General features: G+C 59.3%; 104 protein-coding genes and 2 pseudogenes (2 of these 106 running past the window's edge). 64 read left to right on the forward strand and 42 right to left on the reverse strand.

Annotated features, from left to right (window positions below; all coding sequences use genetic code 11):
* From tsf to ACKFRY_RS07045, 4 genes are all read left to right on the forward strand, one after another.
* A protein-coding gene (tsf, locus tag ACKFRY_RS07030; protein WP_005325225.1) for a translation elongation factor Ts crosses the window boundary here: on the forward strand, positions 1-534 show its 3' portion. The gene continues 279 nt to the left of window position 1, outside the view; only the last 534 of its 813 coding nucleotides appear in the window; its start codon lies beyond the left edge, outside the window; it ends in the stop codon at positions 532-534.
* Positions 535-799: 265 nt separating this feature from the next.
* Positions 800-1,486 (forward strand): UMP kinase, encoded by a 687-nt coding sequence (gene pyrH, locus ACKFRY_RS07035; RefSeq protein WP_023027755.1) that lies wholly within the window; start codon positions 800-802, stop codon positions 1,484-1,486.
* A 71-nt stretch (positions 1,487-1,557) separates the two neighbouring features.
* Positions 1,558-2,115, forward strand: coding sequence for a ribosome recycling factor (frr, locus tag ACKFRY_RS07040; protein WP_005325221.1), 558 nt, complete (start codon positions 1,558-1,560; stop codon positions 2,113-2,115).
* A gap of 125 nt (positions 2,116-2,240) precedes the next feature.
* Positions 2,241-3,143 carry a phosphatidate cytidylyltransferase gene (locus ACKFRY_RS07045; RefSeq protein WP_005325220.1) on the forward strand — a complete coding sequence of 301 codons (903 nt, stop codon included), beginning with the start codon at positions 2,241-2,243 and terminating at the stop codon, positions 3,141-3,143.
* A gap of 83 nt (positions 3,144-3,226) precedes the next feature.
* On the opposite strand, the gene ACKFRY_RS07050 is transcribed toward ACKFRY_RS07045, so the two are convergent.
* Positions 3,227-3,634 carry a lipopolysaccharide assembly LapA domain-containing protein gene (locus tag ACKFRY_RS07050; RefSeq protein ID WP_005325219.1) on the reverse strand — a complete coding sequence of 136 codons (408 nt, stop codon included), beginning with the start codon at positions 3,632-3,634 and terminating at the stop codon, positions 3,227-3,229.
* Positions 3,635-3,716: 82 nt separating this feature from the next.
* Here ACKFRY_RS07050 and rlmN point away from each other — a divergent pair, with 82 nt between their 5' ends.
* From rlmN to ACKFRY_RS07065, 3 genes are read left to right on the forward strand one after another with little or no spacing between them, the layout of a single operon-like run.
* On the forward strand, positions 3,717-4,841 hold the full coding sequence (gene rlmN / locus ACKFRY_RS07055) for a 23S rRNA (adenine(2503)-C(2))-methyltransferase RlmN (protein WP_250412600.1): 1,125 nt from the start codon (positions 3,717-3,719) through the stop codon (positions 4,839-4,841).
* 18 nt (positions 4,842-4,859) lie between these two features.
* Positions 4,860-5,690, forward strand: coding sequence for an ABC transporter ATP-binding protein (locus ACKFRY_RS07060; RefSeq protein WP_408922546.1), 831 nt, complete (start codon positions 4,860-4,862; stop codon positions 5,688-5,690).
* Positions 5,691-5,695: 5 nt separating this feature from the next.
* Positions 5,696-7,288 carry a hypothetical protein gene (locus ACKFRY_RS07065; protein WP_408922547.1) on the forward strand — a complete coding sequence of 531 codons (1,593 nt, stop codon included), beginning with the start codon at positions 5,696-5,698 and terminating at the stop codon, positions 7,286-7,288.
* Between the two features lie 190 nt (positions 7,289-7,478).
* On the opposite strand, the gene ACKFRY_RS07070 is transcribed toward ACKFRY_RS07065, so the two are convergent.
* Complete coding sequence (locus ACKFRY_RS07070; protein ID WP_408922548.1) at positions 7,479-7,985, reverse strand: DUF2631 domain-containing protein; 507 nt, start codon at positions 7,983-7,985, stop codon at positions 7,479-7,481.
* 132 nt (positions 7,986-8,117) lie between these two features.
* Between ACKFRY_RS07070 and dxr the strand changes: the two genes are divergently transcribed.
* From dxr to map, 5 genes are all read left to right on the forward strand, one after another.
* Entirely contained in the window at positions 8,118-9,278 is a 1,161-nt protein-coding gene (gene dxr / locus ACKFRY_RS07075; protein WP_408922549.1) for a 1-deoxy-D-xylulose-5-phosphate reductoisomerase, read from the forward strand.
* A 14-nt stretch (positions 9,279-9,292) separates the two neighbouring features.
* The gene (locus tag ACKFRY_RS07080) at positions 9,293-10,501 is read left to right on the forward strand and encodes a M50 family metallopeptidase (RefSeq protein WP_408922550.1); all 1,209 of its coding nucleotides are present in this window, start codon (positions 9,293-9,295) and stop codon (positions 10,499-10,501) included.
* A gap of 108 nt (positions 10,502-10,609) precedes the next feature.
* On the forward strand, positions 10,610-11,773 hold the full coding sequence (gene ispG, locus ACKFRY_RS07085; protein WP_179386645.1) for a flavodoxin-dependent (E)-4-hydroxy-3-methylbut-2-enyl-diphosphate synthase: 1,164 nt from the start codon (positions 10,610-10,612) through the stop codon (positions 11,771-11,773).
* Between the two features lie 81 nt (positions 11,774-11,854).
* Positions 11,855-13,708, forward strand: a complete 1,854-nt coding sequence (locus ACKFRY_RS07090; RefSeq protein WP_408922551.1) for a penicillin-binding transpeptidase domain-containing protein — start codon at positions 11,855-11,857, stop codon at positions 13,706-13,708.
* A gap of 66 nt (positions 13,709-13,774) precedes the next feature.
* Positions 13,775-14,644, forward strand: a complete 870-nt coding sequence (gene map / locus ACKFRY_RS07095; protein WP_005325202.1) for a type I methionyl aminopeptidase — start codon at positions 13,775-13,777, stop codon at positions 14,642-14,644.
* 194 nt (positions 14,645-14,838) lie between these two features.
* Here map and ACKFRY_RS07100 read toward each other — a convergent pair whose 3' ends face one another.
* The 4 genes from ACKFRY_RS07100 to ACKFRY_RS07115 all read right to left on the reverse strand — a co-directional run bounded on the left by ACKFRY_RS07100 (position 14,839) and on the right by ACKFRY_RS07115 (position 18,454).
* Positions 14,839-15,237, reverse strand: coding sequence for a hypothetical protein (locus tag ACKFRY_RS07100; RefSeq protein ID WP_005328707.1), 399 nt, complete (start codon positions 15,235-15,237; stop codon positions 14,839-14,841).
* Between the two features lie 48 nt (positions 15,238-15,285).
* Positions 15,286-15,678 (reverse strand): hypothetical protein, encoded by a 393-nt coding sequence (locus ACKFRY_RS07105; protein ID WP_005328705.1) that lies wholly within the window; start codon positions 15,676-15,678, stop codon positions 15,286-15,288.
* A gap of 316 nt (positions 15,679-15,994) precedes the next feature.
* Positions 15,995-17,398 carry a mycothione reductase gene (gene mtr, locus ACKFRY_RS07110; protein WP_150850545.1) on the reverse strand — a complete coding sequence of 468 codons (1,404 nt, stop codon included), beginning with the start codon at positions 17,396-17,398 and terminating at the stop codon, positions 15,995-15,997.
* 27 nt (positions 17,399-17,425) lie between these two features.
* Positions 17,426-18,454, reverse strand: coding sequence for an alpha/beta hydrolase (locus ACKFRY_RS07115; RefSeq protein WP_005325196.1), 1,029 nt, complete (start codon positions 18,452-18,454; stop codon positions 17,426-17,428).
* Positions 18,455-18,718: 264 nt separating this feature from the next.
* On the opposite strand from ACKFRY_RS07115, the gene mqo reads away from it, so the two are divergent.
* Positions 18,719-20,215 (forward strand): malate dehydrogenase (quinone), encoded by a 1,497-nt coding sequence (gene mqo / locus ACKFRY_RS07120; RefSeq protein WP_005325195.1) that lies wholly within the window; start codon positions 18,719-18,721, stop codon positions 20,213-20,215.
* Positions 20,216-20,300: 85 nt separating this feature from the next.
* Here the strand turns inward: mqo and ACKFRY_RS07125 are convergent, their stop codons facing one another.
* Together ACKFRY_RS07125 and ACKFRY_RS07130 are read right to left on the reverse strand one after the other, a co-directional pair.
* Positions 20,301-21,656 carry a protein adenylyltransferase SelO gene (locus ACKFRY_RS07125; protein WP_408922552.1) on the reverse strand — a complete coding sequence of 452 codons (1,356 nt, stop codon included), beginning with the start codon at positions 21,654-21,656 and terminating at the stop codon, positions 20,301-20,303.
* Positions 21,657-22,478: a PhzF family phenazine biosynthesis protein gene (locus ACKFRY_RS07130; protein ID WP_005325193.1), complete on the reverse strand. Its 822-nt coding sequence runs from the start codon at positions 22,476-22,478 to the stop codon at positions 21,657-21,659.
* A gap of 67 nt (positions 22,479-22,545) precedes the next feature.
* Here ACKFRY_RS07130 and ACKFRY_RS07135 point away from each other — a divergent pair, with 67 nt between their 5' ends.
* From ACKFRY_RS07135 to ACKFRY_RS07155, 5 genes are all read left to right on the forward strand, one after another.
* Positions 22,546-23,730 carry a sensor histidine kinase gene (locus ACKFRY_RS07135; RefSeq protein ID WP_408922553.1) on the forward strand — a complete coding sequence of 395 codons (1,185 nt, stop codon included), beginning with the start codon at positions 22,546-22,548 and terminating at the stop codon, positions 23,728-23,730.
* The gene (locus ACKFRY_RS07140) at positions 23,723-24,466 is read left to right on the forward strand and encodes a response regulator (RefSeq protein ID WP_408922554.1); all 744 of its coding nucleotides are present in this window, start codon (positions 23,723-23,725) and stop codon (positions 24,464-24,466) included. Before ACKFRY_RS07135 ends, ACKFRY_RS07140 begins: the two co-directional genes overlap by 8 nt.
* 66 nt (positions 24,467-24,532) lie before the next feature.
* Positions 24,533-25,432, forward strand: coding sequence for an ABC transporter ATP-binding protein (locus tag ACKFRY_RS07145; RefSeq protein ID WP_200435506.1), 900 nt, complete (start codon positions 24,533-24,535; stop codon positions 25,430-25,432).
* Between the two features lie 33 nt (positions 25,433-25,465).
* Positions 25,466-26,218: an ABC transporter permease gene (locus ACKFRY_RS07150; RefSeq protein WP_408922555.1), complete on the forward strand. Its 753-nt coding sequence runs from the start codon at positions 25,466-25,468 to the stop codon at positions 26,216-26,218.
* A 27-nt stretch (positions 26,219-26,245) separates the two neighbouring features.
* On the forward strand, positions 26,246-27,559 hold the full coding sequence (locus tag ACKFRY_RS07155) for a DUF4921 family protein (protein WP_040425276.1): 1,314 nt from the start codon (positions 26,246-26,248) through the stop codon (positions 27,557-27,559).
* A 16-nt stretch (positions 27,560-27,575) separates the two neighbouring features.
* Here ACKFRY_RS07155 and yaaA read toward each other — a convergent pair whose 3' ends face one another.
* Positions 27,576-28,298 (reverse strand): peroxide stress protein YaaA, encoded by a 723-nt coding sequence (yaaA, locus tag ACKFRY_RS07160; RefSeq protein ID WP_408922556.1) that lies wholly within the window; start codon positions 28,296-28,298, stop codon positions 27,576-27,578.
* A gap of 31 nt (positions 28,299-28,329) precedes the next feature.
* Between yaaA and ACKFRY_RS07165 the strand changes: the two genes are divergently transcribed.
* On the forward strand, positions 28,330-30,099 hold the full coding sequence (locus ACKFRY_RS07165; protein ID WP_408922557.1) for a proline--tRNA ligase: 1,770 nt from the start codon (positions 28,330-28,332) through the stop codon (positions 30,097-30,099).
* Between the two features lie 39 nt (positions 30,100-30,138).
* Positions 30,139-30,501 (forward strand): membrane protein, encoded by a 363-nt coding sequence (locus ACKFRY_RS07170; protein ID WP_034668463.1) that lies wholly within the window; start codon positions 30,139-30,141, stop codon positions 30,499-30,501.
* Between the two features lie 120 nt (positions 30,502-30,621).
* Here ACKFRY_RS07170 and ACKFRY_RS07175 read toward each other — a convergent pair whose 3' ends face one another.
* Together ACKFRY_RS07175 and ACKFRY_RS07180 are read right to left on the reverse strand one after the other, a co-directional pair.
* A complete protein-coding gene (locus ACKFRY_RS07175) occupies positions 30,622-30,951 on the reverse strand; it encodes a transglycosylase family protein (RefSeq protein WP_005325184.1) in 330 nt (109 codons plus the stop codon).
* A 182-nt stretch (positions 30,952-31,133) separates the two neighbouring features.
* Positions 31,134-31,985, reverse strand: a complete 852-nt coding sequence (locus ACKFRY_RS07180; RefSeq protein ID WP_225746808.1) for a DUF4439 domain-containing protein — start codon at positions 31,983-31,985, stop codon at positions 31,134-31,136.
* Positions 31,986-32,023: 38 nt separating this feature from the next.
* On the opposite strand from ACKFRY_RS07180, the gene rimP reads away from it, so the two are divergent.
* From rimP to infB, 4 genes are all read left to right on the forward strand, one after another.
* Positions 32,024-32,563 (forward strand): ribosome maturation factor RimP, encoded by a 540-nt coding sequence (gene rimP / locus ACKFRY_RS07185; RefSeq protein WP_408922558.1) that lies wholly within the window; start codon positions 32,024-32,026, stop codon positions 32,561-32,563.
* 23 nt (positions 32,564-32,586) lie between these two features.
* Positions 32,587-33,603, forward strand: a complete 1,017-nt coding sequence (nusA, locus tag ACKFRY_RS07190; RefSeq protein ID WP_005328685.1) for a transcription termination factor NusA — start codon at positions 32,587-32,589, stop codon at positions 33,601-33,603.
* An 84-nt stretch (positions 33,604-33,687) separates the two neighbouring features.
* Positions 33,688-34,035, forward strand: a complete 348-nt coding sequence (locus tag ACKFRY_RS07195; protein ID WP_408922559.1) for a YlxR family protein — start codon at positions 33,688-33,690, stop codon at positions 34,033-34,035.
* A 106-nt stretch (positions 34,036-34,141) separates the two neighbouring features.
* Complete coding sequence (gene infB / locus ACKFRY_RS07200) at positions 34,142-36,973, forward strand: translation initiation factor IF-2 (protein ID WP_408922560.1); 2,832 nt, start codon at positions 34,142-34,144, stop codon at positions 36,971-36,973.
* Positions 36,974-37,102: 129 nt separating this feature from the next.
* Here infB and ACKFRY_RS07205 read toward each other — a convergent pair whose 3' ends face one another.
* Positions 37,103-37,543, reverse strand: a complete 441-nt coding sequence (locus tag ACKFRY_RS07205; RefSeq protein WP_005325175.1) for a hypothetical protein — start codon at positions 37,541-37,543, stop codon at positions 37,103-37,105.
* Positions 37,544-38,424: 881 nt separating this feature from the next.
* Between ACKFRY_RS07205 and rbfA the strand changes: the two genes are divergently transcribed.
* The 5 genes from rbfA (at position 38,425) to ACKFRY_RS07230 (ending at position 42,738) form a co-directional block, all read left to right on the forward strand.
* Entirely contained in the window at positions 38,425-38,868 is a 444-nt protein-coding gene (gene rbfA, locus ACKFRY_RS07210) for a 30S ribosome-binding factor RbfA (RefSeq protein ID WP_150851478.1), read from the forward strand.
* A complete protein-coding gene (locus tag ACKFRY_RS07215; RefSeq protein WP_239194446.1) occupies positions 38,869-39,831 on the forward strand; it encodes a bifunctional oligoribonuclease/PAP phosphatase NrnA in 963 nt (320 codons plus the stop codon).
* Between the two features lie 20 nt (positions 39,832-39,851).
* Positions 39,852-41,168: an MATE family efflux transporter gene (locus tag ACKFRY_RS07220; protein ID WP_040425272.1), complete on the forward strand. Its 1,317-nt coding sequence runs from the start codon at positions 39,852-39,854 to the stop codon at positions 41,166-41,168.
* 86 nt (positions 41,169-41,254) lie between these two features.
* On the forward strand, positions 41,255-42,067 hold the full coding sequence (locus tag ACKFRY_RS07225; protein ID WP_408922561.1) for a metallophosphoesterase family protein: 813 nt from the start codon (positions 41,255-41,257) through the stop codon (positions 42,065-42,067).
* Positions 42,064-42,738, forward strand: a complete 675-nt coding sequence (locus tag ACKFRY_RS07230) for a 4'-phosphopantetheinyl transferase (RefSeq protein WP_408922562.1) — start codon at positions 42,064-42,066, stop codon at positions 42,736-42,738. The genes ACKFRY_RS07225 and ACKFRY_RS07230 overlap by 4 nt, the downstream gene beginning before the upstream one ends.
* Here ACKFRY_RS07230 and truB read toward each other — a convergent pair.
* The gene (truB, locus tag ACKFRY_RS07235) at positions 42,735-43,628 is read right to left on the reverse strand and encodes a tRNA pseudouridine(55) synthase TruB (RefSeq protein WP_408922563.1); all 894 of its coding nucleotides are present in this window, start codon (positions 43,626-43,628) and stop codon (positions 42,735-42,737) included. The genes ACKFRY_RS07230 and truB overlap by 4 nt on opposite strands.
* Before the next feature lie 23 nt (positions 43,629-43,651).
* Here truB and ACKFRY_RS07240 point away from each other — a divergent pair, with 23 nt between their 5' ends.
* The 4 genes from ACKFRY_RS07240 to ACKFRY_RS07255 all read left to right on the forward strand — a co-directional run bounded on the left by ACKFRY_RS07240 (position 43,652) and on the right by ACKFRY_RS07255 (position 48,436).
* Positions 43,652-44,674 carry a bifunctional riboflavin kinase/FAD synthetase gene (locus tag ACKFRY_RS07240; protein WP_250410055.1) on the forward strand — a complete coding sequence of 341 codons (1,023 nt, stop codon included), beginning with the start codon at positions 43,652-43,654 and terminating at the stop codon, positions 44,672-44,674.
* Positions 44,675-45,607, forward strand: coding sequence for a nucleoside hydrolase (locus tag ACKFRY_RS07245; protein ID WP_408922564.1), 933 nt, complete (start codon positions 44,675-44,677; stop codon positions 45,605-45,607). It abuts the gene before it with no gap.
* Between the two features lie 169 nt (positions 45,608-45,776).
* On the forward strand, positions 45,777-46,046 hold the full coding sequence (rpsO, locus tag ACKFRY_RS07250) for a 30S ribosomal protein S15 (RefSeq protein WP_005278802.1): 270 nt from the start codon (positions 45,777-45,779) through the stop codon (positions 46,044-46,046).
* Between the two features lie 143 nt (positions 46,047-46,189).
* Entirely contained in the window at positions 46,190-48,436 is a 2,247-nt protein-coding gene (locus ACKFRY_RS07255; protein WP_179386628.1) for a polyribonucleotide nucleotidyltransferase, read from the forward strand.
* Between the two features lie 96 nt (positions 48,437-48,532).
* On the opposite strand, the gene ACKFRY_RS07260 is transcribed toward ACKFRY_RS07255, so the two are convergent.
* A complete protein-coding gene (locus tag ACKFRY_RS07260; RefSeq protein WP_408922565.1) occupies positions 48,533-49,231 on the reverse strand; it encodes a hypothetical protein in 699 nt (232 codons plus the stop codon).
* A 113-nt stretch (positions 49,232-49,344) separates the two neighbouring features.
* Positions 49,345-49,717: pseudogene (locus ACKFRY_RS07265) on the reverse strand (VOC family protein); the annotation flags it as partial.
* A gap of 158 nt (positions 49,718-49,875) precedes the next feature.
* On the opposite strand from ACKFRY_RS07265, the gene dapB reads away from it, so the two are divergent.
* The 7 genes from dapB (at position 49,876) to ACKFRY_RS07300 (ending at position 60,010) form a co-directional block, all read left to right on the forward strand.
* Positions 49,876-50,622, forward strand: a complete 747-nt coding sequence (gene dapB, locus ACKFRY_RS07270; protein ID WP_005325148.1) for a 4-hydroxy-tetrahydrodipicolinate reductase — start codon at positions 49,876-49,878, stop codon at positions 50,620-50,622.
* Positions 50,623-50,625: 3 nt separating this feature from the next.
* Positions 50,626-51,372, forward strand: coding sequence for an FAD-dependent thymidylate synthase (thyX, locus tag ACKFRY_RS07275; protein WP_200435523.1), 747 nt, complete (start codon positions 50,626-50,628; stop codon positions 51,370-51,372).
* A 56-nt stretch (positions 51,373-51,428) separates the two neighbouring features.
* Complete coding sequence (dapA, locus tag ACKFRY_RS07280) at positions 51,429-52,337, forward strand: 4-hydroxy-tetrahydrodipicolinate synthase (RefSeq protein WP_408922566.1); 909 nt, start codon at positions 51,429-51,431, stop codon at positions 52,335-52,337.
* A gap of 2 nt (positions 52,338-52,339) precedes the next feature.
* Positions 52,340-54,481: a ribonuclease J gene (locus tag ACKFRY_RS07285; RefSeq protein WP_408922567.1), complete on the forward strand. Its 2,142-nt coding sequence runs from the start codon at positions 52,340-52,342 to the stop codon at positions 54,479-54,481.
* Positions 54,482-54,539: 58 nt separating this feature from the next.
* Entirely contained in the window at positions 54,540-55,175 is a 636-nt protein-coding gene (locus ACKFRY_RS07290; RefSeq protein WP_408922568.1) for a TIGR03085 family metal-binding protein, read from the forward strand.
* A 217-nt stretch (positions 55,176-55,392) separates the two neighbouring features.
* The gene (locus ACKFRY_RS07295; protein ID WP_408923416.1) at positions 55,393-58,719 is read left to right on the forward strand and encodes a DNA translocase FtsK 4TM domain-containing protein; all 3,327 of its coding nucleotides are present in this window, start codon (positions 55,393-55,395) and stop codon (positions 58,717-58,719) included.
* 169 nt (positions 58,720-58,888) lie between these two features.
* Positions 58,889-60,010, forward strand: a complete 1,122-nt coding sequence (locus tag ACKFRY_RS07300; RefSeq protein ID WP_005325135.1) for a TerC family protein — start codon at positions 58,889-58,891, stop codon at positions 60,008-60,010.
* Here ACKFRY_RS07300 and ACKFRY_RS07305 read toward each other — a convergent pair.
* On the reverse strand, positions 60,007-60,294 hold the full coding sequence (locus ACKFRY_RS07305) for a YciI family protein (RefSeq protein ID WP_284820316.1): 288 nt from the start codon (positions 60,292-60,294) through the stop codon (positions 60,007-60,009). The two genes, ACKFRY_RS07300 and ACKFRY_RS07305, sit on opposite strands and share 4 nt — an antisense overlap.
* A 59-nt stretch (positions 60,295-60,353) precedes the next feature.
* On the opposite strand from ACKFRY_RS07305, the gene pgsA reads away from it, so the two are divergent.
* The 4 genes from pgsA to ACKFRY_RS07325 all read left to right on the forward strand — a co-directional run bounded on the left by pgsA (position 60,354) and on the right by ACKFRY_RS07325 (position 62,878).
* Complete coding sequence (pgsA, locus tag ACKFRY_RS07310) at positions 60,354-60,938, forward strand: CDP-diacylglycerol--glycerol-3-phosphate 3-phosphatidyltransferase (protein ID WP_034668451.1); 585 nt, start codon at positions 60,354-60,356, stop codon at positions 60,936-60,938.
* Between the two features lie 7 nt (positions 60,939-60,945).
* Positions 60,946-61,443, forward strand: coding sequence for a CinA family protein (locus ACKFRY_RS07315; RefSeq protein ID WP_408922569.1), 498 nt, complete (start codon positions 60,946-60,948; stop codon positions 61,441-61,443).
* A gap of 26 nt (positions 61,444-61,469) precedes the next feature.
* Positions 61,470-61,832, forward strand: coding sequence for a helix-turn-helix domain-containing protein (locus tag ACKFRY_RS07320; RefSeq protein WP_408923417.1), 363 nt, complete (start codon positions 61,470-61,472; stop codon positions 61,830-61,832).
* Positions 61,833-62,017: 185 nt separating this feature from the next.
* Positions 62,018-62,878, forward strand: coding sequence for a PspA/IM30 family protein (locus ACKFRY_RS07325; RefSeq protein WP_005325125.1), 861 nt, complete (start codon positions 62,018-62,020; stop codon positions 62,876-62,878).
* Positions 62,879-62,957: 79 nt separating this feature from the next.
* Here the strand turns inward: ACKFRY_RS07325 and ACKFRY_RS07330 are convergent, their stop codons facing one another.
* From ACKFRY_RS07330 to ACKFRY_RS07340, 3 genes are read right to left on the reverse strand one after another with little or no spacing between them, the layout of a single operon-like run.
* Entirely contained in the window at positions 62,958-63,578 is a 621-nt protein-coding gene (locus tag ACKFRY_RS07330) for an energy-coupling factor transporter transmembrane component T family protein (RefSeq protein WP_408922570.1), read from the reverse strand.
* Between the two features lie 11 nt (positions 63,579-63,589).
* Entirely contained in the window at positions 63,590-64,282 is a 693-nt protein-coding gene (locus ACKFRY_RS07335) for an energy-coupling factor ABC transporter ATP-binding protein (protein ID WP_408922571.1), read from the reverse strand.
* On the reverse strand, positions 64,282-64,845 hold the full coding sequence (locus tag ACKFRY_RS07340) for a biotin transporter BioY (protein WP_408922572.1): 564 nt from the start codon (positions 64,843-64,845) through the stop codon (positions 64,282-64,284). The genes ACKFRY_RS07335 and ACKFRY_RS07340 overlap by 1 nt, the downstream gene beginning before the upstream one ends.
* A gap of 163 nt (positions 64,846-65,008) precedes the next feature.
* On the opposite strand from ACKFRY_RS07340, the gene ACKFRY_RS07345 reads away from it, so the two are divergent.
* The 5 genes from ACKFRY_RS07345 (at position 65,009) to ACKFRY_RS07365 (ending at position 69,456) form a co-directional block, all read left to right on the forward strand.
* Positions 65,009-65,224, forward strand: a complete 216-nt coding sequence (locus tag ACKFRY_RS07345) for a DUF3046 domain-containing protein (RefSeq protein ID WP_005325117.1) — start codon at positions 65,009-65,011, stop codon at positions 65,222-65,224.
* Between the two features lie 182 nt (positions 65,225-65,406).
* Complete coding sequence (gene recA / locus ACKFRY_RS07350; RefSeq protein WP_239194076.1) at positions 65,407-66,543, forward strand: recombinase RecA; 1,137 nt, start codon at positions 65,407-65,409, stop codon at positions 66,541-66,543.
* 50 nt (positions 66,544-66,593) lie between these two features.
* Entirely contained in the window at positions 66,594-67,196 is a 603-nt protein-coding gene (gene recX / locus ACKFRY_RS07355; RefSeq protein ID WP_408922573.1) for a recombination regulator RecX, read from the forward strand.
* A 45-nt stretch (positions 67,197-67,241) separates the two neighbouring features.
* Positions 67,242-68,804 carry a tRNA (N6-isopentenyl adenosine(37)-C2)-methylthiotransferase MiaB gene (gene miaB / locus ACKFRY_RS07360; protein WP_005328636.1) on the forward strand — a complete coding sequence of 521 codons (1,563 nt, stop codon included), beginning with the start codon at positions 67,242-67,244 and terminating at the stop codon, positions 68,802-68,804.
* A 22-nt stretch (positions 68,805-68,826) separates the two neighbouring features.
* Positions 68,827-69,456 carry a hypothetical protein gene (locus tag ACKFRY_RS07365; protein WP_408922574.1) on the forward strand — a complete coding sequence of 210 codons (630 nt, stop codon included), beginning with the start codon at positions 68,827-68,829 and terminating at the stop codon, positions 69,454-69,456.
* A gap of 11 nt (positions 69,457-69,467) precedes the next feature.
* On the opposite strand, the gene ACKFRY_RS07370 is transcribed toward ACKFRY_RS07365, so the two are convergent.
* Together ACKFRY_RS07370 and ACKFRY_RS07375 are read right to left on the reverse strand one after the other, a co-directional pair.
* Positions 69,468-70,598 carry a GNAT family N-acetyltransferase gene (locus tag ACKFRY_RS07370; protein WP_408922575.1) on the reverse strand — a complete coding sequence of 377 codons (1,131 nt, stop codon included), beginning with the start codon at positions 70,596-70,598 and terminating at the stop codon, positions 69,468-69,470.
* Positions 70,598-71,902 (reverse strand): DUF349 domain-containing protein, encoded by a 1,305-nt coding sequence (locus tag ACKFRY_RS07375; protein ID WP_150851426.1) that lies wholly within the window; start codon positions 71,900-71,902, stop codon positions 70,598-70,600. The genes ACKFRY_RS07370 and ACKFRY_RS07375 overlap by 1 nt, the downstream gene beginning before the upstream one ends.
* Before the next feature lie 136 nt (positions 71,903-72,038).
* Here ACKFRY_RS07375 and ACKFRY_RS07380 point away from each other — a divergent pair, with 136 nt between their 5' ends.
* The 3 genes from ACKFRY_RS07380 to dapF are packed head-to-tail and all read left to right on the forward strand — an operon-like array spanning position 72,039 to position 74,400.
* Positions 72,039-72,638 (forward strand): hypothetical protein, encoded by a 600-nt coding sequence (locus ACKFRY_RS07380; protein ID WP_408922576.1) that lies wholly within the window; start codon positions 72,039-72,041, stop codon positions 72,636-72,638.
* Positions 72,626-73,534 carry a tRNA (adenosine(37)-N6)-dimethylallyltransferase MiaA gene (gene miaA, locus ACKFRY_RS07385; RefSeq protein ID WP_408922577.1) on the forward strand — a complete coding sequence of 303 codons (909 nt, stop codon included), beginning with the start codon at positions 72,626-72,628 and terminating at the stop codon, positions 73,532-73,534. The genes ACKFRY_RS07380 and miaA overlap by 13 nt, the downstream gene beginning before the upstream one ends.
* Positions 73,535-73,539: 5 nt before the next feature.
* Positions 73,540-74,400, forward strand: a complete 861-nt coding sequence (gene dapF, locus ACKFRY_RS07390; protein WP_408922578.1) for a diaminopimelate epimerase — start codon at positions 73,540-73,542, stop codon at positions 74,398-74,400.
* 39 nt (positions 74,401-74,439) lie between these two features.
* Here dapF and ACKFRY_RS07395 read toward each other — a convergent pair whose 3' ends face one another.
* Together ACKFRY_RS07395 and ACKFRY_RS07400 are read right to left on the reverse strand one after the other, a co-directional pair.
* Complete coding sequence (locus ACKFRY_RS07395; protein ID WP_251067651.1) at positions 74,440-75,051, reverse strand: hypothetical protein; 612 nt, start codon at positions 75,049-75,051, stop codon at positions 74,440-74,442.
* 36 nt (positions 75,052-75,087) lie between these two features.
* Complete coding sequence (locus ACKFRY_RS07400) at positions 75,088-75,885, reverse strand: hypothetical protein (protein WP_408922122.1); 798 nt, start codon at positions 75,883-75,885, stop codon at positions 75,088-75,090.
* 75 nt (positions 75,886-75,960) lie between these two features.
* Here ACKFRY_RS07400 and hflX point away from each other — a divergent pair, with 75 nt between their 5' ends.
* The 3 genes from hflX to ACKFRY_RS07415 all read left to right on the forward strand — a co-directional run bounded on the left by hflX (position 75,961) and on the right by ACKFRY_RS07415 (position 79,887).
* Positions 75,961-77,454 carry a GTPase HflX gene (gene hflX, locus ACKFRY_RS07405; protein ID WP_005325105.1) on the forward strand — a complete coding sequence of 498 codons (1,494 nt, stop codon included), beginning with the start codon at positions 75,961-75,963 and terminating at the stop codon, positions 77,452-77,454.
* A gap of 31 nt (positions 77,455-77,485) precedes the next feature.
* A complete protein-coding gene (locus ACKFRY_RS07410; RefSeq protein ID WP_408922579.1) occupies positions 77,486-78,766 on the forward strand; it encodes a uracil-xanthine permease family protein in 1,281 nt (426 codons plus the stop codon).
* Between the two features lie 131 nt (positions 78,767-78,897).
* The gene (locus ACKFRY_RS07415) at positions 78,898-79,887 is read left to right on the forward strand and encodes an HNH endonuclease signature motif containing protein (protein WP_150851073.1); all 990 of its coding nucleotides are present in this window, start codon (positions 78,898-78,900) and stop codon (positions 79,885-79,887) included.
* A gap of 68 nt (positions 79,888-79,955) precedes the next feature.
* On the opposite strand, the gene ACKFRY_RS07420 is transcribed toward ACKFRY_RS07415, so the two are convergent.
* Genes ACKFRY_RS07420 through ACKFRY_RS07430 form a run of 3 tightly spaced genes read right to left on the reverse strand, consistent with a single transcriptional unit; the run spans position 79,956 to position 83,376 of the window.
* Entirely contained in the window at positions 79,956-80,225 is a 270-nt protein-coding gene (locus ACKFRY_RS07420; RefSeq protein ID WP_005325102.1) for an HPr family phosphocarrier protein, read from the reverse strand.
* 54 nt (positions 80,226-80,279) lie between these two features.
* Complete coding sequence (locus tag ACKFRY_RS07425; protein WP_250408389.1) at positions 80,280-82,397, reverse strand: fructose-specific PTS transporter subunit EIIC; 2,118 nt, start codon at positions 82,395-82,397, stop codon at positions 80,280-80,282.
* A 13-nt stretch (positions 82,398-82,410) separates the two neighbouring features.
* Positions 82,411-83,376, reverse strand: coding sequence for a 1-phosphofructokinase family hexose kinase (locus ACKFRY_RS07430; RefSeq protein WP_408922580.1), 966 nt, complete (start codon positions 83,374-83,376; stop codon positions 82,411-82,413).
* Positions 83,377-83,573: 197 nt separating this feature from the next.
* Between ACKFRY_RS07430 and ptsP the strand changes: the two genes are divergently transcribed.
* On the forward strand, positions 83,574-85,262 hold the full coding sequence (gene ptsP, locus ACKFRY_RS07435; RefSeq protein ID WP_408922581.1) for a phosphoenolpyruvate--protein phosphotransferase: 1,689 nt from the start codon (positions 83,574-83,576) through the stop codon (positions 85,260-85,262).
* Between the two features lie 26 nt (positions 85,263-85,288).
* Here the strand turns inward: ptsP and ACKFRY_RS07440 are convergent, their stop codons facing one another.
* Both ACKFRY_RS07440 and lexA read right to left on the reverse strand, forming a co-directional pair.
* The gene (locus tag ACKFRY_RS07440) at positions 85,289-86,071 is read right to left on the reverse strand and encodes a DeoR/GlpR family DNA-binding transcription regulator (RefSeq protein WP_239194046.1); all 783 of its coding nucleotides are present in this window, start codon (positions 86,069-86,071) and stop codon (positions 85,289-85,291) included.
* A 358-nt stretch (positions 86,072-86,429) separates the two neighbouring features.
* Complete coding sequence (gene lexA, locus ACKFRY_RS07445) at positions 86,430-87,134, reverse strand: transcriptional repressor LexA (RefSeq protein ID WP_005328592.1); 705 nt, start codon at positions 87,132-87,134, stop codon at positions 86,430-86,432.
* 730 nt (positions 87,135-87,864) lie between these two features.
* Between lexA and nrdR the strand changes: the two genes are divergently transcribed.
* Positions 87,865-88,323: a transcriptional regulator NrdR gene (gene nrdR, locus ACKFRY_RS07450; RefSeq protein ID WP_005328590.1), complete on the forward strand. Its 459-nt coding sequence runs from the start codon at positions 87,865-87,867 to the stop codon at positions 88,321-88,323.
* Here the strand turns inward: nrdR and hrpA are convergent.
* Positions 88,320-92,207, reverse strand: coding sequence for an ATP-dependent RNA helicase HrpA (gene hrpA / locus ACKFRY_RS07455; RefSeq protein WP_408922582.1), 3,888 nt, complete (start codon positions 92,205-92,207; stop codon positions 88,320-88,322). The genes nrdR and hrpA overlap by 4 nt on opposite strands.
* Before the next feature lie 106 nt (positions 92,208-92,313).
* Here hrpA and ACKFRY_RS07460 point away from each other — a divergent pair, with 106 nt between their 5' ends.
* Positions 92,314-93,222: a hypothetical protein gene (locus tag ACKFRY_RS07460; protein ID WP_408922583.1), complete on the forward strand. Its 909-nt coding sequence runs from the start codon at positions 92,314-92,316 to the stop codon at positions 93,220-93,222.
* An 89-nt stretch (positions 93,223-93,311) separates the two neighbouring features.
* On the opposite strand, the gene ACKFRY_RS07465 is transcribed toward ACKFRY_RS07460, so the two are convergent.
* Positions 93,312-94,256, reverse strand: a complete 945-nt coding sequence (locus ACKFRY_RS07465) for a LysR substrate-binding domain-containing protein (protein WP_408922584.1) — start codon at positions 94,254-94,256, stop codon at positions 93,312-93,314.
* Between the two features lie 160 nt (positions 94,257-94,416).
* On the opposite strand from ACKFRY_RS07465, the gene ACKFRY_RS07470 reads away from it, so the two are divergent.
* Positions 94,417-95,010 (forward strand): peroxiredoxin, encoded by a 594-nt coding sequence (locus tag ACKFRY_RS07470; RefSeq protein WP_408922585.1) that lies wholly within the window; start codon positions 94,417-94,419, stop codon positions 95,008-95,010.
* Positions 95,011-95,107: 97 nt separating this feature from the next.
* Positions 95,108-95,632 carry a carboxymuconolactone decarboxylase family protein gene (locus tag ACKFRY_RS07475; protein ID WP_250408403.1) on the forward strand — a complete coding sequence of 175 codons (525 nt, stop codon included), beginning with the start codon at positions 95,108-95,110 and terminating at the stop codon, positions 95,630-95,632.
* Positions 95,633-95,740: 108 nt separating this feature from the next.
* Here the strand turns inward: ACKFRY_RS07475 and ACKFRY_RS07480 are convergent, their stop codons facing one another.
* Positions 95,741-96,637 (reverse strand): NAD(P)/FAD-dependent oxidoreductase, encoded by an 897-nt coding sequence (locus ACKFRY_RS07480; protein WP_408922586.1) that lies wholly within the window; start codon positions 96,635-96,637, stop codon positions 95,741-95,743.
* A gap of 225 nt (positions 96,638-96,862) precedes the next feature.
* Here ACKFRY_RS07480 and ACKFRY_RS07485 point away from each other — a divergent pair.
* Positions 96,863-97,891: pseudogene (locus ACKFRY_RS07485) on the forward strand (SulP family inorganic anion transporter); the annotation flags it as partial.
* 57 nt (positions 97,892-97,948) lie between these two features.
* Here ACKFRY_RS07485 and ACKFRY_RS07490 read toward each other — a convergent pair.
* Together ACKFRY_RS07490 and ACKFRY_RS07495 are read right to left on the reverse strand one after the other, a co-directional pair.
* Positions 97,949-100,492, reverse strand: coding sequence for a DEAD/DEAH box helicase (locus tag ACKFRY_RS07490; RefSeq protein WP_408921128.1), 2,544 nt, complete (start codon positions 100,490-100,492; stop codon positions 97,949-97,951).
* 34 nt (positions 100,493-100,526) lie between these two features.
* On the reverse strand, positions 100,527-101,591 hold the full coding sequence (locus ACKFRY_RS07495; RefSeq protein ID WP_408922587.1) for a PAC2 family protein: 1,065 nt from the start codon (positions 101,589-101,591) through the stop codon (positions 100,527-100,529).
* Positions 101,592-101,815: 224 nt separating this feature from the next.
* On the opposite strand from ACKFRY_RS07495, the gene ACKFRY_RS07500 reads away from it, so the two are divergent.
* Positions 101,816-102,919, forward strand: coding sequence for a DUF4192 domain-containing protein (locus ACKFRY_RS07500; protein WP_408922588.1), 1,104 nt, complete (start codon positions 101,816-101,818; stop codon positions 102,917-102,919).
* Positions 102,920-102,931: 12 nt separating this feature from the next.
* On the opposite strand, the gene galE is transcribed toward ACKFRY_RS07500, so the two are convergent.
* The 9 genes from galE to ACKFRY_RS07545 all read right to left on the reverse strand — a co-directional run bounded on the left by galE (position 102,932) and on the right by ACKFRY_RS07545 (position 112,597).
* Positions 102,932-103,918 carry a UDP-glucose 4-epimerase GalE gene (gene galE, locus ACKFRY_RS07505; RefSeq protein WP_408922589.1) on the reverse strand — a complete coding sequence of 329 codons (987 nt, stop codon included), beginning with the start codon at positions 103,916-103,918 and terminating at the stop codon, positions 102,932-102,934.
* A complete protein-coding gene (locus tag ACKFRY_RS07510) occupies positions 103,915-104,598 on the reverse strand; it encodes a metal-dependent transcriptional regulator (RefSeq protein WP_150850347.1) in 684 nt (227 codons plus the stop codon). The genes galE and ACKFRY_RS07510 overlap by 4 nt, the downstream gene beginning before the upstream one ends.
* A 223-nt stretch (positions 104,599-104,821) precedes the next feature.
* Positions 104,822-105,835: a sigma-70 family RNA polymerase sigma factor gene (locus ACKFRY_RS07515; RefSeq protein ID WP_005325073.1), complete on the reverse strand. Its 1,014-nt coding sequence runs from the start codon at positions 105,833-105,835 to the stop codon at positions 104,822-104,824.
* A 182-nt stretch (positions 105,836-106,017) separates the two neighbouring features.
* A complete protein-coding gene (locus tag ACKFRY_RS07520) occupies positions 106,018-106,809 on the reverse strand; it encodes a transcriptional regulator (protein WP_394371977.1) in 792 nt (263 codons plus the stop codon).
* Between the two features lie 144 nt (positions 106,810-106,953).
* On the reverse strand, positions 106,954-108,327 hold the full coding sequence (locus tag ACKFRY_RS07525) for an L-serine ammonia-lyase (protein ID WP_250408415.1): 1,374 nt from the start codon (positions 108,325-108,327) through the stop codon (positions 106,954-106,956).
* Between the two features lie 46 nt (positions 108,328-108,373).
* Positions 108,374-109,789 carry a hypothetical protein gene (locus ACKFRY_RS07530; protein WP_005325068.1) on the reverse strand — a complete coding sequence of 472 codons (1,416 nt, stop codon included), beginning with the start codon at positions 109,787-109,789 and terminating at the stop codon, positions 108,374-108,376.
* A 359-nt stretch (positions 109,790-110,148) separates the two neighbouring features.
* The gene (dtd, locus tag ACKFRY_RS07535; protein ID WP_250408417.1) at positions 110,149-110,592 is read right to left on the reverse strand and encodes a D-aminoacyl-tRNA deacylase; all 444 of its coding nucleotides are present in this window, start codon (positions 110,590-110,592) and stop codon (positions 110,149-110,151) included.
* 43 nt (positions 110,593-110,635) lie between these two features.
* Positions 110,636-112,207: a methyltransferase gene (locus ACKFRY_RS07540; protein ID WP_408922590.1), complete on the reverse strand. Its 1,572-nt coding sequence runs from the start codon at positions 112,205-112,207 to the stop codon at positions 110,636-110,638.
* 15 nt (positions 112,208-112,222) lie between these two features.
* Positions 112,223-112,597, reverse strand: a complete 375-nt coding sequence (locus ACKFRY_RS07545) for a DUF3099 domain-containing protein (protein ID WP_086587548.1) — start codon at positions 112,595-112,597, stop codon at positions 112,223-112,225.
* 137 nt (positions 112,598-112,734) lie between these two features.
* Between ACKFRY_RS07545 and ACKFRY_RS07550 the strand changes: the two genes are divergently transcribed.
* Positions 112,735-112,986: a DUF3039 domain-containing protein gene (locus ACKFRY_RS07550; protein ID WP_005325062.1), complete on the forward strand. Its 252-nt coding sequence runs from the start codon at positions 112,735-112,737 to the stop codon at positions 112,984-112,986.
* On the forward strand, positions 112,983-113,818 hold the start of the coding sequence (locus tag ACKFRY_RS07555) for a DEAD/DEAH box helicase (protein WP_408922591.1). 931 nt of this gene lie beyond the right edge of the window; the window shows 836 of its 1,767 coding nt (coding positions 1-836); its start codon is at positions 112,983-112,985; its stop codon lies off the right edge, out of view. Before ACKFRY_RS07550 ends, ACKFRY_RS07555 begins: the two co-directional genes overlap by 4 nt.

Here is a 113,818-nt window from a genome sequence, read left to right on the forward strand (position 1 = left end):
GACGCTGCTGCTGAGGCCAAGGCAAACTCCGCTGACGAGCTCAACAACATTGAAATCGACGGCAAGAAGGTCTCCGAGGTCGTGGACGAGGAGTCCGCAAAGACCGGTGAGAAGCTGCAGGCACGCCGTGCAGTTACCGTAGAGGGCGACAACGTTGCCGTTTACCTGCACCAGCGTTCCGCTGACCTGCCGCCGGCAGTGGGCGTTCTGGTTTCCTACGAGGGTAGCGAGGAAGGCGCTCACGCCGCAGCACTGCAGATTGCTGCAATGAACGCTGAGTACCTCACCCGCGAGGACGTTCCTGCAGAGATCGTTGAGAAGGAGCGCGAGATCGCTGAGGCCACCACTCGTGAGGAGGGCAAGCCAGAGGCAGCCCTGCCGAAGATCGTGGAAGGCCGCCTGAACGGCTTCTTCAAGTCCATCGTTCTGCTGGAGCAGGCTTCCCTGTCTGATAACAAGAAGACCGTAAAGCAGGTTGCTGAAGAAGCTGGCACCACCATCACCGGCTTCGTTCGCTACGAGGTTGGCGCTTAAGCCCATCCCGCTGTAACGACTAGCCCACGAAGGATTATCCTTCGTGGGCTTTGTTGTGCGCTCACCGTGCCGACTTGTGCGGATTGTCTATTCGCAGGAGCGGGACTGGCACCTCGCAATTGCCTACTGGCCTGCACCGGCGGGCGGTGTGAGGATGCGAAAGATATATGGGTAAGATAGGGCGGAGATTGAAACTGCCCCGCGTTAAGGAGACGAAGTAGGCGTGACTGCTGCAGATATTAAGCGAACCGGATACAAGCGAGTAATGCTGAAGTTGGGCGGTGAGATGTTCGGCGGCGGCAAGGTCGGCATCGACCCAGATGTGGTTGAAAACGTAGCCCGCCAAATCGCCGAGGTCTCCCGCCAGGGAATCGAAATTGCAGTGGTTATCGGCGGCGGAAACTTCTTCCGCGGCGCGGAGCTTTCCCAGCGCGGCATGGACCGTGCTCGCTCGGACTACATGGGCATGCTGGGCACGGTAATGAATTCCCTTGCATTGCAGGACTTCCTCAAGCAGCAGGGCGTCGACTGCCGCGTGCAGACCTCCATCAACATGGCGCAGATTGCCGAGCCGTACCTGCCGCTGCGCGCTGACCGCCACCTGGAAAAGGGGCGCGTGGTTATCTTTGGCGCCGGCATGGGCATGCCGTACTTCTCCACGGATACCACTGCCGCGCAGCGAGCCCTGGAAATTGGCGCTGAGGTTCTTTTCTTGGCCAAGGCGGTCGACGGCGTCTACTCTGATGACCCGCGCACCAACCCGGACGCGGAACTGTACTCTGAAATCACTCCGCGTGAGGTCATTGAAAAGGGCCTCAAGGTTGCGGATGCCACGGCCTTTAGCCTGTGCATGGACAATGATATGCCAATTTTGGTCTTTAACCTGCTGGAGGAGGGCAATATCGCCCGCGCCGCAGGAGGCGAAGTTATCGGCACGCTGGTGCAGTCCTAATACTGTAAGGGCTGCGAACCTGCTACCTTTTTATACAGCCACCCCTATTCGTTTAAGGATGATTTAACCTCATGATCGATGAGATTCAGCTCGAAGCAGAAGAGCACATGACCGCTTCCGTCGAGCACACCCGCGAGCAGCTGGTGACCATTCGTACCGGCCGCGCGAACCCCACCATGTTCAACGGCTTGGTAGCCGAATACTACGGTGTACCTACTCCGATTACCCAGATGGCTACCATTTCCGTACCGGAGCCGCGCATGCTGCTCATCAAGCCTTATGAGCAGTCCATGATTCATGAGATCGAAAACTCCATCCGCAACTCGGATTTGGGCGTGAATCCCACCAACGATGGCCAAGTTCTGCGCGTGACCGTTCCGCAGCTCACGGAGGAGCGTCGTAAGGAAATGGTGAAGCTGGCCAAGAGCAAGGGCGAGGACGGCAAGATTGCTATCCGTAATATTCGCCGCAAGGCCATGGAGCAGTTGAAGAAGCTGCAGAAGGACGGCGACGCCGGCGAGGATGAGGTCATCGCTGCGGAAAAGGAAATGGAAAAGATTACTTCCGGCTACATCGAGCAGGTGGACAAGCTGGTAGAAAATAAGGAAAACGAGCTGATGGAGGTCTAAGACCTCCCATCATTGCCGCCGTGCCCGTCCCCGGCCGGCGGCGCTTTTTCTGTTCCGCGGCCTACAGATCCGAAGTTTGGAGTAGGGGAGGTCGAGCAGTGAAAGTTAGCGAGGGGCGCGAAAAGATGCAGCGAAAGGAGCCGGTCACGGTGAGTGATGCCATAAACCGCCGATTGCCACAGCCGAAGAATGGTGCAGGCCGCGATTTGCCGGCCGCTATCGGCGTTGGCGTAGGCCTTGGCGCACTTGTCGTGCTCGCCGTATGGGCCGGCCCACTCGCGTGGTACGCGGTCGTGGCGCTTGCAGTTGGCGTTGCCATGTGGGAGGTACTCAGCCGCCTGCGAGAGCATTCCTATTATATTCCGCGCACGCTGCTCATTATTTTGGGCCAAGCCATGGTGTGGGTCTCGTGGCCACTGGGCGCGCCCGGCCTTGTCGCGGTCTATGTCACCGCTGTGCTGGCGCTCATGTTTGGTCGCCTCTTCCATAACGGTCGCCATCGCCCGCCAATTAACTACCTGCGGGATATGTCCGTTGGCATTTTTGTGCTGACATGGATTCCGCTTTTTGCCACCTTCGCAGCAATGCTGTCGCTGGTGTCGACTCCGTTCGCCAGTGGTGCCGCTTCCATCGTCGTCTTCATGTTGTGCGTGGTGGCCTCCGATACTGGTGGCTATATCGCTGGCGTGATGTTTGGCTCGCATCCCATGGCCCCTGCGGTGAGCCCCAAGAAATCGTGGGAGGGCTTTGCCGGGTCCATCGTCTTCGGCGTGGTCACCGGCGCGCTTACCGTGAAGTTCCTGCTCCATCACGATGCCTGGGTGGGCGGCCTGATGGGGCTTGGCCTTGTCATTTGCGCCACCTTGGGTGACTTGGTGGAATCCCAGTTTAAGCGTGAGCTCGGAATCAAGGATATGTCGGCTCTGCTGCCAGGACATGGCGGCTTGATGGACCGTCTGGATGGCATGCTGCCTTCCGCCATGGTCACCTGGGTGGCCATTAGCTTCCTGGCTACGTTCACACCATAGGAGCAGTGGGTACGCAAAAGCCGCCTCTCCCCAATAGTCCTTCCTAAGAAGGCAGAAAAAGGGGAGAGGCGGCTTGTTGAGACTTATACCTGCTGAGCCTGTTTGCGCAGTTGGCGGCGCAACTCAAACATGCGCCAGCCACCCACCAGAGCCATGATGAGTGCTCCGCCAATGGCGAAGATGAGGAAAGCAATTCCGGCAGGGAATTCACCGGACCAGCCTAGGAAGTTCATGGGAACCTCGTGCTGGTTTTGCATGATGAAAACAATGAGGACAATCAGGAGCAGGAAATCTACGATGAGCGCGATCCAAGTGCTGGCTGCGAAAGATCCCTTCGCCTTGCCGGAAGGCTGGGTGGAGTGAGAAGTAGAGTCAGAGACCGTCGGCTCTAGGCTAGAATCGGTCTCCGGTGCAGAAGTGTTCAGCTCCGTCGAGGAGAGGTCTGCGTCGGAAGAAGAAAAGTCATCTGCGGGGTAATTCGGATTTGTCATGCATCCATTATTTCTTTAAACCTGTCGATTATGCCACTTGGCATGGCTTTCAATTGGAAAAACCCACGCAGACCGTGGAAAGATGGGCAACACTATGGCTCAACCAGTGAAACTTAACTTCTCCGCCCCGCGCCGCGGACTTCCCCCTAAGCACTTCGCGGACCTGACCGAAAGCGAGCGCATTGATAGGCTCGCAGAAATTGGCCTGCCTAAATTCCGTGCAAAGCAGCTGGCTAAGCACTATTACGAGCACTATACCGACAATGTGGAGGATATGACCGATATCCCCGCCGGCAAGCGCGAAGCGGTAAAGGAAGCCTTCTTCCCTGAGCTCATGCAGCCTATCCGGACTACTTCCACGGATGACGGCGAGACCACCAAGTCCCTGTGGCGTTTGCATGATGGCACGCTGCTGGAGTCGGTTCTGATGCGCTACCCAGGACGCGCCACGTTGTGTATTTCTTCCCAAGCCGGCTGCGGTATGGCCTGCCCGTTCTGCGCTACCGGCCAGGGCGGTCTAGACCGCAACTTGTCCACGGGCGAGATCGTTGAGCAGTTCCGCCATGCTGCAGCCGCGATGGCAGCAGAAGGTGGCCGCCTGTCCAACGTGGTCTTCATGGGCATGGGTGAGCCACTGGCCAACTACAAGCGCGTGGTGCAGGCCGTGCGACAGATTACCGGCCAGGATGGTGCCGGCTTTGGTCTTTCCCAGCGCAACGTGACCGTGTCTACCGTGGGCTTGGCACCGGCAATCCGTAAGCTGGCGGACGAAGATTTGGCCTGCACGCTCGCCGTTTCCTTGCACACTCCGGATGATGAGCTGCGCGATGGTCTCGTGCCAGTCAATAACCGTTGGTCCGTCGATGAGGTGCTCGATGCTGCGCGCTATTACGCGGATAAGTCTGCTCGCCGCGTGTCCATCGAGTATGCCCTGATTCGCGATAAGAATGACCAGGATTTCCGCGCGGATATGCTGGGCCGCAAGCTGCATCAGAAGCTGGGCTCCAAGGTTCACGTCAATGTCATTCCGCTGAACCCCACGCCGGGCTCGGAGTGGGATGCGGCCCCGCAGGACCGCCAGGACGAGTTCGTGCGCCGCGTACAGGCCCAAGGCGTTCCTTGCACGGTGCGCGATACCAAGGGCGATGAGATTGCGGCAGCGTGTGGTCAGCTCGCAGCGGATGAACGGGAAGATAAGTCCGCCTAACTGATAACATTGGCGGATATGATTATTCCGAATTATCCACCGCTTGCAGATGACCCCACCGCGCAGGCCTTTGCCGTGCGCGGTCTGAATAAATCTTTCGCTGGACGCCCCGCGGTGTCGAATTTGAGCCTTGACATTCCGCGGGGCTCTATTTATGGCATCGTCGGCCCTAATGGCGCTGGCAAGACCACCATGCTGACCATGGCGTGTGGTCTGATGCGCCCCGATAGCGGTGAGGCGTTCATCGCTGGGCACAATACGTGGCAGGAACCGATTGCGGCTAAGGCGGCGATGGGCCTGCTCATTGATGGTGCTCCCGTCTTTGACCGCTTGTCTGGCCCGGAGTACCTGTTTTATCTCGGCGCTTTGCGCAGCATGAACCAAGCCGAGGTGGAGCGCCGCAGCGCACAGCTGCTGGATGCCCTGCAGCTTGCCGACGCCGCCGATAAACCCATCGCGGACTATTCCGCCGGCATGACTAAGAAGATCCTTTTGGCAGGTGCGCTCCTGCATAACCCAGAGGTAGTGATCCTCGACGAGCCTTTGGAAGCGGTGGACCCAGTCTCCGGCCAGCTCATTCAGGAGCTCTTGCGCGCCTATGCCGCCCGCGGTGGCACCGTAATCCTGTCTTCACACGTCATGCAATTGGTGGAGGGCTTGTGTGATCATGTAGCCATTATCGCGGGAGGACAGGTGCTATCTGCTGGCCATGTGGAGGAGGTGCGCCAAGGTGGCAGCCTGACGGATGCCTTCATCCACTTTGCCGGTGGGAGTGATTTTGATGCGGGCTCTTTCGATTGGCTGCGTCGTGAAGGCGGCGAGCCGCAGCGTGGGGACGGGGAGGCGTAGGTTCAATGACTTCGACGCTCCTCAAGCTGCACCGCACACTGTGGGTCCGCAATCTCAAGGCGAATGCCGCTGCGGTCATGATCCCTATCTGTCTCTTGCTCTACGGACTCATCGGCCTTGCGTCGCTGGGCGCTCTTGCCGCGGCAGATATCTCCATCGGAACTGGGAACGTGCAAGCCCTTACCGTGGCCCCTGCTGTAGGCACGCTTGCCTTTATCGTTATCACCCTCATCATGCCCAGCGGAGAGAATCAGCTTTCTGCCCGTGAGCTTTCCGCGTTGCCGGTGCGGTTAAAAGACATCACGCCGGCACTAGCTATTGCCTCAGTACTCAATCTGCGCGCTCCAGTATCTGTCTTGCTCTCCATTGCCTATGCGGTGGCGGGAAGCGTGATTTTGGCGGCCAATGGCAAGGCATTGTTCATCGTGCCCTTCTGCCTGAGCATGCTCTTTGCCCTAGTACTGACGCTGGTTTTAGTGGACCTCGCGGTCTATGTCGGGGTTACTGTCGCGGAGCTAAGCTCGACCACCCTCAAAGTTTTGGGTGCGCTGGCGGTGTTCTTGCTCATCTTTGGTTCTAATCGGCTTGCATCCCTTGCTGGCTCTGACTTCCCATTGGGATCTGTGGGCGAGGGTCTGGCGTGGACGCCCGTTGGCGCACCGGTGGGCTGGGCGCTCGCGCTCGCCCAAGGCGAACCAGTAGTAGCCTTCTTGCAGTTTCTCATCGCCGCGGCGTCGCTGGGCGCAGCCGTGTGGGCGTGGCACCGGTTGCTGCGCTTGCAATTCGAGCGCCGCACACTCTTCTCGGCGGAGCACAAACGCCGTGAAAAGGCCAAAGGAATAAGCCGCTTTTCTTTGGGCTCCTTTTCCTATCGCGGACCAGCTGCGATGGAATTTACCCGCTCGCTGCGCTACATCTTCCGCGACTCTCGCCTTATCGGAACCATCATCATGCAGCCAATTTTGGCAATCGTCTTTATCATTCAGGGCTTTACTACTGATTCCGTCATGCCGTCTATAGGAGTGCTATTTCTGGGACTCTTCGGCGGAATTGTAGCCACTAATGATTTTGGCTACGACGGTCCAAGCCTGTGGGTAAAGATGGCCGCACCAGTTCGTCCGCGCACGTTTCTCTACGCGCGGCACTGGGCGCACTTGGCGCCCACAGCCATAACTTTCGTCCTCTCGGCGGCGGTGCTTTTCGCGGTGAGCGCCGACAAAGCGCTCACCGGGTGCTTGATGGTGGTCGCCCTGGGAATTTTCATTTCTTCTGCAGGATTGTCATTGCTGCTATCCACCTTTAATCCCTTTGCCACCGCGCGGCCCGGTGGCAGTATGTGGGCAGATAAATCCGGCTACTCGGCCGGTGCCTTCTTAAGCGCCATTTTGAATTTGTTTATTGGCTGGACGCCGATTATCCCTGGCGTCATTCCAATGGCCATCGGCTACGGCTCGAATATGGTACTGGTTGCGCTGGGGTTTATCCTCGTCATCGCGGTTCCAGTTGCGTGTTATATCGTTGCCCTCCGGGTAAGCGGAAAACGCGTGGACAACTCCCTGCCTGAGATTTACGCCAAGGTGGGTCACTGGGTGTCTTAATCCTCCGGCCCCCCGCGACAGTGGCCGCATCGCGGCCCTCTCGGGGTCGCGGTTGAGGCCGTGGGGGCTGGGAGTGGGGCCTAAACGACAGGATGTGTTGGTGAGTAGGAGGGGCGTCGCCAAGCGGAGGCATAAAGAAACCGCCGACCTTCGCGGGGAAGGGCGGCGGTAGCTAAAGCGTACTAAAAGCTTAGAGCGTGTGCTTGCCGGAGGAAACCGGGGTGGCGTTGTTGGTGCCTGGCTCAACGCGCAGGTGAGAAACGCGGGAAGGCTCAATGTTGAGCGCGCGCAGCTGGGAATCAGTCAGCTCGGCGTATGCGCCGGTGCTGGTCTTTTGGTCGTAGACCCAGTCCGGCTCCTGGTGGCCTACTGGCTGGTTGTTGGCGGTCACGGTGCGGACCTGGTGCAGCTTAGGCTGGAAAGCGTGGATGAGCAGGCCAACGGCGATCAAGATAGCCAAGGCAATGAGCCAGATGGTCTCAACGTGGCCCTTGTGGTTACCAAAGTTGTAGGCAAGCAGGAACAGGACAGAGATCCAACCGGCGATCTGTACGCCAGAGCGGCTGATGCGGGACCAACCGAATCCTGCGGATGGGACGTCCTCAGTAGAAACACCGTCAAATACCTGCGGTACCGGCTTGTGGGAAGACACTTGCTCTCCTTCGCTTCTGCGTGTGTCCGTCTGTGCGATGGGCATGCGGGCACACCAATGCCATTTGTCTGCTACACATTCTAAAACATCGCACCTGAGATGGCGATTAAACACCCCCGTCGCAGTGCGGCGTACCTGGCGCGCACGCCCAATGGTGGTGGGCGCTAGGGTGGAGGCGTGACTACTCAGCGAATACTCATTCTTGGTTCCACCGGTTCAATCGGCACGCAGGCTCTGGAAGTCATTGCGGATAATCCCGATAAATTCGACGTCGTGGGAATCGCTGCGGGTGGCTCCAACCCGCGGCTCATCATCGAACAAGCCCGTAGCCTCAACCTTTCGTTTGACCACGTTGCCGTGGCCAACGAGGAGGCCGCGGCCGAGGTGTCGGCCGCTCTAGGCGGTTCGGTTTTGAGTGGCGCCGACGCTGCAGAGCACCTAGTGCGCTCGGCCCCGGCCGATACGGTACTCAATGCCTTGGTGGGGTCTTTGGGGCTCAAGGCCACCTTGGCCACTCTGGAGATGGGCGAGTATTTAGCCTTGGCCAATAAGGAATCCCTCGTGGCGGGTGGCACGCTGGTTACGCAGAAGGCGCGCCCTGGCCAGATTATCCCTGTTGACTCGGAGCATTCCGCCATGGCGCAGTGTCTGCGTGCCGGCGAGGAGGGGGAGCTGGATAAGCTCGTACTTACCGCCTCTGGTGGCCCCTTCCGCGGTTGGTCGCGCGAAGAGATGTGGGACGTGACCCCTGAGCAGGCAGCGCAGCACCCTACCTGGTCCATGGGGCAGATGAATACCCTCAACTCCGCCACCCTCATTAACAAGGGCCTGGAGCTGATTGAAGCCACCCTGCTCTTTGACATCGCCCCGGAGCGCATCGACGTCACCGTGCACCCGCAGTCCATCATTCACTCCATGGCCACCTTCAAGGATGGCTGCACCATCGCCCAGGTCTCACCGCCATCAATGAAGCTGCCCATTTCGCTAGCGCTGAATTGGCCGCACCGCGTCCCAGGAGCCCAGCCGTCCTTGGACTTTGCGCAGGCACACGATTGGCGTTTTGAGCCGCTTGACGATGCCGCCTTTCCCGCCGTCAACCTCGCCCGCCGGGCCGCGGCCGAGGGAACAGGGGTCATCTACAACGCCGCCAATGAGGAAGCAGCTGCCGCGTTCTTGTCTGGGCGCATCCATTTCCCGGAGATCGTGGACGTCGTGGGCACGATCCTTGATTCCGCATCCGAGTTTGCTGGTGTAGTCTCTAGCCTCGATGAAATCCTCGCGGTAGAAGGCGAGGCGCGCAGGCGCGCGAATGCGCTGATTGATTCGCTGGCTGACTAGAAAGCTTTCACACCATGGCAAACTTGCTGGGCATTGTGTTTTTCGCCCTCGGCATCGGGCTTACCGTAGCGCTGCACGAAGCAGGCCATATGCTCACCGCGCGCGCCTTTGGCATGCGCGTGCGGCGTTATTTTATTGGCTTTGGGCCGCGCCTATTTTCCTTCCGGAAGGGCCACACGGAATATGGGCTTGCGGCCTTCCCGGTAGGCGGGTTTTGCGATATCGCTGGCATGACGGCCCAGGATGAATTCCTCACCGAGGAAGAAGAGCCCCATGCCATGTATAAAAAGACGTGGTGGCAGCGCATAATCGTGATGGCTGGCGGCATCGGCGTCAACCTGATTTTGGGCTTTGTCATCCTCTACTTTGTGGCGATGACGGCTGGTCTGCCCAACCCGGATGCTGACGTGCGCCCCCGTGTAGGCGAGGTGACCTGCTCGGCCAATCAAAAGCTGAACCAAGAACTGGAAAAGTGCACGGGTCAAGGCCCAGCCGGAAAAGCCGGCGTGCAGGAGGGCGATATCATCGTGGCCCTCGATGGCCAGAAGCTGGATTCTTTTACCCAGCTGCGCGATGAGGTAATGCAGCGCCCCAGCGAGACCATCACGCTGACGGTTGAGCGCGGTGGGGAAGAAAGGGACTTCCCGGTTCAGCTCGATACGGTCAAGCGATTGAACCACGACGGCGAGCTAGTGGATGCTGGCTCAATTGGGCTGAGCAATCAGCTTATCGATGTCGTCGAAAAGCACGGCGCCGTCGACGCCCTGCCAGCAACCTGGCGCTTCAGCACCTACTCGCTGGAAGCCACGGTTGACGGTCTCAAGCAATTCCCCGGCAAAATTCCGGGTGTGGTGGCCTCCATCTTCGGCCACGAACGCGAGGCCGATGGCCCGATGTCCGTCGTCGGCGCTTCCCGCGTGGGCGGCGAATTGGCGGAGCGCTCCCTGTGGTCGATGTTCTTTATGATGCTGGCCACCCTGAACTTCTTCCTCGCGCTTTTTAACCTGATTCCGCTGCCGCCTTTTGACGGCGGACATATCGCCGTCATCATCTATGAAAAGCTGCGCGATGGCATCCGCAAAATGGCGGGCAAGCCAGCTCTGGGCCCGGCCGATTACACCAAGCTGATGCCGGTGACCTATGTGATGGCCGCGCTGCTGATGGGTGTTGGGGCCATCGTGATCGTCGCCGATGTGGTCAACCCCATTCGGCTATTTGGCTAGCCGCCGCAGCCCCCGCTGCGCGCACTTCAGGCATAAAGCAAGCAGTGCTAGAGTGGGGGCGTTAATCACCCACCGTATGTATTTACTGTGCTTCAACAAGGAGAATTCATGTCGACCCCCATCGGTCTAGGAATCCCAGACGGCCCACCACCAGTCCTGCACCCGCGCCGCAAGACTCGTCAGCTGCAGGTGGGCCCGGTCGGCGTCGGCTCTGACTCGCCCATCTCGGTGCAGTCAATGACCAATACCAAGACGCACGACATCAACGGCACGCTGCAGCAGATCGCGCAGCTGACCGCTTCCGGCTGCGATATCGTGCGCGTGGCTTGCCCTAAGCCCATCGACGCGGAGGCACTTCCGGCCATTGCCAAGAAGTCTCCGATCCCGGTGATTGCGGATATCCACTTCCAGCCGAAGTACATCTTCCAGGCCATCGACGCTGGTTGCGCCGCCATCCGCGTAAACCCGGGCAATATCCGCGAGTTTGATGGCCGCGTGAAGGAAGTTGCTAAGGCCGCAGGCGATGCCGGCATTCCCATCCGCATCGGCGTGAATGGTGGTTCTTTGGACAAGCGCCTGCTGGAAAAGTACGGCAAGGCCACCCCGGAGGCACTCGTCGAGTCCGCTATTTGGGAGGCTGGCCTCTTTGAGGAGCACGGTTATGGCGATATCGCTATTTCCGTTAAGCACTCCGATCCGGTTCTGATGGTGGAGGCCTACCGCCAGCTGGCGGAAAAGACTGATTACCCGCTGCACCTTGGCGTGACCGAGGCCGGTCCGAAGTTCATGGGCACCATCAAGTCTTCCGTGGCCTTCGGTGCACTGCTGGCAGAGGGCATTGGCGATACCATTCGCGTGTCCCTGTCCGCCCCGCCGGTAGAGGAAATCAAGGTGGGCGACCAGATTCTGCAGTCGCTCAACCTGCGCCCGCGCAAGTTGGAAATCGTCTCCTGCCCGTCCTGCGGCCGCGCCCAGGTGGACGTTTACAAGCTGGCAGAAGAAGTTACCGCCGGCTTGGACGGCATGGAGTTCCCGCTGCGCGTTGCCGTGATGGGCTGTGTTGTCAACGGCCCAGGCGAGGCCCGCGATGCCGATCTCGGTGTTGCTTCTGGCAATGGCAAGGGTCAGATCTTTGTTAAGGGCGAGGTTGTTCGCACCGTGCCGGAAGACAAGATCGTGGAGACCCTCATTGAAGAGGCCATGCGCATTGCCGATGAGCAGGGTATGGAAGCCGTGGAAGGCGCCAAGGCTGAGGTTCGCGTAACCCAGTAATTCACCCACTTTGAGCAGACTTCCCCGCACTTCGGTGTGGGGCAGTCTTTTTTGGCGCTTGCGCTGCTAGAGTGCCAAGACATGAAGAAGTTGGTCGCGCTGGTTGCAACTATCACGCTCGCCTCCACCAGCGTGGTTTCCTGTACTCCGAAGCCGGTTTCTGCGGAACCGGTGGCGGAAGAATTCCTCCAGGGGATGGAGTCCCGCAATAATGACGGTTTAGCCGCGCTTACCGACGCCCCCTCGGACGCCACCTCCGCCCTCGATGCCACCTACTCCGGCTTGCAGGCCGAGGGGCTCGACATTGAGCTTGAAGGCGTGGACCAGGATGAGAACCTCGCCACGGCGAACTACAAGGTCACCTGGGACCTGCCCAAGGATCGTACCTTGAGCTATGACACGCAGATGACGCTGACCAAGACTGAGGATGAGTGGACGGTGCGGTGGAAACCGAGCCTTATCCACCCAGACCTGGGAGCAAATCAGCACTTGGAACTGCGTGCGCTGGAAGCAGAGCGCGCCAGCGTGGTTTCTTCCAACGGGGTGGAATTGATGAGCCCGGGGTTGAATTACCGGCTGGTGGTAGATACCAGCTCGCTGGATGATGTGCGGCCCACCGCTTCCAAGGTCAGCGGCGCACTGGCTGCCGCCCACCGCCAGGATGACTCCATTGCGGAGATGGATGCCAAGGATCTGGCGAAAAAATTGGAGGATGCAGACGGCTCCTTTTCCGTCACCATGTTTACGGAGGATCAAGCCAAGGCTGTGCGCCCCAAGGTGGAAGGCATGGACGGCGTGCGCCTCAATGAAGAACCGGCTCTGGTCACCCGCGACCGTGGCCTGGCACCCGATCTGATGTCGCGCGTGCGTTCCGCGGTCCAAGATGAAGTCGATGGCCAAACCGGCTGGTCCATTTCTGTGGTCAATGAAAATGGTGCGGCGCTCTCTGATGTGGAAAAGCACGACCCTGATGCGGCGCCGTCGATCAAGGTAGGTCTGGACTACGACGTGCAGCGTGCCGCGCAAGAGGCGGTCAATGAGCGTGCCGATTCCCAGGCCATGCTCGTAGCCATTCGGCCCTCCAATGGCGATATCTTGGCCGTCGCCCAAACCGAGAAGGCCGATGAAGAGGGCGACGTAGCCCTCCAAGGTCAGTACCCTCCGGGCTCGGTGTTCAAGATTCTCACCGCGGCGGCCGGCGTAGAAAAGCAAGGGCTTAATACCGATACCATCGTTCCGTGCCCTGGCACCATGGATATCTTTGGCCGCGTGGTGACCAACTACAATGCCTTCGCCCTAGGTAGCGTTCCGCTCAGCCAAGCCTTTGCACAATCGTGCAACACTACCTTCGCGGATATCTCCACCAAGCTTAAGCCTGGTGAGTTGAAGGATATGGGCAAAAAGTTTGGCTTCGGCGTGGAATACGAAATCCCAGGCCTTACTACCATTACCGGTTCCATTCCGGAGGGCAAAGAACCACTCGAGCGCACTGAAGCTGGCTATGGACAGGGTTACGACTTGGCTAGCCCTTTCGGCATGGCGCTTGTCTCCGCAACGGTTGCCAATGGCAAGACGCCTACGCCCACGCTTATCGAAGGCCACGAAACCAAAGCCTCCGATAAGCCGCAGCAGATTTCGAAGCCTGTGCTAGATAACGTCCGCGCCATGATGCGCCAAGTGGTTACTAGCGGTACCGCACGCAGCATGGCGGCGGGCGGCACGATTTACGGCAAGACCGGTGAGGCCGAGATTAACGAGGGCTCGCACGCCTGGTTTACCGGTTACCGGGAAGAAGACGATATCGCCTTTGCCACCCTCGTGGTTTTGGGCGGCGGCTCCGATGTCTCGGTCAATATCACTAGCAACTTCTTGCAGAAGGTCGATGACTACCGGTCCGGACCGCACGAGGGTGCGGCTCCGCCGGCCGAAGGGTAGAAACCCCGCCTGCCCTCGTGACCCCGGCTGCTGCATTATGGGCGCAGAGGACTACCATGGGAAACCATGAGTAATCGAGGAAAGCTAAAGCCAGGCAAGCCCACTCCGATCCTCACCGTGCCGGAGAGCATCGAGCGCCCCGAGTACGTGTGGAAAGACGAGGTGCAGGAGGCCGTAGGCGAGCCCTACGTCCAGTCCCCAGAGGTCATTGAGAAGATGCGTGAGGCCTGCAAGATCGCAGCCAACGCCCTCAAGGAGGCCGGAAAGGCCGTGCAGCCGGGCGTAACCACTGATTACGTGGACCGCGTGGCGCACGAGTACATGTGCGACCACGGCGCTTACCCGTCCACGCTGGGCTACCGCGGCTTCCCCAAGTCCAGCTGCGTGTCCCTCAACGAGATTGTCTGCCACGGCATCCCGGATACCACCGTGATTGAGGATGGCGACATCGTCAATATCGATATCACCGCTTATAAGAACGGCGTCCACGGCGACAATAACGCCACCTTCCTCGCCGGTAATGTCTCCGAGGAACACCGCCTGCTGGTAGAGCGCACCAAGGAGGCCACCATGCGCGGCATCAAGGCCGCAAAGCCCGGCCGTGAGATTAACGTCATTGGCCGCGTTATTGAGTCTTATGCCAAGCGCTTCGGCTACAACGTCGTGCGCGATTTCACCGGCCACGGCGTCGGACCAACCTTCCACAACGGTCTTGTGGTCCTACACCATGACTCGACCGTGTACCGCGACATCCTTGAGCCTGGCATGACCCTAACTGTTGAGCCGATGATTAACCTCGGCTCCTTGGATTACGAGATCTGGGATGATGACTGGACCGTCCAAAACACCGACGGCAAGTTCACTGCCCAGTTTGAGCACACCCTCGTCATCACCGAAGACGGCAATGAAATCCTTACCATTCCAGATGAGGACTAGTACTTAGTCTCAGAACAAACTGAAGGCCGCCTCCATTTCCAGAGAAGGGGAGTGGAGGCGGCCTTTGTATTCTTGCCGACTTCCCACGGAGCAGTCGGCCGTATCGGAGCGACTATACATAGCAAAAAGGGCCTCGTTACAAGAACGAGGCCCGTGCAAGCCCTAGCTATCTAGAGCCAATCTGCGGCTAACAATTAGCGGCGGAAGATTGGGTCCAGGATGTGCTGCGGGATGATGCCGTTGTAAACAGCGTAGTTGTAAGCGCCGATGATTGCGCCGATAACGGAGGTGATGCCCAGTGCGGTAGCACCCTTCTTCCAGTTGGAAGCCCACTCCGGGATGGTTTCGGAGGTTTCCTTGCCGAACATGTCCTCGCCGGTGACCTGGTTGTCTGCAGTTACTACCGGCTTGCCGTCCTCGCCCGGAGTCCATGCGCCCCACTCCTTGCCCTTCTGGGTGAAGGAGCTGGAGGACAGGGAGGAACCGGTGCTCTCGTTGGCGGTGGAGGACTCTGCAGAAGCGACGGCAACGCCGCCGAAAGCTACGGTGACAGCGGTAGCAGCAGCAACGGCTGCGGTGCGGAAGTTACGCATTGTGAAAATTACCTTTCGGAAGTTTTGATTGAGCCGTGTGGCTGTTGCTTAGAAGGACGGGCCGTGTACGAAGAAGTTGTAAACAGGGCCGATGATGCCGCCGAGCAGGGCACCAACGCCTGCTACAACGGTTGCACCGTAGAAGACCTTTGCCCATGCTGGCTGGCCGGAGAAGTCCTTGGAAGAACCAAAGATGGCAACGCCGTTAGCTGCCTTGTCGCCCTCGAGCTTGTGGCCAAGCTTGGAGGACAGGGAAGGGGTGTAGTCCTCTGGAGTCTGGTCCTCGGCCTGGCCTTTACCAGTCTTGGAAGGGTTAGCCTGCTCTACGGTGACGTTGTTGCCGTTCTGGTTGACGGTGTCGGCAGCGGAAGCGACGGTGGTGCCGCCGAAGGCAACGGCGAGAGCGGTTGCGCCAGCGATTGCTGCATTGCGGATACGCATATCAAAATTCCTTAAAAGTCGTACTTGCAAGGCTTCCGCACTGGGAAACCAAAGTGTTATTGAATACACAGGAGGTATTCATAAACACGCGGTAGCCGTGTTCGTATCGGCTCGAGCCGGTGTCCCAAGTGAATTTAGTAAAACTCCCGTCCTTTTGCACGTCAAAGACCGGAATTTCAGCGATTAAATTAATTTGGGCCCCTTTATGGTGGTGAATTTCCTGAAATTGTGAATGGGGCTTCCTTGGCGTGAAGTGGGAAAACGTCCTAAACCCTGGGAAGAAACTGGAGGAGTGTGAGAAGGATCACGTAACAGTTCACTTATTCCACTCCAGTCCCAAAAGGGCATTTTCCACTACTTCTGGCAGCGCAGGGTGGATCCAATATTGGTTGCGAGTGAACTCCCGCATGTCCAACTTGTAGGCCATCGCGGTAATCAATTGCTGGATCAAGGTAGATGCCTGTGGACCCATCAGGTGCGCGCCGAGAAGCTGCCCAGTGGCGCGGTCTGCTACCAGCTTGCAGATGCCGGTGTGATCTTCCATAGCCCAGCCGTAGGCAACGTCGCCAAAGTTCTGTACCTTGACGGTGACGTCGAAGCCCTTCTGTTGCGCCTGCTTCTCAGTTAGGCCCACTGTGGCGATTTGTGGGTGGGTAAAGATGGCGGCGGGGACATTGTCGTGGGGCAGTGGGCGGAGATCTTCTGGGTGGAGCAGGTTATGCTGCACTGCGCGTGTCTCCGCATTGGCTACGTGCTTGAGCATATATGGAGAAGAGACATCGCCAAGCGCCCAAACACCCTCGGCGGTGGTGCGGCCGAACTCGTCGGTGCTCACGCGGGCGTCGGCAAGCAGTTCAATGCCCGCCTTGTCCAGATCCATCTGATCGCCGTTTGGGGTGCGCCCAGTAGCAACCAGAATCGCTTCTGCTTCCACGGACTCACCATTGTCGAGCTCCAACCGCACGCCCGTGTCAGTTTCCTCGAGCTTGGTGCCATTGGCTATGCGCACGTCGAAGCGATCGCGAGCAATCTGGTTGAAGCGGCTAGATAGGTCATCATCCAGGTGGCGTAGCAAGGTCTCGGAGCGATTGACCACGGTCACCTTGGTGCCGAGGCCGTCAAAGACATGGGCAAACTCCATGGCGATATAGCCACCGCCTACCACAATGAGGCTTTCTGGCTGGTGGTCCATGCGCATGATGTCTTCATTGGTGTAGTACTTCACGCCCGAGTTGGCATAGACCTCCGGAATGACCGGACGGGAGCCGGCGGCAATGACGATCTGGTCGCCGCTGATGACATGCTCGCCGGTCTGAATGGTCTTCGGGCCGACGAAACGGGCGTGCTCATCAAACACGGTAATGTTCGGGGTTTCTTCGCCGCGACGGTACTGTTCGCCGCCCTGGGCAATCTGGTCGATGCGGTTGGTAAAGACCCGGTCCACGATGGAATCCCAATCCACGCTAGTGACCTGAGCATCAAGGCCGAGCCGGCCGGCCTCGCGCGCCGCTAGGGCAATATCGGCGGCGTAGACATACATCTTGGTGGGAATGCAGCCTACGTTGAGGCAGGTGCCGCCAAAGGTGCCCTTTTCAATGATGGCGATTTTCTGGTCATCAAAATCCGGGCTAGGGATGGAGTTTCCGGAGCCAGTGCCGATGATGATGAGGTCGAAATGTTCCTCGGCAGCGGGCGTGTGGGACTGGTGTGAAGTAGTCACGTTTATTCCTTATATATAGGGACTAAATTACTGAGTGGATTGTGGGGCTTCGAGGACGGTGGGCAGCCACTTGTCACAGGCGTCAAAAGCTTCTTGCAGCGGGTCCGGAAGCGATAGGAACACATCGTGCCTAGCCCCCTTGATGGGATGCAAGGTGTAGTGGGCACTAAGTTCCTTTGCCCAGCGCCGCGTTTGTGCAACGTCGATGATGACATCTGCGTGGTTCACGCTGTCGGAGTAGGGCTGGCCCAATTGAGTGCGAGTGGACTGCAGCGTCAAGATGGGGACGCCGGCATCAATGCGGCCGCTGTGGATAGCGTCAAAGCTATGGAATACCGCGGCTATCCAGCCGACATATTTCTTATGGCCGGCCAATGGCTTAAAGCGAAGATCAAAATCCCATTCGCCGTAGAAATCCTTATGCACGGACTCGCCGTAAGCAGTGAGATTGCCACCGGGCAGGGGAGTCATGGGGGCGATGCGGCCCAATGTGTAGAGCAGCGGCTTGAGGGGAGTGAGGACCTGGCCGGGCACGCCCATCATGTCGAGCCATGGACTATTAAGGATGAGGCCCGCCAAGCGCTGGTGGCGTTCTTGGTCAGTTCGGCGCAGATGATCCATCCACAGCGGGGTGATCAAGCCGCCGGTGGAGTGGGCGATGAAGATGACCTCCTCATTGGGGATGGCATCAAGTGCGGCGGTGAGATCTGTAAAGTACAGCGCCAGGTCCGAAGCATAGTGCCACGACTGACCCGAGCGGCGCGAGCGGCCGCACTTGCGCAGATCGATGGCGTAAAAATCGTAGCCTTCGGCGGCAAAGTGCTCGGCTACGTGGGTGTGGAAGAAATAATCGGTCATGCCGTGTAGCCACACCAGTGCCGGGCGTGACGGGGCGGCTGACTCACGTGCAGTATCGCCCGCGTGCTCCGGCGCGTAGTGCACCAGGGTGGTGACCACGTCGCCCTCGCCATCGGGGTCTGTACCCAAGTCAATGGTGGCAGCTTCATAGTCAGGGCCAAGTTTGTCTGGGCCCCATACCGGGGAGTGTGTAACCATGCCTCGATTCTAGGTGCAACGAAGAATTTATGGTGTTGCCGGTGGGGTGTAAATAGTGGGGGCGGAAATTCCCACATTTTTGCCACTGGTCTGGGGGAGAAATCCCAAATTGGGTGAGAAAAGCGTAGAGTAAGGCCTTAATGCGTGACGCACTGCCAGGTTGTCATAGTGCAGCGATGGTGGCGCGGGGCGCTAAGCGCTAAAAATCAAGGCGTAGACCGCGCCGATGGATATCTATTTTCAATTCGAAGAGGTAATAACACAGTGTCCTCCGCTAAGAAGACAGCACAGGTTGTAGACGAGGTCGATGTAGCACTAATCGGTGCTGGCATCATGAGCGCCACCCTGGGTGCTATGCTCCGCGAGTTGGAGCCCAGCTGGACCCAAATGGTCTTTGAGCGCCTCGATGGCCCCGCATTGGAGTCCTCCTCCCCGTGGAATAACGCCGGTACCGGCCACTCCGCACTGTGCGAGCTGAACTACACCCCGGAGAAGAATGGCCGCATTGATATCTCCAAGGCTCTGGGCATCAACGAGAAGTTCCAGAAGTCTCGCCAGTTCTGGTCCCACCAGCTCAACAACGGTATTCTCACCGACCCGAGCGAATTCATTAACCCGGTTCCGCACGTGTCCTTCGCACAGGGCGAAATCCAGGTGGATTACCTCAAGCGCCGCTATGATGTGCTGAGCGAGAAGCACATGTTCCCGGGCATGCAGTTCTCCGCAGACGATTCCGATTTTGCTGAAAAGCTGCCGCTGATGGCGAAGGGCCGTGACTTCTCCAATAAGGTGGCCATTTCTTGGACCGACGCTGGTACTGACGTCAACTTTGGTGCACTGACTAAGCAGTTCCTGACCGCGGCCAAGGCCTCCGGCACCGAGATCCGCTACGGACATGAGGTCATCGACATCAAGCGTGATGGCTCCGCGTGGAAGGTGTACTCCAAGAACAAGCACACCGGCGACATCACCGTAGTCAAGGCTAAGTTCGTCTTCGTTGGTGCCGGCGGTTACGCCCTAGACCTGCTGCGCAAGGCAAAGGTGAAGGAAGTTGCCGGTTACGCAGGCTTCCCGGTATCCGGTCTGTGGCTGCGCTCCAAGAACCCTGAGCTTATTGAGCAGCACCAGGCGAAGGTCTACGGCAAGGCTGCCGTGGGTGCCCCGCCAATGTCCGTGCCGCACCTGGATACCCGCGTGATCGACGGCGAGAAGGGCCTGCTCTTCGGACCTTACGGTGGTTGGAGCCCGAAGTTCCTGAAGAAGGGCACCTACCTGGACTTGTTCAAGTCCATCCGCCCAGACAACATCACCTCTTACCTTGGTGTTGCCGTGCAGGAGTTCGGCCTGACCAAGTACCTGGTCGATGAGGTGCGCAAGAGCTTCTCGGACCGCGTGGAAGCCCTGCGCGAGTACGTACCGGAAGCAAAGGAAAGCGACTGGGAGACCGTTATCGCTGGCCAGCGCGTCCAGGTGATTAAGCCTGCTGGTGCTCCGCAGTTCGGATCCCTCGAGTTCGGCACCACCTTGGTGAACAACCAGGAGGGCAATATCGCCGGCCTGCTTGGCGCTTCCCCGGGTGCATCCATTGCCCCAGCCGTCATGCTGGAGCTGCTGGAGCGTTGCTTCGGCGAGCACATGATTGATTGGGCAGACAAGATTCGCGAGATGGTTCCGTCTTATGGCATCAAGCTGCGCAACGATGAGAAGCTGTACGACGAGATGTGGGAGTACACCCAGAAGACCCTGAAGCTGGACCGCTAAGAGCTAGCTTTCGGCCTCACAAACCCTCGCACCCCCTTCGTGCCGGTGCGAGGGTTTCGTGCGTCCTAGGCAGGTAATGGCAGCCCTAGGTGCCGCAGTAGGTGAGGTAGCCCTCGAGACCGTTAGGATCCGGCGATTCGAAGGTGGGGTTGGGCTCCCACGGGTGGGTGACCGCGTGGAGGAGCTCCTGATACGGGCCCATCTCCCCGCGTTCGGCAGCATCCAGCGCGGATTCTACGGCGAGGTTGCGCGGGATAACCCGCGGCATGGCGCTATCGACTCGGGAAGGATCGGGCGAGGACGCAAGGTAGTCATCCAAGAAGTCTCCCTTGGCAAAGAGCTCGCGGGCGTGGGTGTGGTAGCCTGCGGCGGCGTCGGCAAGAGCGCGGTGAGCCAGCGTGATATCTGGGCCGTTGAGCTGCATGGCAGCCGCATAAGAAGAAGCGACTTCTAGAGAGGTATCCAAAGCCTTCGCCACATCTGCCCTGCGCTGGTCCGCAAAGCGGTCGGTAAAGCCGTTGATGGATTCTTGGGCAAAGCTCATGGCCTTATTCATGTCCATATCAAAAAGCGGCAGGAGGGATTCCGCCAAGCGGGCCAGGTTCCATCCCAGAATGGAGGGTTGATTGCCAAAGGCATAACGGCCCTGCCTATCGATGCTGGAAAAGACCGTCGCGGGCGAATAGGCCTCCATAAAGGCACAGGGGCCATAGTCAATGGTTTCGCCAGAGATGGTGGTGTTATCCGTATTCATCACGCCATGAATAAAGCCCAAGCGCATCCAGTGGGACACGGTGCGGATCTGCGCATCCATCACCTGGGTGAAAAATTCCTGGTAGTCCGCGCCAGGGTAGTGGCGCGCAATGGCATAGTCGGCCAACTGGCGGGTGTAATCCGTCTGCGCGGCTAGGTGAAAGGTGCCGACGCGGATATGGCTGGCTGCCACGCGTACCACAATGCCGGCCGGTTGCACGTGCCCGCGCTGAATGGGCCGGCCGGTGGAGATAACCGCCAGCGCCCGGGTGGTGGGAACACCCAAGGCATGCATAGCCTCAGAGATTAGGTACTCGCGCAGCATGGAAGATAGCGTTCCGCGGCCATCGGACCCGAGGCGGGAAAAGGGAGTAAGCCCAGTCCCTTTGGCATGGAGATCCCACAAACGGCCGTCCTTTTCTACCTCGCCTAAGAGCATGGCCCGGCCGTCTCCCATCTGCGGGTTAAACGCACCGAATTGGAAGCCGGAATAGGCCATAGCGTGGCCGCCTGCTCGGCCGGTAAGGAAATCTATGCCCTCGGAGGAGCGCAGCCAGTCCGGGTCAAAGCCCAACTGACTAGCCAGTTCCTCGTTCAAAATGACCATCTCTGGGTTCGGCTGCTCCTCACCCTCGGTGGGGCGAACCAAGTGGGGGAGCTTCTGGGCAAAATCGTGGTGTAGCTGCATCTAAACCTCCAGTGTTCCGCGCACGCGAATCTGGGCGCGACCGCCTACCCAAATATCCGTGCCGTCATCGTTGATAAATACTTCGCCCGCTCGGCCTATCTGGCTGCCTTGTGTTGCGGTATAACGCGCCGGCACCAAGTTACGCGAGCGCATAAACTGCGCGGCGCCGCCATTGAAAGAACCGGTGACTGGGTCTTCGAATTGCGTGGTAAAGGCCCGAACCTCATAGGCCGACTCACCCTCTGCGGCGTTGGGATTAAGGCCCACTACGCCGACCTTGGGGCGCTCGGATCGAGGCTCAACCGCGCGCACCGCCGCGGCATCGCGTAATTGCAGCAGGCGCCAGCCCGGGCCATTGTCCACCCAGCCATGGTCAACAATATCCGCGCTATCTAGCCCCAGCCCACCGCAGGCCTCCTTCAGATCCGCCGGGCTTAGCGGTTCATCGCGGCGCAGCGGCGGGGTAGCAAAGGACAAGACTTCGCCCTCTTCGCGGACGGTTACCAAGCCCACGCCGCATTCTTGGACGATAGTTCCCTCTGTCTGCGGGTTATTGCCTAGCGCCCGCCACGCGGCAGCGCTGCCCAAGGTGGGGTGGCCGGCAAAATCAAACTCCTCGTACGGGGTGAAAATGCGCACGCGGTAGTCCGCGCGGGCGTCGTGAGGCTCGAGCAAGAAGGTGGTCTCAGAAAAGTTGGTCCAGTTCGCGATTGCCTGCATTTGCTCGGTACTTAGGCCGTCGGCGCCCGCGATCACCGCCAAGGCATTGCCGTTAAAGGCACCCGTGGCAAAAACATCAACCTCAAAGAACTCGTGGTGCATGCCCGCCAGTCTAGTCAGCCCCAGGGATGAGGACTAAAGCTTAGCGCCTGCGCTAGCCTAGAAAGCCATGAAGAAGCTATGGCCCGATGCACTTCGCGCGTGGGTAGGCCCACCGTGGAGAATTATCATTCCGCTGTTTTTCTGGGGGGCTTCGGTGCCGGCGGCAGAAGGTGTTATTGATAGAACTTCGCTTTTCCAGGAGCTGGTTCTCGTACTTTATACAGTCGTTATTCCACTAGCACTCTGGCTACACCCCAAGCTCAGGGAATATGCCATCGGGGTCACTGCTATCACGCTAACGGTGTGCATCTTTACCCCGCTTGCTGCAATGGGCAACGCTCACTTTTTCCCTTTGGCTTACTGCGTGTTTCTGATAGGAGCACATTCACCCAAACGACTACAGCGAATCTGGGTAGGGTGGATTGCCTTTGGCTCCTTGGCGGCCACCGCAGCGGACCTATACGGGCGGAGGATTATCAGCGGCATCGATTTTGGCCTCGAAGACACCACTGTTGGCCCGCTTCCTGCCTTCGCCTCCGTCGTCATCATCGCGTGGCCGGTCATGGGCTTTTTCTTCCTGCTTGGCACCAATGACCGCAAAAAGCGCGAGGACCAGCAGCTTCTGATTGAACGTGCGGAGATGGCCGGCGCGGTAGAGCGCAACCGCATTGCCCGCGAAATGCATGACATTGTGGCGCATAATTTAGCGGGCGTTATCGCGCTTGCCGACGGCGCCCGGTTCGCCGCCGCCAAAAATCCCGCAGCGGCCACAGAAGCCTTAGAAACCATCGCCTCTACCTCCCGCGATTCCCTCAAACAGATGCGCGGATTGCTCTCTGTGCTGCGAGATGGAGATTCCCGCGCCGATACCAAGGCGCCCGGCGCGAGTGATATCGCAGGACTCATCTCGGAAGCCCGCCGCAGCGGTTTCGATATCATCGTGCACGGGCTGGAGGACCTGCCGACCGAAAGCGACGAGCTCTATCAGTTCACCGTCTACCGCGTGGTGCAAGAGATTTTGACCAATATGCTCAAGCATTCCCGCGATAAAAGGGGAGTGCTGCGCTTTCGCTCTACTGGAAGCGGCCTAGTATTGAGCGCCGATAACCCGGCCGCACGCACGCCGGACAATCACGAGCCCGGTTACGGGCTCATCGGGATGAGCGAGCGCGTTAGGGCCTATGGCGGCAGCGTTGCTACCCGCACAGAGGACGGACACTTCTTTATCACCGTGGAGGTACCCAATGACTAACTCTGAGCAGCCAGCAAGATCGCATGCCGCTCCCATCCGCATTGGCCTAGTAGATGACCAGCCCCTCGTGCGCGCCGGGTTCGCCATGCTCCTTGGCTCCCAAGAGGATTTAGACGTTGCCTGGCAGGCATCCGATGGCGATGAAGTCCTCGACCTCGCCCGCGCGCAGCCTGCCGATATTGTGCTCATGGATGTCCAGATGGCCCGCGTCAATGGCATCGCCGCCACCGAAAGGCTGCTGCCGGAATTCCCGGATACCCAAGTCATTATGCTTACCACCTTCGATGACCAGAACTTTGTCCACGGCGCCATTTCCGCCGGGGCTTCTGGATTCCTGCTCAAAGACGTCGAACCGGAGGAACTCCTCGCCGCCATTCGCACCGTACATTCCGGCGAGGCCGTCCTTTCACCGCGCATTACCGCCCAGGTGCTGCAGCAACTGCGCAGCGAGCAGTCCGCGTCACAGCCTAATTCACATGCCACCCCCGTTGCGGCAGCGGCTACCGCCCCTCCGGCAGAAGATCTCACGCCACGCGAGCTAGACGTCCTCAAGCTGATGGCACTGGGGTATTCGAATACCGAAATCGCGGAGTGCGAGTTCGTCTCCATGGCCACGGTCAAGACTCACGTGCGCCACATCTTGACGAAAACCGGCTCGCGTGACCGCGTGCATGCCGTGCTCTACGCGCTTACTCATGGCGTGGTTTCGGTGGAGGAACTGCTCTCTCATCCCTAGGTATGACCTGCTAAATCACTCCCAAGGATGGTTACTTTGTGCCGGTCAGGCGGCACGATGGGAACCATGCTCAAAGTTTCACACCTTTCCAAGAATTTCCGCTCCTTTAAAGCAGTAGATGACCTCTCCTTCGAGGTTCCAGACGGTCAAGTCACCGGCTTCCTCGGACCGAATGGTTCCGGCAAGTCCACCACCATGCGCATGTGCGTGGGTCTGGAGACTCCGACTTCCGGCACCGCGACTTTTGATGGCACGCCTTTCCGTGAACTGTCCAATCCCGCCACCATGGTGGGCACCTTGCTGGATGCGAACTGGTTCCACCCGGGCCGCAGCGCCCGTGCTCACCTGGGCTACATGGCCGCGTTGCAGGGCGTGTCTATGAACCACGTGGATGACACCTTGGACCGCGTCGGCCTAACTCAGGTAGCCACCAAGCGCGTGGGCGGCTATTCGCTAGGCATGAAGCAGCGCCTGGGCCTTGCTTGTGCGCTCATCGGCGAGCCGAAGCACTTGCTTCTCGACGAACCCGTCAACGGTCTCGACCCCGAAGGCGTGCACTGGATGCGTGCCCGCATCCGCGAATTCGCTGAGGCCGGTTGCTCGGTCCTCGTATCTTCCCACCTGCTTTCGGAAATGCAGCTCACCGCAGACCGCCTCGTAGTCATCGGCAAAGGCAAGCTGCTGGGCGAGGGCACGGTGGAAGAGTTCGTCAACGGCACGGGAGGCGCAAGCCTCGAGGTAATTGTGGACCAGCCCGATGAACTCCTGCGCCTACTGCACGGCACCGACGCGGAGACCTCCTTTGACGGTGAAGTCTTGCGCGTGCGCGGCCTCGAAGGCTCCGACATCGGCCGCATCTGCCTGGATAACCGCATTCTTATCTCCAGCTTGGAACGCAAACAGCCCTCCTTGGAAGAGGCCTACCTCGGCGCGACCGCCGACCACGTGGCCTACCGCTCCGCCTAAACGCATAACTCAACCTTTAAGGACAGATTTTCAATGAATACTGTGGTTTCAGAATCCCGCAAACTCTTTTCTCTTCGCTCTACCTGGGTCTACCTCGCCATCGTGGCACTCGGCATGACCGCCGGCGGCGTGCTTACGGCCTGGGGCTATGACTTCAACGGCACCGCGGACGGCAAGTTTCAATCCAGTGATGTCTTATCAGCTAGTGAACTCGCCATGGTGGTGATGATCTTTGCATCCGCGATGATGGTCGGAGGTGACCTGGGAAAGGGAACCGTTGCATGGTCTTATCTTTCATCCAATCGCCGCGTTGGCATAGTGCTCAGCCAATTCTTAGTCATCCTGGTATCACTCTTGCTCGCTGCCACGCTGGGTATAGCTGTGGGAACCTTGCTGATTGCGGCACTCGGCGGCGATATTGACTTCACAAGCTTTCACCAGTGGCCGGACTGCAACCGAGTGGTGTTTGCTTACCTGGAATGGGCCGGCTTTAGCCTGCTGGCTATGGGGTTGGCTTATCTCTTGCGTAGCGGCACATTTGCGGCGATGATCCTCGTGGTGGAATTCTTTGTCGTAGAAACTGCGCTTATGGCATTTGATACCTCCTGGGCAGAAGCGTTATTGAGCTGCCTGCCCTTCGTCAATATGCAGACCTTGGTCTTGGGTAGCGATTCAGGTCCCTTGGATCATTCCCGCGCTGTGTCTGCTTTGATTCTGGGCGTAACGCTGGCAGTCTGCGTCGGTGGTGCGTGCGCAGTGTCCCGCCGTCGGTCCGTCGCCAAATAACTCCCAGAACTAGCTACGCTGGTGGGCATGAGTGATGCACTTTTTGCCCGCATAGAACCCATCCAGACCATGCGGGATGGCACGGTCAAGCAGGTCAACCCGTTCTCCGGGACCGAGGTATGGACCGTGCCGGGCCGCGGCAACCGTCCGCTGTCTACGCCAGTGGCTAACCCGCAGCCACTGCAGGAAGAAGACTTCACCCACCGCTGCGCTTTTTGCTCAGGTCGCATGACCGATACCCCGCCGGAAAAGGCTCGCATTCTGCCGTCCGGCGGGATTGTGCGTGGATTGCCCTTGAGCGAATACGGCCACACCGTCCCGGCCTTTCGCCGCATTCCAAATCTGTTTGAAATCGTCTCCTTTGACTATTGGCACGCCAACTACGGCTTCGACATGGATGCTGAGACCCGCCAACGCATGGACAACTACCTTGCAGATCCTGCCGGCCGTGAACATGTGCTCAATATCGTGCGCACGAAGCGAAAGGCAGCGCACCTGCCCGAGGCAAGCGACGAGGAACTTATAGAACAGGCGGCGGGCTTTTTCGCAGGTGGCCACGACGTCATCGTGGCGGGCCGCCATTTTGAGCGCGGTGCACAGGATGATTCCCAAGTGGTATCTTCCGGCACCCTCAGCGCCGAAGAGCACCTGCTCTTTATGCAGCTGACTATTGACGCCATGCGCGACCTCTACGAGCGCAACCGCTACGCCCCCTATGTGGTGGCCTTCCAAAATTGGCTGCAGCCAGCCGGCGCCTCCTTCGAGCACCTGCACAAGCAACTCGTCGCCATCGATGATCGCGGCATGGCCTCCCACCGGGAGGTACAGATGCTGCGCAGCAATATGAACATGTACAACGAGTGGGCCGTGGACTATGCCGCTAGCCGCAACCTCATCATTGCGGAAAACGACCATGCCGTCCTCTTCGCCGGCTTTGGGCATCGCTATCCCACCTTGGAGGTCTACTCCAAGTCCGCGACCTGTGAGCCCTGGCGGCAGTCGGAAGAAGAAATCCGCGCCATGAGCGACCTCGTCCACGCCGCCCACGCCGCAGTGGGCCGCGAGGTGCCCTGCAATGAGGAATGGCACCACAAGCCTGCCGATGTCGACGTGGCTCAGCCATGGCGCATTCTCATCAAGCTCCGCATTTCTACCCTTGCCGGATTCGAAGGCGGCACCAAAATTTATCTCAACACCATCTCGCCCTGGGATCTGCGTGATAGGGTAGTTAGCCAGCTTTATTCCTTGCGCGAGTCCGGACATGTTGCCCGCTCGGTCCGCGTGGCTACCGAATGTTCGGTACAGCGCAATAGCCTGCTGTATAACCCGCAGCTGCGCTAAGCGGGCAGCGTTGGGCTCAGCGCTTGACGACGAGCGTAAGCTCACTCGACCCAGGCCCCGGCTCCTCAACGGTCATACCCGCGGCGCGCGCGATGGCGGCAACGTCGGCGGCGCTATAGGCGTCGGCAGGCGAGAGCGCTAACTCGCGGGCTAACAGGCCCTTGAAGTGCTTATTGAAGTGGCTGACCACCTTGCGCGAACCATCGTCCTGCAGGCTTTCCACCCGTACCGTTACCGCATCCTTTACCCGGCCGAGCTGCTGGTAAGTGCCCGAGCGCAGATCGACAATAAGCTCGTCCACTCCCTCGAGCGCCTGCGTAATCTGCTTGCCCCAGCGCGACTTCATGGTGCGGCCGACAAGCTTCGAGCCACCCGAAAGCCGGTAATGCGGAATGGGGTCGCTGGCGCGGAGGACGCCAAAGAGGGCGTCGCCAATAGCAAGACGATCCCACGTGGGTAGGGAAGGGGCATCCAAGGCATCAAAAAGCACGCCGGTATAACGCAACACGGCCGGCATGGTGGGGGTGGTAAAAAGCCCCTGGTTGGATTCGGCCTCACCACGCAGCTTTTCCGAAAGCTTGAGTACCTCCATGGCCTCGTCTACCGGAAGAGACTGCAGCTCAGCGGCAATTTCTTGCCGGGTGGCATGCAATTGCGGAAAGGACAGTTGGCTGAAGTCAAGGGGCTGTCCCGTACCGCCATGGGCCTTAGTTTCTGAAGGAGGGAGGATAATGAGCATATATACAGGGTAGCGGGGTATATTTTTGTGCATGATTACCCGCCTTTCTGAACTATTTCTCCGTACCCTTCGTGAGGACCCCGCCGATGCCGAGGTCCCCAGCCACAAGCTGCTCGTCCGCGCCGGTTATGTACGCCGCGTCGCGCCGGGTGTATATACCTGGCTGCCGTTGGGTCTGCGCACCCTGCGCAAGATTGAGGATGTAGTCCGTCAGGAAATGGACGCCATTGGCGGCCAGGAGATGCTCTTTCCTGCTTTGCTGCCGCGCGATCCTTATGAAAAGACCAACCGCTGGGTGGAATACGGCGATAACCTCTTCCGCCTCAAGGACCGCAAGAACGCAGATATGCTGCTTGGCCCTACCCACGAGGAAATGTTTGCCAGCGCGGTCAAGGATATGTACTCCTCCTATAAGGATTTCCCGGTCACGCTGTATCAGATTCAGACCAAGTACCGCGATGAGGAGCGCCCCCGCGCTGGTGTGCTGCGTGGCCGCGAATTCACGATGAAGGATTCTTACTCCTTCGACATGACCGATGAGGGATTGGACGAGTCCTACGGCCGCCACCGCAAGGCGTATCAGAATATCTTCAACCGCCTAGAGATCGATTACGCCATCTGTAAGGCCACCTCTGGTGCCATGGGCGGCTCCGCGTCCGAGGAATTCCTCGCCGTCTCTGAGGTGGGCGAGGATACCTTTGTGCGCTCCACCGAGGGCGACTACGCAGCCAACGTCGAAGCCGTGGTGACACCAGCACCGGCGGAAAAGGATATCGAGGGCCAGCCAGAGGCACAGGAGCATGACACCCCGGGAGCAGAGACCATTGAGAAGCTGGTCGAATGGGCCCAGGGCGCAGGCATTACTGTCGACGGCCGCGAGGCCACCGCGGCAGACACCCTCAAGTGCATGATGGTCAAGCTCTTCCACCCGGCCGTTGAGAGCGAAGAGCGCGAGTCCGAGTTGGCGGCCGTTCTCATCCCTGGCGACCGCGAGCTGGATGAAAAGCGCCTTGAGGCCGCACTCGAGCCGGTGGAGTTTGAGCTGGCCGGGGACAAGGACTTCGCAGACAATGACTTCTTGGTCAAGGGCTATGTGGGCCCGCGCGCTTTAAACGCCAATGGCATCAAGGTCCTGGCCGATCCGCGCGTGGTCAAGGGCACGGCGTGGATTACCGGTGCCGATGCGAGCGAGCGCCACGTGGTTGGCTGCGTGGCCGGCCGCGATTTCACCGTGGATGAGTTCATTGAGGCCGCAGAGGTTAAAGAAGGCGACCTGGCTCCTGAAAACCACGGCACCTTGACCTTGGAGCGCGGCATTGAGCTCGGTCATATCTTCCAGCTGGGCCGCAAGTACACCGAGGCCTTCGATGTCCAGATTTTGGACGAAAACGGCAAGCGCGCCGTTCCTACCATGGGGTCCTATGGCATTGGCATTACCCGCATGCTGGCCGTCCTGGCTGAGCAGCGCCACGATGACAAGGGCCTCAACTGGCCGGTTGCCGTCGCTCCTTACCAGGTACACGTAGCCGTTGCCAACAAGGATGCAGCAGCCATGGAGGCCGGCGACAAGCTGGTAGAAGAGCTATCTGCCAAGGGGCTCGAGGTGCTCTTCGATGACCGCCCAAAGGTCTCCCCAGGCGTGAAGTTCAAGGATGCAGAGCTCCTTGGCATGCCCTTCGTGGCAATTCTGGGCCGTGCCTTCAAGGAAGGCAAGATTGAGCTGCGCATCCGCGGGGGAGAGACCCTCGAGGTTCCAGCCGAGGACATCGTGGACAAGATCCTCGAGCTCGTGCATGGCTAAATAAGACCCAACTCTGCGCGGCGGGGTACCGTGGAAGGCATGAACTTTCAAAAGAATGGGCTTTCCACGGTGCTTTCAGCAATGGGCGTATTGCATTTTGTGAAGCCGAAGACTTTCGAATCCATTGTCCCGCCGCAACTGCCAGGTCCTGCGCGGTTCTATAACTTTGCTTCGGGCCTGTGGGAGATTGCCACCGGTGCCTTGCTTCGCCGCCGCGCCACCCGCGGCTTCGGCGGTGCCTCCGCACTCGCGCTCTTTGCAGCGGTGTGGCCGGCCAATATGTACCACGCCTGGATCGAGCGCAAGGCAGGGTGGCCAAAGAAGCTCTACCACATCATCCGCCAGCCGCTGCAGGTGTTGTTGATGATGTATGCCTGGAATATCGCCAAGCATGAGGCCTAAAGCCGCCTTGGCTGCATGCTAGCCAGCTAGGTCAAGCACAAAACCGGCCTCCTCCCTTACTCCGCGGGGTTTAGCGGGAAGGGGAGGAGGCCGGTTTCGTGTTAAATGCCGAAGCTAAAACTAGCCGGCGACGGGGCCGCCGCAGTTAGGCCAAGCGCCAGCACCCTGGGTGGCCAGGACGTTTTCGGCCACGGCAATCTGCTGCTCGCGGGTTGCCTGGTCAGCGGTCGGGGCGTACTGAGTGCCGCCATTGGCAGCCCAGGTCTGCGGGTTGAACTGCAGGCCGCCCTGGTAGCCGTTTCCGGTATTGATGTGCCAGTCACCGCCGGACTCGCAAGCAGCTACCTGATCCCAAGCGCTAGCCGGTGCGGCGGTAGCAGCAGGCGCGGCCAAGCCAGCAAGGCCGAGTGCCGCGGCGGATACGGTCAACATGGTCTTCTTAGAACGCATTGAGAGGAAACTCCTTCTCTTTGTGTCTGTTTAGCTTGCGGAATCTCCTGCAAGCTCATGGTGAACCAACCTACGCACGCTAGAGGAGCCGAAGCAATGCATAGGGCCGTAGAGGTTGCTGCCATTTCGCTGGCCCGTTGTCAGGGGATAGACAGGTGGGGGCTGGCCGGGGCGGCAGTGGCCTAGTGCATGCCGTGGGACTCCGCCGCGATGCCAATGAGCCACGTAACCCATTCCTGATCCGGGGATTCTTCTTGCGCTGCACCTGTGGCGGCGGCGGACCACTTGCGGCCGTCGTGTTCGGCAAGGCCATCGATAAAGGCCAGCGCGGAAGCAGAATCGTGGGGCAGTTCTTGCTCTCCGGAAGTATAGGCCGACTCTGGCTGCGGAATGTTGCCGTAGCGGGCTAGTGCATCCTGGAGGGCGTCGATGCGGCGATGATGAACAGCTAGGCGATGATCCACCTTGTCCTCGTGCTCGGGGCCAACGTAGGCGCGGGCGAAATCTAGACCGAATACCTGCTCATACTCCCAGCTCAGGAGATCAGCAGCGCTTTTTTGCTCTGGTTGGGAAAGCTCGGGGATATCCGGGGCATCGCCAGGCAGCCAGGCATTGAGCGCGATGGCCTGCTCGGTAACTAGGACGCGCGATTCAACGGTGACTTCATCGGCCGCCTCTGTCGTCGCAGAAGCGGCATTTTCCATAATTTCGCCAGAGTCTGCGGCGTGATTGGCTTCGGTAGGGCGCTCTACCTCGCAGGAGCGTGGGGGATTGCCAGCATCATCCGTGCCGCATAGCCGTGTAATTTCGGCATACAGGGCGTCCGCCTGGGAGCTGCGCAGCCCTGCGGCATGGTCGTCGACGCCGCTGAGGGACAAGGCGTCGGTGGCGGCGGCGTCGGCAAGCGCCAGCAGCCTGCTTTCTGGCCGCGGGCCAAAGTAGTCGACGACGGAATCAACCGCTTGGCACCCAGCCAAGGTGGGCAGGGTGGCGGTTGTGGCTACGAGGGCTAAAGCTAAACGTCGGCGGTTCACGCAAAAGACTGTACCCCGTAGCACGTAGGCTAGTGCACATGGCTTTCCCAGATGCACAACAATTGACCGATCTCCTGCAACCCAAACTGGCTGAGCGGGGATTGGACGTAGAAGACATTAAAACCACCAAGGCGGGAAAGAAATCCCAGGTCATTATCCGTATTGATGGTGATAAGTGCCCTAGCTCCGATGTGTTGGAGGAAGTATCCAACGAGATTTCTGCCTTCTTTGATGACAAGGAAGCGCAGGGAGAGCTGAACTTCGGTGCGGGCTATACCTTGGAGGTCTCCACCCCCGGTGTGGACCTGCCGCTCACCGCCCCGCGCCACTGGCGTCGCAATCGGGGACGCAAGGTCTCCTTCGACCTTGGCGATGGCAAGACTCAATCGGCGCGCATTGGCGCGCTTAACGACGCCGCCGATGCCGTAATCCTCATCACGGCAAGCAAAAAGGACGTGCAGGCGCGCGCCGAACGATTGGAAAACATTGCCCGGGCAGTGGTAGAAATTGAGTTTGCACAGCCGTCCGAACAGGAGTTAGAGGCAGTGCGCAAGACGTTTGAAGAAGCCGAGAATTAACCGGCAACCGAGAGGAATGACAAGTGAATATTGATCTACAGGCACTTCGTACCATCGAGTCCGAGCGCAACGTCCCCGTAAAGGACTTGCTGGAAGCGATTGCGGGTGCCTTGTTGTATTCCTACCTGGATTACCGCGAGTCTAATGCTGGCGGCAAGGTAGAAGGCGCCAAGTCCCGCGTCGATATCGACGCCACCACCGGTGCGGTCAGCGTCATTGTCTCGGAGCGCGACCCAGAAACTGGGGAAGTAACCACCGAATACGATGACACCCCGGAAAACTTTGGACGCGTGGGCGCACAGGCCGTGCGCGAGGCCATCCTGCGCAAGCTGCGCGAGGCCGAGGCAGAGCGCACCTATGATTCCTACTCGGAGCTCACCGGCCGCGTTGTCAGCGGCATCGTCCAGCGCGACGCGCGCGCTAATGCCCGCGGAATCGTCGTGGTCCAGCTGGGCTCTGAGCTGGAGTCCCAGGACGGCATCTTGCTGCCGGCCGAGCAGATTCCGGGTGAAAAGCTCGAGCACGGTGACCGCATTAAGGCCTATGTCGTAGGCGTTAATCGCAATGGCGCCCAGGTACAGATCAATCTCTCTCGCACTCATCCGGAGCTGGTGCGTGGCCTCTTCGAGCTCGAAGTGCCAGAAGTTGCCGATGGCAGCGTAGAAATGATTGCCATCGCCCGCGAGGCAGGACACCGTTCCAAGGTGGCCGTTGTGGGCCATGCCAAGGGCCTGAACGCAAAGGGAGCCTGCATTGGCCCGCGCGGTCAGCGCGTCAACAACATCATGCGCCAGCTCGGCGGTGAAAAGATTGACATCATCGACTTCAGCGAGGATCCCACGGTCTACGTAGGCAATGCCTTGGCCCCCTCGAAGGTGGTCAAGGTCACCGTTGTGGACAATGAGGCGCAAATCGCACGCGTGGTGGTGCCGGATTACCAGCTGTCCCTGGCTATTGGTAAAGAGGGCCAGAATGCCCGTCTTGCTGCCCGTTTGACCGGTTGGAAGATCGATATTCACTCGGACGCTGACGCTAATTAAGGATCTGCGCTTTTGTAGCGTAGGCTAGTAAACGGCCCAGTTGCAGATTGGGGCATATTGGCGACGCGAAAAGTAAGGAGATGAATGTCTGAGAGGAAACGACTCCGGACCTGCATCGCTACTCGCCGCCGCCTGCCAGATACGGACTTGCTACGGGTGGTCATCGACCACGATGATCCGCACGGCCGCCGTCTGGTAGCAGATCCACACCGCCGGCTTCCCGGCCGCGGGGCGTGGATTAGCCCCACACTATCTGCACTCGAGCTAGCGGAGCGCAAACGCGCCTTCAAGCGCGCGCTTCGCACGTCCGCACCCGTGGACACAGGTCAGGTACGGCAGTACTTGGAAGCGCATAGCCGACAAGTACCTAGCGCGGAAGATGCCGCGTTAGATTCGTACGAACCAGAGTTACAAAGGAAGACCGAACACTGATGAGCGCACAACGATGAAGCATCAGCGATGAAAGTCCTACACACCTAACTAGGGGTCAGGCCAGTTTCCGCGGCCTTGACTCCTAGTCGATACCAAGAGGAGACAAGTGCCCGGAAAGCTACGTGTTCACGAGCTCGCAAAGCAGCTCGGAGTAACCAGCAAGGAACTGCTCGCCACCCTGAAGGAACAGGGTGAGTTTGTAAAGACTGCTTCTTCCACCATCGAACCGCCGGTGGTTAAGAAGATGCGAGCACATTATGAAGCACAGTCCGGCGGCGATGACGCCGCCGAGAAGAAGCAAGACAATAAGCCTGCCAAGGGTGCCGCTAAGAGCACCGCAAAGGCGAGCGCCCCGAAGCCGGGTGCGAAGTCTGCTGCCCCTAAACCGGGCGCAGAGGCGCCAAAGCCAGGCGCGAAGGCCGCTGCCCCGAAGCCTGGCCAGGGCGCACCGAAGCCGGGACAGGGTGCTGCTAAGCCCGGCGCAAAGCCAGCTGCCCCGAAGCCGGGTGCTCAGGCCCCGAAGCCGGGTGCAAAGTCCGCCGCACCGAAGCCCGGCCAGGACGCACCAAAGCCTGGCCAGGCTGGCGGCAAGAAGTCGGGCGAGCGTCCGACTCCAGGCAATTCCATGCCTCGTCCTATGCCGAAGCCAGGCGGCTCCCGTCGCGTAGCTAATAACCCGTTCTCCACGGGTGGCGGCGACAACCGTCCGGGCCCTCGCCCAGGCGGCTCCAAGGGTCAGCGTGGCGGCAATAAGCCCGGCGATAACCGCGGTAAGCGCGGTGGCCAGAACGAGGGCGGAAATAACCGTCAGGGCGGCAATAACCAGGGTGGCGGCGGGCGCCGTCCATCCCCGGCTATGATGCCGTCCCACCCGAACCCTGCGTCGATGCCGTCTAAGGCACCGAGCGGCGGTGGACGTGGCGGCCGCGGTCGCGGCGGTCACGGCGGACCGGGTCACGGTGGCCCAGGTGGCGGCCGTCCAGGCGGTTTCCGCGGAGGCGGACGCGGCGGACGTCGCGGTGGCACCGCAGGTGCATTCGGCCGTCCAGGTGGCGCTCCACGCAAGGGCAAGAAGTCCAAGCGTCAGAAGCGCCATGAGTACGAGGAGCAGCAGAAGCACGTCGTAGGCGGCGTGCGCTTGCCAGACGGCAAGGGCCAGACCGTCCGCCTGCGTCGCGGTGCATCCCTGTCTGACTTCGCCGAGAAGATCGGTGCGGATCCAGCAGCATTGGTGCAGGCACTGTTCAACCTCGGTGAAATGGTGACGGCAACCGCTTCCGTATCGGAAGATACGCTGCAGCTGCTCGGCTCCGAGATTAACTACAACGTCGAGGTCGTCTCCCCTGAGGATGAGGACCGCGAGCTGCTCGAGTCCTTCGACCTGAAGTTCGGCGAGGACGAAGGCGGCGAGGAAGCACTGGAGAATCGTCCTCCAGTCGTCTCCGTTATGGGTCACGTTGACCACGGTAAGACCCGCCTGTTGGACGCCATCCGTAAGACCAACGAGGGCGCCCACGAGGAAGGCGGCATCACCCAGGGCATTGGTGCCTACCAGACCACGGTGGACGTGGACGGCGAGCGCACCATCACCTTCCTGGATACCCCGGGTCACGAGGCCTTTACCGCCATGCGTGCCCGTGGTGCTAAGTCCACCGACTTGGCCATCCTCGTGGTTGCCGCCGATGACGGCGTCATGCCACAGACCGTGGAGGCCATCAACCACGCCAAGGCTGCCGATATTCCGGTCGTCGTGGCCGTGAACAAGGTGGATAAGCCGGAGGCTCAGCCGGATAAGATCCGTGGCCAGCTCACCGAGTACGGCCTGGTTCCGGAAGAGTACGGCGGCGACACCATGTTCGTGGATATCTCCGCGAAGCAGGGCCAGAACATTGACCAGTTGCTTGAGTCGGTCATCCTGACCGCGGATGCCGCCTTGGAGCTGACCGCTAACCCAGACATGGACGCACAAGGCGTGGCCATTGAGTCGCACCTGGACCGCGGCCGTGGTCCGGTGGCAACGGTCATCGTTCAGCGCGGTACCTTGCACGTGGGTGACTCCATCGTCGTCGGTGATGCGCACGGTCGTGTCCGCCGCATGCTCGATGAGTTCGGCGAAGATGTCGAAGAGGCTGGTCCATCCCGTCCGGTGCAGGTCCAGGGTCTGTCCGGTGTGCCGGGTGCAGGCGATAACCTGCTCGTGGTGGAAGATGACCGCGTTGCCCGCCAGATTGCTAACCAGCGTGATGCTCGCAAGCGCTCTGCCCTACAGGCCAAGCAGCGCAAGCGCGTCTCCCTGGAGGATCTGGACAAGGTATTGCAGGAGACTTCGACCCTCAACCTCATCCTCAAGGGCGACAACGCCGGTTCCGTCGAGGCACTGGAAGATGCCCTGCTGGATATCAAGACCGAGGACGAAGTCGAGCTCAACATCATCGACCGTGGTGTCGGTGCTGTGACCGAGACCAACGTCTCTCTCGCAGCGGCTTCCGACGCCGTCATCATTGCCTTCAACACTCGTGCGGAAGGCAAGGCAACGGAGATGGCTACCCAAGAGGGCGTGGATATTCGTTACTACACGATCATCTACAAGGCCATCGAAGAGGTCGAGGCTGCGCTCAAGGGCATGCTCAAGCCGATTTACGAGGAACGCGACACCGGTGCTGCCGAAATCCGCGCCCTGTTCAAGTCCTCCGCGGTGGGTACCATCGCCGGCTGCATGGTTACCGAGGGCAAGGTTGTCCGCAACGGCAAGGTTCGCCTGCTGCGCGATAACAACGTCATCACTGCCGACGCCAAGATTGAATCCTTGCGCCATGAAAAAGATGACGCAACCGAAATCAAGGCCGGCTACGAGTGCGGTATGGTGCTCTCTTACCCGGATATTCAGGTAGGCGACATCATCCAGGCCTACGAAGAGGTCGAGGTTCCGCGTACCTAGTCCGCAAGCGGCGTAAATAAAATCGCCAGGTGTTTCCCCGATTGGGGAAGCCCTGGCGATTTTATTTGCAGCTTCTGCTGAACTTTAGTATTTAAACTATCTAGACAGGTTTACGACAAGTTGGGTTTGCTAATGCGTGCCTTGTTTAGCAGAGAAGTTGAGGAATGCAAGAAATTTTTCGGCCTTGATTTGGGGCTCACCAAGCAGGTCGAATACCCAGTCCTCAAGTGGGAGCATTTCCTTGTTGCCATCGTTGAACCGAAGGCCGATACTATTTTCCGTAGCCTCGCCGTGGGCCAAGTCCGACCACGTTCCAGTGCGTTTCGAAAGTAGCCATTGGCCCAAAACGTAGGTGATTCCTATTCTTCCTTCTTCGGCTTTTGTGCTGGAAGTGAGCAACCTGTGCAGTACCACTTCACTAATCTGTTCTTGATCGTTTAGCCACTCTTGCGTGAGTTTAGCCCTTTCGAGGCAGCTTGCTGCTTTGTTCGGAGCATCGGCGTGAAACTCATTTAAAGGCTGGGGCGTGACGCTCGCTGTTTCTGGCTTAGATTGGTTTTGGTCTTGCAAATCCTAGGTCCTTAGATGCCATACTCCGTTTCCCCAGTTGCTTTCGTAATTGCAACTTGCTCTTCTCGCCCAATTAGCTGTCGCTGGGTCTTTACGTAACTCCTTCAGCGATCTTTCACACTGATCTTTTGTGTCATAAAGGAAGTTTCCGATGTCGGCGGTGGCAATATTTGAGGAAAGAAGGAGGGAAAATGCTGATACAATCGCGATGATTAGGGTCCTCATTCTGCTGCGTGTATCTAGCATTCTTGAATACCGTCCATTCGCTTTGTCGGAGACCATTCAAAGTTCCTCCGCGAATGTGCTTTTACCAACAGGCATTGTGTGTCGAAATCAAATGCAACGATTACTTTGACGTTCATATCAAAATCGCAATCGTTATAGACTTGAATTGCGCCCTTTTCCTTCTCAGAATGAATGCAAGCAGGAACAGGATCTCCCGGGCTTCTTTCCCCCGTGGAATATGGTTGCAGGCTTGGGGCGCCGTCAGAATCTACATTGAGAATGACGAATTGAGGGGATCGTTAAGCGTTTCATTTGTGGCAGAGGCTGGAGGGACTGCAAAGCGGCCGAGGATACAAGCGGCGGTAGTGATCGATGCGGCTATTTTATAAGGTTTCACGTTTCTCTATTCAGGCTCGTGGTGGGGTGAAACACTTTTGACCATAGTTTCGGAAACGTTTTAATTCAAGGGGTCCATAAGATATATATATGGTTTTATTGCATGTTCGAGATCCTCAGAATTGCCTTCATGTGCAGTTAATTTTCTGCCACAGGACATGCAGGCGGAGTAATGTAAGATGGACACAATTTTATAGATCTTGGTAGAGATTTACAGATCTTGGTAGAGATCGATAGTTCGACGGAGAGGGAGTTGCACCATGGTTGACCACGCGCGTGCTGCACGAATGGCCAAGCGTATTAAGGAAATCGTGGCGAGTGCCATAGAACGCGAGATCAAGGATCGCCGCCTCGAGTTGGTGACCATCACAGATACTCGAGTGACGGGCGACCTGCACGATGCCACCGTTTTTTATACCGTGCGCGGAAAAGACATTGACTCCGAGCCAGACTTCGCTCAAGCAGAAGAAGCCCTCAAGCGCGCTAAAGGTCAACTGCGCAAGATTGTGGGTGATCAACTCTCGGTGCGGTTTACCCCGACGCTCACCTTCGAGGTCGATACCGTTCCGGAGGCCTCCGCTCATATGGAAGAACTTCTGGCCCGTGCTCGCGCCCGCGATGAAGAACTGGCAAAGCTGAAGGAAAACGCCCAGCCGGCAGGGGATGCGAACCCGTATAAGACCTCCGATGAAGACGAGGCTTAAGTGACTAAGAAGCAATACCAGCCGGCAGTTGCCGCTTTGCATGATGCTCATAGCATCTGCATTGTGACGCACCTGCGGCCGGATGCCGATGCCATCGGCTCTGCTGCGGCGTTGCTGCTCGCGCTGCGCCAACGGGGCAAAGACGTGTGTGCCGTTGTGGGCCAGGAGCGGGAAATTTCCCGTAACCTTTACACCATTCCTGCCGCCGACGACGTCACCACTAGTCGTGAGCTGCCGGAAGGCTATGACCTCTACGTCACCGTTGATTGTGGTTCTTTGGACCGAACGGGCTTTTTTGCGGATCGGATTGAGCAGCTAGCCCAGCAGGGCCGGGTTCTGTGCATTGACCATCATTCTTCTAATCCAGGGTTTGGTGCCATCAATGTGGTGGACACTGAATGTGAATCCACCACCGTGGTGTTGCTGAGCATCTTGGATTCATTGGAGATTCAGATTGACCGTCATATTGCACACTGCTTATATGCCGGTTTGATGACCGATACTGGCAGCTTCCGCTGGGGTAGGCCGGCTATGCACGATATTGCTACCCGCCTCATGCACTACGATCTGGATACCAAGCAGATCGCAGCTGACCTGTTAGATTCCACCACTCCGGACGATCTTCAGATGATCGGTAGGGTATTGGCCGGTTTGCGCCTCGAAGAAGCAGGGGAGCACACCCTAGGCATTCTCGTCGCGCGGCTGGAAGATATCCAGGGACACTCCGATTCGGCTGTCGAATCACTAGTGGAGTTCGTTCGCGCGCTTGAAGGAACCACCGTCGGCGTGGTGTTTAAGGAACAAGCTCCGGAGGTGTGGGCAGTTTCTTTGCGTTCTTCTCGCATCGATTGTTCTTCGGTGGCGCTAACCTTCGGCGGCGGCGGGCATGTACCGGCCGCGGGCTATACCGCCTACGGGGCTCCGGAAAAAATTATTAAGGAATTGGTGGCCGCTATCCAATGAGAAATAGGCAGACGGATGGAATGAACGCTCAGGATCGCTCCACCGCTGGCACGGTAACCGCACGCGAGGTCTTTGGCCTCGCGTTTCCCGCGCTTGGCGTACTTGCGGCCATGCCGCTCTACCTTTTGCTAGATACCGCGGTTGTTGGTCGTCTAGGTGCCCAAGAGCTCGCCTCACTTGCTGCAGCCACCACAATTCACTCCGTGGTGACGACACAGTTGACTTTCTTGTCCTACGGCACGACCGCTCGTTCTGCTCGGCTCTTTGGCTCCGGCAAACGCGAAGCTGCGGTTGCTGAAGGCGTGCAAGCCACCTATGTGGCCCTAGGAGTAGGCGGGCTGCTCGCGGTAATCATGTGGATTTTTGGCGGCGTATTTGCACGCGCCTTAACCGGTGATCCCACCACGGCCGCCGGGACGGCCTTGTGGCTGCGCATCGCAGCACTGGCTATTCCCGTTACTTTGGTGGAAATGGCCGGAAATGGCTGGATGCGCGGTGTCCAAGATACGAAGAAGCCGCTGTACTTTACGTTGTCTGGCATGATTCCCGGCGCTATTGCGGTGCCCATCTTCGTCCATTTCTGGGGGCTGGCAGGCTCGGCCATTGCCACGGTATTAGGCATGAGCATTATTGCCGCGCTATTCGTCCGCGAATTGCATAAGGAACATACCGGCTCCTGGCAATTTCAATGGCATGTGGTACGCGAACAGCTCATCTTAGGCCGCGATCTTATTTTGCGTTCAGCCAGCTTCCAGGTGGCCTTTCTTACCGCCACGGCTGTGGTTTCCCGCGTTGGTACCGCTTCTTTGGCCGGTCACCAGATCATGATGCAGCTGTGGAACTTCATGTCCCTCATCTTGGATTCGTTAGCCATTGCCGCGCAATCATTGACTGGTGCTGCACTAGGTGCTGGCTCTGCGCGGCACGCACGCAGTGTGGGCAGCAAGGTGGCGTTGTACTCTACGATTTTCTCTGGCCTCTTGGCTGTCGTATTTGCTGCTGGTGCAGGGATTATTCCGCGCATCTTCACCTCCTCTCCGGAAGTGCTCGATGCCATCTCTAAGCCGTGGTGGATCCTGGTAGCCATGGTTATCGGCGGTGGCGTGGTCTTCGCCTTCGATGGTGTCTTGCTCGGCGCCGGCGATGCTGCGTTCCTGCGCACGCTGACCATTTCTTCGGTCCTAGTGGGATTTTTGCCGGGCGTTATCTTGGCGCACTTTATGGGCACAGGCTTAACCGGCGTGTGGTGTGGCCTCGCCGCCTTCATTGCTTTCCGCATGGTGGGTGTCGTCTACCGGTTCCGATCGATGAAATGGGCCGTAGTGCAGGAGGGCTAGCTGCGCTAAAGTGGGCGTGTTGATACTCTCGCGTGGTGTGCGGCTACGTGCAGCGCGCAGCTTCTAGGAAGACAGGTGAGAAACCTATGCCAACAGTGTGGGCGGTTTCTGACCTGCATGGAGCGGTCAGCGCCAATAGCGAGCGCATTGATCAGCTTACTCCGCCCGATCCTGCGGATTGGCTGATTGTAGCTGGGGACGTCGCAGAGCGTACCGATCTCATCATTCGTATTTTGCGCCAGCTCAATGATCGCTATGCCAGGGTCATCTGGGTGCCGGGCAACCATGAGTTATTCTCCCGCTCCCAGGATCGGTATCAAGGCCGAGAAAAGTATGCGCACCTAGTGGAAAGGTGCAGGGAGATTGGAGTTATTACTCCCGAAGACCCGTATCCGGTATTCCACGGGACCACCATCGTTCCGCTATTTACTTTGTATGATTACAGTTTCCGTCCGCATGGTCTTAGCGTGGACGAAGCCATTGAGGCGGCGCGCGCAAAACAACTGATGATGACCGATGAGTTCGCCATTGCTCCCTTCGTAGACGTGCGGGCGTGGTGTTGGGACAGGTTGGCCTATTCCATCAAGCGCCTTTCCCGAGTACATGGTCCTACCGTGTTGGTTAACCATTGGCCGCTGGTCCAAGAACCGACAATGCTATTGCGCTTTCCGGAAATTGCCTTGTGGTGCGGAACCCGGCATACGCGGTCGTGGCCGCGGCGCTATAACGCGCAGTCCGTCATTTATGGGCACTTGCATATGCCGTCTCGCATGAATGTGGACGGCGTTGACCACATTGAGACGTCATTGGGGTATCCACGCGAATGGCAGGGTCGAGATAGCACCCAGCCGTGGCCCTATCCGGTACTGCGTTCTTTTGAAGGGGAGGAGGCACGATGATGTATCCAGAGCTATTTCCGGAAAGTGCGCGCTATTGCTATGTGCGCACGGATTCGGGTTACGCGGATTTGGCTAATTTTGAAGGCCTCGCGGCCGAAGAAAAGTCTCTCGTCTCCCATGCGGTTGATGTGCGCAAGGCCGAGTTCGGTGATGCTCGGTGGTGTGCGCACCGAGCCTTGCAGGAATTAGGTGCCAGCCCGGTGACGCCGATTTTGCGCGGCGAGCGCGGCATGCCGCTGTGGCCAGAAGGTTTTGTCGGCTCGATGACGCATACCGAGGGGATGCGGGCTGCGGTGGTTGCCCCTACCTCAGCTTTAAAATCCGTAGGCCTGGATGCAGAACCCGCCGAACCGCTGCCAGATCATGTGCTCACCATGATTGCTCGGGCAGGGGAGATGCCGCAGCTTTTGCGGCTTCGTGAGGCGGGGATTACCTGCCCGGATCGTTTGCTCTTCTGTGCCAAGGAGGCCACGTATAAGTCGTGGTTTCCCATGACCTTTCGTTGGTTGGACTTTGACCAGGCAGAAATCGACCTGCGCGAGGATGGCACGCTTATTTCCTATATTTTGGCTAGGCCCACACCGGTGCCTTTTATCACCGGGCGCTGGGTAATCAGAGATGGCTACGTTATCGTCTCCACCTCGGTTCCGGCTTTAGACTTTAGCCGCTAAAGGGTAGAGGGCCGTGCCACAAATACGGTGGCCAGGCGCTTGCCTTTTTCTTTAATGAGCGCCACGGCTTGGCCATTAGGGGCCACAGCAGCGTGGACGCCCTTGAGCCCGCGGGGCTCTAGCCATTTGCCCATAGCGAGGGCGGCTGCCTCCTCCTCCGAAATGGAAAGGACGGGGAAGCAGCGAGCCAAGGCCTCGTCCAGGCTGAGGGAAAGGCGCGGGGAATCGGCCAGGGTGTCGAGCGAGAGGGCGTCGGCAAGTGCAAAAGGGCCCACCTCAGTGCGGCGCAAGGCGGTCAGGTGCCCGCCCACCTGCAGGGCCTCGCCTAGGTCGCGGGCCAAGGAGCGAATATAGGTACCGGAAGAACAATCCACCGTGACGTCTAGATCGATGTAGTCGCCCTCGCGGCGCTCTGCCAGAACGTCAAACTTATCTACCGTTACTGGGCGGGCGGGAATGTCTACCTCCTGGCCCTCGCGTACTAACTCATGGGCGCGGCGGCCGTTAATTTTGATAGCGGATACCGCCGCGGGCTTTTGCATAATATCGCCGGTGAGCTTGGCAATCTCTGCCTCGATTGCGGTGCGGTCAATGTCCGCAGCGCTAGCACCCCAAGAGTATTCCCCCTCGGCGTCATCGGTTGTGGTGGCGGCGCCGAGGCGAATGGTGGCGTCATAGGACTTAGTGGAGGCAACCATGTGGGCCAAGAACTTGGTGCCACGCTCCACGCCAAGGACCAGCACGCCGGTGGCCATGGGGTCGAGGGTACCGGCGTGGCCTACCTTCTTGGTATGAAAGTACCTGCGTAGGCGGCCGACAACATCGTGGGAGGTCATGCCGGCGGGTTTGTCTACGATGACGAGTCCGGAGTTTGCGAGCGCATCAGTCATAGCCTCTAAGTCTATGCTCTACGATGGTCTGCGTGGATATTTGGTACGGAATCGATGACATCCCCGCGGAAGTGGGCCCAACGTCAGTAACCATCGGCGTCTTTGACGGCCTGCACCGTGGCCATCAACAGCTCATCTCCGCCTGTGTGGAGCATGCACGCGCTCATGGTGAGCGCCCTGTCATGGTGACCTTTGACCCGCACCCGGTGTCGGTATTCCTCCCAGAGCGTGCGCCCCTGTCGGTGTTGAGTTTTGAACGCCGACTGGAATTGGCCGAAGAGATGGGCATTGCTGCCGTGCTCGTTATTGACTTCACCCGCGACCTTGCTGGGGTGGAGCCACGGCCCTACGTAGAAGATTTATTGGTAGGAAAGCTCGCAGCCCAGCACATCGTGGTAGGAGAGAACTTCACTTTTGGCGCCGGCGCGACCGGAACCGCCCAGGCTATGCAGGACTTTGGTGCCGAGTTTGGCTTTAGCGTGGACATCGTTCCACTGCTGGATGATAAGGGCGTGCGCATTTGTTCCACCCACATCCGTGAGTGCCTTGCGCAGGGGGACATCGAATCCGCAAACTGGGCTCTCGGTCGCCATTTCACCGTGACCGGGCCCGTAGTGCGCGGCGCAGGACGTGGAGGCAAGGAGCTCGGATTTCCCACGGCCAATCAGTATTTCCCGGATACGGTGGCCATCCCGGCCGATGGTGTGTACGCGGGCTGGTTCATCGTCCACTCTGATTCCTCTATCGAGGGGGATATGCGGCCTGGCGTGGCCTATGCGGCCGCCATTTCCGTAGGCACCAACCCCACCTTTGGCGATGAGGAGCGCTCCATTGAGTCCTTCGTGCTCGACCGCGACGCTGACCTGTACGGCTACGAGGCTACGGTGCACTTTGTGGGCCACCTCCGCGATATGGTGAAATTCAATTCCGTAGACGAGCTGCTTGAGGCCATGGCCAATGACGTAGCCAAGGCCCGCCAGGTGCTCGCTGCCGACGCGAAGGCGCAGGGCTGGACCGCGAAAGACTACTTCCTGCGGGAGAAATAAATGAAGGCGATTCTCGATCTTGATACCGGCATTGATGATGCCCTAGCGCTGGCGTATGCCATCGCCCATCCGGACCTGGACCTCATCGGCGTGACCTGTACGTACGGCAACGTGACCGTGCCCTTGGCCGTGCGCAACACCCTGGCTCTTCTAGAGCTGCTGGGCCAAGACGATATTCCAGTGTTTGCCGGGCCTAGCCCGGATGGGTTTCGGCCAAGTGAGATTTCTTCCTTTATTCACGGCCACAACGGCGTGGGGGAGGTCCTGCTTCCGCCGGCAACTACCCAGGCGCAGTCCCAACCAGCGGCCGATTTCCTCATCGAGGCTCTGCACGAGCACGGCGATGATCTAGTAATCATTCCGACCGGCCCGTCCACCACGATTGCTGCCGCCATGCAGCAGGACCCCTCCTTTGCCACAGCCGCACACCTAGTGATGATGGGTGGGGCTCTTACCGTTCCTGGCAACGTCACGCCGTGGTCTGAGGCCAATATCTCCCAGGATCCGGAAGCTACCGATTACCTCTTCCGCCACACGAGCGATACCACCATGGTGGGCTTGGATGTCACCTTGCGCACCCTATTGACCACGGCGGAGTCCGCTCGTTGGCGCGCTACCGGCACCCACGCTGGCCGCATCTTTGCGGACATGGTGGACTATTACATCCGCGCTTACGCCACCACATCGCCGCACTTGGGCGGGTGCGGTTTGCACGATCCATTGGCCGTTGCGGTGGCAGCAGATGCCTCGCTTGTCGACGTCCTTTCGATAAACCTCAAGACTGACACCACCGGCCCTACCCGTGGGCGGACAATCGCGGATGAAAAGCGTTTGGATGCGCCACCCACCGCCCGGGTGGCTGTGGGCGTGGATAGTGATCGTTTTGTGCGGGAGTTTGTCGGACGCCTTGAGACGCTCTTCAGCGAGCTCTAAAAGCACAGCCTGGAAGCCATGTGGTTTTGATTTTTTCTGCCTGGGCGCTGTAAGGTGTTTGTTTGGCTTAGCGACTGCGGTTCACAGCAGTTGCGGCACGCACAAGCAATGCGCATCGCGCTGGCTTATGCGTCACGATAATGTGGACTGAAATAAAGGAGAAATACTCATGGCATTGACCACTGAGAAGAAGGCCGAAATCCTCAAGGAGTACGGCCTGCACGAAACCGATACCGGTTCCCCTGAGGCACAGGTTGCCCTGCTGACCTCCCGCATCAATACTTTGACCGAGCACCTGAAGTTCCACAAGCACGATCACCACTCCCGTCGTGGTCTGCTGCTGATGGTTGGTCGCCGTCGTGGCCTGCTGAAGTACCTGGCTGAGAACAACGTTGATCGCTACCGTGATCTGATCTCTCGCCTGGGTCTGCGCCGTTAATTCCGGCCCAGCTTCGGCCACCTCGCCCCGCCCTTTGGCGGGGCTTTTGTGGTTTTTCTGTTAGAATTTGACACCGTTGTCATAGACAAAATCGACCAGGCGGCATCGACGATCGCCCAAACCACTCAAGGAGACATTTTTTAATGAGCGTTCAGAACTCCGTCGAGTTCAATATTGACGAGGACTTTGGCATTACCGAGGCCATTGCCACGCTAGACAATGGTGACTTTGGCACCCGCACCCTGCGCTTTGAAACCGGCCAGTTGGCCCGCCAGGCAGACGGCTCCGTGACCACCTACTTGGACGATGACACCATGTTGCTGGCCACGACCACTGCGTCCAACCAGCCGCGCGAGGGATTCGATTTCTTCCCCCTGACCGTGGACGTAGAAGAGCGCATGTACGCCGCCGGCAAGATTCCGGGCTCCTTCTTCCGCCGTGAGGGCCGCCCTTCTTCTGAGGCCATCCTGGCATGCCGCCTCATCGACCGCCCGCTGCGCCCAACCTTTGTCAAGGGTCTGCGCAACGAGGTTCAGGTCGTTGTCACCGTGATGTCCCAGGATCCGGAAGAGTATTACGACGTCGTTGCCATCAACGGCGCCTCCGCCGCCACCCAGCTGTCCGGCCTGCCCGTCTCCGGTGCAGTCGGTGGCGTCCGCATGGCACTGATTGCTGACGATAAGCACCCAGAAGGCCAGTGGGTAGCGTTCCCGAACCACGAGCAGCACGAGCGCGCACTCTTTGAGATGGTCGTTGCCGGACGCATTGTTAAAAAGGGCCGCAAGGACGACGTAGCCATCATGATGGTTGAGGCCGGTGCTGGCACCAACGTTGCTGAGCGCATTGCCGACGGCGCTCCTGCACCGCAGGAAGCAGCCGTCGCTGAAGGCTTGGAGGCAGCAAAGCCTTTCATTAAGACCCTGTGTGAGGCCCAGAACGGTCTGGCGGAGCGTGCCGCCAAGGAAACCCAGGAGTTCCCGCTCTTCCCGGCATACGGCGATGATGTCTTCGCGGCAGTTGAAAAGGCCGCTGCAAAGAAGCTAGAGAAGCTGCTGACCATTCCGGGCAAGCAGGAACGCGACGACGCCACCAATGAATACATGGAGCAGGTCGAAGAAAAGCTCTTGGACCAGTTCGAGGACTTGGAAGAAGCCGATGCGTCTAAGCAGATCCGCGGCGCTTATAACGCTTTGATGAAGCAGATCGTGCGCCAGAAGATCCTCTCCGAGGGCTTCCGTATCGATGGCCGCGGCGTTACCGATATCCGTGACCTCTCCGTTGAGGTGGACCTGGTTCCGCGTGCTCACGGTTCCTCCTTGTTCGAGCGCGGTGAGACCCAGATTCTGGGTGTTACCACCCTGGACATGCTCAAGATGGAGCAGCAGATTGATTCCCTGACCCCGGTGGAATCCAAGCGCTACATGCACCACTACAACTTCCCGCCATTCTCCACTGGCGAGACCGGCCGCGTGGGCTCCCCGAAGCGCCGCGAGATCGGCCACGGTGCTTTGGCCGAGCGTGCTCTGCTTCCGGTCATCCCATCTCGTGAGGACTTCCCATACGCCATCCGCCAGGTCTCTGAGGCCTTGGGCTCCAATGGCTCTACCTCCATGGGCTCTGTGTGTGCCTCCACCTTGTCCCTCTACAATGCCGGCGTTCCGCTGAAGGCTCCGGTAGCTGGCATCGCTATGGGCTTGGTCTCTGGCGAAGTAAACGGCAAGGAGAAGTTCGTCGCCCTGACCGATATTCTCGGCGCCGAGGATGCCTTTGGCGATATGGACTTCAAGGTCGCCGGTACCTCTGAGTACATCACCGCCCTGCAGCTGGACACCAAGTTGGATGGCATCCCGTCCAAGGTCCTCGCCCAGGCACTGGAGCAGGCTCGCGATGCCCGCTCTACCATCCTGGAAACCATGGCTGAGGTCATCGATACCCCGGACGAGATGTCTGGCCTTGCTCCGAAGATCACTTCCGTGAAGATCCCGGTTAATAAGATCGGTGAGCTTATCGGACCAAAGGGCAAGACCATCAACCAGATCACCGAGGAAACCGGCGCCGATGTCTCCATCGAGGATGACGGAACCGTCTACGTTTCCGCTGCCACCGGTGAGGCTGCGGATGCTGCCATCGATAAGGTCAACTCCATTGCTAACCCGCAGCTGCCGAAGGTAGGAGAGCGCTTCCTGGGTACCGTGGTAAAGACCGTTCCGTTCGGCGCATTCGTTTCCTTGACGCCTGGTCGCGATGGCTTGATCCACATTTCCAACCTGGGTGGCGACGAGCGCATCGAGAAGGTAGAAGACGTCATCAACGTTGGCGATAAGGTTCAGGTAGAAATCGCGGATATCGATAACCGCGGCAAGATTTCCCTGGTTCCGGTTGAGGACTAATCCCTAAACCCAAAGAAGGCTCTGCCTTCCAGTTTATTCGCTGGAAGACAGAGCCTTTCTTCGTAGGTGTGCACCGTTTAGAGGCGCCGCTAAACCTTAGTTCTGGAAGTCAATGACCACGCGCGACGGGTCTTTCAGATACGTCACGGAATAGGCGGTCTTCTTCTCTAGACCGATAATGAGCTGGGTTTGCGCCTCAAAGGTGGTGGTGTAGTTGACTTCGCTAACCACCCCGGCACCAGGGGTAGTGCCTGGCTGCATGTACTTTTCTTTTAGTTCTGGGGTAGAAGGCCACGGCGTTCCCTCAATGCCGAGGTTGAGGAAAGTATTTCCTTGGACCTCAACCGGCTTTCCGGATGCCTGTTGGGCCGGGCTATCGGTATAGGACGTAAACCAGCCCGGTTCACCTTCGCCCTCCAGGTCGATGACGACGCGGGTGAACCCATCGTGCGCCCCCACTCGCACACCCGTGGGAATGAGGTTTCCGAGCCCCTCCGGCATGTGCTGTTGGTCCTCGAGCGAGGCCGTACCCATACCGGCGAATGCCAGTGGGGCAGAGTCTTGGGGAAGCTTCTGCTTTTCCGCATCCGCTGCCGAGGTACTGCGCGGGGCAGAAGTAGCGGCGGGGGTAGCGGAGCTGGTCGGAGCATCAGCCGTGTCGGTAGTTGACTGAACCTCACTAAAGGCCGGTGCGCCTGCCTGCGTAGTGTCCTCATTGGAACAAGAGGCAAGTGCTATTGCGCATCCTGCGCTGATGGTCACGGCGATAGTGCGAGAGAAAAATGAGGGAGACATATTCATCACTTCCTTGGTGCTTACCGTGTCGTTACACCCATTCTACTGGGGCAGATGGGACGGACTGTAGGAAGTGATGCAATTGTTAACCCGTGTGAGAGGGGAGGGTGCGGCTACTTCTTTAGTTCCACCAGCTGAATAAGGTTGCCCACGGTGTCATCGAATACAGCGATGATGGACGGGCCAACATCGGTGGGCTCCATGGTGAACTTCACGCCCTTGTCACTGAGCTCTTTGTATTCTTTTTTTCACATCGGCGGACAGGAACTGGGTGGCTGGAATGCCGTCGGCCTTGAGTGCTGCGGCATAGTCTTTGGCGGCGGGATGGCCCTTCGGCTCCAAAAGTAGCTCGGTATCTCCCTCACCTTCAGCATTGGTGACGGTGAGCCAGCGGAAATCGCCGTTGGTTACGTCATCCTTAACTCGGAAGCCAAGGGTATTGACGTAAAAATCGTGAGCGCGGGCAACGTCGTCTACAGGAACGGAGCGATATAGATCTGCATGCCCGCCATCCTAGTGAGAGTGAGGGGCATCGTCGGAGAGCGCAAGTCCGTTCCAAGGAAGGCGAGGAATTGCGCAACCCCCATGCGCGTTAGGATGGGGAGAAAAGTACTACCGATGTGGCTGAAGAAGGAGAACACACCATGGCTATCAAGGTTGGCGTACTAGGCGCGCACGGACGCGTAGGCCAGGCAATCGTTGCAGGTGTCAACGCGGAAGACGACCTCGAACTGGTAGCGGAAATTGACCGCGGTGATGATCTGCAGCAGCTTATCGACGCCCACGCAGAGGTCATCGTGGACTTTACCCAGCCAGATTCGGTAATGGGCAACCTGGAGTTCTGCATTGCCCACGGAATCCACTGCGTGGTGGGAACCACCGGCTTTGATAAGGAGCGCTTGGCTCAGGTGGAGGAATGGACCAAGCAGGACGGTGCCGGCAATGTCCTCATTGCGCCGAACTTTGCCATTTCTGCAGTTCTCACCATGGTGCTAGCTAAGCAGGCTGCCAAGTTCTTTGAGACTGCAGAGGTTATCGAATTCCACCACCCAACCAAGTTGGATGCGCCGTCCGGTACTGCGATCCATACCGCTGAGGGAATTGCCGCCGCCCGCAAGGAGGCTGGTCTGGGAGACATGCCGGATGCCACGGAAAAGCAACTCGATGGTGCCCGCGGCGCTACCGTCGACGGCATTCCGGTTCACGCAGTACGCACCCGTGGCATGGTGGCACACGAGGAGGTCATCTTTGGTGCTCAAGGTCAGTCGCTGACCATCCGCCAGGATTCTTATGACCGCGCGTCCTTCACGCCGGGCGTACTGGTGGGTGTGCGCCAAATTGCGGATCACCCAGGCCTAGTCGTGGGCCTCGATAAGTACCTGGGGCTTTAAGCCATGGCTAAAGCAAGTGAGCTAGACATTCAGCTCATTGCCGCAACACAGTTCCACGCCCCGCGGGGCGTGGAGTGGCACGCGGATGACTCAGCCTCTGATGGGGAAGCACTTGTCGAGTTTGCTGGACGGGCGTGCTATGAGTCCTTTGATAAGCCAAATCCCCGGACGGCAACCAATGAAACCTACCTGCACCACATCATGGAGGTAGGCCATACTGCGTTGCTCGAGCATGCCACGGCCACCATGTACATCACGGGGCTATCGCGGTCGGCGAGCCATGAGCTCGTGCGGCACCGGCACTTTTCCTTCTCGCAGCTCTCCCAGCGCTTTGTTCACCCAGAAGAGACCGAAGTAGTTCTACCAAAACTGGTGGCCGAAGACGAGCAACTAAGCCGATTGGTAATGCAAGCGGTAGATGAGACTCGCTTTGTTTACGATGAACTGCTTAGCGCACTGGAAGAGAAGCTGGATGAGCCCAACGCTCTCCTGCGCAAGAAGCAGGCCCGTCAGGCGGCGCGTGCTGTGTTGCCAAACGCCACAGAAACGCGCATTGTTGTCACTGGCAACTATCGCGCGTGGCGTCACTTTATTGGTGCTCGTGCCGCCGAGCAGGCCGACGAGGAGCTTCGCCACGTTGCGGTGGAGTGCCTGAAACTGCTGCAAAGCAAGGCTCCAGTGCTCTTTGATGATTTCAATATCACCACTCTGGCTGATGGGACCCAGATGGCGGCAAGCCCCTACGCCTAACACGCGCGAGACCCCGATGCGGCTAATTGCAAGCCAAAAGGGTAATCTTGACGGCTATGAGCACAGGTATGACAGCAAAGACTGGCGTCGACACCTTTGGACGCATCGGCATCGCCATGGTCACCCCGTTTGACCGTGACGGTGCGCTGGACGTTGCAGCAGGTCGTCGCCTAGCAGCTCATCTCGTTGACAATGGCGTTGATTCGCTCATCCTTGGTGGAACCACCGGCGAATCACCGACCACTTCAGTTGAAGAGAAGCTGGAGCTGCTCAAAGCCGTAAAGGAAGAAGTAGGAGACCGCGCAAAGCTTTGCGCCGGTGCCGGAACGAATGACACCGCAACCTCCATTAAGCTGGCTCAGGCCACCGCTGAAGCGGGGGCAGATAGCTTGCTAGTGGTAACTCCCTACTACTCCAAGCCTTCACAAAAGGGCGTTTACGAGCACTTTGCCGCAGTCGCGCAAGCCACGGATCTACCGATCTGTGTCTATGACATCCCTGGCCGCTCGGGCATCCCAGTGGCGCCGGATACCCTCCGCCGCCTTGCGGATTTGCCGACCATCCAAGCCGTAAAGGACGCCAAGGGCGACCTTCCTGCGGCCGCAGAACTCATCCAAGAAACCGGTTTGGCCTGGTATTCCGGTGATGATCCGATTAACCTGCCGTGGCTTTCCCTCGGCGCATCTGGTTTCATCTCCGTTATCGGCCATGTTGCACCGCGTGCCTTGGTAGAACTTTATGAAGCTTTCGACGCGGGCGATATGGCCCGCGCCCGAGAAATCAATGTCACTACGCTCCTTCCGCTTACCCATGCACAAGCTCGGTTGGGCGGAGCGACGTTTGCAAAGGAAGCCCTGCGCCTGCAGGGCATCGAAGTTGGCGATACCCGTCTTCCTGTCACCGCTGCGAGCGAGGAGGAACGCGAGGTACTTCGCCGTGATCTGGAACAATCTGGAGTCCTCTAAGAATGAATGAACCCCGTAACCGTTCCCGCAAGGTGACCCGCAAGGCGGGCCCACCGGCGGAAAACGAAACCGCCTCCAACGAGGCGGCTTCGCCAGTTTTCCAAGCCCCAGCAACTGACGCGGGCAATTCCGCGCAGGATAATTCCGCTAAGGGCGACAAAGATAATTCTGGCAAGAAGAAGTCCTCCGACAACAACACTGATGGCGGCAACAACCGTCGCTCCCGTTCCCGTGGCAGCCGCGGCCGTGGCCGTGGTGGCAACGGCAATGGCAATGGCAATAACCACGGTGGAAACAATAACCACGGCGGCAAGAACGGCAACGGCAACGGAAAGAATGGTAAGGGCCGAGGCCGCAATAACCGTGGCCGCCGCAACGTGCCCAAGTCTATGCAGGGCGCGGATCTGACCAAGCGCCTGCCGGAGCCACCGAAGCAGCCGAAGGACGCCCTGCGCATTTACGCTCTGGGCGGTATCTCGGAGATCGGCCGTAATATGACCGTCTTCGAGTACGGCGATGACCTCATCATCATCGACTGTGGTGTGCTCTTCCCATCCTCCGGTGAGCCAGGCGTGGACCTCATCCTGCCTGACTTTGGCCCGATTGAGAAGAAAATCCACAAGGTCAAGGCCCTCGTCGTTACTCACGCGCACGAGGACCACATCGGCGCTATCCCGTGGCTACTCAAGCTGCGTCCGGATATCCCCATCGTTGCTTCCCGCTTCACCATCGCGCTCATTGCTGCAAAGTGTAAGGAGCACCGCCAGAAGCCGAAGTTCGTCGAGGTTAATGAAAAGTCCGACGTAACCTACGGTCTGTTCCGCGTACGCTTCTGGGCAGTCAACCACTCCGTGCCGGATGCCTTGGGCATCATGCTGGGTACCCCAGCTGGCAATATCATCCACACCGGTGACATCAAGCTGGACCAGACCCCGCTGGATAACCGTCCAACGGACCTCCCAGCCCTGTCCCGCTATGGCGATGAGGGTGTTGACCTCATGCTGTGTGACTCCACCAACGCGACGGTCCCAGGTGTATCGGCATCTGAGGGCGATATTCCTGCCAACTTCAAGCGCCTCGTTGCCGGCGCTAAGCAGCGCGTTATCTTGGCCTCCTTCGCCTCCAACGTCTACCGCGTCCAGGCCGCTATCGACGCTGCCGTGGCAAACGGCCGCAAGGTGGCCTTCAATGGCCGTTCGATGATGCGCAACATGGAAATCGCGGAGAAGATGGGCTTCTTGAAGGTCCCACGCGGCACCATCATCCCCATCGATGAGGCTGCCAAGATGGCTCTGCATAAGACCATGCTGATTACCACCGGTACGCAGGGTGAGCCTATGGCCGCACTGTCGCGTATGGCCCGACGCGAGCACCGTCAGATTACCGTCCGCGATGGCGATACCATCATCTTCTCTTCCTCGCTCATTCCGGGCAACGAGGAGGCCGTCTACGGCGTCATCAACATGCTGTCCCAGATCGGTGCCAACGTCATTACTAACCAGGACGTAAAGGTGCACGCTTCCGGTCACGGTTACGCTGGCGAGCTCCTCTTCCTGTACAACGCAGCGCGCCCGCGCAACGCTATGCCGGTGCACGGCGAGTGGCGCCACCTGCGCGCCAATAAGGAACTGGCTATCTCCACCGGTGTGGACCGCGACCGTACGGTGCTGGCACAAAACGGCGTCGTCGTGGACCTGCGCAAGGGCCGCGCCGAGGTCGTAGGCCAGATGCAGGTGGGTAACCTGTACGTCGACGGCGTGTCCATGGGCGATGTGGATGCCGATACCTTGGCTGATCGCACCAACCTGGGTACCGGCGGCGTGGTTTCTATCACCTGTGTGATTGATAACCGCACTTCGCGCCTGCTGGAGCACCCAACGGTATCTACCACAGGCTTCTCCGATGATGACCGCGGCATCGTGCCGGAGGTTGCGGAGATGGTGGAAAACACCATGAACGATCTCGCCGCTGAAGGCGAGAATGATACCTACCGCATGGTGCAGAAGCTGCGCCGTAAGGTATCCAAGCTCATGGATTCCAAGTACAAGCGCGAGCCGGTTATCCTTCCGACCATCGTGCCGACCAACTCCGGCCCTTTGGTTACCGATGAAGAAGACGTCGACGCTTCACGTGAGTCCCTGTAAGTAATACGGGTGCCTCGCGCTAAGTAAGACACAGCCCCAGCATGCCAGCTAGCTCGGTATGCTGGGGCTTATGTCGTTTTCTTCTGCTGAGCGCGCCAAGATGGTAGCGCTATTTCATAAGCTTGGTCCCGATGCACCTACCTTGTGCGAGGGCTGGACAACCCGCGACCTAGCCGTGCATTTATGGGTGAGGGAAAACCGCCCCGATGCCGCCGCCGGCATCTTCGTCAACGCACTGTCCGGCCGGCTGGAAAAGAAATCACGCAAGGTGGCCGAACGCGACTTTGATGAGTTAGTTGATGACTGGGGGAGGGGACCTGCTTCCTATAACCCCGTCCGGTTCGTGGATGCACAGCAAAACTTTGTGGAGCACTTTGTTCACCACGAGGATATTCGCCGGGCTAATGGCATGGGCCCACGCGACTTTTCGGCACGCATCAAGCAACAGATGCATAGCTACCTAAAGCCCTTGGCTAAGGTGGCCTTGCGCAAATCTGAACGTCCGGTCATTCTGCAGCCGGAAGGATTGCCGCGAATCGTTGCCGCAGATACGCATGGCGTGGTGGAGAAGGGCGATGCCGTGGTTCGCGTTTCAGGCGAGGTAGGCGAGCTCATCCTCTGGTCCTTCGGGCGTGATGCTGCTGAAGTCAAGATTGAAGGTGACTCCGAAGCCATCGTAAAGTCAATTCTCTAATCTTGATTTAATCGCGGTTTCTTAGCTGTGGGGTGCGTGGGAAGCGTTCGCCGTTAGATTGTGGGTCCAGGAGTTAGGGAAACGCGTGTGGCTAATGTGATTTATGGGGTGGCGCGGTTAAGGTAGAGGCATGTCTGTCAAAAATGCCTCTTCGCGCGGAACGCGCCGAAAGTCGAATCGTTCACGGCCGTCGGGCCGCAGCCGGTCCGGTGCTGGCATGCCGGAAAACCTGGCTATGACGTCTTCGCATCGGCGCGCGGCGGCGACCTCGCAGGAGCGTACGGGCAGTGCGTTCCGGGCCGTCGGCAAGGGCTTGGGCGTTGCCTTTGGTGCCACGGCCCGCGGCATGGGAAATATGGCGCGGGGTGTAAGCCATGGCGTCGCCGGGCTCAAGCCCAGCGAAGACGTATATGAGACCGAGGAGTACGAGACGACGAGGGAGCCGGAAGAAATTTCTGCACGCGGGGAGAGAAAGAAGAAGAGCAAGGTTACGCGGGCGCGCGATGTAGCTGCGGAAGAAGAGTTTTCTACCATGGAAGTAAGCGAGGAAGAATCACGCGGTATTCAGGTGAAAAATCCTGATGCGGTGGCGCTCGTTCTTATTGGTATTGCCATCGTGCTTGCGGCTACCGTCTGGTTTGGCGTTGCCGGCCAGGTAGGCGCCTGGGTGGGCAATATCGTCCGCTACGTCATTGGTGCAGGCGCCTGGGTGCTGCCGGTGGCACTGGTGGCCTTGGCCATTGCCTTGATGATGGATATCTCCGGCCCAGCGGGGCACTTTAAGCCGCGCATTGTGGGCGGTATTAGCATTATCGTCCTTGCCATGCTCAGCTTGATCCACATCTTTGCTGGTACCCCTGAGCTAGGCTTTACCCCGGACAGCGCCGGTGGTGCCGGCGGTGTAATCGGCTACGCCATCGGTGGCCTTCTGGAGACGGCCTTCACCTCTTTCGTCGCTGTGCCGTTGCTTTTCCTCGTCATTATCTACGGCGCCCTATTGGTCACCGGCATTACTATCCGCGAGGCCTATGAGTTGGTGGCTGATGCCATTGCTGCGGCCTTCTCCCGCTTTGGCGGCGCGGACGAAGATTATTACGACGAAGAGGGCGATGACCTCTACGGCCACGTGACTGGTGATATTGATGACATCGCAGAAGGACGCGAGCGCAGCGAGCGCCCAGCACGACCTGTGGCCAAGCGTCGTTCCTCTGCGCGTGGTGGAAGCCTGCGCGCTTTCCGACGCCCCACTGAAGACCCCGCCCCGCGTGGTTCTTCTTATCCGGTAGATTCCCCTGCTGCAGCAGAGGAGGAACATGCCACCCGCGCCTTTAGCGCACCAACGCGAGGCGGGTTCCAGTCCGTGTCTAACGCGGCTGAGAAGCCAGTCTCCCGTGACATCGGCGATACCGATGAGATCCCGGTGGTAGACGACGCCGCTGCGTCGTCGCCGGAACAACCGGCTTCCGGGGATCCGGAACCGACCCGAGTGCTGGGCACTACTCGTCAACGTCCCGCTTCCCCTTCTACTCGCTCGGCTACGGCAGCGGGTGCTGATGCTGGCACCGCCGCCGGTAACGCAATTGGCTCGGCCGCTGGTGCGGCTGCGGGTGCCGCGGGTGCTGCGGGAGCAGCAAGTGGCGCAGCAAAGACTGCTGCTGCGGGTGCTGCCGGTGCCGCTGGCGCTGCAGCAGTCGGTGCAGCTGCAGGCGCTGCTGGATCCGCGGTGGAAGGAGGCGCTGATGCGGTCTCGTCCGCACACGAGAAGGCCCGCCAACTCTTCCGTGAGCGCTCCGGACGCGACGCTACGACCGGTGCACAGGTGGACTCCACCGAGCCTGCGGCCGAGGCCGCAAGGGAAACGGGTACCTCTGCTGCACCTGCGCCGGCCGCGCAGTTTGGCAACGAGAATTACGCGGTTCCCACCACGGACCTGCTGACTCCGGGCACTCCAGCAAAGGAGCGCACGGAGATTAATGACCGCATCATTGAGGCCATCACCGATGTCTTCGAAGAGTTCAAGGTCGATGCCCAGGTAACCGGCTTTAGCCGTGGCCCAACAGTGACCCGTTATGAAATCGAGCTGGGGCCCGGCGTCAAGGTATCGAAGATTACGAACCTGCAATCCAATCTGGCCTACGCCGTGGCCACGGATAATCTACGTTTGCTCACGCCCATCCCCGGCAAGTCGGCCGTCGGCATTGAGGTTCCGAACCCGGACCGCGAGATGGTGCACCTGCGCGAGGTGCTTGATGCGCCGAGCATGACCAGCTCGCCGGATCCCATGCTCATCGGTTTGGGTAAGGACATCGAAGGCGAATACACCTCGTTCTCGGTACAAAAGATGCCGCATTTGCTGGTCGCCGGTGCTACCGGTTCCGGTAAGTCCGCTTTCGTCAACTCCATGTTGGTCTCGCTGCTAACCCGAGCCACCCCTGAGCAGGTTCGCCTCATCCTGGTGGACCCGAAGATGGTGGAACTTACCCCGTACGAGGGCATTCCGCACCTGATCACGCCCATCATTACCCAGCCGAAGAAGGCCGCAGCAGCCCTGCAGTGGCTGGTGGAGGAGATGGAGCAGCGCTACATGGATATGAAGGCCGCTCGTGTGCGCAAGATTGAGGACTATAACCGCAAGGTGGTCTCCGGCGAATACCAGGCACCGGCAGGATCCGAGCGCGAGGTACGCCCGTACCCGTACATCGTCTGTGTTGTTGACGAGTTGGCCGACCTGATGATGACCGCGCCAAAGGAGATTGAGGACTCCATCGTCCGCATCACCCAGAAGGCGCGTGCCGCCGGTATTCACCTGGTGCTGGCAACCCAGCGCCCGTCCGTGGACGTGGTGACCGGCCTGATTAAGACCAACGTGCCATCGCGTCTGGCGTTCGCGACGTCCTCGTTGACCGACTCTCGCGTTATCTTGGACCAGGGTGGCGCGGAAAAGCTCATTGGTATGGGCGATGGCCTCTTCATTCCGCAGGGCAAGCGTCCTGTGCGTATGCAGGGCGCATTCGTCTCGGATGATGAAGTCATGGCGGTTGTCGATGCCGCCAAGTCGCAGGCTGCGCCGAACTACACCGAGGGCGTGACTGAAGAGAAGCAATCCGAGGCCAAGCAGGAAATCGATGAGGAAATTGGCAAGGACATGGACGACCTCCTCGAGGCCGTCGAGCTGGTGGTCACCGCCCAGTTGGGCTCGACTTCTATGTTGCAGCGTAAGCTGCGCATCGGTTTTGCCAAGGCCGGTCGTCTCATGGACCTGATGGAATCTCGTGGCGTCGTCGGACCGTCCGAGGGCTCCAAGGCCCGCGAGGTCCTAGTGAAGCCGGAAGAGCTCGATACCATCATCTGGATGATTAAGGGCGCCGATCCTGCCGAAGCCCCGAAGGAGATTCAGGAGGAGATGCAGCAGCAAGAGCAGGAGGAAGCTGCCGCTACTTCCGACGCCGATTCTTCCGCAGGCGCCGATTCCTCCCCGCAGGGCGATGCCGGCGACACCCGTACCGTTCAGGCGACGTATAACCCTTCGGCAGGCGCCTTCTAAGATCGTGTAAGGTTGGACGGGTCTTGGAGGGGAGTACCCCATCCTTCGGCATCGATCGTCAGCACGGTAGCATTACGCTCCCGGTCGTGCCGGCCCAGCGGAATTTAGTTCGCCGGGCGGGGGAGACCTCCGGTCAATTTGTTGTATCTTCGACCGGAGGGATGTACCAATGCATGTGCCATTGTGGATCTGGGCGATTTCTATCGTCGTCATTCTTGGATTCTTTGTTTTTGATTTCTACTCCCACGTGCGCACCCCGCACGAGCCGACGCTGAAGGAATCCGGGTTCTGGACCCTGTTCTATGTCGGTATCGCTTTACTTTTTGGTGCCGGTGTGTGGGCCATTTGGGATCACGAGCACGGCATCCAATTCCTCACGGGTTACGTGACAGAGAAGGCGCTATCCGTAGATAACCTCTTTGTTTTCGCGCTTATCATGGGCGCCTTCAAGATCCCGCGTAAGTACCAGCAAAAGGTATTGCTCATCGGTATCGTTATTGCCTTGGCATGCCGCCTGGTGTTTATCCTTTTGGGTGCTGCGGTCATCGCGGCATGGTCCGATATCTTCTACCTGTTCGCGATATTCCTCATCTACACAGCGATCAAGCTCATCGTCGACGAGATTCGGGACGCCCCCGAAACCGATCCCAATGACATGGGCATCATCAAGCTGATCCGCAAGGTAGTCCACGTCACCCCGCGCTACCACGGCGATAAGCTCACGCACCGCCTGGAAGATTCCTCGGGCAAGCGGAAATTCGCGTTCACCCCGCTATTTATTGCGTTGGTGTCCATTGGCCTTATCGACGTGATGTTTGCCTTCGACTCCATTCCGGCCATTTACGGCATTACCTCGGAAGCGTTCTTGGTCTTTACCACGAATGCCTTCTCCCTCATGGGATTGCGCCAGATGTACTTCCTGTTGGATGGCCTACTGGATCGTTTGGTGTACCTGCCCTATGGTTTGGGCATCATCTTGGGCTTCATCGGTGTGAAGCTCATGTTCCATGCGCTGCATGAGAATAACTTGCCGTTTGTAAACGGCGGCGAGAACGTGGAGTCGATCCCAGAATTTTCCACCATCACCTCACTTATCGTGATCGTGGGTGTCCTGGTTATTACGGTTATCGCCTCGATTATTAAAAACAAGCGCGATGAGAACCAAGGCGGAGTACCGGTATCGCACAATCACTTCGACTGGGACGAGGAGGGCAATAAGATCGTCCGGAACAAGAAGGGCGAATTCTTGGGCAAGGCCGAAGACCTGCCCAAGGAAGAGCTACCCCACTAGAAGCGGGCGTTTACGGGATTCCATTCGCGGAAGCTGCGGCCGGTGATACAGCCGGCTTGGTAGAAGGGGTCGTTGTCCATGAGGGCGATGGCGTCGGCGACCACGGCGTCGTCGGCAAGCCCCACGATGATCAGCGCGCCGCCCTTGGAATCCGTCAACGGGCCGGTGGCAATGATGGTGCCCTCCTCAAAAAGCTGCGCGGTAAACTCGCGGTGCGCGGGGCGGGCCTTAGCAATCTCAGGATTTTTGGGGTTGTAGTCGTAGCTCACAGCAAAATACTTCATGCTTTGCATTTTAAAATGCAGGGGCATCCAAGCGCAGGCCCTTGGCGCTAACAGGTAGTATGTATAACGTGAATCAACCCGGAACACAGTCAGCGCAATCCTCGGATGTGAATCCGCAGGTATCCAATTGGAACCTGCCAAATATTCTCACCAGCCTGCGCATTCTTTTCATTCCGGTTTTCGCATGGCTGGTGATTGTTGGCCATGACTGGTGGGCTTTTGGGCTATTTGCGGCCTTAATGCTCACAGATAAGCTCGACGGGGACATCGCCCGTGCCCGTGGCCTTATCACCAATTTTGGCAAGATTGCTGATCCCATCGCGGATAAAGCGCTTATGACTACCGCACTGGTATGCCTCAACATCATTGGGGTACTGCCAGTGTGGATTACCGTGGTCATTCTCATCCGTGAGTTCGGAATCACCATCTGGCGTATGGTTTTGTTGCGCCGCGGTAAGGTCGTGCCTGCTTCGAAGGGCGGCAAGCTGAAGACTGTATTGCAATCCCTGGCAGTGGGGCTGTACCTGTGGCCGTTGCCGGAGTGGATGAACGTTCCTACCTTCCTAGTGATGCTCTTGGCCGCAGTGGTGACCGTGGTTACCGGCGTCCAGTACCTCATCGACGGTAAGAAGCAGAATAGCTAGGTAGATCATGAGCACCATGGCGGCTCGCCTCGTATCCGAGCTCACCGAGCGCGGCGAGACTTTGTCCTTTTGTGAGTCACTTACTGCTGGGTTGGCCAGCGCCACGGTGGCTTCTGTCCCTGGAGCCTCGGCTGTATTGCGCGGAGGGCTTATAACATATGCCACCGAGGTGAAATCCCACTTTTTGCACCAACCGGTAGCCGATATCGAAGCAGCCGGTGTGGTTTCTGGGGAGACCGCCCTTGCAATGGCCCGCGCGGCAGTGGCAGAAACCGCTGCGGACTGGGGGATAGGCCTTACCGGAGTGGCAGGACCAGACCTACAAGAAGGCAAGCCGGCGGGCACCGTATATATCGGCATCTATTCTCCTGGCAGAGTCGCTTTCTCCCAGCTGCTATCCGGATTGGGCAAGGAGCGAAATGAAATTAGAGAGGCCACGGTCGCAGCCGCCCTGCGTCTACTGTGCTCAACTGTGGAAGAAAATCCGGCACCGCGGGAACAATAACGAGACAAGGAGCGTTGACCATAGTGATGAACACTTCTACTGCAGTCCTCGAACACCCGGTAAACGGCGCTACTGCACCAGCGGCGCCCGCCACTGCTCGTACCCCTGAGCCCCTTTTGCGTGAGGCTCTTGGGTTGACGCTGCGCGCCTTCCGCGCGGACAAAGGAGTAACCCTGCGCGAATTGGCCGGGGTGGCCCGCGTATCGCCGGGTTACCTTTCGGAACTTGAACGCGGCCGCAAGGAGGTCTCCTCTGAACTCCTTGCGTCCGTGTGCCACGCGCTGGATTGCTCAGTCTCGGACGTATTGATTGAAGCGGCCGGTTACATGGCCCTGCCCTCCATGGATGAGGAGCTTGCCCATACGGCACCTGCCGCATCAGAGCTTTAGCCCACAGCGGTCTATGTCTACAGCCGGCCTATTCTCTCGCGAGGAGGGGGCGGCTGTGGTGGTTAAGGGGGGCGTCGGCAAGCGCCCGCGACCGCGGGGAGTACAAGCGGCGGAAACAGCGCTTCGCTAGTATAAACAGCAGAACATTACGCACATTTTTTAACCTAGAAAGGTTGAAGCACACCATGGCGAACCCATTTGTTAAGGGCTGGAAGTACCTGATGGCACTCTTTGATAATAAGATCGAGGAAAACGCCGATCCGAAGGTGCAGATCGAGCAGGCTATTGAAGATGCTCAGCGCCAGCACCAGGAGCTGTCTCAGCAGGCGGCCGCCGTGATTGGTAACCAGCGCCAGCTGGAAATGCAGCTTAACCGCCGTCTGGCAGAGGTAGAAAAGCTGCAGGGCAATGCTCGCCAGGCTCTGGAATTGGCTGATCAGGCCCGTGCCAAGGGCGATGAAAATAAGGCCGTGGAGTACGAGAACGCGGCAGAGGCTTTCGCCGCCCAGCTGGTTACCGCGGAAGAGTCCGTGGAAGATACCAAGAAGCTGCATGACCAGGCGCTACAGCAGGCAGAAAAGGCCAAGAATGCGGTTCAGCGCAACAACGCCGCGCTGCGCGAAAAGGTCAATGAGCGTTCCAAGCTGCTTTCCCAGCTGGAGCAGGCAAAGATGCAGGAAAAGGTCTCTGAGTCTTTGAACTCCATGAACGAGCTGACTGCCAATGGCAATACACCGTCTCTGGATGCTGTACGCGATAAGATTGAGCGCCGTTACTCCAAGGCACTCGGCCAGGCTGAGCTTGCTGAGAACTCCGTGGAAAACCGCATGGCCGAGGTACAGCAAGCTGGTATTCAGATGGCCGGTCATTCCCGCTTGGAGCAGATTCGCAGCGAAATGAACTCTTCTAAGTCCGTGGAAGGCAATAAGGCTCAGGCCATTGAGGGCAATAAAGCGTCCGGCTCTGCTGCCGACAACGCTGCTCAGCCAGGCAGTGCCAACAACGATGCTGTGCAGGCCCGTTTGCGTGAGCTGCGTGGGGAGTAACCCCCCGACAGTCTTTTAAATATTTATCGCCTCCCTCGGCCATCATGTGGTGGTGCAGGGGAGGCGATAATTTATGCTGCTAGTCTCCGACGCCGCGGGCTTGCAAAGCCTCACCCATGGCGCGCGCTCGCCGGATGGAGCGAATAATAACGGGGGTGCCAAATGCCAGCGGGGACATCCCAGCACCGCGCGCTTTGCGGGCATCCAGGACTTCATAGACGGTCTCAAACATCAGCGGGATGAGCCGAATAGTCAGTGACATAGCCAAGCTGATGTTTTCTACCGGTATTCCGAGCCGCTTTAGCGGCTGCAGCGACTCTTCCAGCGACTCCATAATCTCATCGACCGTGGAGGTCAGCGTGAGCAAGAAGGCAGCCATCATAGCGGCGAAGACATTGAGGAACATCACCGCCGCATAGTCGAAGTCCTTTGCCCACCATTGAAAGCCAGCTAGGGGGACTAGGAAAAAGAGTGGCGGCCAGATCTGACTCCACGCAATGCCCAGTGGAATCTGGGCGCAAGCATAGAGAAAGACGACAAAAATGACGCCGCCTGCTGCCCACGGAATGGACTTGAAAAAGATGCTGGTGACCAGGATAAAGACTAAGAGGAATGCGATCTTCCTACTGGGCTTGATGCGGTGAACAAAGCTCGTGCCGTCAACATAGACCGAAAGTGGGAGATTCGTGCGTCGTTGCATGACAATTCTCCCTACAGCGGCCGCTGGGCCATGAGGTCTTGGTAAAAAGCTATGACCTCCGCAGGCCGGCCATCCGCGGCGATGCGATGGTCATCGATGCAAATGACCCGATCAAAATCACGCAGAAAGTCCAGATCGTGCGTCACCACAATTAGTTGCTGTTCCAATCGCGCGAATTCTCTTTTGATTCGATCGCGGTTGCGCAGATCCAGCAGGGTAGTGGGCTCATCAGCGATGATGAGAATCGGGTCGATGACCATGACCGCTGCCAGCGCGAGTAGTTGCTTTTGTCCGCCAGACAGCGTGTGCGGCGAGCGCTCCGCAAATTCGGCGAGACCGAAGCGCTCGAGGGTAGCATCCACGCGGGCGAGGCGCTCGTGTTTGGGCAGCTTAAAGCGGCGGAGCGAAAAGGCGACGTCATCGCGCACATTGGGCATGACAATCTGGTTTTCGGCATCCGAAAAGACAAACCCCACCTTTTCGCGCACCTTTTTGCCCTGCTTGGCGACGTCCATCTGGTCCACCGTCACCGTACCTTCACTAGGCTCGCCCAACCCATTAATGAGCCTGGTCAAGGTGGATTTCCCGCCACCATTCTGGCCGATGATGCCAATGCGTTGTTCGGTGAGGGTGAGGTTGATGTCCTCGAGCACCACGGTGTCATCAAAGGCCACCGTGACCGAGGAAAAATCGATCGTGGGCACTAGGCAGCCTTTCGTCCCATCAGATCGGGGAAGGCCGCGTGAACACCCAGAGCGATGATGACGGCAACGACCAGCTTTCCAGCATCGACGGGGATAAAGGGCAATTGGGCTGCGAAGGCTGGGCCAATTTCCAAGCCAGAGCGGATCATGAGACCAAAGGCGCCGCAGATGTACTGGACGGCAAGGCCGGCAACGGCAGCGATGGCAAGCATGACCGCCATGCCGCCCTTGTTCTTAGGGGAGCGGTAGGCAATTGCGCCGGCGACTGCTGGCGAGAGAACATAGCCGATGATGTAGCCCGCGGTTGGGCCTGCCAGTGCGCGGAGCGTGGTACCGCCACCTGCCAGAACTGGGAGGGCAAGGCCCAGGAACAAAAAGAGGAGTCCCACGTAACCGCCGCGCTTGCTGCCCAAAATTAGGCCGGCGAGGAGGAGCGCTGCGTTTTGCAGCACGATGGGCACGCCGGCCGAACCGATGGGGATGGACACGAAGGCAAGGACGATGACGAGAGCGGTAAACACGGCAACATAGGCAATGGTGGTTGCCAGAGAGTTCTTTTTCATGCTCAAGAGGTTAGCACTGCATGAAAACTGCAGACAATTGAGGGTTTTGAACGGTGTTCACCCGCGGCTGATAGTTGTGAGGCAGGGCCATTGCGGCGGGCTCCCAATCGACGCTTTCTGGACCGCTGGCGCTCGTGCTTAAGCGCTGAGTAGGATAGCGCGCATGCGATTGACCGAGTATCACCAGCTCATTGTGGACGAATTTGGCGAGTCTAAGGGAAAGTGGATTAGCCACTCTCATGTCTTGCCCGACCTCGGGGCAACGCCCGATGAGCTTATCGAACGCGGCGTCGATCCGCGTCGCGTCTGGCTGAGCCTGTGCGATGACTTTGATGTACCGAAGGAGCGCAGGTTGGGAGTCGATTACCCAACTTTATAGCGCCGTCGAATTCGGCGGACTGGCGTTTTCACTTTCGAAATTCGAACAGATGTATGTAAGATGGCAGAAGTGTCGATGCAGTCGTCTACAGTGGGATGGCGTTGACGGAGGGAACCGTTTGAGTTCCACGGCAGTCTAATAATGCGTTAGTACATCGTCGTTAAAGATAAGGATGAAAGTTAATGGCAACCAAAAAGAAGTCTTCTTCTGCCGCCTCTAAGGGAGATGACCGCCAAAAGGCCCTCGATGCCGCAATGGCCATGATTGAGAAGGATTACGGCAAAGGCGCTGTGATGCGCCTGGGCGATGACAACCGCCCACCGATTAAGGCCATTTCTTCCGGTAATACCGCAATCGATGTCGCGCTTGGTATTGGCGGTTTCCCGCGCGGGCGCATCATAGAGATTTATGGCCCGGAGTCTTCCGGTAAGACCACTGTTGCGCTGCACGCTATTGCATCCGCGCAAAAAGATGGCGGCATTGCCGCGTTTATTGACGCCGAGCACGCGCTCGATCCGCAGTATGCTCGCCTGCTTGGCGTGGATACCGATAACCTCCTGGTTTCCCAGCCAGATACCGGTGAGCAGGCCTTGGAGATTGCCGATATGCTGGTGCGCTCCGGCGCAATTGACATCATCGTCGTTGACTCCGTAGCTGCCCTTACCCCGAAGGCGGAAATTGAAGGCGAAATGGGCGATAGCCACGTCGGCCTCCAGGCCCGCCTGATGTCCCAGGCGCTGCGCAAGATGACCGGTGCCCTGTACAACTCCGGTACCACCGCTATCTTCATTAACCAGCTGCGCGAAAAGATTGGCGTGATGTTCGGCTCGCCAGAGACCACCACCGGTGGTAAGGCGCTCAAGTTCTACTCTTCGGTGCGCTGCGATATCCGCCGCATCCAGACATTGAAGGATGGCCAAGATGCCATCGGTAACCGCACCAAGCTCAAGGTTGTAAAGAACAAGGTCTCTCCACCATTTAAGATTGCTGAGTTCGACATCATGTATGGCGAAGGCATCTCTCGCGAGTCGTCCATCATTGACCTTGGCGTCGAAAACGGCTTCATCCGCAAGTCCGGCTCCTGGTTTACCTACGAAGGCGACCAGCTGGGCCAGGGTAAGGAGAAGGCGCGTAATTTCCTGAAGGATAACCCGGATCTGGCTAATGAAATCGAGCAGAAGATTTTCCAGAAGCTCGGTATCGGCGAGGCCGCGGCCGAAGGCGAGGAGGGCGCTGCGATGGACGTTCCTGGTGCCGATGACCCATTGACCGATGAGTCCGTGGATCTCGTTCCAAACGTCGATTTTGATGACGACTAGAAACGTCTAACCCGTCCCCACACAGTCCGCGTACTATTTGAAACTGCATCATGAATCAGCCCGCCCCCGAAAAGCTCGCCCAACTCCGACAGGCCCTCGAAGCCTATGAGAATGGAGCAGCTGGGGGCGGGCTTTTTGATCGAGAGGCAGAAGAAGCTAAGGCCAAGGTCCGCTCTCGGGCCCTAGGCCTTTTGGATCAGCGTTCTAGGTCCCGGAAAGAGCTCTATGACCGTCTAGTAAAGGCCGAGTTTGAGCCAGATGTCGTTGAGGACGTGCTAGATGATTTAGCCCACGCGGGCCTGGTGAACGACGCCGCTTTTGCACACGAGTGGGTGCGCCAGCGCCATAAGCGGCGCGGCAAGTCCAGCTCGGTTCTCAACAGGGAATTGCGGGAAAAGGGCGTGAGCGAGGCCGACCGTGCTGAGGCCCTCGAGCAAATTGACCCTGCCGATGAACAAGCCATGGCACATGCCCTTGCGGAAAAGAAGGCTCGCTCCATTAAATCCGTACCGGAGGATCGCAAGGAGCGCGACAAGGCCCTACGCCGCATCGTGGGTGTGCTGGCACGCCGCGGCTTCAACGAAGGAATGTCGCTGCAGATCGCAATCGCAGCCCTTGACGCGCGGTGCGCGGAGCTGCGCGCAGAGGACTGATACGGCTAAGGCAGGGTAGCGCCGGAATGGCCAAGTCCGGCAGTTATGAGATGCCTAGCTTCATGGCTAAACTATGCCGACGTGGAGCAGACAATCGCAGATAACCGTACTTATGAAGTCCGAACTTTCGGCTGCCAGATGAATGTGCACGATTCCGAGCGCATCTCTGGTCTCTTGGAGGAGGCCGGCTACGCGGCCGCCGGCGAAGGCGTGGAGCCAGATCTCATCGTCTTCAATACCTGCGCCGTGCGCGAAAATGCCGATAAACGGCTCTACGGCACCTTGGGTGCCTTGAAGAAGACAAAGGAAAATCATCCCGGCATGCAAATTGCCGTGGGCGGTTGCTTGGCGCAGAAAGACAAGGACACCGTCCTAGATAATGCCCCGTGGGTTGATGCTGTCTTCGGCACTCACAATATGGCGGCCCTGCCGACGCTGCTGGAGCGCGCCCGACACAACGATGAAGCCCAGGTAGAAATCGTTGATTCCCTCGAGGCTTTTCCGTCTGTCTTGCCAGCCAAGCGTGAGTCTGCCTATGCCGGCTGGGTTTCTGTTTCTGTAGGCTGCAATAACACCTGCACCTTCTGCATTGTTCCTTCCTTGCGCGGCAAGGAAGAGGATCGCCGGCCCGGCGATATCTTGGCAGAGGTCAAAGCCCTAGTAGATCAGGGCGTATCCGAGGTCACCCTGTTGGGGCAAAACGTCAATGCTTATGGCGTCAATTTCGCCGATCCCGATATGCCGCGTGACCGTTTCGCTTTTTCTAAGCTGCTGCGCGAGGTAGGCAAGATCGAAGGCCTTGAACGCCTACGTTTTACCTCCCCGCACCCAGCGGAGTTTACTTCCGACGTCATCGATGCCATGGCCGAGACACCGGCAGTGTGCCCGCAGCTGCATATGCCACTGCAGTCTGGCTCCGACAAGGTCCTTAAGGACATGCGCCGTTCCTACCGCACCAAGAAGTTCCTGCGGATTTTGGACGAGGTACGGGACAAGATTCCACACGCCGCAATCACGACCGATATCATCGTGGGCTTCCCGGGCGAGACCGAGGAAGACTTCCAAGACACCATGGAGCTTGTGCGCCGCGCTCGCTTTGCCTCGGCCTTTACCTTCCAGTATTCGCCGCGCCCGGGAACCCCGGCTGCGGAAATGGAGGACCAGATTCCCAAGGAGGTCGTCCAGGATCGTTTCGAGCGTCTCGTTGCCCTGCAAGACAGCATTCAGGCAGAGGAAAACAAGAAGCTCATTGGTACGGATGTGGAGCTTTTGGTGCAGGCCGAAGGCGGCCGCAAAAACGATGAAACCCACCGCATGACCGGCCGCGCGCGCGATGGCCGCCTAGTGCATTTCACCCCGGTTGACTCTGACGGCACGGATATTTCGGCGGAGATTCGCCCGGGCGATGTGGTGCATACCCAGGTCACTGGTGCGGGCTCCTTCTTCTTGCTTGCCGACGCCGCCGTTACCTCCCACACCCGCACCAAGGCCGGCGATATGTCCGCTGCCGGCGAAACGCCTACCACCGCACCCATCGGCGTCGGTCTGGGATTGCCGTCGATTGGCAAGCCCGCGGCCGCCGATTCCGGCGATTCCTGCGGTTGCTAGCAGGGGAGTAGGCTAGGGAGCCATGACTGAGGAACGTTCGACCACCGCAGCCCACAATGCAGCTAACGCTGAGCGTAGAGCAGCACAAACAATGGACCTCGGCGGTCACAAGGTCACGCTGTGCATTGCAGTGGTGGTCTATTTCCTCTACCTGATTTTGCCCTACGCCGGTCCGGCTCATGGTTGGGAGGCATTGACGTTCGGCACCACATCTAGTGGCGTGAGGATTTCCATCATGGAAACCGTCTCTGCGTGGCTCGCGCTCATTGGTTTGGGCATTCTTACTCCGGTGACGCTGTTCACCCGTCGCGCCACGCCTGGGCTGATTGCATGGATGTTGGTGACGGTGTCCTTCTTTGCCAACCTATGGGGCTTCTGGTTCCGTGGCTCTACCGCCGACGGGGCGTCGCTGGGAATGTGGGTAGGAATGCTAGCTACCTTCCTAGCATTTCTGGCCTATAGCATGGTGGCGCTGCGCCGCAGCCCAGAGCAGAAGGCCGCCGAAGCCCGCGTGCGCGCCACCGCCGGACAGCTCGATGAGGTGGGCGAATTTCAATCCAGGATTGACGCGGCACCGCAGCGGGAGCCACTGGAAGACAATCGCCGCAAGCAAGCCGCCGAACGCCACCGCGCCCAGCGCGGCGAGCAGTAGGCCTGCCGCCACTAGTCCTGCAGCCGCAACTCCCACGCGGAAGATCGGGAAAGTTCCCGGGCACCCAGGCTGCGGTAAATGGCATTCATGGCCGCGTCCTTGGCGGCAACGGAACAATAGCAGCGCCGCACTCGCGGCCAATAGCCTGCCACCTCATGCAGCGCTGTGAGCTTGGCTAGCTGCGCAAGTCCGCGGCGGCGGTGCGGGCGATCGGTCACAGTCAGAGTCCACTCGCATACTTCAGGATTCGCGTCCTCGTGCCTAGCCATTTCGGTCAGTGCGAGAATGCTCCCGTCCTCGGCGGTAAGTGCGATAAGAAGCGTGTGCCCGCGACGAGAGCGCAGGCGGCTGTGCGCTTCGCGCAATCGAGTACGCGTCCATACGATGGGCTCCACCGTCAGATCACCAGTTTCTGCGTCTGTGGACGCTAGGCTAAGCAGCCGCATGACCTCGTCGAGGTAGCCCTCAGGGATGTCGTAATCCGGCCAGACTCGGGCGGTGATTCCCGCCGGGAGCAGTGCTGCGACAGGGCTTTCAGGGATGTCCATCACCAGCTGGTGTTCCGCATGCCGTTGCGTAAATCCCAACTCGCGGTAGATGCTGCCCATAGCGTCATAGTCCGGGTCCGCGCCCGGCGGGTGCAATAGTCCTACGTGCGCTACGGTGCGGCCGAGTTTACGGGCCAGCTCCAGCGCCTTCGTACCCATCCACTCGGCAACCTTGCGCCCTTCCTCATCGAGCTGCTCGCCGGGCAGAGGCAGGTCGCACAGCACGCATTCAATCTCTGCGGCCTCGCGCTCTTCCAACAGCGGCAGGCTAATGTGGATGAACCCGAGGTAATCCAGCTCCGGGCTCGGCTCCACCGAGGGGATGAGCGGCAGTCCCAGCTCAGAAACCTCACCAAGGGTGGAGTCGCCGTCCACTACGGCAAAGAGATGGGTCTGTGATTCGCTAGATCCCTGCAGGCGCTGAACCACGCGGCCTGGCGACGTCGATGCCGCGGCATCGCCGCTTGCTTCTTGGGCCGCCAAGTTGGCCCAAAAGACGAAGCTGCGAATGCAGTCCGCAGGTTCGCTGGGCCGAGATTCGGCGGTAGGTGAGTGCGGCGGCCGTGGTGGCCGCGCAATGTGGACGAGGTGCACTACTTATCGTTGACGGCGTTAGCGGCGGCGTCGGCAAAAGCCTGCCACTGCTCGGCCTGCGCGCGCAGATCAGCGGCCTTTTTCGCATTGCCCTTGGCCTCAGCTGCCTCGGCCTGAGAGTTAAACTCATCGACCTTAGCTTGGAACTGCGCCACGCGTGCTTGCGCCTCTGGGTCAGTGCGGCGCCACTCGGACTTTTCTGCCTCGGTGACGCGCTGCTCCAGCGCCTCAATCTTGGACTCGTACTCGCGCACTTGCTTGCGGGGAACGAAGCCAATCTCTTCCCACTTTTCCTGCAGCTCGCGCAGCTTGGCCTTCGCACCTTCGATGCCCTTGGACGGGTCGATCTGGCCGTCGTATTCCGCAATCAAGGCGTCCTTGGCCTTGGCATTTTCTGCAAACTCACGGTCGCGTTCGTCATTGACGGCATTGCGGGCATTGAAGAACTTGTCCTGGGCGGCGCGGAAGCGGGCCCACAGCTTATCGTCCACGTCGCGCGGGGCGCGGCCGGCGGCCTTCCACTCGGTCATCAAATCGCGGTAGGCGCGGGCGGTGGGGCCCCACTCGGTGGAATCCTGGATGGCCTCGGCACGCTCGACGAGTTCTTCCTTCTTCTTGCGGGCAACCGCACGGGCGCGGTCCAGCTCGGCAAAGTGGGAGCCCCGACGGCGGTTGAAGGAGTCGCGGGCGCGGGAGTAGCGCTTCCACAAGGCATCATCGGTCTTGCGGTCAATGCCCTTGATTTGCTTCCACTCTTCCAGGATGGCGCGAATGCGGTCGCCGGCGGCCTTCCACTCGGTGGAGTTTTCGGCAATCTCTTCTGCCTCAGCTGCCAGCTTTTCCTTGGCAGCAATAGCTTCCTCGCGGCGGCGTTCCTTATCGGCCTGCGCCTGCTCGCCGGCTTCTACCGAGTGCTCAATGACGGCAACAAGGCGGCGGTCAAGTGCTGCGATATCACCGATGACCGCAGCGGTAGGCAGGGTGTCGCGCAATTGCGCTGCGGTCTTTTTGATGCCAGCGGCCTCGCTGGGGTTGGCGCGCAGGCGCGCCTCGAGCAGTTCAATTTCGGTGGAGAGGTCGTCGTAGCGCGCGCCGTAGTGCTGTAGGCCCTCCTCGGGGGTGCCGGCCTGCCATTCGCCAATCTTGCGTTCGCCCTCCGGAGCGGAAACGAAGACGGAACCATCCGCGTCGACGCGGCCCCACTTGGCCGGGTCATTCTTGCTGGGTGCCTGGACGGGAACAGGCTTTGCGGTGGGACGAGGGCCCTTCTTGGGCATGGAACCTGGGGTAGGGATGGGAGACATGACAAGCCCTCCTATGCATAGATCGCCGCGCGTCACGGCTGCCGAATAAAATCACTGGATACATTACCGCGAATATCCCGCGCGTGCCCAGATTCTATTTAATTACCTCCACTTGGGTAGATAGTATGGAGGAATAATGTTCAATCTCATGGTAATGCCAGCCTCACCCGCGCTGGCCGTGGAGCTTTCCGCCAATGACGCCGCTTCTCGCGCACTGCTTGCCGCTGCCCGCACCCTCGCGGTGGAGGCTGCGGCCGCCGGCATAACGCAGGCAGATATCGTCGGCAGCCAGGACAAGCGCTGGTACACCGCCCACACCGGCAGCTTAAAGGCGTGGGGTGCGGCCACGAACCTAGGCGGCGGCAATTATCTACCCGAGATTATGGCCCGGTACGTGCTGCACAGCGTGCCGCAGCTAAATGCCCGCGCTAGCCGGGAGCGCATCGGCCAGCCGGATCCAGCGACGCTCACCATCGTCGTGGCAGATGGCAGCGCGGGACTGACCGAGCGAGCCCCCATGGCGCTCGTTCCCGGTGCCCAGGAAGCGCACGAGTGGTGCGAGGAGTTGCTCATGGGGGCGTCGGCAAGCAAGGCAGGCGAGTGGCTTTCCCAGCGCGGCGTAGTAGAGCCCGCCCTTTGGGAGGAATTGGCGGGCCTAGACCCTAAGAAGAAGCAGTTGCTGGCTACCGACGCCACCCTGGGGGTTGGCCGCTACGTTGCAGGATGGGAGGTCTAATGCGCCCGATTGCAGTGTTTGGACCCACCGCCTCCGGCAAATCTGCGCTGGGGTTGGCGCTGGCGCAGGAGCTGGACGGCGAGGTGGTCAACGTCGATTCCATGCAGCTCTACCGCGGTATGGACATTGGCACCGCCAAGCTCACCCCGGCCGAGCGCGAAGGAATCCCGCACCACCAGCTTGACGTGTGGGATGTTACCAAAACCGCTTCTGTGGCGCGCTACCAGCGCGATGCCATCGCGGACGTGGAAGGCATCATGGCCCGCGGCAAGACACCAATCTTGGTCGGCGGCTCCATGCTTTATGCCCAAGCGCTTGTCGACGACTGGCAGTTCCCACCCACCGACCCCGCCGTCCGCGCCAAGTATGAGGCCCGGCGCGTAGAAATCGGCACCGACGCCCTGCACGAGGAGCTGGCGCAGGTGGACCCGGCCGCGGCCGCCATCATTGAAGATAAGGACCCACGGCGCACTGTGCGCGCCCTGGAGGTCATCGAACTGACCGGTAAACCTTATAAGGCCAGCCAACCGCCGAAGGACGCCCCGCCGCGGTGGGGTACCCGTTTGCTCGGCCTGCGCACCAACGCAGATTGGCTTAATCCGCGCATCGAGCTGCGCACCCGCCAGATGTTTGAGCGTGGGCTCATCGAGGAAGTCGAGCGCCTCCAAGCCCAGGGCTTGGTGGCCGATTCCACGGCCGGGCGTGCCATAGGCTATGCGCAGGTATTCCAGGCCCAGCGCGGCGAACTCACCTGGGATGAGGCCGTTGAGCGCACGATTACCGGGACACGGCGCTACGTGCGCCGCCAACGCTCGTGGTTCAATCGCGACAAGCGCATCACGTGGTTGGATGCCGCGGGCGATACGACCGCCCAGGCGCTGCGCGCGCTAGGGTAGGGAGCATGAAATTTGCCAAGGGTCATGGAACTGAGAACGACTTTGTCATCGTCGAAGACCACGCGGCCGCCACGCCGCTTGCCCCCGAGCGCGTAGCGGCGCTGTGCGATCGCCGCGCCGGTATCGGCGGCGACGGATTGCTGCGCGTCGTGCGCGCCGAGGCCTTGCTCGCGGCCGGGGAAATCGAGTCGCTGCCCGAGGGCATCGCGCCCACTGACTGGTTTATGGATTACCGCAACGCCGACGGTTCCGTGGCCGAAATGTGCGGCAACGGCACCCGCGTTTTCGCCCACTGGCTCCGGTCGCGCGGCCTCGTCGAAGAAGACGAGTTCACCATCGGTACCCGCGCCGGCGCCAAGCGCGTGACGGTGCACTCGTGTGATGAGCAAGCGGCCGAGGTCACCGTAGAGATGGGACCGGCCGAAGTAACGGGTGTATCCACCGCGTCTATGGCCGGGGAGAGCTACGCCGGTCTAGGCGTCGACATGGGCAACCCCCACCTCGCGGCCGTAGTGCCGGGGCTGGACGCCGAGGGACTTGCGGCCAAGACTTTCGAGCAGCCAGTCATCGATGAAGCCTTCTTCCCAGCCGGCGTGAATGTTGAGGTCGTGACCCCGCTGCGCGATGGCCACGTGCACATGCGCGTCTTTGAGCGCGGGGTAGGAGAGACCCGCTCTTGCGGCACCGGCACCGTGGCGGCCGCGACCGCCGCGCTTGCCGACGCCGCCGTTGACCACACCACCACCCCTCACGGCACCGTGCACGTACACGTCCCCGGCGGGGAAGTGACGGTGGACATCTACGAGGGTGGCTCGCGCCTGACCGGCCCGTCCGCCATCGTCGCCACCGGCGAGACCTCCCTTTAGACCGCGTCGGGCCCGACGCGCGCGGTGCGCGGTGAGTGCTTAGGCGCTGCGCCCTTCGCCTTCCTCTTCCTCGAACGCTTGCTCTTCGAGGGCTTGGCGGCGCAGGGCGCGATTTTTTACTTCGTTCTTTTCATACTTCGGCCCGAGCGCAAAGGCGGCGCGGCGGGCCGATAGCCAGGTTTCCTTGAGCTCGCGGGCTCGTTCATCTGTCACCTTGAGCAAGGATTCCAGCTCGTTGGTGCTGACCTCTTCTGCGTTGACGCGCAGGTTCAATCGGCGCAGGAACCGTCGCGCGCCCGAAATCTCATAGTGGAAGGCTTCGATGGTGGGGTCGGAGCAATCCAGATCTAAAAGCGCCGGCCGGTAGAGCGTGCGGTCCGCGATCTTCTCGGCCGCCTCGGAGGACCGGAAGTCTTCGTACTCCGCCAAGACGTCCTCAATATCTTCGGCCGAGAGCCGAATAGAGCTGCGCAGCGCCGCCTGCTCCGAGGCGTCCGGCCGGGTGTGGAGCATAAGCAGCGCCGCCGCGATAAGTAGTGCCGCGATGAAAACCCCGGGAAGTTTTAGGGTTGCCACAACCGCCACTGATCCCACCAGGATCAGCGCGAGGACCAGCACCCGCCGGTTTCTCGCATTTTCCGGGAAAGGCATCCACACAGCTATTCCACCAGACCTTTGCGTCAGTTCTTAATGGCCGCCGCAGCCGCAGCCACCAGAGCCACAACCGCAGCCAGCGCCGTCGCCGCAGCCACCGCTGGGCATTTCAATAGAAGCCGTCAGCAGGGCGGTGCCGGCCACGATAGAGTCCTTGGCCGGTAGCTCGTCGCCCCCTGCAGGCAGGCAGAGATCGAAGGGGAAGAGGCCATCCATGACGAGGTGGGCGAATTTCTCGCCGGTTAGCTCATTGGTACGCCACTCGGATTCCATGACGCGGGCCGCAAAAGTAGCGGCCGGGGTAGGAACCTCCGCGCCAGAGCCGGAGGAAATAACCTTTGCTCCTGCGGACTCGAAGAGCGCCGGGAATTCGCCCTCGGCCGCCTCGTAGGCATCTGCCGACTCGTAGGTGCGGACATCAAGGCCCATGGCGGTGAGGGAGATTTGCTGCCATTGCTGCAAGGGTTCGTCGGCAAGCAAAGGCCCCTGCGCCAGGTTCGCGGTGGCCTGGGCGATGGTGGTGCCGAAAGGATCGATGATTTCCAGCAGGGCGAGAACATCGTTGACCATCTCTACGTGGGCGAACCCCTGCGTAACCGCATTGAAGCCGATGAAAGTAGCAAAAGGCTCCACCGCGAGGATATTGAGCTGCGCGCCCGATGGATCGGTGAACTGAATCAGCTGACCACCGCGTACCTCACCGGTAACGGCCAAGCGATCGCTAGCGATGGCGGCCTCGACGGCGTCCTGCCAGCGTTCGAAATTGAGGCCAATGGCCTGCATCTCGGTATTCTGCTTCACCCCAGTGTCCTTAACGTTCATGCCCGCCATTGTATCGCCTTGTGCAGCCAGCTAAGAATCCGCAATTCCCGCTTTCGGCCGTAACGTGCCAAAATGAGAGGTAGTATGACCGAATTTTCCCAGCACAATAACGACGATCTCCTCGCCCGCGCGTTCCGCGATAACGACGCCCCGGCCGCACCAGAGGCGACGCCCACCACCGGTGACCTTGACCTGGCAGAGCGTAACGCCTTCCGCCGCGTTACCCGTGAGACCACCATCCGCGCTGAGGACACCACCGATGGCTATGAGGTGGAGTACCGAAAGCTGCGCCTCGAGCGCGTCATTCTGGTTGGCGTGTGGACCGAAGGGACCGTGGCCGAAGTCGAAGCCACCATGGACGAGCTTGCAGCGCTGACCGAGACCGCCGGCGCCGAAGTAGTAGAGATGATCTACCAAAAGCGCGATAAGCCGGATTCCGGCACCTTCATTGGCTCCGGCAAGGTCAAGGAATTGCGCGACATCGTCGAGGCCACCGGCGCCGATACCGTGGTGTGCGATGGCGAGCTCAACCCTGGCCAGCTCACCGCTCTCGAGCGCGCGCTTAACACCAAGGTCATTGACCGCACGATGCTCATCCTTGACATCTTTGCCCAGCACGCCAAGTCCAAAGAGGGCAAGGCACAGGTCTCCTTGGCGCAGCTGGAATACCTCTACACCCATACCCGTGGTTGGGGCGGCAATCTTTCGCGCCAGGCGGGCGGCCGCGCCGGCTCCAACGGCGGCGTCGGACTGCGTGGTCCCGGTGAGACCAAGATTGAGACGGACCGCCGCCGCATTCGCACGGAGATGGCCCGGCTGCGCAAAGAGCTGCGCGCTATGAAGACCGCCCGTGAGGTCAAGCGTTCCAAGCGCCAGCGCTCAACCATCGCGCAGATAGCCATTGCCGGCTACACCAATGCTGGAAAGTCCTCGCTCATTAACGCCATGACCGGCGCCGGCGTGCTGGTGGAGGACGCACTCTTTGCCACGTTGGACCCCACCACTCGCCGTGCCACGCTTGCCGACGGCCGCCAGGTCGTCTTCACCGACACCGTCGGGTTTGTCCGCCACCTGCCCACGCAGCTGGTCGAGGCCTTCAAATCCACACTGGAAGAGGTCCTGGCCGCCGATATTATGCTGCACGTGGTCGATGGCTCTGACCCATTCCCGCTCAAGCAGATTGAGGCGGTCAACCAAGTCATCTATGACATTGTGTCCGAAACCGGCGAGCAGGCCCCGCCCGAGATCATCGTGATCAATAAGATCGACCAGGCCGACCCGCTGGTGCTCGCCGAGCTGCGTCACGTACTCGACCACGAGGACGTAGTCTACGTATCCGCGCGCACGGGCGAGGGAATCGACGAGCTTACCGCGCGCGTAGAGCTCTTCCTCAACTCCCGCGATAGCCACGTCAAGCTGCAGGTTCCCTTTACCCGCGGCGATGTGGTGGCTCGCGTACACGCCGAGGGCACGGTGCGCCACGAGGAGTACACGGCCGATGGCACGCTTGTCGACGTCCGCCTTCCCGCACCCACCGCCCGCGAACTCGCCGAATTCATCGTGGAGGAAGTTTCCTAAAACCACCCCGGGTGATCCATAATTAAGGCTCGTGAGCTTAAAAGGTTGGACCGTCCACGGAGACGGTAAAAGGATTGCACCGGGCGCGGTCGTGGCGCCGGAAGAACGACTCAGCTGGGGCCGAACCATCGGCATCGGAATGCAGCATGTGGTGGCCATGTTCGGCGCTACGCTTTTGGTTCCCACCTTGACCGGATTCCCCGTCAATACGACGCTGCTCTTTTCCGGCCTCGGCACAATTTTGTTCCTGCTTATCACGCGCAACCGGCTGCCGTCCTACCTCGGCTCCTCGTTCGCATTCATTGCACCTCTTTCGGCGGCGCAGCAGTACGGCATCGCCGCGCAAGCAGGCTCTATTTTGGTCACCGGCCTCGTCTTGGCCGCGGTGGGTGTGGCAGTCAAAATCGCCGGCCGCCGCGTCCTAGACGCCGTCATGCCGCCGGCCGTCACTGGTGCAATCGTGGCCCTCATCGGCCTGAACCTGGCGCCGAATGCGGCCGAGAACTTCGCCTCCCAGCCGCTCGTGGCCGCGGTGACACTGCTCGTTATCTTGCTGGCCACCGTCGCCGGCCGCGGTATGGTCTCGCGCCTGTCCATCCTGCTCGGCGTGGTCGTCGGCTGGGTTTTCGCTGCGCTGACCGGCAACCTCGGCGATGACGCCGTCGCGGCCATCGATGCCGCCCCGTGGGTGGGCCTGCCGGAATTCCACGCGCCTTCCTTCAACGTCTCCGCCATTGCCGTGGCACTTCCTGTACTGGTAGTTCTCATCGCGGAAAACGTCGGCCACGTCAAGGCCGTATCCGAGATGACAAAGCGCGATCTCGATGACCTGGCCGGTGACGCTCTGATTGCCGATGGCCTCGCGTCCACCCTTGCCGGCGGCTTTGGCGGCTCCGGTACCACGACCTACGCCGAAAATATCGGCGTGATGGCCGCAACCCGTGTATATTCCACCGCCGCCTACTGGGTAGCAGCCTTTACCGCCATCCTTTTGGCCTTCGTGCCGAAGTTTGGTGCGCTGATTTTCACCATCCCGACCGGCGTCCTGGGCGGTGCCTGCATCGTGCTGTATGGACTCATCGGCATGCTGGGTGTGCGCATCTGGATGGATAATAAGGTTAATTTCAATAACCCGGTCAACCTGACTGCGGCCGCAGTGGCGCTTATCGCGGGCATCGGCAACCTGACCCTCACCGTGGGCGGGGTCTCCCTCGAGGGCATTGCGTGGGGCTCGGTTGGCATCATCGTGGCCTTTCCGATTATGAAAAAGCTCTACGATTCCGTCGGCGAGGGACACGGCGCCAAGTACTAATTTTCAACCTGTGGATGACTGCCCGTCGCGCGCCCGCGGCGGGCAGTTTTGTTGACGGGCCAACGCGGGTTATCCACAGCGAGCCGATATGCGCCTCGCGTAGGCGTGCGGGGGCTATTTTACTTAGCGGCATGACCGCATTGGACGCATACTTAAACGCAGTGAACGCCGGCATGGACATTGTCGCCGCCGTTCAAGGGCTGAGCGATCGCGAGCTCATCGCGCGGGGCGCCTCCGACATCGCCGCGCGCGACCTGCTGCGTCTATGCGATACCTATTTCGGCCGGTGCGGCTTTGCTGCCAAACAGCGAGCGGCGCGGCAGACTAGGCATTCCCTCGACGTGCTACTGCTGATTGAAAAGTATGCCTTGCGCTTGCCGACGCAGCGCGATGCCTGGACCCTACGCACCGAACTGTGTGCCTTTCGCGGCAGCGCCACCGCCCTGGAAAAGCGTGCCCGCGCCTTGGTACGCGAACTGCGACCGCGCCGTACGCCCGAAAAGGGAGTACGAATTACTCGCCGCTCCGGCGGCCCATGGTCACTGACCATTACCGGGGATTCGGCCGATGTGGCGGATATGCACGCTGCCTTAGACGCCAATAAGCCCCTGGAATCTGCCAAAGACCTCTTCTTTGGCAAGGCGGATGCGACGCGGGCGACGGTGACGACGCAGGTGGTTCTCACCCTTGATGAACTCGACCGAATAGTCGACGGCGGCGGCGAGGAAATCACCCTCCAACTCACCAATGGCGCTCGAATCACCGGAGCGGAGCTTGTCGCGCGGACACTGAGCGATCACGGCTATGTCACGCTCGTCCATCCCCACGAGGGGCCGGTCAACCTCTACCGGACCTCGCGCGTGGCCAACGACAAGCAGCGGCTCATGGCGGCTGCGGTCAACCCGGTATGCCCGTGGGAGAGCTGCAATTATCCCGCCGACAAGTGTCAGATTCACCACCTCAAAGCCTGGAAGCATGGCGGCGAGACCAACGCTGCGAACCTCGCGACCTGCTGTCCCTATCACAATGGCGTCAATGACGATGACCCCAACGCCCCGCCGCGCCGTGGCCGGCTAGCCCGGGTGCGCGGGCAGGTGACGTGGGTGCCACCGTGGGGATAGGTGGCGTCGGCAAGCGAAAAGCTCCCCACCGCAAGGGTGGGGAGCCTAAAGTGGAGCCGTTTTAGGACTTAGGAAGCGTCCAGGTCCTTCTCGATGAGAGCAGCAATCTTTTCCACTGCTTCTTCGTTTTCGGAGGTAACGGTAACTTCATCGCCCTGTTCTGCGCCAAGAGCCATGATCATCAGGGAAGAGGCAGCATCGGTCTCGTCCTCATCATCGTCGCCGACCAGGTTGAGGAAGATATCCTCATCGAACTCGCCGGCAGCGTCCGCGATAATAGATGCAGGACGTGCGTGCAGGCCTACAGAGGAGCCAACCTTTACAGTCTTGGAAGCCATGGAAAATATCCTTTCTTACGGGGATTTTTAGAATCCAGTGTACGAGTGTTTGGTTTATGCTGCCACGTTCTGGGCGGCTTCTTCGGCGGCCTTGTTAGGCCAGAACTGCTTCATCGCCAGCACCGCCGCAGTCGAGACAACCACGCCGGCCGCAATGGCCACGAGGTAGCCCCAGAACGGGTCGATGGCGAAGAAGACGAACACGCCGCCGTGCGGGGCACGGGAGCCGACCGACAAGGCCATCGAAATCGCGCCCGTCACCGCGCCGCCGGCCATCATCGAAGGAATGACGCGGAACGGATCGGCCGCTGCAAACGGGATGGCGCCCTCCGAGACGAAGGACAGACCCAGCAGCCAGGCGGACTTGCCGTTCTCCTGCTCGGCCGGGGTAAACAGCGACTTGCGGATAAACGTAGCCAGCGACAGCGCAATTGGTGCGACCATGCCGGACGCCATGACGGCGGCCATGATCTGCATGGAGGATTCGTCGCCGGTGGACAGCCCGGCCGTCGCGAAGAGGTAGGCCGCCTTATTGACTGGGCCGCCCAAGTCGAAGCACATCATCAGGCCGAGAATGATTCCCAGCAATACAGCCGAGGAGCCGGACATGGACGACAGCCAATTTTGGAGGCCCTCCATGATGGCTGCCAACGGTGCTCCCAGCAGCAGGTACATTGCGAGGCCGACGATTAGCGAGGTAAGCAGCGGGATAATAACAACCGGCATGAGGGAGCCTAGCCAGCGCGGTACCTTCCAGTTGCCAATCCACATCGCGATGAAGCCTGCCAGCAGACCGGTAACCAGACCACCGATGAAGCCAGCGCCCAAGGTGACCGCGATCGCGCCGCCCGCGAAGCCCGGGGCGATGCCCGGACGGCCGGCGAGCGCGTAGGCGATATAGCCCGACAGCGCGGCTACAATAAAGCCCATAGCCGCTTGGCCGACGGCGAAGAGAACAGCGCCGAGATAGAGCAAGAACCCGGAGCGCTCGAAGTGCATGAGTTCGCCGTCAACAGTCACGTCATGGCCGGGGAGATTGCCCAACGAATAGTCCGTCGATAGTGCCTGCCACCCATTTGCCATATCGGCACCACCGAAAAGGAAGCCGAGGGCGAGCAGCAGGCCGCCGGCCGCAACGAACGGGACCATATAGGACACGCCGGTCATAATGGCCTGTTGGATGCGCTTGCCCCAACCGAGCGACTGACCTTCTTCTTCCGCGTCGGCGCGGGTAGCGGTGCCAGAGACCTTGTGGGCGTGCGGGTTGCGAGCAGCAGCGATGGCCTCGTCGAGCATGGTGCCGGGCTCATTGATGGCGCGTTTGACGCCGGATTCGATTACCGGCTTGCCGGCGAAGCGTTCGCGGTCGCGCACGCCGACGTCCGTGGCGAAGATGACTGCATCGGCCGCGTCGATTGTGGATTGGGAGACAGACTCATTATTAGACGAGCCCTGCGTCTCAACGGTCAGAGATACGTCGTCACGCTCGGCCGCGGTTTGGGTGAGGGCGTCGGCCGCCATGTAGGTGTGGGCGATGCCGGTGGGGCAGGCGGTGATGGCCACGATGCGGGTGACATCGGCCAAAGGCTCTGCGCTGGCAGGGGTTGCGGCCGAGGGCGCGGCGGCGGAGGAGCCGGCGGCACCGGCACCGGTTGCGGCAGTGCCGGCAGCAGCGCCCTGGGCGGCTGGGTCTTCGACTGGCTTCTTCTTCGGCTTTTCGGCATTGACAACGTCCAGCACAAGCCGAACGATTTCCTCCTTGGTGGGGGCGTTGCGCAGGGACTCGAGGAAGTCCTTGCGTACTAGAGCGCGGGCCAACTTGGACAAAATCTTCAAGTGGGCTTTGCCGCCGCCGGCCGGAGCAGCGATGAGAAAGACCAGCTGGGCGTCGCCGTCGGGGCCGGAGAAATCCACGCCGCGGCTCAGGCGGGCGAACGCGAGGGTGGGTTCGGTCACGGCCTCGGAGCGGCAGTGTGGAATGGCGACGCCGCCGGGGACGCCGGTACCGGCCTTGGCTTCGCGGTCGATGGCGGGCTGTGCCAAGCCGGCGATGTCGGTGGCTCGGCCGGTGTCATGGACTAGCGTGGCCAGGTTAGTGATGACGGAGTCAACGCTGTCGCCGAAGTCGGCGTCGAGCGCGACTAGGTCGGTAGTGATGAGGTCGGAAGCCATGATTAGGCACTCCTTAGGCTAGCGAGTTTACGGGGGTATGTGCGATATCGAGTTCTTCTGGGCGAGGGAATTGGGTGCCTTGTTTGGATGCAGCCGCAGTTCCGTAGGCCACCGACTGCGCGAGACTATCGGCCGGCGACTTTCCGGCGGTGCGGCCGAGGAGATATCCGGCGAGCGCGGCGTCACCGGCGCCTACGGTGGATTTCACCGTTGCTGGCGGGGGAGTTGCAGCCCAAGCGCCATCCGCGGTAACCAGCACCGCCCCGGCACCGCCAAGGGTGACGAGTACTTCTGCGATGCCCTGCTTGACGACGTCCCGGGCCGCTCGAACAACCCCCGAGTACTCGCCGCGTGCGGCCTGGTCTTCCAGTTCGCGGCCGTCGGTTCCGGTGAGCTGGCCGAGCTCTAGGCCGTTCGGCTTAATGAGATCCGGCGCAGCAGAATTGAGGCTTTCCCCAATGGCCTGCATTGGAGCATCTGACGTATCGACGGCAATGCGAGCCTGTGGTGCGGCCGCGCGGACCGCGGAGATGAGGTCGCAATACCAATCGGTGTTAACGCCACGCGGCAGGGAGCCGGCTAGGACCACCCAGTCGGAGGCAAGGGCGCGGGCGGTGAGCTCGGAGGTAATGGCTTGGGAATCGGCGTCGGAAAGCGCAGGGCCTGGACCGTTGACCTTGGTGGTAGTGCCATCAGGCTCTGTGATGGTGGTATTGACGCGAACCGTGCCGTCCATGGGGATTGCAGAGGAAGGCAGCCCGGCCGAGTGGATGAGATTTAGGAAAGAATCGGAGTCGTGGGCCGGGAAAAGAGCCAAGGATTGCTCGCCGGCCAAGTGCACGGCATGGGTGACGTTTACACCCTTGCCGCCAGCAACCTGTGTGACCTCGCTGGCACGGTGGACATCACCGGAGGTCAATGGCTCGCTGAGCACAAGGGTGGCGTCGATACTGGGATTGGGGGTCAGCGTGAGAATCAAGTCGTCCCTTTCGCAGGTTGTATATTGGGGCCGAACGCCGTTGGAGAGGACCTCGCGGGCATGGCCCGCCCTTAATGTTGATTCTTGTCCGATTGTGTCCGAAAGTCAACAGAATTTCTGTGGTATACATTGCTTTTCTATCCGATTTGTGGTGTTCTGGAAGTTAATAAACCGCTATCTTCGAAGGAAGTACGCTCATGGAAAACGCGTCTGAGTCCACAATCAAAGGAACCGGTGTCGTTGCCGGAGTCGCCTACGCCGAAGCCGTGTGGGTCCGCCCTCGCCCGGCCCTGCCTACCGAGGGAAGCATTGACCCAGAGCAAGCGAGCGATTCTGAGTACGACCGCTTCCTTGCGGCCGTAGATACTGTCGCTGGCCGCTTGGAGCAGCGGGCTGCTGCCGCCGAAGGCCAGGCTGCGGAAGTTCTGACTGCAACGGCCGGCATGGTCAAGGACCGAGGCTGGCATAAGGCCGTGCGCAAAAACATCCGCACCGGCCGGAATGCGGAGTTCGCTACTGTCGGCGCCACCGATAAGTTTGTCACCATGTTCGAAGCCGCCGGCGGAGTGATGGCAGAGCGCACCACTGACTTGAAGGACGTGCGCGACCGCGTAATCGCAGAGCTGCGCGGCGAGGACGAGCCGGGCCTGCCGCTCGTAGACGGCGAGGCCGTGCTGTTCGCGGACGATTTGGCCCCGGCCGATACCGCGACGCTGGATACCAAGCACATCAAGGCCCTTGTCACCGAGCTTGGTGGACCTACCAGCCATACGGCCATCATCGCCCGTCAGCTCGATATTCCGTGCATCGTTGCTGTGGGCGCGGCGCTGAGCGATATTGAAAGCGGCACGCTGGTATTCGTCGATGGCGCAGTGGGCGCCGTCACCCTTGGGGCCGACGAAGAGGCTTCCACGAAGGCTGTGGCCGAGTACCGCGAACGTGCGGCACGCGTTGCTCAGTGGCGTGGACCGGCGGAAACCAAAGATGGCCACCGTGTGCAGCTGCTTGCCAACGTCGCTGATGGCAACGCCGCTCGCATTGCTTCGGATTCTCAGGCAGAGGGCATTGGTCTGTACCGCACGGAGCTGTCGTTCCTCTCGGCCAGTGAAGAGCCCAGCGTTGACGAGCAGGCAAAGATTTACGGCAAGGTCTTTAATGCCTTCCCTGAATCCAAGGTTGTCGTGCGTACGTTGGATGCTGGCTCCGATAAGCCCATTTCCTATGCCACGCTGAGCTCCGAAGAAAACCCGGCATTGGGCGTTCGTGGTCTGCGTATTGCACGCGATAATGAGGCTTTGCTGACCCGCCAGCTGGATGCGATTGCCCAGGCTGCTGGGGCTCGCGATGACAAAGCCACTACTTGGGTGATGGCTCCTATGGTTGCCACCTCGACTGAGGCCCAGTGGTTTGCTGGGCTGTGCCGCGAGCGAGGCCTGACTGCCGGCGCCATGATCGAGGTTCCGGCCGCAGCGCTTATGGCGGATAAGATTATGCCGCACCTTGATTTCGTGTCCATCGGCACCAATGACCTGACTCAGTACACGATGGCTGCGGACCGCTTGTCCCCACAGCTGGCCTACCTGACTGACCCGTGGCAGCCGGCTGTGCTGCGGCTCATTCAGCACACCTGCATCGTGGGCCAGGCCAATAACGTTGCGGTAGGCGTGTGCGGTGAGGCAGCAGCCGACCCGATGTTGGCCTGCGTGCTTACCGGCTTGGGTGTGAATTCGCTATCCGCAGCGTCGACGGCTGTAGCAGGCGTCGGCGCGCAGCTGGCAAAGGTTACCCTGGAACAGTGCCAGCAGCTTTCCGAGGTGGCGCTGGATGCGGAAAGCCCTGACGCTGCCCGTACCGCAGTGGTCGAGCGCATGGAGTCCTTCGCCTAAAGTAGGCGAAGGATCGGGGGAGGGGATTATTCGCTGGCGAGCACGACCTCAATCTCGCGCTCGCGCAACGCTTCCACGAAGGAATCGGGCGCAGCGGCGTCAGTAATGACGACGTCGATATCGGCGGCGGAGGCGAAACTTACCAAATAGTCATTGCCCAGCTTGCTGGAGTCACACATGACCACAACCTTGTGGGCATTGGTGACAAAGGCGGATTTGATGGCTGCCTCTTGGGAATCGGCCGTCGACAAGCCATGGTCCAGGGTTAGGGCATTGGTACCGATAAAGGCGACGTCGGCACGCATCAAAGCCAGGGTGCGCAGTGCCGTATCGCCAACGACGGCTTGGGTAATCGCGCGGACCGTACCGCCAAGTAGCTGGACGTCAGGCACGCCATTGCCTGCAAGAGACAGCGCAATAGGCAGGCTATTGGAGACAATATTAAACTGCGCCTGTGGGTATTGCTGTCCAATGAGCTCTGCGAACGCGTTAATGGTGGTGCCTGCGTCCAAGAAAATGCTGCCGCCGCCCTGGGGAAGAAAATCTAGGGCCGCGCGGGCGATAGCCGCTTTTGCGCCGGAGGCGGACCGCTGGCGGGTATCCAGGGTAAGCTCCGCGGTCTGGAAGGATTGGGAGGCTACTGCGCCGCCATGCACGCGATGGACGACGCCCTCACGGTCAAGCACCGCAAGGTCGCGGCGGATGGTCTCGGCCGTAACTTCGAAGCGTTCCGAGAGCTCAGTGACGTTGACGCGGCCTTCAACGGCGGTGAGGGAAGCAATTTGGCGACGCCGCTCTTCTGCGTACATGATTCCTCCTTGAATCTAGAGACATCGCGTCATGTAGTGGGGGTAAAAGTTGCCACTTTATGCGGAAGTGAAAATCCGGCGATGTTGTTTTGCTTAGTCCATTGTCTCAAAAATCGGGAATAAACGGACTAAAGCAAAAATTTGCACGGCTGCATTCTATATCCGGTGCGCTGAAGTACCTGGTCAGAGGGAAAAGTGGGAAAGTGGGATTTTCGTCTCTTTTGGTGTCCGGGTCTGAAATGGAGCCAAATGGGGGTGGCAGGAAACGGGCCGCTTCAACGAAGGGTGTACATAGATAGACCCCGCAAGGGCCAATCGAGGACCTCGCGGGGCTATAGAATCTGTGTCAGGCTGGTGACTAAAGCTTACGGAATACGGATACAACCTTGCCCATGATCTCCGCATCATCGCCGTTGATGGGAGCGTAGGCATCGTTGTGGGGGAGCAACCACACGCCAGAGGAATCGCGGTGGAATTCCTTAACGGTAGCTTCAGCACCATCGAGCAGCGCTGCAACGAACTCGCCCTCTTCTGCAACTGACTGGGAGCGAATGATTACCCAGTCGCCGTCAAGAATGCCGGCATCCTGCATCGAGTCGCCGACCACTTGCAGCATATAAAGGTCGCCGCCACCGACTACCTCATCGGGCATCGGAAAGTAAGTGTCTACGTTTTCTTCCGCGGTAATGGGCGCACCCGCTGCGATTCGGCCAACCACAGGAATGTAGGAAACCGCACCTGCCTCTGCGGGAACCTGCTGTTCGGGCTTAGCCGGTTTGCGGCCCGGCTTCTTGGCGCCATCGTCGGTATTTAGGTGTCGAACATCTACGGCTCGCGGCTTATTTGGGTCACGGCGCAAGAAGCCCTTTTCTTCCAATTGCTTTAGCTGGTAGGCAACAGAGGAGGTGGACTGCAAGCCTGCTGCGTCACCAATTTCGCGGATGCTTGGTGGGTAACCACGCAGCATGACGGCGTCACTAATGACGTTAAGAATTCGTCGCTGGCGGTCAGACAGGGAAGCGTAGTCGGTCTTCTCGGTGGTCTTCTTTGGCTTGCGGCCCATTGCTGGCTCCTCGGAGGGGATCGGCTGGATTTATCGGTGGTCTGTTAGCTGGCGGCGCTGAAAAGTTGCCACACGTCATTTGTAGCACGAAAAGTACAGATGTTCGAGATTTGCGTGTTGGGGTGGACAAGTATTCGAAGCGATGCTATAAATCGAACGTACCAACTAAATCGAACATTATGGCGACTGGGTGTCATGACGTGTCGCATGAGGCGCCTACGGTGGGTTCAGTCGTCGAAAGGAAAGTTATGTCTCTGCTGATCAATTCTCGCAATAACCTGGTAACTCGCAAAGCTTCCGAACCTGTAGTGGTGCCTTCTGCGTCCGTGTGGGATGTGGAGCGCGGCTACGGTTCTGCGGCCCGCGGCACCGAAAGCTCTCGGTATGTTCGAACCCTACGTGTGGAAGATCGCACGACCTATCGTTCGAACCGTACGTCGGCCGGAGGCTCTGGGAACAGATCGAATAGGGGACGAAACAGTGTGGGTGAGTCGAACACAGGTAACTACGCATTGGGTGCAGTGTTTGGTGTCGCGGTCTTTGTGGGCACATTGCTAGGGGGACTTGCGGGCGCTGAAGGAAATAGTGCTCCTCAACCCCCGGCTTCTGGTGTGCAGCAAGTTGAAGCTGCAGTAGCGCACTAGGGGCTACAGCGGGGTGAAGCCCAGTGGCCGCACGGAATTGGAGATGAGTAAACTACTGGCGTATCAACGTCAGTGAAAGGACCACTGTGTATTGCCCCTTTTGTCACAATGAGCAATCCCGCGTCATTGACTCGCGTGTGGTCGATGCTGGAGCGTCGATTCGGCGCCGGCGCGAGTGTGCTTCGTGCAAGGGGCGCTTTACCACGGTTGAGAAGGCCGTGTTGCTTGTGGTGAAGAGAAACGGTCTGGCCGAGCCCTTTAGTAGAGATAAATTGATTCGCGGTGTGCGCCGTGCCTGCCAGGGGCGAGATGTGAGCGACGATGCCTTGAAGAAGCTGGCGCAAGAAGTGGAGGAGACCGTGCGCAGTCATGGCTCCTCGCAGGTCAACGCGAACGAGATTGGCTTGGCCATCCTAGAACCACTGCGGGACCTTGACGAGGTGGCCTATCTGCGCTTCGCCTCTGTATATAAATCCTTTGAAAGCGCAGATGACTTTGAATCCGAGATTCGCCTGATGCGAAGGCGCGATCGCGAGGACTTTTAGCGCAGTTTGTCCACCGCCTTTTGGATGCGCCGGAGTGAAACGGCATGGGCTGTGCCAAGGCGCTGAGCAAAAAGGGAAACTCGAAGTTCCTCTATCATCCAACGCACGTCCTTGACCTCGCGGGTCTTTTCGCGGCCGGCCGGTAGATTGCGCAGGCGGTTGGATAGGTAGGCCTTGGCGTTATCTACCTCGGCTTGACGGTCTGCATCGCGGTCGGGGTCAAGGTTCATATCCTCTAGGCGAATGCGCATGGCTTGGATATATCGCGGTAGATGGCGCAGATGGGACATTCCATGGACAGTGATGGCGTTTCGGGGAAGGAGGAAATCCAATTGTGCGCGCATGTCATCGATTGCTGGACCGTCCCAATGAGCAAGTTCCGCTCGCAGGTTGGAGTATTCGGCGAGTCCGGGGGCAATAGCTACCACTGCCTGGCGTACGCGGCCTGGGACCTGGGGCTTGACGGTGTCTTTAAGCTTCTGAAACGCCGCGGGGGTGCGGACGGGCCCGCCGGCTTCGAGCATCAGGTCGCGGATCGCGGCGATGCGGGCGTCATTGACAAGGCCGTCGGCGCCGCCGTGCGGATAGGAATCGACGGCGACGCGCTGTTGCAATGGCAGGCCCTTGACCATTTGGGAGGCGTTGACGGATATCTCACGCATGAGGAGCGTAAGGGTGGTCGTTACCATGGCGGCATCTGCGGCGGCCTTGGTGGGATGAACCTTGAGTTCGACGCCGTCCTTGGTAGCGACCAGGGCAGGGTAGGCGGTGACTTCGTGGCCGTCGACGGTGGTCGTAACCGTGTCATCGATGGTGCCGAGGGTGTCGTCGGTCCATTCGCTAACGGCGGTGGACTCGGAGGTGCGCGAGACGCGGGATACGGAGGACTTGATGTGTCCGGCCTGCCGTCGGACGAGCGCCGCGAGGTCGCGGTCCGAGTCGACGATTTTGCCGCGCTTATCGATGGCCCCGTAGTTCATCCGCAGGTGGGCGGGTAGCTTGCTGGCCTGGAAGTCGGTGGCGTTGATTCCTTGACCGCCGAGTTCGCGGAGGACGTCGGCAAGCTGCTGGGTGATGGGGCCTTCATAAGGGATGAGGCGGTCGAGGGCGCGCTCGGCAAATTCGGGCGCGGGTACGACGGTGCGGCGCAGGGCCTTGGGCAGGCTGCGGATGAGCTCGGTGACGAGCTCGAGGCGCAGACCGGGAACGAGCCAATCGAAGCCTTCGGTATCCAAGCCGGCGAGCATAGGAATGGGAACCATTACGGTAACGCCGTCGAGAGGATCGCCGGGCTCGAACTTATAGGTCAGTTCGTAATCGATAGAGCCCTTGCGCCAGTGGTCGGGGAAGGATTCCTCGGTGACATCATGGGAGTCATCGATGAGCTTAGCGGGATCGAAATCCAGCAGATCCGGGGTGCGGCGGCGCTCCTTTTTCCACCACGAGTCAAAGTGGCGGCCGGTGGTTACCTTTGCCGGAATGCGCTGGTCATAGAAATCGAAGAGCGTGTCTTCGTCCACAATGAGGCCGCGGCGGCGGGCCTTTTCTTCGTATGCGGCGGCGTCGTCAAGCGCTTGGGCGTTGGCCTTGAAAAAGGCGTGGTGGGTGTTCCAGTCGCCGGCGATAAGGGCATTGCGGATGAACATATCGCGGGCAGCGGCGGGATCGACGCGGTGGTAGGGAACGGTGCGGTCGGCCACGATGGGCACGCCGTAGAGCGTGGATTTTTGGTGCGCGATGGCGGCGGCGCGCTTGCGAGACCAGGTGGGCTCGGAGTAGTTGTGCTTGAGCAGGTCCCCACCGAGGTTTTCCACCCAGGCGGGATCGATGGCGGCGACATCGCGCGCCCAGAGGCGGGAAGTTTCCACTAGCTCGGCAGCCATGAGGAATTCCGGCGGCTTTTTAGCCAGGGCAGAGCCGGGGAATACCAGGAAGCGGGTGTTGCGCGCGCCCTGGAACTCCTTGGAATTGCCGTCGCGGGCGCCGATATTGGATAGCAGGCCCGAAAGGAGTGACATGTGGATGTCATCGGAGCGGCGCTCGGTGCCTTCCTGGTAGGTCCAGCCCAGCTGCTTGGCGACGTCCTTGAGCTGGCGCACCAAGTCAAACCACTCGCGGATGCGCATGTAGTGGAGGAATTCCTGCTTCATGCGCTTGCGGAACTTATTGCCGGATTGCTCGTTGCGGGTTTGCTTGATGTAATCCCATAGCTTGAGCATGGACAAGAAATCTGAGGTCTTGTCCTTGAAGCGAGCGTGGGCTTGGTCGGCCTGGGCCTGGAAGTCCAGGGGGCGCTCGCGCACATCCTGGATGGTCATGGCGGCAACGATGACCATGACATCATCGAGGCATCCGTTGGTATTGGCTTCAATGAGCATGCGCGCCATGCGCGGATCCAGTGGGATGCGGGAAAGATCGCGGCCGATGGTGGTAAGCGAGGGCTTGTCTTGCTTGTCGTGGAGGGCGCCAAGCTCGTGGAGGAGGGTGAGGCCATCGCGGATGGCCTTGTGCTCGGGTGGCTGGATGAAGGGGAATTGTTCGATATCACCGAGCTTGAGCGAAACCATTTGCAGGATGACACTCGCGAGGTTGGTGCGCAGGATTTCCGGGTCGGTGAACTCGGAGCGGCTTTCAAAATCCTGTTCGCTGTAGAGGCGGATGGCGATGCCGTCTGCAACGCGGCCGCAACGGCCGGAGCGCTGGTTGGCGGAGGCCTGCGAGATGGGCTCGATAGGCAACCGCTGGACCTTGGTGCGCGTGGAATACCGCGAGATACGGGCGGTGCCGGTATCGACGACATAGCGGATGCCGGGCACGGTAAGCGAGGTTTCGGCGATATTGGTGGCCAAGACGATGCGGCGGCCGCGGTGCTCGCTAAACACGCGGTGCTGCTCTTGGTTAGATAGGCGGCCAAAGAGGGGAGTGACCTCGACGTTTTTCCACTTCTTGCCTTCGATGGCTTCCATGGCATCGCGGATATCGCGCTCGCCAGGGAAGAAGCACAGGATATCACCGTCGCCTTCGCGCATGAGCTCTTCGATGGCCTCGGTCAAGCCGTCGAGCGGGTCTTGGTCCACGACTTTTCCGCCGGCCTCGAACTCGAGCGGCCGGTAGCGGATTTCTACGGGGTAGGTGCGCCCGGAGACTTCGATGATGGGGGCGGGGTTGCCGTCGGCGTCGGCAAAGTGGGCGGCGAAGCTTTCTGGGTCGATGGTTGCGGAGGTGATGATCACCTTGAGGTCGGGGCGCTTGGGCAATAGGCGCTTCAAGTAGCCCAACAGGAAGTCGATATTGAGCGAGCGTTCGTGGGCCTCATCGATAATGATGGTGTCGTACTTATTGAGGAAGCGGTCGCGCTGCATCTCGGCGAGCAGGATGCCGTCGGTCATAAGCTTGACGGCGGTGGTCTCAGAGACGCGGTCATCGAAGCGGATGGCGTAGCCAACAGACTCGCCGATCTTCTGGTTCAATTCCGCGGCAATGCGTTCAGCCACGGTGCGCGCTGCAATACGGCGCGGCTGGGTATGGCCGATGAATCCGCGCCGGCCGCGGCCCAGCTCGAGGCAGATCTTCGGGATCTGGGTGGTCTTACCAGAACCGGTCTCACCAGCGATGATGACGACCTGGTTGTCCCGAATTGCCTCGGCGATATCGTCCTTGCGGGCGGTGACGGGGAGGGCGTCGGGGTAGGTAATGGTGGGAACGGCGGCGTCGGTAAGCGCGACGCGCTCGGCCGCGGCATGGATTTCAGCGCCGATTTCTTGCAGCGCCTTAGGGGCGCGAGCCTTCTTGAGGCGGCGGCGGAAGGAGCGGGCCTCGGCCAAAGAGACATTTTCGAGTGCGGCGAAGAGCTCGTCGCGAGAAGGGGATTCGTTCTTAGTCATGACTAGGCAACGAGTTTACCCGCCCACCTGAAATGAGGAAAAAGTTGTTAAAGTGAAAATACTTATCCATTTTTCTATGTGTATTCCTGAAGGAGGAGCACCGCCTATGACGAACCCGTATTCGGGTGGAAATGACGATTTTCCTCGCTATGAGCCGACCAACCATCCCGAGGATCGGCCGGACTACGGCCAGCTTCCATCGTATGGTGGCAGCCACGAGGGCAACGCCCAAGGCTACGCCGGCTACCACGCGGGTCAGCCACAGCACACCGGAAAGGTTTCGGCCATAGATGCCGTTTCTTGGGCTTTTCGGACTGTCTTTGGCAACTGGAAGCTGTGGATCCTAGGAGCCCTAGCGCTTTTTGTTCTAAGTATCGTTTTTGTAGCCGTTGCAGGCGGCATCAATGCCGCGAGCTACTCCGGTACTGGTGATCCAACCGCGGGTTCTTGGGTTTCTCAGCTCATTTCGACTGTCCTAAGCCTTGTATTGTCGCTGGTAATTATGCGCCTAGCGCTTTTCCAGATCGATGACGTCCGCACCGGTTGGGGTTACCTTTTTAAGAACGTGCGTTGGTGGCAGCCGCTGGTCATCATGCTCGTCATCGGGGCAGTGGCGAGCCTCATTGCATTCGCTGCAGTAGGTGGAACTGTCTATGGGTTGCTTAACGACGCCGAGAATATGACGGAGGACGAAGCAGTTGCGGCAGTATTAAGCGTCATGGGCATCATCGGCGTGATTTCGCTGATTAGCTTCTTTATCCAACCATTCTTCTCGCTGATGCAATGGTTCGCGGCCGATGGCGATAGCGTTGGGGATGCCGTGAAGAAGGGCTTTCAGGCAGGTAAGAACAACTACGGTCAAATGTTGCTACTGGCAATTTTGAACTTTTTCATCATTGTGGCCGGCTTCTTGCTTTTGGGCATCGGCCTCATCGTGGCGTATCCGGTTACTCTCTTGGCACAGGCGCATATGTTCCGCCAGTGCGCGGGCCGCAACACCTTCCCACAGGTCTAGCGCACCATAGTTAAAGGCCACCGCTCCAATTAGGGGCGGTGGCCTTTGGCGTGCTTGGCGACGCCCCCGTGTGGGGCCGCCGGGTGAGACTACTGCCGGGAGCGCTCAATCGCCTTGTTATAGGCGGAGGTGATGAGCGTGCCGAATTCGCGGAATTCCTCGGCGCGGGCGGCGGAGGAACGGAACACGAGGCCCACCTCGCGCTCGGCGGTGACATCGGAGGCAAAGTGGGCGATGGCGACGTCCTTGCCATGGCATTCGGTGGCCAGGGCGGATTCGGGGACGAGGGTGCAGCCCAGGCCGCCCATGACCAACTGCATGATGGTGGTCAGGGAAGAGGCGCGGGTGACGGAATTGGTGGCCTCGGCTGGGTTGATATCGGCATGGCGGCAGAGGTCGACTACTTGGTCGCGCAAGCAGTGGCCGTCGTCAAGCAGCAGTAAATCCAAGTCCTTGAGCTCCGCAAGCTCGACATCCTCGCGGCCGGCGATGGGGTGATCGGGCGGGCAGACAATGGAGAATTTCTCCGTGTACAGCGGGCTATCGACCATGCCGGTGGCCTCCGACGGAAGGGCCATGATGGCAAGATCCAAGTTGCCATTGCGCAGGCGAGTAATGAGGTGCTGGGTTTGCTCCTCGACGAAGCGCGGCTGGAGATCCGGGTAGGCCTCGGCAAGCATGGAGAGCAGATCGGGGAGGATGTAGGGGGCGATGGTGGGGATAACGCCGATCGTCAGTGGGCCGGCAAGGGTGCCGTTGGCGCCGCGAGCGTGGGCGAGGAAGGTATCGGCTGCTTCAAGCGTTGCCTTGGCGTAGGGGAGGAGGGTCTCGCCAGCCGAGGTGACGATGACCTTGCGGGTCGAGCGCTCAATAAGCTGCAAGCCCAAGCCCTGCTCGAGAGCAACGAGGCCCTGGGAGAGGGAGGGCTGGGAAATTTCGAGTTTGGCGGCTGCGGTACCAAAGTGCTTGTTTTCCGCAACGGTGACGAAGGTACGCAGCTGAGCAAGTGTAGGGCGATACTCTTTATTATGCATGCCTATTACTCTAACACTTACCTATAGGATTTGCTATTGACGCGAGCGGAAAAGATGGTATAACTGATCGTGTTGGGCCGGACACGGTCCGGCCCTGCTGCTTGTACGTCAAGCGGCAGGACACTTAGAGGAAAAGCCTTTGCTAAAGGAGTTGAAGACTATGCCTATTTTGACCGTCGGCGAGAAGTTCCCAGAGTTTAACCTCACCGCCCTGACCGGTGGCGACCTACACGACGTTAACGCTAACCAGCCGGAGGACTACTTCGAGCAGGTATCCCTGGACAAGTACGAGGGCAAGTGGAAGGTCGTCTTCTTCTACCCGAAGGACTTCACTTTCGTCTGCCCGACCGAGATCGCTGCCTTCGGCAAGCTGGACGAGGAGTTCCAGGACCGCGATACCCAGATCCTCGGTGGCTCCACCGATAACGAGTTCGCTCACTTCAACTGGCGCGCAACCCACCCAGAGCTGAAGAAAGTTCCTTTCCCGATGTTCTCTGACGTGCGCCACGACCTTATCCGTGCACTGGGTGTAGAAAACGCTGATGGCGTTGCTGACCGCGCTACCTTCATCATCGACCCGGATGGTGTTATCCAGTTCGTCTCCGTTACCCCGGATGCTGTCGGCCGCAACGTAGACGAGGTTCTGCGCGTGCTCGACGCCCTGCAGTCCGAAGAGGTCTGCGCTTGCAACTGGGAGAAGAACGACCCAACCAAGAACATCAACAAGATGGACGTCGTTCAGTCCGCACTCTAAATCTCACTGAGATGCAGGTTTACCCCGCTTTCGTGGCGGGGTTTCCTTTTAAATCCAGCGCAGTAAATTCCTATCAAAACCTCAAAGGAGAAAAGCTATGTCTATTGATAATCTGAAGTCTTCCCTACCGGAGTACGCCAAGGATCAGAAGCTCAACCTGGGCGCCCTGACCCGTTCCAAGGACCTGGACGAGGAGCAGCTCTGGGGCTGCCTGCTGGCATCGGCCGCCGCAACCCGCAATGACACCGTGCTGTCTGAGATTGCGGAGGAAGCAAAGGAGCACCTGTCTGAGGAAGCTATCGAGGCAGCCTACGGCGCAGCCACCGTTATGGCTATGAACAATGTTGCCTACCGCGCCAAGGGCTGGTTGGGCGATGACTACGCACGGGTTAAGTTCGGCCTGCGCATGAACATTATCTCCAAGCCAGGCGTGGACAAGGCCAACTTCGAGCTGTGGAATACCGCAGTCTCCGCCATCAATGGCTGCGAGCACTGCTTCGGCGCCCACGCCCAGGAAGTCAACGAGGCTGGCCTGAGCAAGGAGCAGATCTGGGAGGCCGTTAAGGTCGCTGCCGTAGTTCAAGCTGTGGCACAGGCTGTCCAGATTGAGGCCGCACGCTAAAAGTCTGGCTTATAGCCGCCCTCGCGCTTGCCGACGTCCCCCCAGCTCCAGCGAGTGTGGGTCTTCCGGATTGGTCTGGATGATGGCTTTCATGCCACACCACCGTATTTAAATCCAATCGTCCTCGACGAGGAAGGCATTGACCGCAATGGCGGCGGCGTTGGCCTCGCCCATCGCCATCGCTACCTGCGCCGGTGGGTTGACCACGTTGCCTACGGCCCAGATGCGCGGGTGGCTGGTGGCACCGGCGAGGCCCGTTTTGATCAGGCTGCCGCCCATGCCCGACGGCGGACTGTGGCGCTGAAGATTGAGGTCAGCGAGGAACTCATCGTGAGGGCGGGGAATGGGCATGTAAAACAGTGCATCGACGGCATGCTCGTCGCTTTCCAGCAGGACTTTTCCGTCTTGGAAGGCGGTGACGGGGTCGTCGATAAGCGCAATGCCCCGCCGAGTCAGGTCCGCGCGCTGCTCGTCGGTGAATTCCATTCCATTGGTGAAGAAGGTGATGTCCTTCGACCACTGGCGCAGAACCGCGGCATGGTGGAAGGAGAACTCGCCGATGTAGAGCACGCCGAGCTTCTTGTCCGCCACCTCGTATCCGTGGCAGTAGGGGCAGTGGAGGACCGTATTTCCCCAGTTTTCTTGCAGGCCCGGGATAGCTGGGTGCTCGTCGTCCACGCCGCTGGCGACGATGATAGAGCGGGCAGCGATGGTCTCACCGTTGCTCAACGTGGCGGTGAGCGTGCGGTCATTATCGGTGACGGAATCCACGGTGGCGTTCACGATCTGCGCGCCATAGCTGCGCAGCTGCTCCTTGCCGCGCTCTTGAAACTCAAGGGGTGGCGTGCCCTCGAGGGCAATGACTCCATGAATTTCATGGGCGAAACGGTTGCGGGGAGTGGCGGAATCAACAATGAGCACGCTGCGGCGGGCGCGGACCATGACTAGGGCTGCCTGCAGGCCAGCCGCGCCGCCGCCGATGATGAGGGTATCTACTGTCTGCATGGCCCCGAGTAAACCAGAGGAGGGTTTAAATGGCAATGGTTTTCAGTAGGTTGTGGCAGGCGTCACGCCCAACCCTGACTTGGCCAAGTTAGTGCCGAAGGGTTGGGGTGTGGTGGGAATTCGTCAACATGAGGCATCGGCCAGAATCGGGAATCCGGCCGTCGAAGGAAGGCGCCTTGTGTATCCTTTGGGTGTCGTTGAGCCTTTAAGGAGCAAGAAAGTAGCATGACCCACCCCTCCACCGTCTCTAAGGTGGGCATCCGATCCCGTGCCCTGCGATTCGCACCGCGCCGCTCGGACTGGTCCCGCGCGACTATCGGGCGCGACCTTTCGGCCGGCCTTATGGTGGCCCTAGTCGCACTCCCCCTGGCGCTCGACTTCGACGTTGCTTCTGGTGTCGGCGCGGCAGCTGGAATTACGACGGCCATCGTCGCGGGCATCCTGTCCGCAGTCTTCGGCGGTAGCAACGTCCAGGTAAGCGGCCCGACCGGCGCAATGACCGTGGTGCTCATCCCCATCGTGGCCGACCATGGTGCCGATGGGGTGCTCGTCGTTGGCGTGCTGGCGGGGCTCATGCTGCTCTTGCTGGCATTCACCGGCGCTGGCCGCGCGATGAAATACATGCCGTTGCCTGTCATCGAAGGTTTCACAGCCGGTATTGCGGTGATCATCGCCCTCCAACAGCTACCTGCAGCACTCGGTGTTGACGTAGATGGCGAGAAAGTCCTCGGGTTGGTGTGGGACGCAATCAAAGCTTGGCTAGATGCTCCGGTATAGCAGGCGCCCGTTATGACCCTCGCGGTGGCGGCCGGAATCGTGGTTGCTGCCCGCATTCGTAGTGGCTTTCCCGCGGCGCTGGTGTAGGTAGCTGCTGCGACGGCCATCAACATGCTGGCAGACAGCGGTCTGAAGACTATCGGCTACATCCCGTCGACGTTGCCTGCCCCGCGCTGGCCGCAGATCCCGTGGGAGCACCTGGATTCCTTGCTGTTGGCAGCGGTCGCCGTCGCAGCGCTCGGTGCGTTGGAATCGTTGCTGTCAGCGACGGTTGCCGACGCAATGACTGTCGGCGACCGGCACGATCCTGACCGCGAGCTCTTTGGGCAGGGCGTGGCCAACGTCGTCGCGCCCCTGTTCGGCGGGATCCCCGCAACAGCCGCGATCGCCCGAACTGCTGTCAACGTGCGGGCAGGCGCGGGCACACGCCTGGCAGCGGTGTTCCATTCGCTGCTCCTGCTCGTCGCCGTACTCGTTGCGGCCCCCCTTACCCCGGGGCGAGGCAGCCAGGGCGGCTTTGTCGTTTTTCGCAGGCTAGTATTCCACGCGCAGGTCCGACAGCCGGACTTCGCCAGCCTCATCGGAGGCATCGAGATCTACCGTAGCGACGAACTGGTAGGCGTGGTCGCCGTCTGGGTCCTTGATGATCTGGCGCACGGACCACAAACGCGAGTCAGTATCGCCCAGGCGGAAGTACTCGGGACCGCGGGCCTCGGGGCCGGAATCGATATCGTCATATTCATCGAAATAGTCATCCAAGATGGCGCCGAAGTCCGGCACCTCGTCCAAGTAATCGAGCAGCTCCGCCAAGCGGTCTTCCTTTTCCAAAGCAAAGAGCTGCACCAAGCGGAACATGTAATTGCGCACCATGATGGTAAAGGCGCGGCGATTGGCCGTGAGCGCGGTGGGGTCCTCCACGCCAAAGGCCAGCTCGCGGTCCACCGTGTCTTGGTCGATGGGGGAGTCTTCGCCGGCCATTTGCGCCCATTCGTCGACAAGCGAGGAATCCACCTGGCGGATAAGCTCACCTAGCCAGACAACGATATCTTCGAGTTCTGGAGTGTTGTACTCGTCCGGAATGGATTGCTTAAGAGTGCGCCACGCGTCGGTCAGGTAGCGCAAAATCACGCCCTCGGAGCGGGCCAAGCCGTAGGTTGCGACCAGATCCGAGAAGGTCATCGCATTCTCGAGCATGTCGCGCACCACGGACTTGGGTCGCAGCTCAAACTCCTTGACCCACGCATTGGTCTCAGCGAAAGTATCGTAGGCCTGCTCCAATAGCTCCTCGAGCGGCTTCGGCCAAGTGATATCCTCCACGATATTCATGCGATCGGTGTAGTCCACCCCGTCCGCCTTCAGCGCGGCGATCTCTTCGCCGCGGCGCTGCTTCTGCTGGGCAATGAGTACCTGGCGCGGGTCATCTAGGATGGCCTCGAATACGGAAATGACGTCCAGGTTATAGGTTTCTGCCTCCGGATCTAGCAGCGAGAGCGCTGCCAGCGCGAATGGACCCAGCGGTTGATTGAGCGCAAAGTCACGCGGCAGCTCTCGCACCAAATGGTAGGGGCGGCCGTAGATATCCAATCCCTTGGTGGACTTTTGCACCACGCCGGAATCCACTAGCCCGCGGAAGAGATCGAGTGCGGTGAGGATGTCCTTATTCTGCTTGCTGCGGTTATCGTGGTTGTCTCGCAGCAGGTGGCGCATGTGGTCATAGCCATTGCCGTGGCGCGCCAAGACGTTGAGCAGCATAGAGTTAGAAACGCGGAACTGAGAGGTAAGCTGTTCCGGTTCCGCCTCAGTAAGGCGCGCGAAAGTCTTCTCGGACCAGGACACCTCGCCTTCTCGGGCGGACTTTTTCTTGAGCTTCTTCAAACGTTTGGGGTCGTCGCCGATGCGGCGGCGTTCCTTGGCATTTTCGATCTCGTGCTCGGGGGCCTCGACCACCACAGTGCCCTCGGTGTCATAGCCGGCGCGGCCGGCGCGGCCGGCAATCTGGTGGAATTCGCGCGATTTGAGGATGCGTTGGCGCTGGCCGTCGAACTTGGCAAGCCCAGTCATCAGCACGGTGCGGATGGGCACGTTAATGCCCACACCCAGGGTATCGGTGCCGCAAATGACCTTAAGCAGGCCCTTTTGTGCCAGGCGCTCTACCAATCGGCGGTATTTGGGCAGCATGCCCGCGTGGTGGATGCCGATGCCCTTGCGTAGCAGCTTGGATAGATCTTTGCCAAAGGCGGTGGTGAAGCGGAAACCGCCGATTTCCTGGGCAATCGCTTCCTTTTCTTCCTTAGTGATGATCCCCGAAAGTGAGGTCAGCGCCTGGGCGCGCTCGGCCGCCTCACGCTGCGAGAAGTGCACCACGTAGATCGGAGCCTTCTTATCGGCCAAGAGCTCCTCGATGGTCTCGTGCACCGCGCTAAAGACATAAGAAAAATCCAGCGGCACAGGCCGCGTGGTGCCGGCGACGAGGTTGGTGGCGCGGCCGGTGCGGCGGGTGAGATCCTCTTCTAGCCACTGAGTATCGCCCAAAGTGGCGGACATGAGCAGGAACTGCGCCTTGGACAACTCCAGCAGCGGCACCTGCCATGCCCATCCGCGGTCCGGTTCGGAGTAGTAGTGGAACTCGTCCATCACTACCTGGTCGATATTGGCCTCGGCGCCATCGCGCAGCGCAATATTGGCCACAATCTCGGCGGTGGCGGCGATGATGGGGGCGTTGCCATTAACGGTGGCGTCGCCAGTCATCATGCCCACATTCTCGGCGCCGAAGATATCGCAGAGGGCAAAGAACTTCTCGCTCACGAGGGCCTTAATCGGTGCGGTATAGAAACTGCGCTGGCCACGAGCTAGGGCGATGAAGTGCGCAGCATTAGCCACCATGGACTTTCCCGAGCCCGTAGGGGTAGCGAGGATAACATTATCGCCGGCCAAAATACCGAGCGAGGCTTCTTCTTGCGCTGGGTACAAATTGATACCCCGGCCGGTAGTCCACGAGGTAAAGGTATCCCAAATTGCCTCGTCTACGAGGGACTCGGGTACTTCCGTCAAATCTGGCAGCAGCTGAGATAAGTTCACCCCCACCACCTTAGCGGCGATGGGGGCGGGTTAGTTAGATATCGTCACCTAAGTCGCCCTCGCCCGAAGCAGAATCAGGGCCATCCTTGCCATCATCGGACTGCGGGCCTTCCTCCTCGGCGGAATCTTCGCGGTCATCGATCTCGGTATTGATGATCTGCTGGCTTTCTTCTTCATCCAAGGAAGCCAAAAATGCCTGGAACTCCTCGCTGATTTCCTCACCGGTAGGCATGGGCTCCTCGCCAGGCATGATCGCCTGCGGATGCTCCTTGCGGTAGCGCTCCATGTAAGCGTCATATTGCTGCTCGAGTTGTTGGACTACGCCTTCGATCTCATCCGAGCCACCAACTTGCTCTTCCAGCTGGTTTTCCACGCGAGAAATATCGGCCTCAATGCTGCCCAAAGGAATGTCGAGGCGCGCCGCCCGAGCCACCGAATCCAGCAACTGGTACGTGGCCTGCGGATAAGGCGAAGCTGCCAGATAATGCGGCACGTGGACGGTATATCCAGCCACCGTGCGGTGCTTATCCGCCAGAGCCTTTTCCAGATACAGTGCGGCGGAGCCCGGCACCATCATGGTGGAATCCATCGAGAGCATGTGCTCAGTCAAGCGGGAGGAGGTGCCATGGGCCGTAACCACCGTGGGGCGGGTATGCGGCACCGGCATCGGCGCGGCATAGAGCATAATGGTGTCTTCGATATTGAACTTTTCCACCAGCTTCACCACGGCGGTAGTAAACGCCTCCCAGCGCATGTCTGGTTCAGGGCCAGACAGCAGAAGGAAAGTCTTGCCGGAATTATCGCGCAGAACCTTAATACCAAGATCCATGGACTCGATTTCCAGCGCCCGATCCTTATCAATCGTTATGGCCGGGCGGCGCGAGCGGTAATCAATCAGCTCATCAGAGTTAAACGACGCCAGCTGGCGGCCTTCCAGAGCGGCCTTCAGATGGTCAGCACTTGCCTCAATGGCCTGGCCAGCGTCAGCATAACCGTGCATGGCAACAATCATGGTGGGGCCTTGTCCGTCACCGGAATCATCCCTAATCACCGGAGCCGGATATTCCAGCTCATACATGCGGCGATCTTCTTCGTGCATGTTGTGTTACCTCCTTGCTTTCTTACCTACCCCAACGCCGCGCGAGTGCCTACTATTCCCGCGCGCACTGCGAGGTTAAATAAACAATTGTGCCCCAAACTGCTGCGCATTGCCAGCGCAATCCCGGGCGGGGTGTGGAAAGCCGCTTGCCGACGCCCCCTTCACCCCACCTATCCACAGATCCCCACCACCTAGCCCCTGGTGGCCTATGCAGAGTTGCGTGCATGGTTGAAGCTGGGGCCATGGACATCACAACACCAACTCAGCCAATCCGTACGCCAGGCGATATCCTCGCCAATATTCCAGGAATCCTCGGATTCTTTCCCACTGAATCAGTCATCCTCATCTCCATCCAACCCAGCCAACGCGGATACAGCATCGGACCAGTAGCCCGCCTCGATTTGCACGATGTGCCTGGTGCCCTGCACGAAGTGATGGAAGCGTTTCACTGCGGAAATCCCGAAATCATCTTCTGCTTCGTGCTCTCCCAGCGCGAGGAAGGAGAGCTCTGGGACATTCTGCAGTCTCTTTACCATTTCCAAGACCGGACAGGTATGGGCATCGATGCCTGCTGGCTGGCCGAAGAACTATCCACCGATACCGCCTATGACCTCATCTTTGGCCACGCCACAGAAAGCGGCGAGGGCCCGCTGCAGAATTGGATGGAAGGAACCATACCCGCCATCTCGACGAGCCACACGATGCGCGCCTGCGTGAATAATGGCATGCTTCCGGAACTGAACCGTCATGACTTGGTCCAGCGCTTCAAGGACCCGAACCCATACTTTGGGGAAGAAGAGATTAGGGCCATGGAGCGATGCGCCGAAGAGATTGCCCGCCAGTTGCGCGCCGGGCACGGATACGGCACCACAGATCCAGTGCAGGTGGTCAAACACCTCATCGCCGATGTGCGCTATGTGCTCAGCGAGGTCGAATCGCTGGAGGAAACCCTAGAAAATGAAGAATTGTTGTGCGTGGCAGCCATGTGGATGTCTACCACCTGGACCCGTGACCTAGTCATTGCGGAGCTCGTCTCCGCATCGCAGGAAGCAGGTGACCTGTTATTGGCGGTAGCCCGTACATTCCAGGGGTCTATTCGCTATAACGCCCTAGCTTTGTATGCTGCTAGCCAGGTGTCCCACGAATTCGGAATTTATGCCGGTCCGGCGCTTTCCGTAGTAGTAGAAGAGGCGCCCCATCACAATTTGGGGCGCCTCATAGCGCAGGGATATCGCAGCGGCATGGGAAAGCGGTTGGTCTCCAGCCTATGCCATGGCTGCGAGCTAGCCCGCGAAGCGGCGGGGCTCCGAGTTGACAGTCCCGCCTAACACGCGCGGCGTCTAGGACCGCTTTGCGGAATGTGCCTTATCGCCGAGCTGTCGGGTGAAGTGCCACGCGTCGGTGACGATGGTTTCCAGGTCCGTACGGGTGGGATTCCACCCGAGCTCGCGCTGAATCTTCTCAGAGGAAGCGATGAGCGTAGCTGGATCGCCTGCGCGGCGCGGGGCCACCTCAGCCGGAATGTCGTGGCCGGTGACCTTGCGGCACATTTCGATGACCTGCTTGACGGAGTACCCATCGCCAGAACCCAAGTTGTAAATGCGGTGGGTGCCAGATTCATTGGACTCGAGGGCAAGCACGTGGGCGTCGGCTAGATCGCGGATATGGATGTAGTCACGCACTGGGGTGCCGTCTGCGGTATCCCAGTCATCACCGAACATGAAAATCTTATCCCGGTGGCCCAAAGCAACTTGCAACACGATGGGGATGAGGTGGGTTTCTACCTCGCGGTTCTCGCCAATATTTCCGTAGGCGCCAGCCACGTTGAAATAGCGCAGTGAGGTAGCGCCCAGGCCGTAGGCGTGGGCAAAGGACGTGATCATGTAGTCGATGGCCAGCTTTGTCGCACCATACGGATTGGTGGGCTGGGTTGGCATGTCTTCCGTAATCGGGACCTGGTCGGGCTCACCGTAAGTTGCAGCGGTGGAGGAAAAGACGAGGTTTGTGACGTCGTTATCCCGCATGGCCTCAAGCAGCATCAGGGTAGTAACTACGTTGTGCTGCCAGTACTCATCTGGTTTTTCGACGGATTCGCCCACCAAGGAGCGCGCAGCGAAGTGAATGACGCCTTCGAAGCCACCTTCGCCTAGGACATCGGCAGCCTTGTCCGCGACGTCGCCCTCGATGACGCGGGCGGCTTCCGGAACGGCCTCACGGTTGCCAGTGGAGAAATTATCGATGATGGTTACGTCATGGCCTTGTTCGACCAATACTGCGGCGCAGACACTGCCCACATAGCCGGCGCCACCGGTGACAAGAAGCTTCATGGTTGTACCTCCACGCGCACTGCGTGCGCCAAATCGTCGGAAAGCACGACGCTGCCACCTTCCGGTGTCGACAGCGTAATCGTGCCGCTGTTATTGACCACAGATACCTTGGCACCCACACGAATGCCGGCATCGGTGAGCTCCTGGAAGGTTCCATCATCAACCTGCAGGATTTCATTGACCTGGATGACGGTCGCGGAGACCTGCTCGCCATTGGGGAGGTCGACCGCGCGCGTGCCCTGATCCGGCTGCGGAACATCGAAGCCAAGTGCAGACAGCGCCGGAATAGGATTGCCAAAAGGCGACCGCGTCGGGTCATCGAGAACGGCGACCATGCGCTTTTCCACCTCTTCACTCATGACGTGCTCCCACCGGCAGGCCTCGTCGTGGACCTTGGCAATGTCGAGCCCCAGGACGTCGGTAAGCAAACGCTCTGCCAACCGGTGCTTGCGCATGACTGCGGTAGCTAGGTCGCGGCCCTTGTCCGTGAGGTCCAAACTGCGGTCGGTGCGCACGTGCAAAAGGCCATCGCGCTCCATGCGAGCTACAGTCTGAGAAACCGTAGGCCCGGACTGCTCCAAACGCTCCGCAATGCGGGCGCGCAGGGGAGTAATGCCTTCTTCTTCTAGCTCGTAGATGGTCCGCAGATACATCTCCGTTGTATCAACTAGGTCCCTCACGTGGGCATACCTTTCTGTGTGAATACAGTTACGCGGCTGTAGTCCCGCCCAAGAACGGGAAAGCGCTTTCTAGACTCTGCAGTCCAGATTAGCCTACCCAAGGCTTGGCTCGCCGCTAGGAACCAAGCCGATGCCATATCAACGCCAAACCCCGAGCCCATGGCGGTACGTTGCCAAAATGGGCCCGGGGAGAGGATGTGCTGCCGAATGCAGTAGGTGTGGATTACAAAGCGTACTCGCGCAGGCGATCGGCGCGGTTGCCATCGCGCAGCTTTGCCATGACTTCGCGCTCAATCTGGCGCACACGCTCGCGCGAAAGGCCGAAGCGGCGACCAATCTGATCCAAGGTGCGCGGAACACCATCATCGAGGCCGTAGCGCAGGCGGATGACATCCTGCTCGCGCTTTTCCAAGGTGTCAATCACGCCGCGGATATCGGAGTGGCGCATTGAAGCGACCACCGCAGTTTCAGCATCGGTAGCTTCCGCGTCTTCGATGAAGTCACCCAAAGGAGCTTCTTCATCGGTACCTACCGGCATATCGAGAGAGACCGGATCGCGCGACTGGCGCAGCAGCATCTCGATCTTGTTCTCGTCAATACCGGATTCTTCCGAAAGCTCCTCGTTGGTAGCTTCGCGACCCAAGGATTGATACATCTCGCGTTTAATGCGGGAAAGCTTGTTAACCTGCTCAACCAAGTGGACTGGGAGGCGAATGGTGCGGGACTGGTCAGCCATGCCGCGGGTAATTGCCTGACGGATCCACCACGTGGCATAAGTGGAGAACTTGAAGCCCTTGGCGTAATCAAACTTCTCCATGGCGCGGATTAGGCCTAGGTTGCCCTCTTGGATGAGATCCAGCAGCGGCATGCCGCGACCGGTGTAGCGCTTTGCCAGCGAAACAACGAGGCGCAGGTTAGCTTCGAGCAGGTGGGAGCGTGCCTTCTTGCCTTCGCGGGCGAGGATCTTAAGGTCGCGCTTTTCTGCACGGGTGAGCTTTTCTGCGTTATTGAGCTTGTATTCCGCGTACAGTCCAACCTCGATGGCCTGAGCGAGTTCTACCTCATCTTCCGCGCTGAGCAGTGCGGTCTTGCCGATGCCGTTGAGATAAACGCGGACGAGGTCGGCAGAAGGATTATCGTTGGTTTGGTTGCGGCGAGATCCGCGGTCTACTTCCTGTTCTTCATCAGTAGTGGCACTTGAAGTGCCCTTGGCGGTGGTGGCAGATGTCTTCGTCATAGTGAAGCCTCCTGAATTTGTCGCCGGTTTCACAAAGTACAACGGAGTCTTGAGAGTTTTAGTTCCCGGTGCGGAGAGAATTTTTAAAAACAGTTGTTCCCCGTGGTGCAAATCCACCTTTTCGGGGGAGAGGAACCACGGGGAACGGTTACGAGCTGCGAGTAGCTAGAAATGTGGGACTACTATCCGCGCACCTGTACGAGGTAGCGGTAGATGGTGGGCTCAGATACGCCGAGACGCTCTGCAGCTGCGGCAATTCCGCCTTTAAGAAGGAAGAATCCTGCATCCTCAAGGTCAGAAACCACCTCGAGACGCTCTTCGCGCTGCATGCGAGGAACTGGCGTGCTCTGGTTGGAAATCGCAGAGTTCAGCATGGAATCGAGAAGGTGCTCCACGTTAGAACGCAAAGACTCGCTGACTTCTTCCTTCTCTGGCTCCTCTTCCGTAGCCTCGTCTTCTGGAATCGGGTCTGGTACCGCAACGGGCCGCTGCGGCTGCTCTTCTGTGCCGGGGTAGCCGCCGAAGGCCTTTGACTTATCAAATGCGGGATCATCGGCGTTGCCGATAAGTGCGGCGGCAGCATCGCGAATGTGTACCAACTCGGAGACATCGACATTGATGCACAGCATGCCGCGCATATGGCCGGAGTCATCTCGGATGAAGTAGCTTGAAGAACGGCAAATCTTGCCTTCCGCATTGACGGCGCGGTAGCCGGTCATCATGGGGATTGCTGCGGCATCGCCTTGTTTCATAAACCACAAAGCGAAATCGGTCACCGGGCCGCCTAGCTGCCGGCCGGAGATGTGGCCGTTGGCGATGGCCATGATGGATTTATCGGGGACGTCGAGATCGTGGAGCACGATTTCGGTGTTGGGGCCCATTGCCTTACCGAGGAATTCGACGAGGGGAATGTACTGCTCGAGGAAGTTTTCTTCGGAGGCATTGCCGCTAGGGAAGTTCATTAGCTGAAGCATGTCCTTTAATTCCTGTCAGGTTATAGAGAAGATATCACACGGAAGCGAATAGGCGAAAGGGGGAGTAGCGCCAAGAAAGCCGGGTGAACACAAGCGGCTTAGCGCTGTGCTCACCCGGCTCATCGCTTCTTTATAGGGTGGTCTCTATCCGCACACCGGAACTGGTGGGTGAACTGCTAGAGCCAGGCCACCTTGTGAGGTTTCCCTGTACTTGGCGTTCATATCCTTACCAGTCTTATACATGGTCCAGATAACTTCGTCCAAAGAAACGCATGGCTTGCTCTCGCGCTCCAGCGCCATACGTGCGCTGGTGATGGAATCAACGGCAGCGACAGCGTTGCGCTCAATGCAGGGTACCTGAACCTGTCCGAGGACCGGGTCACAGGTCAGGCCAAGCTTGTGCTCCATGCCGATCTCGGCTGCGATGCATACCTGCTCTGGGGTAGCGCCCATGAGCTGGGCGAGACCGCCAGCAGCCATGGAGCACGCTACACCAACCTCACCCTGGCAGCCGACCTCAGCGCCAGAGATGGAAGCGTTCATCTTGTACAGGGAAGCAATCTGGTTGCAGGCGAAGATGTAATCAGCAAACATCTCGGTGGTAACGGGCTCAACGAACTTGTCGTAGTAGGCCAGCACTGCCGGGACAACGCCGCAGGCGCCGTTCGTAGGAGCGGTAACAACGCGGCCGCAGGATGCATTCTCTTCAGAGATAGCCAGAGCGAACATATTGACCCAGCTGAGGATGTTCAGACCATCGTGCGGTTCGGACTGCTCCAGGCGGCGCTTGAGGGCAGCGGCGCGGCGGGGGACAAGCAGAGAGCCTGGGAGTGGGCCGTCGGTAGCGGAGCCGCGCTTGATGCCGGTGTACATGACATCGCGAACCTTGCCCAGGTGCTCGTTGACTTCTTCTTCGGAACGCAGTGCCAACTCGTTGGCAAGACCCAGCTCCGGGAGGGTCATGTTGTTCTTCTCGCACAGCTCGAGCATCTCTGCGGCGCTGGCGTATGGGAAGGGGATATCAACCTTGGCGTCGGTGCGCTTGGCAAAGTCTTCCTGCTTGACGATGAAACCGCCGCCGACTGAGTAGTAGGTCTTGTGCAGGATGTCTTCCTCGCCAGCGAAGGCGATAAGACACATGCCATTTTCGTGCATCGGGAGGTACTCGTCATGGAAGAAGAAGCCGCCGTCCTTGGGGAATTCTACCTCGTGGGAGCCGCCCAGCATGAGCTTCTCGCTGCTGCGGACGTTCTTCATGAATTCGGAGATGCCGTCGATATCAACCGTCTCTGGCTCTTCACCGGCGAGACCGAGGAGGATGGCCTTGTCGGTGGAGTGGCCGATTCCCGTGAGGGAGAGGGAGCCGTAGACATTTGCCTGAACTCGAGTGACCTTGTCAAAGAGGTCCTTTTCCTTGAGCTCGTCCACGAAAGCCTTGCCGGCTTTCATTGGCCCAAGAGTGTGTGAGCTTGAGGGGCCGATGCCAATCTTGAACATATCGAAGATGCTGATGAACATTGTTCTTTCCTTGAATCCTCTGCGATTTTCTCGTCTGCGGCGGTGCTTAGAAAGCCTGGACGATGGAGTAGATGATGGTTGCGAGGGCGACGAGGCCCATGAAGAAGACGAAGTAGTTGGAAGCCTTGCCCTTGTAGCGCTTCAGCGCAGGAACCTTGTGGATGGCGACCATTGGGATGATGAAGAGCATGATGGCAATCGTCGGGCCACACAGGGTTTCAATCATGCCCAGGATGGATGGGTCAGCCCAGGCGACGAGCCAAGCGGTGACCAGCATGAAGATGAGGGTGATGGTATCGAGCTTGTGGGCGGACTCTGCGTCGTCCTTGCTTGCGTTCTTGCTGCCCTTGATGACGAGGCCTTCGAAGCCTTCGGCTGCGCCGAGGTAGTGGCCGAGGAAGGACTTAGCAACTGCAATCATGGCGATGACTGGGGCAATCCACTGGATGAGCGGGTTATCGAAGTGGTTGGCCAGGTAGGACAGGATGGTGATGTTTTGTGCCTTAGCTTCTGCCATGTCAGCCGGGGAGAGGCTCAGGGCGCAAGAGAAGACGAAGAACATAACCACGACGACCATGAGGATTTCTGCGCGGAGCAGGGTCTTGCGGGACTTGGCCTCAGCGAACTTGCCGTAGGTCTGGCGGCGGTCAACGGCGAAGGAGGAAATCATCGGGGAGTGGTTGAAGGAGAAGACCATAACCGGAACCAGCAGCATCAGGGTAACGCCCATGCTGTGGCCAGAAGCCTCGCGAGCAACGTTGAGGTCGAAGGAATCAAAGAGCGCGGTATTCCACTTCGGGATGAGGTAGAGGGAAAGCAGAACCAAGATGCCGATGAATGGGTAGACCAGGTAGGACATGACGTGAACTACGACGTCCTTGCCCATGCGGACGACTAGGATGAGGCCGCCTACCAGCAGGAGGGAGGTAAGCCAGCGGTCCGGCGGGGTGATTCCGAGCTGGTGCTCCAGGAAGGAGTTGACCGTGTTGGTGATGGTTACCGAGTAAACCAGCAGGATGGGGTAGACCGACAGGAAGTACAGGATGTTCATCAGAACGCCGGCCTTCTTGCCAAAGTGTTCCTCGACGACATCCGTGAGGTCACCGTCTGGCTTGGAGCTGGAAAGCACCAAGCGGGTCATTCCGCGGTGGGCCCAGAAGGTCATTGGCAGTGCTACGACCGTCATGATGATTAGTGGGATGATGCCGCCGATACCGGCGTTGATGGGGAGGAAGAGGACGCCGGCGCCGATTGCGGTGCCGAACAGGGAGAGCATCCATACGGTGTCTTCCTTATTCCACTTCGGTGCACCCTCCTGGCCATCAAACGGGGTGTCAATGCCAGGGGCTGGTGCGGATTCTTTGGAGGAGGGAGCTGCCTTGGAGGTCTTGAGATCCTGGGGCATCTCAGCCTGGTTCTCTGGGTGCTGGGCTTTGTTGCGCCGCGTGATTGAGTGGGACATTTTCTTTCCTACATCTAGTTGGTCGGCCGAAGCGTTTGGGCTTCTGCAACCATGATTGAGAAAATTTCTTCTCACTCAATTTTGCGTTTGTAGGATTTTGAGAAATTATCTCGCATCCTGCATATCCAGCCCTTTTGCTTCGCTGTGCCTTCAGTATAGAACAAAATCTTGCAGGGTGATAATAAATTATTGCACTGCGAGTAGGGCATTTATCACTCTCTGAGAATTTGCATTCCCCAGTGCTTTATGGCTTGCTCTACACAAAATCCGGGAAAGTGGTTTGGGTCACGGAATCGTTTGTAAAAGGGCCTGCTTAACACGATTTTCAGATCTCGTGAGCCGGAGATAGAGGGTGCGAGCTAGGTCTCTACCAAGACGGTGAAAGGTCCTTCGTTCACAGAAGAAACGCGCATTTTAGCCCCGAATTGGCCTGTTTCAACTGACACGCCGCGTTCCCTGAGGTTCGCAATAATCGCCGCGATGACCGGTTCGGCCTCGGGTCCTGGAGCAGCATCCGCCCACGAAGGGCGTCGCCCTTTGGCGGTGCGGCCGTACAAAGTAAATTGGCTCACCACAAGCACAGGGGCTGCGGAATCAATGACTGATACTTCGCCATCAAGAATGCGCAGTTCTGCAATCTTGCGTGCCATCTTCTCAGCGCGGGGCTGCCAATCATCCATATCCTCGCGCGAGACCCCAATTAGAGCGAGAAGGCCACCGGTTTCGGGACTAGCAATGGCCCCTACGGTTTCTCCATCGACGGTCACTGTGGCCTCTGATACCCGAGTCAAAACTGCGCGCATGGTTTACTTCTCCTTAAATAACGAGTGGGGGAACAGTGCGGATCTAGCTGAGGTCCGGCGAATCGGTATCCAAGAGGAGATCAGCTGGGATAAGCAGGCCATGTCGGACCATATCGATCACGGCGGGTAGGGCAGCAGTAGTAAGTTCTGCCTCGTCGAAACCATGCGCCGCCGCATATAGGCCAATGGTTTCTTCCAGGTTCAAGCCCTGTGGGTTGAGTCCGGCGACTATGGCAGCGATGTGTTCATCTACTTCGTGGCTCCAGCGCGGACCGTCGGTGCGAGTAAGACGTAGAGCGGCCCGAGTAAAGCCCTGGCCCAATTCCGCATCTGGGGTGCTGATATCTTCGCGTGCCAGCCCCGGGCGTACCTGGAAGTGCTTTCCCTGTAGCTCGCCGGGTACGAGGTCGCGCAACCACGCCACGCGGGCAAAATATTCCTCTACTTCAGGGCCAAGTGGGTCGCTAAAGGCCTGCGGCATTTCTTCGGCCAAGATATCGGCAGGTTCATCGTCGCCGATGCGTTGGATAGCGACAAATCCAAAGCCAATGCCATTGACCTCATGTTGCTGGAAATGCTCCAGCCAGGCGCGCGAGCGCTCTTGTCCTTCAGGGGAGCGTACATCCAGGGATTCGTCCTCGAGCCAGGTGGACACATAGAGTGCGGGATCGGCTACGTCGCGCTGGATGATCCAGGCAGCAATTCCTTTGTCCGGTAGCCAGGAAGCAACGCGTTGCTGCCAGGTCTCGCCGCTGGTGTGTACCCAAGCTGCCAGAAGGTGAGCCGTTCCGCCAGGGGTTAGGTGGTCGGTGGCTCGAGAGACAACCAGCTCGCTGGCACCGTCCAGATTTAACCCGGAATCGCGGTAGACGTGGCCAACTTCGGGAAGGCCAACAACAAAAGGTGGGTTAGCTACGAGGCGGTCAAAGCGGCGGCCGGCTACGGGGTCGAACCACGAACCTTGCAGCAATTCCACTTTCTCGCTATCGCCAGTAGCGGCAATGGTAGCCTCGGCCAATTCCAACGCACGCTCATGCACGTCGGTGGCGGTAATCTTTTCAGCGCAATCGAGCTGCCCCAGCAATTGGACGCCCGAGCCAGTGCCTAGATCTAAGACGCTGCCTACCGGGCTTACTGGCGTGGATTGCAGCAGGGAGAGGCTTGCCGCGCCAACGCCAAGCACATGGTCTGGGCCAGGTACGTGGTCGACCAAGGAGGCGTCGACGTCGGAGAAGATGAGACGGTTGGCGCCAACGATGGTGTGGGGGCGGATATCGAGGGCGATGTAGGCCTTGCCATGGGCGTCGGCAAGCGCAACATTGGCATCCAGCAACTGGGTAGCCAGGCGCGCGCCTACCGCCTCGCCTAAAAGCGTGGCCGGCAGGTGCTCATGAAGGAGGAAGAAGCGGATCAAAAGATCCAATTGAGATTCGCTATGCGCGGCGAGCGCAACTGGTGCGGGTTCGCCGCGGAAGAGGGCCTCGGTAACTTCCGGACCTAGGTGCCCGGCTACGCCATCGGTAGTAAAACCGGCGGCGGTAAAGACGTCGGAAAGCTCTGCGGCCAGCGTGGCTAGCGCGGAGGCATCAAAGTCGGGGCCAAAAGCGGTCGTCATATAAGCAGGAATCCTTTACTCTTCTTCGTGATCAATGATGTCGTGGTGTGCCTCAATAGGCCGGGCGGTGCCGCCGGATACCTGTGGGGCGTGGGTCTGGCTATAAAGCTGCCGGTTCATGGCTGGCTTGTACACGTTTTTCTCGCGCTTATCCTTCTTTTCTCCCCGGCCGTTGCCAATCACCACGGCTATCCAGGGGAGGGGAAATGTCACGCCCACAATGATGGCGGCTAAAAGCCACCAATGCATATAAAGGAAGAAGCCGGCGATGAGCAGGGAAGGAACGCGCAAAAACTGAAAGATTCCGTACCGAATTTCGCGGCGCTTGCGGTCCTGGCCAGGCGAGAGCTTGGCATCTGTGATGAGGTAGCGCTCTTTTTTGCCAAACAACCTAGACTCGGCTCCCCTCGTGCGCGTTGGCGTTCCCTCGATAAGGGGAGAGGGGCGCAGTGGCTGGCGTGCATGACGTGTACATGTTCTCCAAGGGTAGCCGCCTGACTCGCAAAGTTCGATGCCGATGCGGCAAAATGGAGTGCGTGACTACGACTACGAAGACAATTGAACGGCCAGATATTCGTGAAGACACTTCGACGACGGATAATGACACGCCGAAGTTCTTCCACTACGTCAAAAAGGATCACATCCTCGATTCCGCGGTGAACGGCAAGTACGTCGTTGCGCTGTGCGGCGAAACTTTCCCGGTGACCAAGCAGGCAAAGCCGGGTTCTCCGGTGTGCCCCGATTGTGAGCGTGTGTATAAGGGTCTGCGCCGCAAGTGAGGACTTTTAAAAAGACTAACCTTCGCGCCTGGCAGCAATCCGCCCTCGATAAATTCCTCGCCACTAAGCCGCAGGACTTCATGGCGGTGGCGACCCCGGGCGCCGGAAAGACTACCTTCGCGCTGCGCATTGCCACCGAGCTCATGGAAGACCGTACGGTCGAGCGCGTAATCGTGGTGGTGCCTACCGAACACCTCAAGACCCAGTGGTCTAGCGCTGCCGCGCGCGTAGGTCTGGCTCTAGATCCCGCGTTTAGCAATTCCTCCGCCGTTAATCCTTCGATGGACGGCATCGTGGTGACTTATGCGCAGGTGGGTATGCACCCCTTTAAGCACCGCGCGGTGGCTTCTGCCCGGCGCACTTTGGTGATCCTGGATGAGATTCACCATGCAGGCGACGCCAAGAGCTGGGGCGATGGCGTCAAGGAAGCTTATGACGATGTGAACCACCGCCTGGCTTTGACCGGTACGCCTTTCCGTTCCGATGACTCGCCCATTCCATTCGTCCAATACGTGGACGATGGGGAGGGGCACAAGGTATCCTGCTCGGACCATACCTATGGCTATGGCGATGCGCTTGCCGACGGCGTCGTGCGCCCCGTTGTCTTTCTTTCTTACTCGGGCGAAGCCCGCTGGCGCGATTCGGCCGGTGAGGAACATGCAGCCCGTTTGGGCGACATTATGAATGCGGAGCAAACCGCCCGGGCGTGGCGCACCGCCTTGGACCCCAAGGGCGAGTGGATCCCAGCTGTGCTGCAGGCGGCGCATACCCGCCTGATGCAAATGCGGCGCAATATGCCGGATGCCGGCGGCCTGGTGCTGGCTTCGGATAC

The organism is Corynebacterium tuberculostearicum (assembly GCF_046097255.1).
In the GTDB taxonomy this organism is placed as follows: domain Bacteria; phylum Actinomycetota; class Actinomycetes; order Mycobacteriales; family Mycobacteriaceae; genus Corynebacterium; species Corynebacterium tuberculostearicum_J.

Excerpts from the sequence above, each read along its gene's own strand:
- pyrH (WP_023027755.1), top strand. The coding sequence starts at position 800 with ATGCTGAAGTTGGGCGGTGAGATGTTCGGCGGCGGCAAGGTCGGCATC.
- frr (WP_005325221.1), top strand. The coding sequence starts at position 1,558 with ATGATCGATGAGATTCAGCTCGAAGCAGAAGAGCACATGACCGCTTCC.
- ACKFRY_RS07045 (WP_005325220.1), top strand. The coding sequence starts at position 2,241 with ATGCAGCGAAAGGAGCCGGTCACGGTGAGTGATGCCATAAACCGCCGA.
- ACKFRY_RS07050 (WP_005325219.1), bottom strand. The coding sequence starts at position 3,634 with ATGACAAATCCGAATTACCCCGCAGATGACTTTTCTTCTTCCGACGCA.
- rlmN (WP_250412600.1), top strand. The coding sequence starts at position 3,717 with ATGGGCAACACTATGGCTCAACCAGTGAAACTTAACTTCTCCGCCCCG.
- ACKFRY_RS07060 (WP_408922546.1), top strand. The coding sequence starts at position 4,860 with ATGATTATTCCGAATTATCCACCGCTTGCAGATGACCCCACCGCGCAG.
- ACKFRY_RS07065 (WP_408922547.1), top strand. The coding sequence starts at position 5,696 with ATGACTTCGACGCTCCTCAAGCTGCACCGCACACTGTGGGTCCGCAAT.
- ACKFRY_RS07070 (WP_408922548.1), bottom strand. The coding sequence starts at position 7,985 with ATGCCCATCGCACAGACGGACACACGCAGAAGCGAAGGAGAGCAAGTG.
- ACKFRY_RS07080 (WP_408922550.1), top strand. The coding sequence starts at position 9,293 with ATGGCAAACTTGCTGGGCATTGTGTTTTTCGCCCTCGGCATCGGGCTT.
- ispG (WP_179386645.1), top strand. The coding sequence starts at position 10,610 with ATGTCGACCCCCATCGGTCTAGGAATCCCAGACGGCCCACCACCAGTC.
- ACKFRY_RS07090 (WP_408922551.1), top strand. The coding sequence starts at position 11,855 with ATGAAGAAGTTGGTCGCGCTGGTTGCAACTATCACGCTCGCCTCCACC.
- map (WP_005325202.1), top strand. The coding sequence starts at position 13,775 with ATGAGTAATCGAGGAAAGCTAAAGCCAGGCAAGCCCACTCCGATCCTC.
- ACKFRY_RS07100 (WP_005328707.1), bottom strand. The coding sequence starts at position 15,237 with ATGCGTAACTTCCGCACCGCAGCCGTTGCTGCTGCTACCGCTGTCACC.
- ACKFRY_RS07105 (WP_005328705.1), bottom strand. The coding sequence starts at position 15,678 with ATGCGTATCCGCAATGCAGCAATCGCTGGCGCAACCGCTCTCGCCGTT.
- ACKFRY_RS07115 (WP_005325196.1), bottom strand. The coding sequence starts at position 18,454 with ATGGTTACACACTCCCCGGTATGGGGCCCAGACAAACTTGGCCCTGAC.
- ACKFRY_RS07125 (WP_408922552.1), bottom strand. The coding sequence starts at position 21,656 with ATGCAGCTACACCACGATTTTGCCCAGAAGCTCCCCCACTTGGTTCGC.
- ACKFRY_RS07130 (WP_005325193.1), bottom strand. The coding sequence starts at position 22,478 with ATGCACCACGAGTTCTTTGAGGTTGATGTTTTTGCCACGGGTGCCTTT.
- ACKFRY_RS07135 (WP_408922553.1), top strand. The coding sequence starts at position 22,546 with ATGAAGAAGCTATGGCCCGATGCACTTCGCGCGTGGGTAGGCCCACCG.
- ACKFRY_RS07140 (WP_408922554.1), top strand. The coding sequence starts at position 23,723 with ATGACTAACTCTGAGCAGCCAGCAAGATCGCATGCCGCTCCCATCCGC.
- ACKFRY_RS07145 (WP_200435506.1), top strand. The coding sequence starts at position 24,533 with ATGCTCAAAGTTTCACACCTTTCCAAGAATTTCCGCTCCTTTAAAGCA.
- ACKFRY_RS07150 (WP_408922555.1), top strand. The coding sequence starts at position 25,466 with ATGAATACTGTGGTTTCAGAATCCCGCAAACTCTTTTCTCTTCGCTCT.
- ACKFRY_RS07155 (WP_040425276.1), top strand. The coding sequence starts at position 26,246 with ATGAGTGATGCACTTTTTGCCCGCATAGAACCCATCCAGACCATGCGG.
- yaaA (WP_408922556.1), bottom strand. The coding sequence starts at position 28,298 with ATGCTCATTATCCTCCCTCCTTCAGAAACTAAGGCCCATGGCGGTACG.
- ACKFRY_RS07165 (WP_408922557.1), top strand. The coding sequence starts at position 28,330 with ATGATTACCCGCCTTTCTGAACTATTTCTCCGTACCCTTCGTGAGGAC.
- ACKFRY_RS07170 (WP_034668463.1), top strand. The coding sequence starts at position 30,139 with ATGAACTTTCAAAAGAATGGGCTTTCCACGGTGCTTTCAGCAATGGGC.
- ACKFRY_RS07175 (WP_005325184.1), bottom strand. The coding sequence starts at position 30,951 with ATGCGTTCTAAGAAGACCATGTTGACCGTATCCGCCGCGGCACTCGGC.
- rimP (WP_408922558.1), top strand. The coding sequence starts at position 32,024 with ATGGCTTTCCCAGATGCACAACAATTGACCGATCTCCTGCAACCCAAA.
- ACKFRY_RS07195 (WP_408922559.1), top strand. The coding sequence starts at position 33,688 with ATGTCTGAGAGGAAACGACTCCGGACCTGCATCGCTACTCGCCGCCGC.
- rbfA (WP_150851478.1), top strand. The coding sequence starts at position 38,425 with ATGGTTGACCACGCGCGTGCTGCACGAATGGCCAAGCGTATTAAGGAA.
- ACKFRY_RS07220 (WP_040425272.1), top strand. The coding sequence starts at position 39,852 with ATGAACGCTCAGGATCGCTCCACCGCTGGCACGGTAACCGCACGCGAG.
- ACKFRY_RS07225 (WP_408922561.1), top strand. The coding sequence starts at position 41,255 with ATGCCAACAGTGTGGGCGGTTTCTGACCTGCATGGAGCGGTCAGCGCC.
- ACKFRY_RS07230 (WP_408922562.1), top strand. The coding sequence starts at position 42,064 with ATGATGTATCCAGAGCTATTTCCGGAAAGTGCGCGCTATTGCTATGTG.
- truB (WP_408922563.1), bottom strand. The coding sequence starts at position 43,628 with ATGACTGATGCGCTCGCAAACTCCGGACTCGTCATCGTAGACAAACCC.
- ACKFRY_RS07240 (WP_250410055.1), top strand. The coding sequence starts at position 43,652 with ATGGTCTGCGTGGATATTTGGTACGGAATCGATGACATCCCCGCGGAA.
- ACKFRY_RS07245 (WP_408922564.1), top strand. The coding sequence starts at position 44,675 with ATGAAGGCGATTCTCGATCTTGATACCGGCATTGATGATGCCCTAGCG.
- rpsO (WP_005278802.1), top strand. The coding sequence starts at position 45,777 with ATGGCATTGACCACTGAGAAGAAGGCCGAAATCCTCAAGGAGTACGGC.
- ACKFRY_RS07255 (WP_179386628.1), top strand. The coding sequence starts at position 46,190 with ATGAGCGTTCAGAACTCCGTCGAGTTCAATATTGACGAGGACTTTGGC.
- ACKFRY_RS07260 (WP_408922565.1), bottom strand. The coding sequence starts at position 49,231 with ATGTCTCCCTCATTTTTCTCTCGCACTATCGCCGTGACCATCAGCGCA.
- dapB (WP_005325148.1), top strand. The coding sequence starts at position 49,876 with ATGGCTATCAAGGTTGGCGTACTAGGCGCGCACGGACGCGTAGGCCAG.
- thyX (WP_200435523.1), top strand. The coding sequence starts at position 50,626 with ATGGCTAAAGCAAGTGAGCTAGACATTCAGCTCATTGCCGCAACACAG.
- dapA (WP_408922566.1), top strand. The coding sequence starts at position 51,429 with ATGAGCACAGGTATGACAGCAAAGACTGGCGTCGACACCTTTGGACGC.
- ACKFRY_RS07285 (WP_408922567.1), top strand. The coding sequence starts at position 52,340 with ATGAATGAACCCCGTAACCGTTCCCGCAAGGTGACCCGCAAGGCGGGC.
- ACKFRY_RS07290 (WP_408922568.1), top strand. The coding sequence starts at position 54,540 with ATGCTGGGGCTTATGTCGTTTTCTTCTGCTGAGCGCGCCAAGATGGTA.
- ACKFRY_RS07295 (WP_408923416.1), top strand. The coding sequence starts at position 55,393 with ATGCCGGAAAACCTGGCTATGACGTCTTCGCATCGGCGCGCGGCGGCG.
- ACKFRY_RS07300 (WP_005325135.1), top strand. The coding sequence starts at position 58,889 with ATGCATGTGCCATTGTGGATCTGGGCGATTTCTATCGTCGTCATTCTT.
- ACKFRY_RS07305 (WP_284820316.1), bottom strand. The coding sequence starts at position 60,294 with ATGAAGTATTTTGCTGTGAGCTACGACTACAACCCCAAAAATCCTGAG.
- pgsA (WP_034668451.1), top strand. The coding sequence starts at position 60,354 with ATGTATAACGTGAATCAACCCGGAACACAGTCAGCGCAATCCTCGGAT.
- ACKFRY_RS07315 (WP_408922569.1), top strand. The coding sequence starts at position 60,946 with ATGAGCACCATGGCGGCTCGCCTCGTATCCGAGCTCACCGAGCGCGGC.
- ACKFRY_RS07320 (WP_408923417.1), top strand. The coding sequence starts at position 61,470 with ATGAACACTTCTACTGCAGTCCTCGAACACCCGGTAAACGGCGCTACT.
- ACKFRY_RS07325 (WP_005325125.1), top strand. The coding sequence starts at position 62,018 with ATGGCGAACCCATTTGTTAAGGGCTGGAAGTACCTGATGGCACTCTTT.
- ACKFRY_RS07330 (WP_408922570.1), bottom strand. The coding sequence starts at position 63,578 with ATGCAACGACGCACGAATCTCCCACTTTCGGTCTATGTTGACGGCACG.
- ACKFRY_RS07340 (WP_408922572.1), bottom strand. The coding sequence starts at position 64,845 with ATGAAAAAGAACTCTCTGGCAACCACCATTGCCTATGTTGCCGTGTTT.
- ACKFRY_RS07345 (WP_005325117.1), top strand. The coding sequence starts at position 65,009 with ATGCGATTGACCGAGTATCACCAGCTCATTGTGGACGAATTTGGCGAG.
- recA (WP_239194076.1), top strand. The coding sequence starts at position 65,407 with ATGGCAACCAAAAAGAAGTCTTCTTCTGCCGCCTCTAAGGGAGATGAC.
- recX (WP_408922573.1), top strand. The coding sequence starts at position 66,594 with ATGAATCAGCCCGCCCCCGAAAAGCTCGCCCAACTCCGACAGGCCCTC.
- miaB (WP_005328636.1), top strand. The coding sequence starts at position 67,242 with ATGAGATGCCTAGCTTCATGGCTAAACTATGCCGACGTGGAGCAGACA.
- ACKFRY_RS07365 (WP_408922574.1), top strand. The coding sequence starts at position 68,827 with ATGACTGAGGAACGTTCGACCACCGCAGCCCACAATGCAGCTAACGCT.
- ACKFRY_RS07375 (WP_150851426.1), bottom strand. The coding sequence starts at position 71,902 with ATGTCTCCCATCCCTACCCCAGGTTCCATGCCCAAGAAGGGCCCTCGT.
- ACKFRY_RS07380 (WP_408922576.1), top strand. The coding sequence starts at position 72,039 with ATGTTCAATCTCATGGTAATGCCAGCCTCACCCGCGCTGGCCGTGGAG.
- miaA (WP_408922577.1), top strand. The coding sequence starts at position 72,626 with ATGGGAGGTCTAATGCGCCCGATTGCAGTGTTTGGACCCACCGCCTCC.
- dapF (WP_408922578.1), top strand. The coding sequence starts at position 73,540 with ATGAAATTTGCCAAGGGTCATGGAACTGAGAACGACTTTGTCATCGTC.
- ACKFRY_RS07395 (WP_251067651.1), bottom strand. The coding sequence starts at position 75,051 with ATGCCTTTCCCGGAAAATGCGAGAAACCGGCGGGTGCTGGTCCTCGCG.
- ACKFRY_RS07400 (WP_408922122.1), bottom strand. The coding sequence starts at position 75,885 with ATGGCGGGCATGAACGTTAAGGACACTGGGGTGAAGCAGAATACCGAG.
- hflX (WP_005325105.1), top strand. The coding sequence starts at position 75,961 with ATGACCGAATTTTCCCAGCACAATAACGACGATCTCCTCGCCCGCGCG.
- ACKFRY_RS07415 (WP_150851073.1), top strand. The coding sequence starts at position 78,898 with ATGACCGCATTGGACGCATACTTAAACGCAGTGAACGCCGGCATGGAC.
- ACKFRY_RS07420 (WP_005325102.1), bottom strand. The coding sequence starts at position 80,225 with ATGGCTTCCAAGACTGTAAAGGTTGGCTCCTCTGTAGGCCTGCACGCA.
- ACKFRY_RS07425 (WP_250408389.1), bottom strand. The coding sequence starts at position 82,397 with ATGGCTTCCGACCTCATCACTACCGACCTAGTCGCGCTCGACGCCGAC.
- ptsP (WP_408922581.1), top strand. The coding sequence starts at position 83,574 with ATGGAAAACGCGTCTGAGTCCACAATCAAAGGAACCGGTGTCGTTGCC.
- ACKFRY_RS07440 (WP_239194046.1), bottom strand. The coding sequence starts at position 86,071 with ATGTACGCAGAAGAGCGGCGTCGCCAAATTGCTTCCCTCACCGCCGTT.
- lexA (WP_005328592.1), bottom strand. The coding sequence starts at position 87,134 with ATGGGCCGCAAGCCAAAGAAGACCACCGAGAAGACCGACTACGCTTCC.
- hrpA (WP_408922582.1), bottom strand. The coding sequence starts at position 92,207 with ATGACTAAGAACGAATCCCCTTCTCGCGACGAGCTCTTCGCCGCACTC.
- ACKFRY_RS07460 (WP_408922583.1), top strand. The coding sequence starts at position 92,314 with ATGACGAACCCGTATTCGGGTGGAAATGACGATTTTCCTCGCTATGAG.
- ACKFRY_RS07465 (WP_408922584.1), bottom strand. The coding sequence starts at position 94,256 with ATGCATAATAAAGAGTATCGCCCTACACTTGCTCAGCTGCGTACCTTC.
- ACKFRY_RS07470 (WP_408922585.1), top strand. The coding sequence starts at position 94,417 with ATGCCTATTTTGACCGTCGGCGAGAAGTTCCCAGAGTTTAACCTCACC.
- ACKFRY_RS07475 (WP_250408403.1), top strand. The coding sequence starts at position 95,108 with ATGTCTATTGATAATCTGAAGTCTTCCCTACCGGAGTACGCCAAGGAT.
- ACKFRY_RS07480 (WP_408922586.1), bottom strand. The coding sequence starts at position 96,637 with ATGCAGACAGTAGATACCCTCATCATCGGCGGCGGCGCGGCTGGCCTG.
- ACKFRY_RS07495 (WP_408922587.1), bottom strand. The coding sequence starts at position 101,591 with ATGCACGAAGAAGATCGCCGCATGTATGAGCTGGAATATCCGGCTCCG.
- ACKFRY_RS07500 (WP_408922588.1), top strand. The coding sequence starts at position 101,816 with ATGGTTGAAGCTGGGGCCATGGACATCACAACACCAACTCAGCCAATC.
- galE (WP_408922589.1), bottom strand. The coding sequence starts at position 103,918 with ATGAAGCTTCTTGTCACCGGTGGCGCCGGCTATGTGGGCAGTGTCTGC.
- ACKFRY_RS07515 (WP_005325073.1), bottom strand. The coding sequence starts at position 105,835 with ATGACGAAGACATCTGCCACCACCGCCAAGGGCACTTCAAGTGCCACT.
- ACKFRY_RS07520 (WP_394371977.1), bottom strand. The coding sequence starts at position 106,809 with ATGCTTCAGCTAATGAACTTCCCTAGCGGCAATGCCTCCGAAGAAAAC.
- ACKFRY_RS07525 (WP_250408415.1), bottom strand. The coding sequence starts at position 108,327 with ATGTTCATCAGCATCTTCGATATGTTCAAGATTGGCATCGGCCCCTCA.
- ACKFRY_RS07530 (WP_005325068.1), bottom strand. The coding sequence starts at position 109,789 with ATGTCCCACTCAATCACGCGGCGCAACAAAGCCCAGCACCCAGAGAAC.
- dtd (WP_250408417.1), bottom strand. The coding sequence starts at position 110,592 with ATGCGCGCAGTTTTGACTCGGGTATCAGAGGCCACAGTGACCGTCGAT.
- ACKFRY_RS07540 (WP_408922590.1), bottom strand. The coding sequence starts at position 112,207 with ATGACGACCGCTTTTGGCCCCGACTTTGATGCCTCCGCGCTAGCCACG.
- ACKFRY_RS07550 (WP_005325062.1), top strand. The coding sequence starts at position 112,735 with ATGGAGTGCGTGACTACGACTACGAAGACAATTGAACGGCCAGATATT.